The following is a 115343-nucleotide window of genomic DNA, read 5'->3' as shown; positions in this document are numbered from 1 at the left end:
AGCGCAGGGTATGGATCACAGCCGAAGCGTGCTCGATTTCACCGTCGGCGCCGACGACCGCAGCCTTGCCATAGGCTTCGATTTTTTCCGCACCGCCGATGATGCCCACCAGGCGCTCGACCATCAGCGCACCGAGGTCGGAGCAATGGGCGCGGATTTCCGGTTTCAGGTCTTCGACGAAACCACGGCCCAGCCAAGGGTTCTTCATGACCACCGCCAGCCCGACCATGGTCACCGGCTTGTCGGTGGCCTTGCCGCCTTCGATGAAGGTTTCTTCGACATAGCTGACGATCTTGCGAATTTCGAAACTCATGAGCTGCTCCGTGGGAGGTGAGAAGTGTCTGTGCGTATGATGGTATACCATAATACTGTTCGTGCAAGCGTCCGCTTTGAATTTGTTCGAAGGGAGGCGACGGAAGGCTGGGGTTCGAGGAGATAGGGCTCTTGTGGCGAGGGGATAAATCCCCTCGCCACAAGAAATTCGCAGCTACAGTGAATGGGTATTAATTTCCCCTTTTCGGGGCGTTCGGCCTCGACTTCCCGTTTGTCTGCACCGATTCGACCCGTTTGCAGTGTCGACGCCTGAAATCGGGATAAGCGTTTCAGCCTGGAAATTCTTTTCCGTCGCAAAATCGAAAATAAATTTCGCTTTTTCGCCGTTTCGCGCCGGTTTTTCCAGCATCGCCTCGATCGGCCGCACTTAGGCACAGCCCTTGCTACGGCTCCACGACAACCCAACGAACAGGAGATTCGATACGTAGATAAAAGGGGGCGCACGTCATTCGGACGCAAAGGCCTGAATCAGAGACCCATGCCTGACGAGGTACTCGAAGAACCAGGGCTCACAAACTAGGCAAGGCTGCATTGGTGGAATGACGACGTAATAAGAAATGCCGTGTACGACACGGCTTGGAGTTGGCTATGCCCCACGCTTTTTTCAATGAAATGTATGACGCCAAGGGTGACTGCCGCCCGCATTACCAAGCTTTCTCGCGCTGGCTGGCGGACACGCCGCTGGAGTTGCTGGAGCAACGCCGCCGCGAAGCCGACCTGCTGTTCCATCGGGCCGGCATCACCTTCACTCTATATGGGGACGAGCAGGGCACCGAGCGCTTGATTCCGTTCGACATCATCCCCCGCAGCATCAAGGCCAGCGAATGGCAAATCGTCGAACGTGGCTGCATCCAGCGGGTCCAGGCCCTGAACATGTTCCTGGCTGACATCTACCACGGCCAGCGCATTCTCAAGGAAGGCATCATTCCGGCTGAGCAAGTGCTCGCCAACGAGGGTTATCAAATTGCAATGCAGGGCCTGGACCTGCACCGAGGCATCTACGCTCACATCGCTGGCGTTGATCTGGTTCGTGACGGCGATGGCAGCTACTACGTGCTGGAAGACAACCTGCGCACGCCCAGTGGCGTGAGCTACATGCTCGAAGACCGCAAGATGATGATGCGCCTGTTCCCCGAGCTCTTCGCTGCCCAGCGCGTGGCGCCCATCGATCATTATCCGAACCTGCTGCTCGATACCCTCAAGAGCTCCAGCCCGCTGGACAACCCGACTGCCGTGGTCCTGACGCCGGGGCGTTTCAACAGCGCCTATTTCGAGCATGCATTCCTGGCTCGGGAAATGGGCGTGGAACTGGTGGAGGGCGCGGATCTGTTCGTGCGCGACGACCACGTCTATATGCGCACCACCGCCGGGCCCAAGCAGGTGGACGTGATCTACCGTCGCCTGGACGATGCCTACCTCGATCCGTTGTCCTTCAACCCCGACTCCATGCTCGGCGTGCCCGGGCTGATCGCGGTCTACCGTGCAGGCAATGTGGTGCTGGCAAACGCCGTCGGCACGGGCGTGGCGGATGACAAGTCGATCTACCCCTACGTCGACGAGATGATTCGGTTCTACCTGACCGAAGAACCGATCCTGAAGAACGTGCCGACCTGGCAGTGTCGCAAACCCCAGGACCTGTCCCACGTGTTGGCGAACCTGCCGGACCTGGTGGTCAAGGAAACCCAAGGCTCCGGCGGCTACGGCATGCTGGTCGGGCCGGCTGCCACCAAGGCGGAGATCGAAGATTTCCGCGCGCGCCTCAAGGCTCGCCCCGAGGCCTACATCGCCCAGCCGACCTTGAGCCTGTCCACGTGCCCGACCTTTGTTGAAAGCGGCATCGCCCCTCGTCACATCGACTTGCGTCCCTTCGTGCTGTCCGGCAAGGAGACTCGCCTGGTGCCCGGCGGCCTGACCCGCGTGGCGCTGCGCGAAGGCTCGCTGGTGGTGAATTCGTCCCAGGGCGGCGGCACCAAAGACACTTGGGTAGTGGAGGACTAAGACATGCTTTCAAGAACCGCTTCGGACCTCTATTGGATGTCCCGCTACCTGGAGCGCGCCGAGAACCTGGCGCGCATGCTCGAAGTCAGTTATTCGCTGTCGCTGATGCCCCAGGCCGGGCGCGGCGACGGCCAGGCCGAGTTGGCGATGTCGCTGCTGGCGGCCGGTACGCTGGATGACTACAACGCCCGCTATGACGCGCTCAACACCGAACGCATGCTGCACTTTTTCGCCCTGGATGAAACCAACCCCGGCAGCATCTATAGCTGTCTGCGGGCGGCGCGGACCAACGCCCATGCCGTGCGCGGGCGCATCACCGCCGACATGTGGGAGAACATCAACGCCACTTGGCTGGAAATGCGCAACATTGCCAGCAACGGCCTCGGCCGCTATGGCATCAGTCATTTCTGCGAGTGGGTGAAGGAGCGCTCGCACCTGTTCCGTGGCGCGACGTCGGGCACGATCATGCGCAACGATGCCTACTGTTTCATTCGCCTGGGCACCTTCATCGAGCGCGCCGACAACACCTTGCGCCTGCTGGACGCGCGCTACGAAATGTTCGGCGAGGAATCGGAGGAGGTCAGCGACAATTCGGCGCGCGGCTACTACCAATGGAGTGCCTTGCTGCGGGCATTGTCGTCGTTCGAGGCGTTCAACGAGATCTACCGTAATGCGCCGAATGCCGAGCAGGTGTCGGAGATGTTGCTGCTGCGGGCCGACGTGCCGCGCTCGCTGCACGCCTGCATCGAGGAGCTTGACCATATCCTCGCCAGCCTGCCGGGCAACAACGGCAGACCCGCTCAACGCCTGGCCGCCGAGCTGAATGCACGGCTGCGGTATTCCGGGATCGACGAGATCCTTGCGTCGGGCCTGCACCAATGGTTGACCGAACTCATCGGCCAGATCCGTCATTTGGGCCAGACCGTCCATGAGTCCTACCTGGAGGTGGTATGAAACTGTCCATACGCCACGACACCACCTACAGCTATGCCGATGAAGTCTGCACCAGCATCCAGTTCCTGCGCCTGACGCCCCGGGACACCCCACGCCAGCGCATCCTGCAATGGCACCTGGAACTGCCGCGCCTGGTGCGCAGCCAGCTCGATCCGTACGGCAATATCCTCCACGTCATGACCATGGACGAGCCCCACGGCGCGCTGATATTGACGGCCTATGGCGAGGTGCAGATCAACCAGACGGTGGAGATGGAGCCCGATGACCAGTCACCGCTGCCGTTCCTGCGCACCAGCCGACTTTCCCTGGCGGATGACAATCTCAGCGCCTTCGCCATGGAACAATGTGGAGACCGGCGAGATCGATCGGCGCTGGGCAACTTGATGAACGGCCTCGCCGACCGCATGCCCTACAGTCCCGGCGCGACGGCCGTCAGCAGCACGGCCGCCGAGGCGTTTGCCGGTGGCGCCGGGGTCTGCCAGGACCATGCCCATGCGTTCGTGGCCTGCGCCCGTAGTTTGGGCGTGCCGGCGCGGTATGTGTCCGGCTACCTGTGCACCGAGGACGAGAATCATTTGGCTAGTCATGCCTGGGCCGAGGCTTGGCTGGATGACGGTTGGTACAGCTTCGACGTGACCAATCGCTTGGTTCGTCCTGACCGCCATTTGAAGTTGGCGATTGGCCTTGATTATCTCGACGCCTGTCCGGTACGTGGAATGCGCCGAGGTGGCGGGGCAGAGCAGATGCAGGCGCGGGTGCAGGTGAGCTCGATGGTGCAGGTGCAGCATCAGTGATCTGACTATTGAAGCCCAAGGCCTTTTCGCGAGCAGGCTCGCTCCCACAATGGATGAGTTGTACCCAAACCCCTGTGGGAGCGGGCTTGCCCGCGAAGGCGGTCTTATAGCCGACCTGACTCTTCCCGTTGTGCGCCGATCCAATTGTGGGAGCGAGCCTGCTCGCGAAGGCGGCCGATGGAATACCGCTATCACAAGCTCGCCTGTGCAACGACCACCGGTTTATAGTGGCCGGCCATGTCGCGTCTCCAGGAAGGAGCCCAATGTCCGAATCCTCGATCACCCTTGCACGTTTTACTGAAGCCCATATCCCCGGCGTCACCGCGCTCTACAACGACCCTGCCGTTACCCGCCAGGTATTGCAGATGCCTTTTCAGTCCGCGGAGGTCTGGCGTCAACGTCTGTCAACAAATGACGAGCGCCAGTTGAAACTGGTGGCCCTTTACCAGGGCGAGGTCATCGGCAATCTTGGCCTGGAGCAGTTTTCTCGCGTTCGTCGCGCTCACTGCGCCAACCTCGGCATGGGTGTCGCGGTGGCTTGGCAGGGCAAGGGCGTGGGGTCGATGCTGCTGGCCGCGGCGCTGGACGTGGCGGACAACTGGATGAACCTGCGGCGGGTCGAGTTGACGGTGTATGCCGACAACGAAGCGGCCATCGGCTTGTACCGCAAGTTCGGTTTCGAAACCGAAGGCCTGCTGCGCGACTATGCCGTGCGTGACGGGCGCTGGGTCGATACGCTGGCGATGGCGCGGCTGCGCTGAACAGGCAAAACTCCGCACATTGGCTATACCTGTAGTTCCGCCCCCGTCAGGTGTGGCCTACAGGAGTAGCACCATGAATCTTGCGTCCATGATCGGCACCGTTTGCATCGCTTCACTCGCATTGATGGGCTGCGCCAGCAAAGTCACCCAGCCGAACGAGTATTCCGGCTTCCTGGGAGACTACAGCCGCCTAAAGGAAGAGAAATCACCGTCGGGAGCCGAGGTGATGCGTTGGGTCGATCCGAAGATCGATCTGGCCAAGTACTCCAGGGTGTATATCGAGCCGACACAGCTCTACCCCAAGCCACAACCGACCGTGAAGATTCCCGCCGCCACGTTGGCCGGTATTACCAGCTACTACGACCAAGCTCTCAAGCGAGAGGCGGGCAAATCCTTGCCCCTGGCGACCAGTCCCGGACCTGGCGTATTGGTGGTGCGGGCGGCTATCACTGCAGTAAGCAGCAAGACCGAAGGGCTGAAGCCTTATGAAGTGATTCCGATTGCCTTGGTGGCCGCCGCGGTCAGTACGGCCAGCGGCATTCGCGACCAGGAAACCACCCTGGGCACCGAAGCGGTTTTTCTCGACGGTGGTAATAATGCAGTGATCGCCCAGGTGGTGCGCAAGGGCACGGGTAAGCCGCTGTCGAACGACTCCCAGGTGATGAAGCCCGACGACTTCAAAAGCGTCATCGATGGCTGGGCGTCGGACTTGCATCAGTCCTACCTGCGTCTCAAGGCGAAATAGCGCCGTTGTAGGAATCGTCACTTTTTTCGTGCAGCCATAGGTCGGAGCACCATTTCATGGTTAACTCCGGCCTCACCATTTTTCAAACCTGTCAGAAGGAATCCGTTCATGGCTCAAGTCACCCTCAAAGGCAACCCGGTCCAAGTCAACGGCCAACTGCCACAAGCCGGTTCCAAGGCGCCAGCCTTTTCCCTGGTTGCCGGCAATCTGTCGGACGTTTCCCTGAAGGACTTCGCTGAGCAAGCGCAAGGTGCTGAACATTTTCCCAAGCGTCGACACGCCGACCTGCGCCACTTCAGTGCGCAAGTTCAACGCCCAGGCCAACGACCTGGATAACACCGTGGTGCTGTGCATTTCCGCCGACCTGCCATTTGCCCAGGCCCGTTTCTGTGGCGCCGAAGGCCTGGAAAACGTACAGAACCTGTCCACCCTGCGCGGTGCCGAGTTCATCGAGAACTACGGCGTTGCCATTGCCGACGGCCCGCTCAAAGGCCTGACCGCTCGCGCCGTGGTGGTGCTGGACGAAAACGACACCGTGCTGCACAGCGAGCTGGTCAAGGAAATCGCTGAAGAGCCGAACTACGAGGCGGCACTCGCAGCGCTGAAATAACCAGTCTGAAATAAAGTATTTATTACAATTGTTAACGGCCTGGCCTGTCCAGGCCGTTTTCATTTGTGTTTCAAAGCCTTAGCCGAGTACGCGAAAGGTAAGCCCAAGGTAAATTGCCGGTAAAGGCGCTTTGCTAAAACCTCGACAGTGCTTATCGTTCAGCCTCCCGTAAAAGAAGCCCACGCGCCCAATGGTTGACCATTCAATGCAATCCTCTGTTTCCCGCAAATCCCGTCGCTGGTTGTTCGGCCTGTTCGTGGTATTGGTCGTCGCGTTGCTCGCCTGGAAATTCTGGCCCGCCAGCACCGACTCGAAAAATGCGGCAGGACAGAAGGGCGCGGCCGGACACATGGGGCGCTCGGGCGGCATGCGGCCGGGCTTCGGCGGTGCGACGGGGCCGATTCCGGTTCGGGTGGCACCAGCGGTCGCCGGGGATTTCCCGCTGTATTACAAGGCGCTGGGCACGGTCACGGCGCTCAACACCATCAACGTGCGCAGCCGCGTGGGCGGTGAGTTGGTGAAAATCGCGTTCGAAGAAGGGCAGATGGTCAAGGCCGGGGACCTGCTGGCCGAGATCGATCCTCGCCCGTACCAGAACGCCTTGCTCCAGGCCGAAGGCACCTTGCTGCAAAACCAGGCCCAGTTGAAGAACGCCCAGGTCGACCTGGAGCGCTATCGTGGTTTGTACGCCGAAGACAGCATTGCCAAGCAGACCCTCGACACCGCCGCTGCACTGGTGGGCCAGTACCAGGGCACGGTCAAGACCAACCAGGCGGCGGTCAACGACGCCAAGCTCAACCTGGAATTCACCAAGATCCGTGCGCCGATTTCCGGGCGTGTGGGCCTGCGGCAACTCGACCTTGGCAACCTGGTGGCAGCCAACGACACCACGGCCCTGGCCGTCATCACCCAGACCCAGCCCATCAGCGTGGTCTTCACATTGCCGGAGAACAACCTCGAAACCGTGCTCACCCGCTACCGCAGCGGGGCGAAGCTGCCGGTCGAGGCTTGGGACCGTGGCGATGTGAAGCTCCAGGCCAGCGGCGTGCTGCAAAGCCTGGACAACCAGATCGACGTCACCACCGGCACCTTGAAATTCAAGGCCCGCTACGAGAACCGCGACCAGTCGCTGTTCCCCAATCAGTTCGTCAACGTGCGCCTGCTGGCCGATACCCTGAAAGGCGTGGTGCTCGCGCCGACGGCCGCCATTCAATTCGGTACCAACGGCACGTTTGTCTATGCCTTGGACGGCGACAAGAAGGTCACGATCAAACAGCTCAAGATCGGCGCCAGCGATGGCGAGCATACGGTGGTCACCGAAGGGTTGGCCGCGCGGCGACCGGGTGGTGCTCGAAGGCACCGACCGCCTGAAGGAAGGCAGCGAAGTGGAAGTGGTCAACGACAGCCAGGAAGTGCCGACTACGCCGACCGAGCACCTGCAAGGCAAGAGCGCCGCGGCCCCGACTGAGCCGGCAGTAGCCGACAAGGCGAAAAAGGGCGGCGCATGAATCTCTCGCGGCTGTTCATCCTTCGCCCGGTCGCCACCACCCTGAGCATGCTGGCCATTGTCCTGGCCGGCCTGATCGCCTATCGGTTGCTGCCGGTGTCGGCATTGCCCCAGGTCGATTATCCGACCATCCGCGTCATGACCCTGTACCCGGGCGCCAGCCCCGACGTGATGACCAGCGCCGTGACCGCGCCGCTGGAGCGCCAGTTCGGGCAGATGCCGGGCTTGACGCAGATGGCCTCCACCAGTTCCGGTGGCGCATCGGTGATTACCCTGCGGTTCAACCTGGACATCAACATGGATGTCGCCGAGCAGCAGGTGCAAGCCGCGATCAACGCGGCGACCAACCTGTTGCCCGACGATTTGCCGGCGCCGCCGGTGTACAACAAGGTCAACCCTGCCGACACCCCGGTGCTGACCCTGGCAATTACCTCCAAGACCATGCTGCTGCCCAAGCTCAATGATTTGGTGGACACGCGCATGGCGCAGAAAATCGCCCAGATCAGCGGCGTCGGCATGGTGACGATTGCCGGTGGCCAGCGCCAGGCGGTGCGGATCAAGGTCAACCCGGAAGCCCTGGCATCCGCCGGCTTGAACCTGGCGGACGTGCGCAGCTTGATCAGCGCGTCCAACGTCAACCAGCCCAAGGGCAACTTCGACGGCCCGACGCGGGTCTCGATGCTCGATGCCAACGACCAGTTGACGTCGCCCAAGGACTACGCCGAGTTGATCCTGGCCTATGCCAACGGCGCGCCGCTGCGACTCAAGGACGTGGCAGAGATCGTCGATGGCGCCGAAAACGAGCGCCTCGCCGCCTGGGCCAACGAGAACCAGGCCGTCCTGCTGAACATCCAGCGCCAGCCCGGCGCCAACGTCATCGAGGTGGTTGACCGGATCAAGGCCCTGTTGCCCAGCATCACCGACAACCTGCCGGCCGGCCTCGACGTGACCGTGCTGACCGACCGCACCCAGACCATCCGTGCTTCTGTCACCGACGTCCAGCATGAGCTGCTGATCGCCATCGCCTTGGTGGTCATGGTGACGTTCCTGTTCCTGCGCCGGGTCAGCGCCACGATCATTCCCTCCGTGGCCGTGCCGTTGTCGCTGATCGGTACGTTCGGCGTGATGTACCTGGCCGGTTTCTCGATCAACAACCTGACCCTGATGGCCCTGACCATCGCCACCGGCTTCGTGGTGGACGACGCCATCGTCATGCTGGAAAACATCGCCCGTTTCATCGAGGAGGGCGACAGCCCGATGCAGGCGGCGCTCAAGGGCGCGAAGCAGATCGGCTTCACCTTGATTTCCCTGACGCTTTCGCTGATCGCCGTGCTGATCCCGCTGCTGTTCATGGCCGATGTGGTCGGGCGCCTGTTCCGCGAATTCGCCATCACCTTGGCGGTGGCGATCCTGATCTCGCTGGTGGTGTCCCTGACGCTGACGCCGATGATGTGCGCGCGCTTGCTCAAGCGCGAGCCGAAGGAAGAGGAGCAGGGCCGTTTCTACCGGGCCAGCGGTGCCTGGATCGACTGGTTGATCGCCGGTTACGGGCGCAAGTTGCAGTGGGTGCTCAAGCACCAACCACTGACCCTGCTGGTAGCAGTAGGCAGCCTGGTGCTGACGGTGGTGTTGTACCTGGCCGTGCCCAAGGGCTTTTTTCCGGTGCAGGACACCGGCGTGATCCAGGGGATTTCCGAGGCGCCGCAGGCGATTTCGTTTGCGGCGATGGGCGAGCGCCAGCAGCAGTTGGCCAAGGTGATCCTCGCCGACCCGGCGGTGGAGAGCCTGTCCTCCTACATCGGTGTAGACGGCGACAACGCGACGCTCAACAGCGGCCGCTTGCTGATCAACCTCAAGCCCCACCGCGAGCGGGACGACAGCGCCAGCGAAATCATCGCCCGCTTGCAACCGCAGTTGGACCGGCTGGTGGGGATCCGCCTGTTCATGCAGCCGGTACAGGACCTGACCATCGAAGACCGGGTCAGCCGTACCCAGTACCAATTCAGCCTGTCGTCGCCGGACGCCGAGTTGCTCAGCCTCTGGAGCGGCCGCCTGGTCGAAGCCCTGGCCCAGCAGCCGGAGCTCACCGACGTCGCCAGCGACTTGCAGGACAAGGGCTTGCAGGTTTACCTGGTGATTGACCGTGACGCCGCCTCGCGGCTGGGCGTGTCGGTGTCGAACATCACCGATGCGCTCTACGACGCCTTCGGCCAGCGACAGATTTCCACCATCTACACCCAGGCCAGCCAGTACCGCGTGGTGCTTCAAGCCCAGGCGGGGGAGAAAATCGGCCCGCAGGCACTGGACCAGATCCACGTCAAGACCACCGACGGCGGGCAAGTCCGCCTGTCGAGCCTGGCACGGGTGGAGGAGCGCCAGGCGCAACTGGCGATTGCCCACATCGGCCAGTTCCCGGCGGTGATGATGTCGTTCAACCTGGCGCCAGGCGTGGCCCTCGGGCACGCCGTCGATCTCATTGAAAAGGTGCAGAAGGACATCGGCATGCCCGTCGGCGTGCAGACCGAGTTCCAGGGCGCGGCGCAGGCATTCCAGGCGTCGCTGTCGAGCACCTTGCTGCTGATCCTGGCGGCGGTGGTGACCATGTACATCGTGCTGGGCGTGTTGTACGAGAGCTACATCCATCCGATCACGATTCTTTCCACCTTGCCCTCGGCGGCCATCGGCGCCTTGCTCGCGCTGATCCTCAGCGGCAATGATTTGGGCATGATTGCGATCATCGGCATCATCCTGCTGATCGGCATCGTGAAGAAGAACGCGATCATGATGATCGACTTCGCCCTCGACGCCGAGCGTAACCAGGGCATGGACCCGCAGACCGCCATCTATCAGGCCGCGCTGTTGCGCTTCCGACCTATCCTGATGACGACCCTCGCGGCCCTGTTCGGCGCCGTGCCGCTGATGCTCGCCACCGGCTCCGGCGCCGAATTGCGCCAACCGCTGGGCCTGGTGATGGTGGGCGGCTTGCTGGTGAGCCAGGTGCTGACGCTGTTCACCACGCCAGTGATCTACCTGTACTTCGACCGCCTGGGGCGCCGGTTTGCCAGGCCTGATGCGGATGAGGTGCGGGTATGACGCATTCCCTGAACCACAAGGAGCTTTTGTGGCGAGGGGATTTATCCCCGCTGGGCTGCGCAGCGGCCCTTTTTGTGAGCGCTGCGCACTCAAGCGGGGATAAATCCCCTCGCCACGAAGAACCAGCCATTTCTCGCGGACAGTCGCCTGGCGTCTGGAGCCGCTGCGAATGAACCTCTCCGGCCCCTTCATCCGCCGTCCCGTGGCGACCATGCTGCTGAGCTTCGCCATCATGTTGCTCGGCGGCGTGTGCTTTGGCTTGCTGCCGGTTTCGCCGCTGCCGCAGATGGATTTCCCGGTGATCGTGGTCCAGGCCAACTTGCCGGGAGCCAGCCCCGAGGTGATGGCTTCCACGGTGGCGACGCCACTGGAGCGCTCGTTCGGCGCCATCGCCGGGGTCAACACCATGAGCAGCCGTTCGAGCCAGGGCTCGACTCGCGTCATCCTGCAATTCGACCTGGACCGCGACATCAACGGCGCCGCCCGGGAGGTGCAGGCGGCCATCAACGCCTCGCGCAACTTGCTGCCCAGCGGCATGCGCAGCATGCCGACCTACAAGAAGGTCAACCCGTCCCAGGCACCCGTCATGGTGCTTTCGCTGACCTCCGATGTGCTGGAAAAGGGCCAACTCTATGACCTGGCCTCGACGATCCTGTCCCAGAGCCTCTCCCAGGTGGCGGGTGTCGGTGAGGTGCAGATTGGCGGCAGCTCCCTGCCGGCGGTGCGCATCGAGCTGGAGCCGCAATTGCTCAACCAGTACGGCGTGGCGCTGGATGACGTCCGCACGGCGATAGCCAATAGCAATGTGCGCCGGCCCAAGGGTTCGGTCGAAGACGACAAGCGCATGTGGCAAGTCCAGGCCAACGATCAACTCGAAAAGGCCAAGGACTACGAGACGCTGGTCATCCGTTACCAGGATGGCTCGGTGTTGCGGCTCAAGGACGTGGCAAAGGTCAGCGACGGCGTCGAGGACCGCTACAACAGCGGCTTCTTCAACAATGACGCCGCTGTGCTGCTGGTCATCAACCGCCAGGCCGGCGCGAACATCATCGAGACCGTCAACGAGATCAAGAGTCAACTGCCGGCCCTGCAAGCGGTGCTGCCCGCCAGCGTCAAGCTGAACCTGGCCATGGACCGCTCGCCGGTGATCAAGGCCACCCTGCACGAAGCGGAAATGACCCTGTTGATCGCCGTCGCCCTGGTGGTGCTGGTGGTGTTCCTGTTCCTGGGCAATTTCCGTGCGTCGCTGATCCCGACCCTGGCAGTGCCGGTGTCGTTGGTGGGCACGTTCGCGGTGATGTACCTGTACGGTTTTTCCCTGAACAACCTGTCACTGATGGCGTTGATCCTCGCCACCGGGCTGGTGGTGGACGACGCCATCGTGGTGCTGGAAAACATTTCCCGGCACATCGACGAAGGCGTGCCGCCGATGAAAGCCGCCTACCTCGGCGCCGAGGAGGTGGGCTTCACCCTGTTGTCGATGAACGCCTCGCTGGTGGCGGTGTTCCTGTCGATCCTGTTCATGGGCGGGATCATCGAAAGCCTGTTCCGCGAGTTTTCCATCACCCTGGCGGCTGCCATCGTCGTCTCGCTGGTGGTGTCCCTGACGCTCACGCCGATGCTCTGCGCGCGGTGGCTCAAGCCTCATGTGCCGGGCCAGGAAAACCGTTTGCAGCGCTGGAGCCATCACGTCAATGAACGCATGGTCAGGGGTTACGCCCGGAGCCTCGACTGGGTGCTGCGTCATCGGCGCCTGACCTTGCTCAGCCTGTTGGTGACCGTCGGTGTGAACATTGCCTTGTACGTGGTCGTGCCGAAGACGTTCATGCCGCAGCAGGACACCGGCCAATTGATCGGCTTCGTTCGCGGTGACGACGGGCTGTCGTTCAACGTGATGCAGCCGAAAATGGAAATCTTCCGGCGCGCAGTGCTCAAGGATGAAGCGGTGCAGAGCGTGGCGGGTTTCATCGGCGGCAACAACGGCACCAATAATGCCTTCATGCTGGTGCGCCTCAAGCCGATCAAGGAGCGGGCGATGTCCGCGCAGAAGGTCATCGAGCGCCTGCGCAAGGAAATGCCCAAGGTGCCCGGTGCCCAATTGATGCTGATGGCCGACCAGGACCTGCAGTTCGGCGGCGGCCGCGAGCAGACCACCTCGCAGTATTCCTACATCCTGCAGAGCGCCGACTTGGCGTCCCTGCGCGAGTGGTACCCCAAGCTCGTGGCTGCCTTCAGGGCCTTGCCGGAGCTGACCGCCATCGACGCCCGTGACGGTGGCGGGGCGCAGCAAGTGACGCTGATCGTCGACCGGGACCAGGCCAAGCGCCTAGGCATCGACATGGACATGGTCACGGCGGTGTTGAACAACGCCTACAGCCAGCGGCAGATCTCGACGATCTACGACAGCCTCAACCAATACCAGGTGGTGATGGAGGTCAATCCGAAGTACGCCCAGGACCCCAACACACTTGAACAGGTCCAGGTCATCACCGCAGACGGCGCGCGGGTCCCGCTGTCGGCGATTGCCCACTATGAAAACAGCCTCGAAGACGACCGGGTCAGCCATGAGGGGCAGTTCGCGTCCGAGAGCATCGCCTTCGACATGGCCGAAGGCGTCACGGTGGAGCAGGGCTCGGCCGCCATCGAGCGCGCGATCGCCAAGCTTGGCATGCCCGAGGATGTCATCGCGAAAATGGCCGGTACAGCCGATGCGTTCGCCGCCACCCAGAAAAGCCAGCCGTTCATGATCCTCGGGGCGTTGCTGGCGGTGTACCTGGTGCTGGGTGTGCTGTACGAAAGCTACATCCACCCACTGACCATCCTGTCGACCTTGCCCTCGGCCGGGGTGGGCGCGTTGCTGTCGATCTACGTGCTGGGCAGCGAGTTCAGCCTGATCTCGTTGCTGGGGCTGTTCCTGTTGATCGGCGTGGTGAAGAAAAACGCCATCCTGATGATCGACCTCGCCCTGCAATTGGAACGCGCTGGCCAGACGCCGCTCGAGTCAATCCGCAGCGCGTGCCTGTTGCGGCTGCGGCCGATCCTGATGACCACGCTGGCGGCGATCCTCGGCGCCTTGCCGCTGTTGCTCGGCGGCGCCGAAGGCTCGGAAATGCGCCAGCCACTGGGCCTGACCATCATCGGCGGGCTGGTGTTCAGCCAGGTCCTGACGCTTTACACCACCCCCGTGGTCTACCTCTACCTCGACAACCTGCGCCATCGATTCAACCGCTGGCGTGGGGTGCGCACTGATGCTGCCCTGGAAACTCCGCTATGACCGATCGTTCGTTTTTCAACCTTGTCGCACCGCTGGCAACCGCCCGTGGCTCGCGAGTATTGAGCCTGGCGCTGTGCGTGGCGCTGCTCAGTGCCTGCGCGATCGGTCCGGATTACCAACGTCCCGCGGCCGCTGCGCCGGTGCAATACAAGGAGGCCCAGGGCTGGCGTCAGGCCAACCCCAGCGACGCCCTGGCCCGTGGCGCCTGGTGGGAGCTATACGCTGACACTCGCCTCAACGAACTGGTGGAAAAACTCAACGGTTCCAACCAGACCGTGGCCCAGGCCGAAGCCCAGTACCGTCAGGCCCAGGCCTTGGCGCGCAGTGCTCGCGGGGCATTCTTTCCAACGGTCGATCTTACGGTCGGCAAGACCCGTTCCAGCCAGGGCACCGGCAGCAGCAGTTCGAGCCTGAGCAGTTCCTCCAGCGGCATTCGCGACACTTACAACGCCCAAGCTGGCGTGAGCTGGGAAGCCGACGTCTGGGGCAAGTTGCGCCGCACCCTGGAAGCCGACGAAGCCAGCGCGCAGGCCAGCTTTGCCGACCTGGCCGCGATGCGTTTGAGCCAGCAATCGGAGCTGGTGCAGAACTACCTGCAGTTGCGGGTGATCGATCAGCAGAAGCGTTTGTTGCAGACCACCGTCGACAACTATCAGCGCTCGCTGAAAATGACTGAAAACCAGTACCGCGCCGGGGTGTCCGGCAAGGACGCGGTGGCCCAGGCGCAGAATCAGCTCAAGACCACCCAGGGCGACCTGATCGACCTGATCTGGCAGCGGGCGCAGTTCGAGAACGCTATCGCCGTGCTGATCGGCCTGCCGCCCGCCGAGTTCAGCCTGGCCGAAACCCAGGACATCCCGGCACTGCCGCAAGTGCCAGTGGCACTGCCGTCGCAATTACTCGAACGGCGCCCGGACATCGCTTCGGCGGAGCGCTCGGTCATGGCGGCCAACGCCAACATCGGCGTGGCGAAGGCCGCTTACTACCCGGACCTGACCCTGAGCCTGAGCGGCGGCTACAGCAGCAGTACCTACGATAACTGGGTAAGTGTGCCGAACCGCTTCTGGTCGGTCGGCCCGCAACTGGCGATGACGTTGTTCGACGGCGGCCAGCGCTCGGCGGAGGTGGACCGCAGCGTCGCGGCCTACGACCAGACCGTCGCCACCTATCGCCAGACCGTGCTCGACGGCTTTCGTGAAGTCGAGAACTACATGATCCAGCTCAAGGTGCTCGAAGACGAAGCCCGCGTGCGCCAGGAAGCCCTCGACGCCGCCCGCGAGTCCCTGCGCCTGACGCAGAACCAGTACAGGGCAGGGCTGATCGGCTACCTCGACGTGGTGACCGTCCAGGCCACCGCCCTGAGCAACGAGCGCAGCGTGCTGAGCCTGCAACAGAGTCGGTTGATTGCGAGTGTGCAGTTGATTGCGGCGCTGGGCGGGGGTTGGGATGGGCAGTTGGAGGCGGAGGGTAGGTAACAATTGCGCCAAGCTTTTGTGGCGAGGGGATTTATCCCCGCTGGGCTGCGCAGCAGCCCTCAGAATTGCTGACTCGGTGTGTCAATCAAATTGCATCCGGTTTTTGGGCTGCTTCGCAGCCCAGCGGGGATAAATCCCCTCGCCACAGAGATCTCCTGAACATCCCGCGCAAAGTCCCGCTTTTGGCCGATGCACTGCCTACGTCCAATCGTAATCGCTTGGTATAGTTCAGGCCTCTTTCCAGCCGGTAAAAGGATACTGCCATGTCGCAATACCAAGCGTTCAACGTCGAACTTGCAGACAACATCGCCCATGTGCAGATCAATCGACCGGACAAGATCAACGCCATGAACGCGGCGTTCTGGAGCGAGATCGTCGATATCTTCCAATGGATCGACGATACCGACGAAGTGCGGGTGGTGGTCTTGAGCGGCGCCGGCAAGCATTTCTCTTCAGGCATCGACCTGATGATGCTGGCCGGCGTGGCCAATGAACTGGGCAAGGATGTGGGCCGTAACGCCCGCGTGCTGCGGCGCAAGATCCTGCAGCTGCAAGCCTCGTTCAATGCCGTGGACAACTGCCGCAAGCCGGTACTCGCGGCGGTCCAAGGCTATTGCCTGGGCGGCGCCATCGACCTGATTTCCGCCTGTGACATGCGCTACGCCGCCGAGGACGCGCAGTTCTCCATCAAGGAAATCGACATCGGCATGGCGGCCGATGTTGGCACATTGCAACGCTTGCCCCGGATCATCGGGGACGGCATGCTGCGTGAACTCGCTTATACGGGGCGCACCTTCGGTGCCGACGAAGCGCGCAGCATTGGCCTGGTCAATCGTGTCTATGGTGACACAGCCAGCCTGCTCGACGGCGTCATGGGCATTGCCCGGGAAATCGCCGCCAAGTCGCCGATCGCCGTCACCGGCACCAAGGAAATGATCAGCTACATGCGCGACCACCGCATCGACGACGGGCTGGAATACGTCGCCACGTGGAACGCCGCCATGTTGCAATCCAATGACCTGCGCGTGGCCATGGCCGCCCATATGAGCAAACAGAAACCCGAATTTCTGGACTGACCGATCATGATTTCACGCTGGACCACCGCAGTACTCGATACAGATAAACCCGGCGGCTGGGCCGTGGCCCGCAGCCCGGAAGGTTTCCTGTACGACGACAACGGCGCGCTGTTTCCTCGCGACTGGCTCAAGCGCCAGGACTTGTCGATCCTTGCCGAGCACGGCATCGGCCATCTCGATGGCGAGCCGGTCCACTTGCTGGAACTGCACAGCGCCTTGGACATTCCCGGCTGCAACTGGAAAGGCCTGCGGGCCTTCATGCTCGAAGATGACCACACGCTGTTCAAGGTGTTGGGTTATGCCGCGCAGATCGGCACCTGGGCCCGGGAGCATCGCTTTTGCGGCAGCTGCGGCCAGCGCATGAGCCAGGTGCCGCGAGAGCGGGCGATGTATTGCCAGGCATGCGACTTGCGGCATTACCCACGGATCTCGCCGAGCATGATCGTGCTGATCACTCGTGGCGACGAAGTCTTGTTGGCCCGTTCCCCCCGGTTTGTCACAGGTGTCTACAGCACCTTGGCGGGCTTTGCCGAGCCGGGTGAGTCGGCGGAGGATTGCCTTGTTCGCGAGGTCCGCGAGGAAGTCAGCATCGACGTGAAAAACATCCAGTACGTGGGCAGCCAGTGCTGGCCGTTTCCCCATTCGATGATGCTGGGCTTCCACGCCGAATACGCCAGCGGCGAGATCGTGCCCCAGGAGGACGAAATCGAGGACGCGCAATGGTTCAACATCCATGACCTGCCGCCATTGCCGGCATCGCGCTCGATTGCCCGCTACCTGATCGATCTCTATGTGGCCCGCCGCCTAGGCCATGCTGAACCAGTGTTGCCAGGCTAGGCGCACGGTCAGGGCCAGTACCACGGTGATGAACACCGGCCGGATGAACTTCGCGCCGCCGCTGATGGCGGTGCGCGCGCCGAAGAATGCGCCGACCATCACCGACAGGCCCATGCTCAGCCCGATGATCCAATCCACCTGACCCGAGAAGATGAACACCGACAGCGCCGCGATGTTGCTGACGAAGTTCATGCTGCGGGCCACGCCGCTGGCCTTGACCAGGTCGATGGGATAGAGCAGCAGGCTGCTGACGGTCCAGAACGCGCCCGTGCCCGGGCCGGCCACGCCGTCATAGAAACCGAGGGTGAAGCCTTGCGGCGACTGCCAGGTCTTCTTGATCGGTGCGTTGCTGTCCAGCGGCGCCTTGGGCGTGCCGCCGAACAGCAAGTACAGGCCGCAGGCAAAGACAATCACCGGCAGCATCTTGTTCAGCCACTCGGCGGGCAGGTAATGGGCGACGACGGCGCCGGCCAAGGCACCGACCAGCGTGCCGACGAGGGCGTGGGTCCACTGCCGCGGATGAAATAGCTTGCGCCTGTAGAACGTGAAGCTGGCCGTGGCCGAACCAAAAGTCGAGCTGAGCTTGTTGGTGCCCAGCACCAGGTGCGGCGGCAAGCCAGCGGTCAGCAGGGCAGGCGTGGTAAGCAGGCCACCCCCTCCAGCGATAGCGTCGATGAAGCCGGCGATGAACGCGACTACGGCCAGGATAGCGAGAGTGGAGAGGTCAACGCTGAGTTCAAAAGGCATGGAATGGGCTTATTCGGCAGGGCGCAGAAGGGCTGCGGGAAAGGCCGGTATGTTACCGATAATGGCGCTGGGCCGCGACTCTCCGGTGAGATGCCGCTAACTCCGTGGCGAGGGAGCTTGCTCCCGCTGGGCTCTGTGTAGGAGCTGCCGAGCGAAGCGAGGCTGCGATCTTTTGATCTTTCACACGGGGTACCGCCATCCGCAAAAGATCGCAGCCCTGCGGGAACAAGCTCTCTCCATGGGGCCGATCCTCACTCCGGCCGAAAAACTGCTCGCAAACAATCCTGGCGTTTTTCCTTGAACATTGCGTAACCCTCCACCGATTGTTCCAGGCCCATGGGGTGAGTCAGGAGATAGGAGGGGTCCAGTTCGCCCTTCTGGATGTGCTCGAACAGCCGCTTCACATAACGCTGCCCCGGTTGCTGGCCGGAGCGCAGGGTCAGTGCCTTGTTGACGATCGCCCCCATCGGGAATTTGTCCAGCAAGCCGCCATACACCCCGACCACCGACACTGTCCCACCCTTGCGGCAGGCGCGGATTGACTGGCGCAGCACCGTTCCGCGCTCGGTGTGCAGGCGCAGCATCTGTTTGGTCTTGTCGTAGAAGTAATCGACTTCGGTGCCGTGGGCTTCCATGCCGACGCAATCGATGCAGCGATCCGGACCTCGGCCGCCGGTCAGTTCCAGCAGGGCGGCGTGTATGTCCGTGGTCTCGTAGTTCAGGGCGATGGCGCCGGCCTTTTCCTCGGCCAGGCGCAAGCGATCGGGGAAGCGGTCGATGGCGATTACCCGTTCGGCGCCCAACAGATAGGCGCTGGACATCGCCATCAACCCAACCCCGCCACACCCCCAGACCGCGACCGTATCGCCGGGCTGGATGTCCGCGTTATCGGCTGCGAAAAAGCCCGTGGGCACCGCGTCGGAGACGAACACGGCCTGTTCGTCGCTGACGCCCTCTGGAATGGTGAACAGGTTGACGTCGGCGAAAGGTACCCGGATATAAGTGGCGTGGCTGCCGGCATAACCGCCGAATGCATGGCTGTAGCCGATGATGCCGCAAGCCGGCTGGCCGTAGGCAATGTCCGTTGCGGTGGGGTTTGGATTGGAGTTGTCGCAGCAGGAGAAGTCCGAGCGTTGACAGTGCTCGCATTCGCCACAGCCGACAATCGACACCGTGACGACCCGGTCGCCTTTCTTGATTTGCGTGACAGCCGAGCCGGTTTCCACCACTTCGCCCATGAATTCGTGCCCGATGATGTCGCCGGCCTGCATGGTCGGCACGTAGCCGCCCAACAGATGCAAATCCGAGCCGCACACCGAGGACAGGATCACCCGCACGATGGCATCGCGGGGGTTGAGAATGGACGGATCGTCGACGGTCTCGACTTGTAGCTTGTTGGGGCCTTGCCAAGTCAGTGCGCGCATCAGACGGTACCTCCATTGAGTTCGGATTTGTCAGTGGGTGAGTCATTGGCCGGTGCTCGCGTCGCGCTGGAGGCCGGATGTACGAAGAGGAAATCCTTCGTCTGCGGATCGCGCATCTTGTTGGTGCTGATTTCGCCCGTTTCCAACTGCTGTTTTATGCTGCGCAACACGTTCAACAGGGCTTTATCGGAGAACCGCGAGATGGCGGCGGCGAGTGCATAGCCGGCCGCGCCGAGGGGCGTCTCGCATGCCACGATGACTTTGACCTGCGTACCACGACCGGCCGGCGCATCGCTGAAATGCATCTGGATGTCGTGCTTGAAGCGTCTGTCCGGGCCGGCGATCCAATGCAGCTTGCGGCCTTCCTTGGGCTCGCACTGTTCGAGGTCACAATGCAGCGTCTTGTCCATCGGGCCATGGGCGACCCAGCGATAGGTCCGTTCGCCGGTCTGCTCGATGGTGTCGATCCACGGCATCAGCGCGCCAAGATTGGCCGGATCGCTGCAGAACGCATACACCGCCTCCCTGGGCTTGCCAATCGTGATACTGCGGGAAATCACCTTGCTGCCGTCCCAATCGCGATCCTGCTCGAACGTCTGCTCGAAGGGGCTGTGGGTCATGGCCCGCTTGATCCTGCAGGTGCCGGAATAGGCGCGCCAGGTGGCGCACGCACCCAGCAGCAATTGCGGCAAGCCCTTGAGTCCTCCCTGGCGAAGACCGTTGGCAATCAGCAATGAGCCGGCCGCCAGCGACACCAGTCGCTCCGGCGTGCCGAGATTAGGGTGGGAAGGCGTGGGTACCGGAGCTCGGCTCGCCACCAGTTTTGGGCGTTCAGTCATGATGGTTCTCCTTACTGATCCAGGGACGACATAAGGGATGAACCAAGGTAAAAGGCGGTTGTTCCGTTGGGGTCGGTGGTTTGCCGATGAGCTGGACAGGGGACTGGTTTTGGCTTGTTGCGTTGCCAGGAAAAACAGCCATCAGGTTGATTGCCAGGCAAATTTTTTTGAAATCAAGGGGTTGTCAGCCTAGGCAAATGAGTACATAATTGCGCCCATCGAATGCATCGAGGCGTAAAAAACTTCAATGTTTTCAAGGAGATAGCTCGCTATTGGCGGCTGTATCCGGATAAGTTCCTATCCGTCTGATGTGGTTTCATCGCATTGGGCGTATTGAGGCCGAATAGCAAAATGGTTATGCAGTGGATTGCAAATCCACCTACGCCGGTTCGATTCCGACTTCGGCCTCCACTTTTAAAAAGCTCTGTAGATCCATGATCTACAGAGCTTTTTTATTTGCGGAGCAATGAAAGGTTTTGTCTTGAAAAGGGCAATGGCGACCTTGCTTCACCGGGGATGGATGTATATATTTCCCCCTCTGTTGTACCCGCCGCGAGCCTGTCAGATACTATTTGCCAGTTTCATGCGGCTTTACCGCGCTACCGCCCGAATGGCGAAACTGGTAGACGCATGGGACTTAAAATCCCCCGCTCGTAAGGGCGTGCCGGTTCGATTCCGGCTTCGGGCACCATCCAAAATCAAGGGTTTGCGGGCGAAAGCTGATGCAAACCCTTGTTTGTTTTAGGTCCGCAATTTTGGCGATGGTCCGCAATGACTGAAGGTGCTTTGCGACGTCTATAGCCTGCGCCGAAACGCCTCAAGTATTTCCCGCATTCCTTTTTTCATCTGCAGCTGGGCGATGGCCTCCAGCGGATGCCACACGCAGTCGCTGATTTCGTTCTGTGGCCTGGCCGCTGTCGAGTCGTTGACCGAAGCTTCGAACACATGATGCTCGGTGCTGCCTTCACTGAACTGCATCAGGTAAAGCAGGTTTTCGGCGCTCAGCCCGGTTTCTTCCGCCAGCTCCCTGAGCGCGGCGTCGGCATGGGTCTCGCCGCGCTCGACCGTGCCACCGGGCAGGGCCCAGCGACGCTTGGGTTTACGCACCAGCAGGATGTGGCGATCTTCTTCACAGATGACGGTCGCTCGAATTTTCATGCCTCGCCCAACCTCGACTGTCATTAAATTGCAATATTACTGCAATATTTGAGCCTTGCCCGATTCAAGTGTTCAACAAAGATTTTGTTACCCCATGACCGTAGGAACGCGGCCCATGGGAAAAGGCTGCGTTTATTTCGCGAACGGTTCGGGGGGACGGGGAGGAAAGGCTGCGCCAATGACCGATCATCGCCAAAAATGAATCAGCGCCGAAAAAACGCATCAATGTTGGGTGGACTGGCCGGCCCCGTCGTGGGGGAGCGAGGAGAGATGACCACCGTTGAAGATTTCAAAGTCAAATCCCATGAGCTCTTGGTCGAGCTCGATGCAGCGACGTCAGAAATGATGGCGCTGATCTGTATCCATCAAATGTCCGGGACCGCCTGGGATGAGGCGGTTCGGCGTCAACACGAGGCCTATGAGCAATGGGTCGACTACCTGAACGAGCGCTTGTAGCTGCACGATCGTCACCGCAATCAGCAGGGCAGATTCTTTGAACGGACCTACGGCGGCCATGCCTAATCCATAGACTGACAAGAGGATTAAGGCCATGTCTGAACTAGCCAGTTATTTCTGGATTGCCGTCGCGGTGTTGCTGTTGCTTGTGGATCTTTGGGCACTCGTCAGCGTCTTTCGGAGCGACAAGGCGGCAGGCACCAAGGCAGGCTGGGCACTGCTTCTGATCATCTTGCCTGTAGTGGGCTTGATCATCTGGGGAGTGGCCGGGCCGCGAGGTGTCAAGAATCCGCCTTCATCGCCGGAGCACAGCAAGGGCTGACGCAGGCGAAGCGAGCCACCCGGTCAGCGGTTTTTCCATTGGCCGCCGGTGGTCTCGCAATCCTTCCGGGCTTGCTGGAGCTTTTGCGCGTCGTAGTAATACCAGGTGACCTGCGCGTTGTCCGGGATATTCGCCGAACCGGCGCTTGGGTCCTTGCTGGTGGAGTGTGGGTTGGCCAGGGCTTCTTGGGTCAACCTGGCTTGGCAGGTGGCCACATAGCCCTCGGCGCAACGCTCGACGGGTTTCTTTTCGGTGCTCAACGTACCCTTGCTTTCGTTGCTGCACGACCAGCCAATGGCTTGCGAAGGCACGCCCTTGTACTCGTAACAACTACGGGTTTCGATTTCCGGGACTGCCTGGCTTTGGGATCGGCTAACGACCTCACACCCTTGCGCCATGACGGTGGCGGGGCAGGCGCAGGCGATGAGCAGCAGGACTCTGGCATTCATGGTGGTTCTCCCTTTTGACGGCTGTTGCATCGATACCTATCAATATCGAGGGGCAAAGGAATGCCGTTGTTCCATCGGGTTTCAACCGGTGGAGTTCAGGGGGAACCGGTGTGGCGCATCAGCGAAACTTGGGCAGTGGGCGTTCCGCAGGCCTGAGGGAAGACAAGGCGCTCTGGATCGAAGGGGCATCTTTTTCGATGTCATTGAGTCGGTCGCGGATGCGCACTGCGGCGGGGTGTCCGCCCTGGTGGTCGACCCAGTCGGCGATTTCCTTGCAGGCTGCTGTCAGTCGCGCCTGGCGCGATTCCAGTAAGGTGAGCAGGGTGGTGATGGACTCTTTTTCGGACATGTCACACCTCCATTCAAGTTTGAAAAAAGGGCAGCACGACGCCCGTCGGTAATGACGGCTCATGCTGAAGTTAAGCGTAGTTGAGTTATTTGCGGTCTGTCGAAGAATCCGGCGCACGACTGGACAGTCGGTGCGCCGGGAACCTTATTTGATTCAGCCAGACTCCTTGATCCAGGATGGCGCGACGGAGGCTCGCCAGCGCACATCGGTAATGCCATATTTCTCTGCCATGGGTTTGGAAACCCGCTTGACCTTCTCCCTGCCGAATTTGGGTATGCGCCCAACACCCGCGTCGCAACTGGCCCAATGCCAAGCTTCGGAGTTATTCATCACTTCCGCGCGAATGATGAAAGACTTGGGCTCGCCATGGAGCATGTAGTCGATGATGTAAAGCGATGGACCGCCCATAAATCCTCCCTAATTGATCCTATACGGATGGATACGGAGGCGTTCGGAAAATTCCATCGGATTTCCAGACGGTCAAGGCCGGGGGTGACAGAAAGGCGTCGCGCGTTGCAGAACAACCGTGCTCACGGTGTGGAACCAAACCCGGGTAACCTTCTCCAAGGTGAGCTTGAAAGCACCGGTGCCAGGGATCTAAGGCGACGCAATGTGGCACTGAATAAAGGCAAGACATGAAAAACATCGCCTGGGCGCTGATCGTGGCGCTTCTCGCCAGTGGCCTGTCGGGTTGCATCGGCCCGCCCATCGAACTGACCGCGCAGACCGAACAACGCTTGCGTGCGCAACCTCCCATCCGTTTCCTGCTGACATTCGATGACGGCCCCAGCGCATCATCCTTATGGAACCCGAGCGACGAGGTCCTGGATGCCTTGGCGCAGAACCCGGTCCAGCCTGGGATCAAGGCGGTATTTTTTGTCCAGACGCGAGGGCCGCGAGCCGGCGGCAGTGAAATTGGCCGCTCGATCATGAGCCGTGAGCACTTTGAAGGGCATGTCCTTGGCTTTCATACGGCCACCCATTGGCACACCAACCATCGGTTCCTCGATCCTGACGAGTTGGAGCAGTCCCTCGATAACGGCGAAGGCGATATCGCTGCGGTCACGGGCGCGCCGCCCAGCCTGGTGCGGCCGCCGTTCTGGAGTTACGACAAACGCACCTTCGCCGCCTACCAACGTCATGGAATGCACGTACTGCTGACAGACCTGAGCGCCAACGACGGCAAGGTCTGGGGCATCACCCTGAGTCCGCGACGACGGATGAACCTGACGCGCCAGCTCTCGGAAGTACGCGAGCGTATCGCTGACGGACAGTTGCCTGTGGTCGATGGGGTGATTCCAGTCGTCGTGACCTTCCATGATCTCAACCGGTACACCGCTCGTCACACTCGGGAATACCTGGAGATTCTGCTCGACAGCGCCAGGCTCACCGGCTTGAAAACCGATGCCAAACCCTTTTACGACGACCAGCGGATGCTGGAACGGGCGGCCATGGCCCGCACGGTCAGGGACACGTCCCAACCGGTGCATTTGCCTGGTTTATGGGACTGGCTGTGGGATTCGGATTCCCATTGAGGCGTTTGAGCGCTTCCTGCTTGAGCGTGAATTGCGACGCTCGGTAGGCCGACCTGTGTCAACCGGTAGTAAGGTAGGCAACGCAACCCCGTTTTCCCAAGGAGGTTAGGTCTATGAGTACTGCAATGTTGACGAAAATGCACATCAATGGCTATGACGTGCTCAGCGTAAACAGCGGCCCCTGGAAGGTGTGCACCCAGGCTGACCGGCTGGGTTCCTTTGCTACGCGCGAAGAGGCGCTGGCCTATGCCGCCGCGTTGCCGACCAGGAGGCCACGTCGCGTGCGCCCTGGGAACATCCAGTAGCCAGGTGCAACGGCTGCACGGCGAGCATCAATGCCCGCCGCGCAGCCTAGCTGTTCAAGCGTCCGCCAATTCCAGCGGAATTTCGAGCGTAAACAGGGCGCCTTGCCCTGGCCCATCACTGTGGACGTAGAGGCGGCCATCCATTTCCACGGCGGCCAACGCACAGCTATGCAACCCGAACCCATGGCCGTCCTTGCGGGTGGTGAAGCCGTGATTGAAGATCCGGGCCTGGTTCTCCGGCGCGATGCCTTCGCCGCGATCCCTGACGCTGATGTGCAATGTCGTCGGGTCGACGATGCGGATACCCAGTGTCATTTCCCGTGGATGATCGACATGAGACATGGCGAACTTGGCGTTGCTGATCAGGTTGATCAGGATCAGCAGCAAGCGGTGTTTATCGCCCATGATCAGCGGGCTGTCCTGATAATCCTTGATCACCGTGACATGGTGTCGACTCAGCGCGCCCGAGTTCATGCGTAGCGCATCTTCGAACAAGTCGCTGACCTTCAGCGGTTCGATCAGCCGGGCAGCACCGGCATAGGTTTGTTGTGTCGTGACGATTTCCTTGATGTGGTCGATGCTCTTGGTCAGCTGCGCCAGCTCTTCAATAAGTTGCACTTGCTCGTTGGCAATGGAATCCACCAGCTCATTGAAATAGCGAGGCAACAACTTGCCTTTTTCGTCCTCGGTGATGAACTGGCCCAGGTCGGTGGCATGTTCATTCATCATCCTGACGGCTTTCCCCAAGCCCTGCGTCTTACTGTTCTTCAACTTGCGCGTCACCAGCTCCGCTGAAATATTCACGCTATTGAGGACGTTGCCGACGTTGTGCAACACGTTGGTGGCGATCTCGGCCATGCCTGCCATGCGCGCCGCGTCCACCAACTCCCGCTCGGCCTCCTTCAGCTCGCGGGTTCGCTCTTGCACGCGCTCTTCCAGCCGGTCGTTGGCGGTTTGAAGTTCATGGTTGATCTGATTGATGACTGAATAGCTGCGCACCAGCCGTACGGCCAGGTAGATCATCAGAAGCGCCATCAGGCTGGCGCACACGGCGAGGTACATATGGTATTGGCGGTCTGCCGCGGCCGTCCGGCGCTGGGTTTCGTTCAGCAGTTCATTGATGCTGTCCAGCTCCTGGGCCACCGGGATCACGCTGATGCGGTCCAGCAGGTCGTTGACCAGCGGCTGTTCCTGGATGACGGTGTTGGCGTGCTGTGTCAGGGAGACAAAAACGGGCCGGTAGGAGGCGGGCATTTGCTCAATCGCACGTTCGAGTTCGCTTAATTGAGCCTGCACCTCCCTCGCTTTATCCGACGTCACGTAAAGCGCGTATTCCGAGGTGGTCAGAGCCAGGTCGAGCACACTGGAGGCAATGGTCAGGCGAGTTGCGTCGCTGCCGGACTTCTTCTCCTGCAGCAAGGTTTGAATCTCATCCTCGACGGTTGGGAGTTCATCCAGGGATTTGCGCAGGTTGGCGTTGTGTTGTTCGAACTGCTCTACCAGCAGGTGCTTGTTCTGGACGGCTTCTACATAACCCTGCCGGCGTGATGCCCAAAGCGATGCCAAGGGGCCCGAATTGTTAAGCCGTTCCAATTGCTCCCAACGACTTTGTGCTTCAGGCGGTGGGGCCAGGGACAGGTTGTTGTTGACGCCGATCTTCTTCCTGAGAATTTTCACATTCCAGTTGGCGTCGGCCTGTTTGAGCTGGCGGATGAAATCGCGCGATTCGAAATAGGTCGATGAATCGTACGTATACGACTTGATCAAAAAGAATATCAATGCCGAGAAAACAACCAGCGCCGCGGCCAACAGGGCGGGCCATTTGTATTTCCTGATAAGAATGGTCACGTGTTTCTCCTGTCCAGGACAGCTGCCGAAGAAGGTGCCGGGTGGGGGAGTGAAAAGCGGTTATTGGTACGAAGAGCGGAGGGAGGAGTATTGCGCAAGCGTTGCGTTGGTTTTTTGCCTGGGTACACGTTGAGCTCCCTGCTAACGGTAAACGTCTGGTCGTCAGTGAGCAAAGTGTAGCGTCAACCAACGAGGGGGCGATGTTTGTTCGGCTGCGTTGCGCAGGCTGGGTAGGAGGCGCGGCCAGAATTGACCGCGCCGATGCAACTTATTTCAGATCGATAAAAGGCAGTGCGCTGTTTGGCAGCATGGTGGTCGGCAATTCGCCGTTCCAGCGCTCGGCCTTGGTCAGCTCCACCAGGTTCTGGTTGCTGGCCAGCGCCTGGGCACGAGCCTTGATCGCCTCGGCTTCAGCCTTGCCGCGAAGCTCGGTGGCCAGGGCGTCCGCCTTGGCCTGGGCCACTTGCGAATCGGCCTCCGCCTGGGCCTGGGTCACGCGAATCTGGGCCTGGACCTGTTCCGTTGCGAGTTGTTGCTCGCGAGTCTTCACCTGGACTTCCGCTGCCATGCGCGCTTCGATGGCTTTTTCATAGGCGTCGCTGAAATCGATGTTTTCAACCTGGACGCTGTCGATGATCACCGGCCCGGTAATCGTCGATTTGATCGCAGCGGAAATATCATTGACCAACTGTACCCGGTTCTGCACAGCGGCGACGGCGTTGAACTTGCCGAACACGTTCTCCACCTGTGTCGGCACCTGCCGGCTGATCATCCGGTCGCGAATACCTTCCAGGTCCTTGAACTGGGTGTAGACCTTCGCCACATCGGAAGGCGCAATGTGCCAAGACACGGACACCTTGAGCTCGGCTGACTGCTGATCCTTGCTGTAGGCCTGCAGATCGTCGTACGACGTGACCTGGCTCTGGGTACTGATCAGGCGGACCGATTCGATAAAGGGCGTCTTGAACGACAGCCCCGGCTCAACCACCCCGACCAGCGCGCCGTTACGCAGGAGCACGCCGCGCTCGGTTTCATCAACCGTGTACCAACTGCCAAAGAAGACACACAACAGGGCCACGCCGATAATGGCTGCGCCGATCGAACCGATGGTTTTACTGGTCACTTTACTTTCCTTGAGTGGTTTAGGAGATGGCATGCACTGTTTCCTTTGTGAAGACCGTCACTGTTTTTTCAAACGCCAGACACGAAAAAGCCCTGACAAGTCAGGGCTTTAACATTCAAATATGGCGGAGGCGATGGGATTCGAACTCATGGACCTGTTACAGTCGACGGTTTTCAAGACCGTTGCCTTAAACCACTCGGCCACACCTCCGTATTGCGTTGCGGGCGCCATAATACCCGAATGAAACACACTGTCAAACTCTCTACGTAGCTTGTTACAGAGCGTCTGTTATGATCCTTGCCACTGAATGTTTCAAAACCGGAGGAGTGTCGCCATGCGCGAACAGGATTACGCAGTGAACAACAGCGTGCAGGCTGAGCAGCTAGAAGTTAGCCGCGTCCTGCGCAACACTTATGGCCTGTTGGCACTCACGCTCGCTTTCAGCGGTGTGATGGCCTACGTCGCACAACAGATGCGTGTCGGTTACCCGAACATCTTCGTTGTGCTGATCGGTTTCTACGGCCTTTTCTTCCTCACCAACAAGCTTCGTGATTCGGCCTGGGGCCTGGTTTCGGCTTTCGCCCTGACCGGTTTCATGGGCTTCCTGCTCGGCCCGATCCTCAATCGCTACCTGCAAATGCAGGGCGGCGCCGAAGTGGTCAGCTCGGCGTTCGCCATGACCGCCCTGGTGTTTGGCGGCCTGTCGGCCTACGTGCTGATCTCCCGCAAGGACATGAGCTTCCTGAGCGGTTTCATCACTGCTGGTTTCTTCGTGTTGCTGGGTGCGGTAGTGGCCAGCTTCTTCTTCCAGATCAGCGGCCTGCAACTGGCGATCAGCGCCGGCTTCGTGCTGTTCTCGTCGGTCTGCATCCTTTACCAGACCAGCGCGATCATTCATGGCGGCGAGCGTAACTACATCATGGCGACCATCAGCCTGTATGTATCGATCTACAACCTGTTTGTCAGCTTGCTGCAGTTGTTCGGGTTGATGGGGCGTGAGGACTGATATTGCCAGAATGCCTGGTGAGCTGTTGATTTGAGAGACGGCGCTTTTCCGAAAGGAGGGCGCCGTTTTTTTTGGTGTGGTGGTTTGTGTGCATATCCGTTTCTTCGGTATCGGCTGCTGGCGGTTCCGCTCTTACAGCGGGTCACTTTTTTCAGACGCCAAAAAAGTAACCAAAAAGGCTTTGCCCCACCACTCGGCACCTCGCCTAGGCTCGGTGTTCCCTCACTCCGGCCTTGCTCCGTGGGCCTGCCGCGATGGGCCATCCATGGCCCTGCGCGGCTATCCCGGCATCCATGCCGGGATGCCCATTCCACAAGGCCTGCGTTCGGCCAGCGTGGTTTAACGGGGCGCAAAGATCAAGATCAAGATCAAAATCAAAGTCGAAAGCAGAGCAAGAACTGGGGCATCTCCACCTGTGGCTGCGCCACTGCTATCCGAGCAAGCTCCACACTGGATTTTCATTAGCCACAACACTGACATGGACCAAAGAACCCTGTGGGAGCGAGCTTGCTCGCGAAGAGGCCAGTACATCCAACATCATCATTGGCTGTTACATCGCCTTCGCGAGCAAGCTCGCTCCCACAGGGGAACCAGGTCGGCCACCACCAACGAAGCTCACTCCATCGGCGGCAATCGCCGCTTCACCGGCGTCTTCTTGACAATTGCCGTATTGGTCTCCGCAAGCACATTCAACTTGTCCAGCAACACATCCAACTGTTCCATCGATCGTACATGCAGCCGTGCGATGAAACAGTCCTCGCCCGTCACCTTGTCGCACTCGGTAAATTCACCGATGGCCTGGATCTGTCGCTCCACCTCCTGCAACTGCCCCGCCAGCGGACGAATCCGCACGATGGCCTGTAGCTGATAACCAAAACACTTCGGATCGACCTCAACCGTGTAGCCCCTGAGCACGCCACGTTCTTCGAGTCGTCGCAGGCGCTCGGCTACGCTGGGGGACGACAGGCCGCTCAGGTTCGCCAAGGCCTTGAGCGAACGCCGGGAGTCTTCCATCAAGGCGCTGATGAGGATTTGATCGATGTCGTCAGTCATTTCGGCTCCGTTAGGCAAATACGTGAAGCTGCCTTGATAAAAAAGGTGGAAAGCCAGTTTAGCCTTTTCCAAGCCATGGAGAAGCGGCCCGGTGGATGGGCATACTGTGCTCACTTGACGAAGGAGCCCGAAGATGGACAAGACCTTACGCCGCGGTTCGCTCGAAATGACCGCCGCCATGCTGATTTCCGGAACCATAGGCTGGTTCGTGCTGGTCTCGGGCCAGCCTGTGCTGGATGTGGTGTTCTGGCGTTGCGTGTTTGGCGCCGAGCACGCTGCTGTTGATTTGCGCGGGCCTTGGCTTCTTGCGCCGGGACATTCTGACACGCACGACTTTCCTGCTGGCGGTGCTCAGCGGCGTGGCAATCGTCGGTAACTGGGTGTTGTTGTTCGCTTCCTATTCCCGCGCTTCGATTGCTATCGGTACGGCGGTGTACAACGTCCAGCCATTCATGTTGGTGGGGCTGGCGGCATTGTTCCTGGGGGAGAAAATCACGGCGCAGAAGCTGTTCTGGCTGGCGGTTTCGTTTCTCGGGATGCTGGCGATCGTCAGCGCCCATGGCGAACAAGGGCAGGGGGGCGGGAATTATCTGGTGGGTATTGCCTTGGCGCTTGGGGCGGCACTGTTGTACGCCGTTGCGGCGCTGATCATCAAGCGCCTGACGGGCACGCCACCGCATTTGATCGCGCTGATCCAGGTGAGCACCGGGGTATTGCTGCTGGCGCCATGGGCGAATTTCTCGGCGCTACCACAGCAGCCAGAGGCCTGGGCCAGCCTGGTGGCTTTGGGCATGATTCACACGGGCGTGATGTACGTGCTGTTGTACAGCGCGATCCAACGGTTGCCGACTGCCGTGACGGGCGCGCTGTCCTTTATCTACCCGATCGCGGCGATCTTCGTCGACTGGTTCGCCTTCGGCCATCGTCTCGAACCGCTGCAATGGCTGGGCGTGGCGGCGATCCTGCTGGCGGCTGCCGGCATGCAGCAGGGCTGGGGCCTCAAGTGGCGCCGCGCAGCCCTGTCCTGAACAACGGAGGCGGGTCAGAAGATGTAATCGGTGGTCAGGAAGTTTGAATCCCGTTCCCGGATGATGTCGCTGATCAATGCCTTGTTGTTCTCTTGGAACTTGGTCGCCACCAATGTGCGGATCGAAAAGGTGCGCAGGGCATCGTGCACCGACAACGTGCCTTCGGCGGAGTTTTTCCGGCCATTGAACGGGAAGGTGTCGGGGCCGCGCTGGCACTGGGCGTTGATGTTGATGCGCCCGACCTGGTTGGCAAAGGTGTCCACCAGCTTGCCGACTTCGGCCGGGTTGGTGCCGAAGATGCTCAGTTGCTGGCCGAAGTCCGACTCCAGTACGTAGTCGACCACGGTGTTGAGGTCGCGGTACGGCACGATGGGCACCACCGGGCCGAACTGTTCTTCGTGATAGACCCGCATCGCCGTGTTCACCGGGTAGAGCACGGCCGGATAGAAGAACGAAGCCCTGGATTCTCCGCCGTGCTGGTTCATGACACCCGCGCCTTTGGCGATCGCATCGGCCACCAGCGAATGCAAATAATCGACCTTGCCGGCTTCCGGCAAGGGTGTCAGGGCCACGCCATCTTCCCAAGGCATCCCGGGTTTCAAAGCGGCAAGCTTGGCATTGAATTTCTCGATGAATGCCGGGGCGACGTCTTCGTGAACAAACAGAATCTTCAGTGCCGTGCAGCGTTGGCCGTTGAATGACAGTGAACCGGTCAGCGCCTCGCTGACGGCGTTATCCAGGTCGACATCACGCAGCACCAGGCCGGGATTTTTTGCATCCAGCCCAAGGGCGGCACGCAGGCGATGTGGGCGCGGATGAAGTTTCTTGAGGTCGCTGGCGGCTTTGTTGGTGCCGATGAACGCGAAGATGTCGATCTTGCCACTGGCCATCAGCGCGCTGACGGTTTCTCGCCCACTGCCGTAGATCACATTGATGACCCCGGCCGGAAAGCTGTCGCGGAAGGCTTCCAGCAACGGACGGATCAGCAGCACGCCAAGCTTGGCCGGCTTGAATACCACGGTGTTGCCCATGATCAGCGCGGGAATCAGCGTGGTAAAGGTTTCGTTCAGTGGATAGTTGTAAGGGCCCATGCACAGGGCAACGCCCAGGGGGACGCGTCGGATCTGTCCAAGGGTGTCCTGTTCCAGTTCGAAGCGGCTGGAGCGACGGTCCAGTTCCTTTAGGGCATTGATGGTGTCGACGATGTAGTCGCAGGTACGGTCGAATTCCTTCTGGGAGTCCTTGAGGTTCTTGCCGATCTCCCACATCAGTAGCTTGACCACGGCTTCACGTTGTTCGCGCATGCGCGCCAGGAAGGTTTCGACATGACGGATGCGTTCGGCGACGCGCATCGTCGGCCATGTGCCTTGGCCGCGATCATAGGCCCGGACGGCGGCGTCGAGCGCGGTGAGTGCTGTCTCGGCATCCAGCAGCGGTGTGCTGCCGAGGATGACCTGCTCATCGCCACCGGGGCTTGCCAGGTAAACCGGGCTGCGCACGGTGGCCAGGGGACCTTGCCAGGTTCTCAGTACGCCGTCGACCAGGTATTCCCGTTGTTCGACTGGGTCACCGAGACGGTAGGCCGGCGGAATATCGGTGGCGCTGGGGAATAGATCGGAAAGTAGGTTGGCTGTGGTCATATCGTTACTCCATCAATGAAATGAGCCATGGGCTGACAGTCTGCAGCGCTTTTAGCGTTATACGCCTTAATGGAGGTGTTTTCGAAGCGGCAAGGGGCGGGCGGCCGGGCTGCCTGCTCCCTCGCAGGGAATGCATCGAAGAGAAAGGCGGACGTTTACCAACGCATCCGCACGCCCAGGCTGGCGATGACGCCGTTGAGGTCGTTGTCATCGACGTCACTGCTGTAGTCGGCGCTGACATACAGGCTTACCACCGGCGTCACCCGGGCGACCAGGCCCAAGCCCACTTCAACGGTGGAAGATTTGCGGCTGCTGCTGATCTTGTCGACCTTGTCCAGGGTCAGGGTGTCGGCGCTCTGGACCGTGTGCCAGAGGTTCGTGCGCACGTAGGGCTCGACGCCCAGGCCGTTGACTTGATAGTTGCCTTTGAGCCGGGCGCCGACGCGACCGCTCCAGGTGCTCAATTCATTGCTGTCACTCTTTTCACTGGAGGGCGTATCCAGGCTGACGCGTTGATTGATCAACTGTGCCTGGGGCTCGACCACCCAGTTGTCACTGATGCCGATGGGAAATCCACCTTCAACCGACAGTGTGACGGCACTGCCCTCGGTGGCTTGGCGCAGGCCCTGTTCATTCAGGCTGAAGCCATTGACCCGTCCACCGCTTGCGCTCAGGTCGACGTGCCAGCCGGCGGGTCCGGTCAGGCTCCAATAAGCGCCAAGGTTTTCACCCTTCAGACTCAGGGAATCCTGGCCCGGCTCGGCCAGCGCAGGGGGCACGAGCATCCCGCTGCTATTGGCTGTGAGCTGGCTCTGGCCACTGATCAGACCCATGCGTTGGGTGTGGCCGCTGACGTTTCGCAAGGTGAACAGCGCGGGGCTTTTGCCAGGGACGGGGTCATTGCTCGCCTGGCTGCCGGTGGGCGTCCGGCCATACCAGGGGGCTGTGAGGGGATCTTCCAGTTCGGCCTGAACTTGCATCGACGAGCACAGCAACAAGGAAGTCGAGACGGTGCAGAAGGTGGTTTTGAATTCCTGTGGGCGGGGGGACGTTTTCATGGGGGTCTGCCTTGCAATTGCATGCATTTCTCGCTTAGGGCGTCTCTCCTACCCCGAATGAGGGGCGACCGAATGGGATGAGGCAAACCTCTGGCGGCCCGCGATGGCGGGTTCCAGAGGCCTGCCCCTGACTGTGTTCCGGGGGTAGTACGTTGTAGTCAAGAGGACCGTTGCGGTCACGTCAAGAAATTGGCCGACAAATGGCAGAGTGAAATCACCTAGCGCTAACCCAATGATTTTACGGTTATAAAATCGACCTATTCTGGGCGTCAAATCCTCGTCGTTTCGCCTCACCAACTAATCCGCACACCAACATTCCCAGCCACGCTGCGTTGTTGGTTGCTGTCCAGATTGTTGCTGTAGTCCACACCCGCATAGGCACTGACCGAGGTTGCCAGGCTAACGATAACGCCAACGCCCAGATCCGCCGTGGAGGCCCGCTGTTCGGTCTCGATGCGTTGGGCACCGTCGAAAGTTACCGTATCGGTGCCTGAAAAGGTGTGCCAGATGTTCGCCCGCAGATAAGGTTCGACGGGTATGTCGCTGACTCGATAAGAGCCTTTGAGTCGCGCGCCGAAGCGTGCGGTCCAGGTGCTGTCGGAATCGAACTTGACCTTGGAAATCCCGTCGTCCTGCGTGCCCAGGGTGATTTTCTGATGAATGATCTGGGCCTGGGGCTCAAGGACCCAGCCACGTGAAACCGCAAACGGATAGCCAGACTCCGCCGACAGGGTCAAGGCATGCCCGCGATTATCGATTTTTAGCCCGCGTTCGGAGCGGTTATCGCCATTCAAGCGAGTGCCCATCACCACCGCATCGAGATAGCCGCCGGATGGATCGATCAACGTCCAGTAGAGCCCGTAGCTGTCGCCGTCGAGTTCGACCTTGCCGGCGCGTCGACCTTTGAAGCCGAGGTTGAAGCCGTCGACGTTGCCGTTCAACTCCGTATGCCCGACAAAAAAGCCGATGCGCTGGGTCTGGCCGTCGGAGGTCGGCGCAGCGTATAGGTCATTACCCACCTGAAAGCCCTTGATGGAGCCATCGAAGCGCGGTGTCACCGTGCCGGCCCAGGTCTGGTCGAGGTCCTTTCCATAGGCTCGGCCCCAACCTGCGCCAAACGTGCCAGTTTCCGTCAGCAGGCGTTGATCGCCCTGGCGATCGTGGAACGTGCCCAGGGCCATCAGGGTCAGTTGCGCCGCCGCCGGAGGCAATACCGACCAGGTCGGTACTTCCGGGCGATACAGCGGAATCGGCGCGGCGCCTGGTACGGCGACTGGCAAGGGCGGCAGCCTTGGGCTGGGCGCGGCCACCGGGCCGGCCACTACCGTTGAGCGCAGGTACCAATTGTTGGCGTTGCCGGTCACGCCACCCTTGAACAGGCGGTAATCGAACGCCCCCGCCGAGACCGATTGCGCCAAGGAGAAGGCACCGCTGTCGCTGACGGCACCACCCTGGGCCTGGACGAGCTCGATGCCGTCCTGGGCGGTCAAGGCACCGGAGCCCCCCAGGTTCGTGACGGTAATGGCCGTGCTGCCGGTGAGCATGCCACCGTTGACGATCAGTTTGTCGCTCGGTGAGTCATCGGCCCCTAGCACTGTTTGCAGGCGCAACTGACCGCCGTTGCCTGCGTAATTGCCTTGCACGGTGAGGGTATCGTTGGTGCGGGTGTTACCGCTGGCAAGATCAATTGTCCCGGCGTTGTCGAGTGTGGTCATCTGCCCAGCAGAGAACGGCGCGATGATGCCTTGAGTCGCTGTCAGCACGCTGCTGCTGTCGATTTCAACCACCCCCGTGCCCGTCGTGCTGTCGCCCAGAACAAGCGTATCGCCCAGGTCCAGGCGCGAGCCCTGGGAAAGCTTGATGGTTTCAAAGTTGACATAGCGGGCGCCCATGCTTGAAGTGGTGCCCTCCAGCGCAAGGGCGTCCTGGCCCAACCCGCCGTCTACCCGTGGCGTAACCATCAACGCTGCCTCATCGAGGGTGCGCAACGAGGCTGTGTCATTACCGGCGCCCATCAAAACGGCCGAGTGGATCAGGCCGCCGCTCCACTCCAATCGGTCATTGCCAAGGCTGGTGCGAACTTCACCCACGATCTCACCACCGCTCACGCTGATGCTGTCGTTGCCATCGCTGACACTGATGTTGCCCCCGATGCGTCCTCCCGACACGATGATGGTGTCCTGACCAAAACCCGTCACCAAATTGCCAATGATATTCCCGCCCGACATGTCAAAGACGTTGTCATCCAGCTTCATGTTCACTCGCCCGATGGTGCCACCGGTCATCTTGGCAACGTCGCCGTCTTCGAAGGCATCGACGATAGTGCCGCCCGTCATCAGGAACCTGTCGATGCCATCGCCCTGTGACAGGGACAGAATTCGGCCGCCGTTCATTTCGAACGCGTCTTCTTCTGAACCTTGCTCGACGTCACCGTCGATCACGCCGTTGGCATTGATCAGAACGCGGTCGTTTCCGGCGTCGAAGGTAACGTCGCCCTGGATAAGGCCGCTGCCTGAGACGGTCAGGTCGTTGTTACCCGACAGGTCAGTCAGGGCTGCGGCGGCGGGTGCGCTGTCGCAAACATAGGTGTCGTCGCCTGCCGTGGGTACCAGCGTGCAAGCCGCCATGGTGGATGAGACGGGCAGCAGGAGCGGAGCTGCCACCCACAAGACATTCAACAAGCGATTGAAATGCCGATCGCGCCGACTCATGTGCTATCCCTCTGCATGGGCATCCATGGCATGCCTGTTTCAGCATGGGTTGCACGACAGATGGCACACAGGGCCCGGCAACGCTCGCTGTATGCAAAGCACGCTAACAACGAACGAAGAGGGTCGCTACTGTCAGATCTTACAGGTGGATGCGCTCAGGCCTGGCCGCTACAGATGGACTTCCACCGACAGTGGAAGATGATCGCTCAGGTGCGTCCAAGGTTTGTTGCCAAGTATTTGCGGGGCGTGGCTGGTGGCGTTGCGCAGGTATATCCGGTCCAGGCGCAGCAGGGGGAATCGGGCCGGGTAGGTCCGGGCGGGGCGACCGTGGTGCTGTTCGAAGGCCTCATGCAGGTATTGGCGACGGGCGAGGGTGACGTTGCCGCGCAATTGCCAGTCGTTGAAATCGCCAGCGATGATGACCGGAGCGTCTTCCGGCAGGGAGTCGAGGAGCCTGCAGAGCAACTTGAGTTGTAATTGGCGATGACTCTCCAGCAGGCTCAGGTGCACGCAGATGCCGTGGACTTCGGCGTGGCCCGGTACGTCCAGCACACAATGCAGAAGCCCACGCCGCTCGGGGCCTGTGATCGACACGTCGAGGTTGCGAAACTGGCGGATCGGGTACTTGGAAAGCAGTGCATTGCCATGGTGGCCGTCCGGGTATACCGCGTTCCGGCCGTAGGCAAAGTCGCTCCACATGCTGTCGGCCAGGAATTCGTATTGGGATGTCTGGGGCCAATTGTCATAACGCGTGGCATGACGATCATGTTCGCCCAGCACCTCCTGCAGGAACACCAGGTCAGCGCCCGTGCTGCGCACCGCTTCGCGCAGCTCGGGCAGGATGAAGCGGCGGTTCAGGGCAGTGAAGCCCTTGTGTGTATTCACCGTCAGAACACGCAGTCGATGAATCGCCGCGGGCGCTCCCAGCGGTACTGATTCTTCGGCCCGCCAGTCGGGATCGCGAGTCACGTTCACTCCTGAATCAGACGTCTCTGTTCATGCGACTGACGGCGGCTGCGGCAGTTCCGGAATTCTTGATGGGCAGGGTTTTGTGAACGATAAAAAACCAGGTGGGCGCGAGCTTGCTCGGGCCCACAGGTCCTGGGGATTAGATAAAGACGATTTCATAGGGCATGCCCATGCGGTCGAGGATGACCCGCGGCACGAGCGGTGCGATGCCGTTGGCGGGCTCGCCGTTCAGTTGGCTGGTGTAGGCATGCATGGCGTGACGTTTGCGTGCGGTGGTCCAGACGTCCAGGCGTAACTTGCGCGCTCGGTGCCAAGGAATCTTGTTCTGCTCGCGGACGGGCCAATGCCAGGCCCATACGGGCAGCTCATTGAAGGCCGCGCCGATATTGTCGGCGGCCTGGGCTCCGGCGCGGCCGACCGTCTCGTGGTCGCTGTCGCCATCCATGCGCCAGGTGCTGAATACCACGTCGCCGGGTCGCAGGTGATGACGGATGAATGCGCTCAGTTGCGCTTCATGTTCAGCCAGGCCTTTCTCCGGAAAACCGCCGCGCACCCACTGCAGCCCGTGGGACGGTACGCCCAGGCGGTGCAGGGCATCCACGCTTTCCTGGGGATGCGGGCGAAATGTGCGCAGTCGTTCATCGGACCATAATGGCGAGCCGGGAGGGCTTGGGAGGCCGTCGGTGACCGAGATCAACAGCATGGGTTGGCCCAGGTTGCTCAGCAATTGGAGCAGGCCGCCGCAGGCACCGACCTCATCGCCGGGGTGCGGAGCCAGGATGACCGCGCGGGCGCCTGATGGGATCAAGGTCTGGGTACTGATGATGGGAATGTCGGCCAGTTGCGGCGAGCTGTTCCATATCTGCGGGTGCTGCCGGCCTTGCGAGTGAGAGGCTGGTTTCATCGGAGTACGTCCTTGTCGTGTTCAATCGTGCAGTCACACAGTGGGCCGGCCGCCCATTGTTGCCCGTAAGGGCCTGACTGTGATTTGCGCTGATCCGAGTCCTGGATCTTCGCGCAGGGAAAGTATTGACCATGCTGACGGATTCGTCGCGTCGGAATGTGTATCTGAACTGCATTTTTTGCGTTCGAACTGCGCTGCATTGCGACAGAAATCGCGTCCTTGCGGTTTCCGCCGTCTTGTCGCCGTGTATCGCCTGCGCTTAGTCCTCTTCTTCGCGTTGCAATTCGAACAACAATAGCGAACGTCCGGTCACTGAATATTCGCAATCAAATTCAAAACGCTCCTGGCCGCGCACCAAGGGTTGGTTGGTGTCCACCATGCAGGTCCAGAAACTGCCTTCAGGTACCTCCGGCAGGCGGAAATTGACGATGTCATGGTGCGCATTGACCACCAGCAGCAACGTGGCGTCGCCCCCTTTGCGGCGGATGCCGGTTTCCTGGGCGCGTCCGTCCATCAGCATGCCCAGGCAGCGACCGTGGCTGTCCTGCCATTGCTCGATGGTCATCTCGCTGCCATCCGGGGCCAGCCAGGTGACGTCCTTGACGCCGATGTCCTCGTTGTAGTTGCCCACGAGAAAGCGTCCGCGCCGCAGGATCGGATAGGTCAGGCGCAGCTTGATCAAGCGCTTGACGAACTTGAGCAGCGCCTCGCCATCCTGGCTAAGGTCCCAGTTGACCCAGCCGATCTCGCTGTCCTGGCAGTAAGCGTTGTTGTTGCCATGCTGGGTGCGGGCGAATTCGTCCCCGGCGACAATCATCGGTGTGCCTTGGGCCAGCAGCAAGGTCGAGAAGAAATTGCGCATCTGCCGATGGCGCAGGGCGTTGATCTGCGGATCGTCCGTCGGACCCTCCACGCCGTGGTTCCAAGACAGGTTGTTGTTGCTGCCGTCCTGATTGTTCTCGTCGTTGGCTTCGTTGTGTTTATCGTTGTAGGACACCAGGTCATGCAACGTGAAGCCATCGTGGGCGGTCACGAAGTTCACCGAGGCGTATGGCCGGCGCCCACGCTGGTTGAACATCTCGCCCGAAGCAGTCATGCGGCTGGCGAAGTCGGCAAGTTGGCCGTCGTCGCCTTTCCAGAAGGCGCGCACGGTGTCGCGGAATTTGTCGTTCCACTCGACCCAGCCCGGCGGGAAACGTCCGACCTGATAGCCGCCAGGACCGCAATCCCAAGGCTCGGCGATCATTTTCACCTGGCGCAGCACGGGGTCCTGTCGACAGGCAACGAGGAAACTGTGGCGCTCGTCGAAGCCGTCATGGTAACGGCCGAGGATGGTTGCCAGGTCGAAGCGGAAACCGTCTACATGCATTTCCGTGGCCCAATAGCGCAGGGAGTCGGTGACCATCTGCAACACGCAGGGGTGGCTCAGGTCCAGCGTGTTGCCGGTGCCGGAGTCGTTGATGTAATAGCGTTTGTCGTCGGGCATCAGCCGGTAGTACGAGGCATTGTCGATGCCGCGCATGGACAGGGTCGGGCCCTGTTCATTGCCCTCGGCGGTGTGGTTGTAGACCACGTCGAGAATGACTTCGAGGTTGGCCTCGTGCATGTGCGCGACCAGCTCCTTGAACTCGGCGATCTTGCCGCTGGCCAGGTAACGCGGGTCCGGGGCAAAGAAGGCAATGCTGTTGTAGCCCCAATAGTTGGTCATGCCTTTGTGCAGCAGGTGCTGGTCGTTGACGAAGGCGTGGATGGGCAACAGCTCCACCGAGGAAACGCCCAGCTTGCGAATGTGTTCGAGCACATCGTCGACCATCAGGCCGGCGAACGTGCCTCGCAAGTTCTCCGGCACCGAAGGGTGGCGCATGGTGAAGCCGCGCACGTGGGTTTCATACAGGATGGTCTTGTCCCACGGCACGGTGACCCGGTGATCATGGCCCCAAGTATGGGCCGGGTCGATGACCTTGCACTTGGGCACGAACGGGGCGCTGTCGCGCTCATCGAAGCTGAGGTCGCCGTCCGGGTGGCCGATGGTGTAGCCGAACAGCGCTTCAGACCACTTCAGCTCGCCAACCAATTGTTTGGCATAGGGGTCGATCAGCAACTTGTTGGGATTGAAGCGATGGCCATTCTCTGGGTCATAAGGGCCATAGACCCGATAACCGTAGATAAGCCCGGGATGCGCGTCTGGCAGATACCCGTGGTAGATCTCATCGGTGTATTCCGGCAGTTCGATACGCTCGAGCTCGACTTCGCCGGCGTCGTCGAAAATACACAGTTCGACCTTTGTGGCGTTGGCTGAGAACAACGCGAAATTGACCCCCAGGCCATCCCAGGTCGCGCCGAGCGGAAACGGCAGCCCTTCACGAATCCGCGAGGCCTCGATAACGGGCGGCGGCGTGGTTTTCTTTGGACGGGTCATAGTTGCTCCTGCAAAAGACAGATTCGGTAATGCGGTGCACGTGGGGCAGGGTGGTGCCCGATGCTTGTGGCGAGGAGACGAATCCCCAGGCCACAGGCGAGCCCCTTCGTTGAAAGAAGGACAGGATTGAAAACGATGAGTTCGGAGGATCAGACCGCTGGTGGTTTGCGCGCCGCTCGTGGCTTTTTCGCTGGGGCCTTGTCAGCAGGCGGGACCACCGCAGCGGTTGCTGCGGAAGGTTTCGCAGCAGGTTTGGCCTTGGGCGTCGTGCTTTTCGTGGCGGCCTTGGCAGCGGGGCTCTTGGCCGCGGCGGGCTTGGCGCCATCCGTTTTGCTGGCGGCGGTCTTGCTCGCAGCCTTGGGCGGTTTGCTCGGTGCCAGGGCTTCGGCTTCCGCCAGTTTGCGCGCCATCTCCCAGTGACGCTTTTCCTGCCCGGCGGGCTTACCCTCGGACTCCCAGATCTGGTAGGCAAATTCACGAATGCGTTTATCGTCGGTACTCATCGCAGTGCTCCTGACTTGACTCAAGATTGGATAAAGACATTGACCGGGAAATCCCCCAGCGCGGCGCTGACCATCAGCTCCCTTTGGGGTGTGACTGTTGCGCTTGCAAAAAGTCCCTTCAGTTTTTCGTCCTCGGCGGCAAACGGTAACGACACGCGGGTATCGCCCCAGTCCGATGCAGTGACCTGGGGCAGGGCACTGTTTTCCAGCAGGCTGGCCGTGTGAATCGGTACCACCACGATTGCCCGTTGCTGCTTGTGCTCGCGCATGAAGGCCAGTACTCGCCCGTCGTGTTCGCCTAGCACCGACAGCGGCTGGTAGCTGCCCTGGCGGAACAGTTGCGAGTACTCGGACCGCAGGGCCAGCGTGCGCGCGATCAGCGCCTGCTTGATCCGACCGTCACGCCAGTCGCGCAGCAGCGCCACGGGTGAACTGTCGGCCTGCATCGCCTCGCGGCGGGCCGGGAAATCCACCGGGCGACGGTTGTCGGGATCCACCAGGCTGAAGTCCCAGAACTCGTTGCCCTGGTACAGGTCCGGCACGCCGGGCACGGTCATGCGCAGCAAAGTTTGCGCCAGACTGTTGAGGGCGCCTGCCGGAGCAATGGCCTGGACGGCTTCGGCGATGGCGCAACGCAACGGCAGGCCTTCATCGCACAGCAATAGCCGTTCAAGGAACATCTGGGTGGCTTGCTCGTAGGCGTCGTTGACCGCCGCCCAACTGCTTTGCAGCTTGGCCTCGCGTAGCGCCTTGCGTTGCCACTGCCACAGGCGTTCGGCGTAGTCGCCCAGGGCTTTCTGATCCTGCAGGTCGAGGTCCAGGGGCCAACTGCCGAGCAGCGCCTGGTAGAGGATCAGTTCATCGCCGGCCGACGGCGCCGCGGGGTCGCTGTGCAGCGACGGCGAGAGGATGCGCCATTGCTCCACGCACGTGGTGTACCAGTCCGGACGTTCGCTGATCACCGCCAGCCGGGCACGGGTGTCCTCGCCGCGCTTGTGGTCGTGGGTGGCGGTGGTGATCAGGTTGTCGGGGAAATGCTTGAGCCGTTCGATGCAGGCGTCGTGGAATTCCTGCGCCGGCGCGCTGAACCGTTCGGTGTTGTAGCCCACGTCGTTGCGTGACAGCAGCACCGCCGAGCGATAGAGCGCGGTGTCCTCGACCGCCTTGGCGGCGGCTGGCGAGGTCAGTTGCTGGAAGCGCACGCAGGCATGCCGCAGGCGTTTACGCTGGCTTCCCCTCGGGCGTTGGCGCCAAGGCATGCCGCCGAGCCAGTTGGCCAGGCAATCGAGTACGGGCCAGTCGGCTTCGCTGAGGGTTTGCCGGGCGCCTTCAAGAGCCTTCTGGAAAAATACCTCGTCCTCGGCGGAGCGACCCAAGGGGCTGATATAGGTGCGATACACCGGGAAGTGCACGATCAATTCCTGCAACGCCCGGCGAATCGCGCCGAGGGTCAGGTCGCGGGTCATCACGTCGTCCCGGGCGACTTGCAACAAGGCCTGGGCAACGCTCTCGAAATCCCCGGCCAGGGAACCGTTGAGAATCTGCTGGCGGGCCAGGCGGGCTTCATCGATGAAATGCGCGGGCCGTTCGCTGTTTCGGCTCCAGAATTCGGCGAGACGTTCGGCTCCGGCCGGGTCATGCTGCAGCAGCGAAATCTGGTTCATGAACTCATAACCGGTGCTGCCGTCGACCTTCCAGTCGCGGCGCAGCGTTTCGTCATCGCCGAGGATCTTCTCGACGAAAATCGGCAGGTGCCGCGAGGGCGAAAGCGAGTCGACGCGACGGCGCAGCTTGCGGCAGTAACCGCGAGGGTCGGCCAGGCCATCGATGTGATCAATCCGCAGGCCGTCCACAAGTCCCTCGGCGATCAGCTCGAAGATTTTCGTGTGGGTCGCCTCGAACACCGCCGGGCGTTCGACCCGCAGGCCACCCAGTTCATTGACATCGAAAAAGCGCCGCCAGTTGATGTCATCCGCCGCCGTGCGCCAACTGGCGAGGCGGTAGCTCTGGCGTTCCAGTAGCTGATGTAGGCGTTCGAAGCCGTCGGACTCCAGCGAATCATAACCGCGCAGGTTGTCTTCGATCGCGCCAAGCATGCCCGGCTGGGAAGCCAGGTCTCGCAGCTCCTGTTGCAGGGGCTGGGCCAGGGAATGGGCGTCGGTCTGGTAGTTCAGCGTGGTGAAACGCTCGGCCAGCGCCCTGAGCGAGTCGACCTGTTCCGGTGGCAGATTGTCCGAGGGTTTGAGCAGCTCGCCGTACTGCATCGGGCAAATGGGAAAGCGGTGTTCATAGTGCTCGACGAAGAAGCTGCCTTGACCGGCGTCGAAGCGCAGTTTCAGGGTGCCTTCCTGCAAGGCCACGCCGTAGTCGCTCCCAAGGAAAGGCAACAGCAACTGGCCTTCCATCAGCGGGTCGGGTGAATGCCACTGGATGTCGAAGAATTCGCCATAAGGGCTCAGGCGCCCCCATTCCAGCAGGTCGAGCCACCAAGGGTTGTCATTGCCGCCAACGGCCATGTGATTGGACACGATGTCGAGGATCAGGCCCATCCGATGCTCGCGTAAGGTGGCCACCAGGCGCCTGAGCGCAGCCTCGCCACCGAGTTCCGGGTTGACCTGGGTCGGATCGACCACGTCGTACCCGTGCATGGACCCGGCGCGGGCTTTGAGCAGCGGCGAAGCATAGAGATGGCTGATGCCCAGGGAAGCGAAGTACGGCACCTGGGCGATGGCATCGTCCAGGGTGAAGCCTTTATGAAATTGCAGGCGCAAGGTCGCCCGCAGCGGTTGAATCAATGTCTGGTTCATCGGTCACGCTCGTTCGCCTGAAGTCTCGCGCAGGCGAGTATTTCCAGACGCCGCGCGGCGTCCGGGTCGTCCAGCAGCGCCCGGCTGTCCAAAGCCAGGCGCCGCCGCCAGTTGGGGTGGGTGTCGGTGGTGCCGGGCAGGTTGGCCTGTTCTTCGACGCCCAGGGCATCTTCGAGCGGCAGCAACACCAGTGGCGCACGGGTATGCCCGAGGAAACGCACGCTGGCGTCCAGCACCTGGTCGGTTTCGCGATGTTCCTCGCGAAAATTCTGCGGATCCTGGTTCAGCGCGTTGCGCAGCCCGTCGCGTTCACGCTCGCGGTGCTCGGCGCCAATCCATCTCGGTGTGGGAATCGATCAAGTCCAGCCGGGCGTTCCAATCGATGTCATGGCCGTGCCACCAGCCATTGAGCGTGGGCAGATCATGGGTGCTGGTGGTCGCGAGGGCGTTGTCCGGCCAATCGAGGATGGGCTTGAAATGGGTATTGTCCTGTTCGAACAACAGCACGCGCATGCCCAGGATGGAGCGAGCGATGAGCTTGTCCCGCAGGCCGTCGGGCACGGTGCCAAGGTCCTCGCCCAGCACGATGGCCTGGTGACGATGGGACTCCAGGGCCAACAGGCGCAGTAGGTCATCGATGGGGTAATAGAGGTAGGCGCCGTCGGTGGGGGGCGCGTCGTTGGGGATCACCCACAACCGTTGCAGGCCCATGATGTGGTCGATGCGCAAGCCACCCGCGTGAGCAAAATTGGCCCGCAACATCTCGATGAACGCGCGGAAACCATTGCGTACCAGCCCTTCGGGGGAGAAGGCCGAAATGCCCCAGCCCTGGCCCGAGCGATTGAGGATGTCGGGCGGTGCGCCGACGGTGAGCGACGCGAGCAATTCATCTTGCCGGCTCCAGGCCTGGCTGCCGCCACCGTCGGCGCCCACCGCCAGGTCGGCGATCAGGCCGACACCCATGCCACTGGATTTGGCCGCGCTCTGGGCGCGTTCCAGGCAGCGGGCAATCAGCCATTGGCAGAAGGCGTAGAAGCCGATTTCATCGGCGTTTTCCTCGGCGAAACGGGCGATTGCGGCGCTGCGCGGATCGCGCCATTCTGCGGGCCATCGGCGCCAGTCGAGGCTTTCGCCCCGGGCGGCGCGCTCGGCCTGCAGGGCTTCGAAGCGGCAATGGTTTTCCAGGGCTTCGCCACTGCTGTGGCGAAAGCTGCTGAAATCCTCGTGCAGCGGATGCTCGCCCTGGCTGAAACCGTCGTATAGCGCACGAAGAATCCGTTGCTTGGCCTCGGCGGCCACCGGCCAATCGATCAGTGGCTGTTGCTCAAGATTCTGCAGTTGATTGGCCAGGCCCGTGGCGTCGATGGCGGTGCGCAGTGCACGCTCGCCCAGGATGGTGCCCGGCGCGGCGTACAGGCTGTTGAGGAACAGTCGGCTGGACGGTGAATAGGGGCTGTAGCGTCCGGTGTCGCTGCTGAACATCGCATGCATCGGGCTGATGGCCAGCGCGTCGGCACCCCGTTCGCCGGCCACTCGCGCCAACTCTTCCAAGGCCTGGGTGTCGCCGAAGCCGCCATCACCCGGGCGGCGCAGCGAATACAGCTGGGCACTCAGGCCCCAGGCCCGAGGTGTCGGGTCATCGACCGCATCCGCCACGCTGTAGCAGCGAGCCGGGGCCACGGCCAAGGTGAAGTGCTGGCCCTGGATGCTGACATGCTGGTAACCCACCGGCACGATCCCCGGCAAGGCAGCAGCGGCATCGAGTTTCGAATTCAGTGTCGCGCCGTCCTCAAGCTGGATTTCGCAAGGTGTGCCGGGCTCGAAATAGCGGCTCAAATCGACATTGACCCCGACATCCGCCGTGATCAGCGGGGGCAGGCGATGGTTCTGTTGATCTTCCTGCAACTGCAGCAGGCTGGCATCGATTTCCTGGGCGCTGCCAGCGGGATGACCCAGGCCGGTCAGGACCGAGCGCAACACGGCCGGTGATACTTTCTGGGCTCGGCCATTGGCATCGATCCAGTCCACCGCCAGGCCCGCTCGGCCGGCGAGGATTTCCAGTTGCGCATCGCTCATAGGCGCTCTCCAGTAATTGTGGGCAAGGTGGCCGCTTGCGTCAGACTGACCAGCGCGCTATGGGGTGTGAGAACCCCCTGTTGCAACAGACCCATGGCCTGCGGTGGATGTTCGAAAAGAATCTGTGCCTCGTGAGGTGCGCTGTGTTCGACGGCTTGGTCACTGAGGTTCAGGTCGATACGCAGCACACTGCCGTCGCCCAGTTGCCAGCGTGCGCTCACCGCGCCATGACCCAGCACCTCGGCACCCAAGGCATGGGCAGCGGGCAGGCGCGGGACGATTTGCTCACGGCGAATTTTCAGCAATTGGCGATAAAGCGCTTCGCAGGCCAGTTGCTCCGGCTGGTGTGCTTCAAGGGTTGGTCGAGAGGCCTCGAAGGTGCTGGCCGCATTCGGATCAGGGATTCGCGCACGCTTTTCGGGATCGGCAAAGGCGCTGAAAGCCTTGAACTCGTTGCGTCGGCCTTCGCGCACCAGCTCCGCCAGTTCACCGTGGTGGCTGGTGAAGAACAGGAAGGGTTGGTCGGCGATGACTTCATCGCCCATGAACATCAACGGAATCATCGGCGACAGCAGCAACAACGCCGTCGCCGCTTGCAGGGCCTGTGGCGCGGCCAGTTGATGCAAGCGCTCACCGAGGGCACGGTTGCCGATCTGGTCGTGGTTCTGCAGGAACAGCACGAACGCGCTCGGCGGCAGGTGGCCACTGGGTTCGCCACGGGATTCGCCATGGCGGTTGGTATGGCCCTGGAACACGAAGCCCTGGCTCAGGCAGCGCGCGAGTTTTTCCGTCGGTTGCTCGGCGTAGTCGGCGTAGTAGGCGTCGGTCTCGCCCGTGAGCAGGACGTGCAGGGCGTTATGCCCGTCATCGTTCCATTGGGCGTCATAGCCCTGTTCCAGCAGGCTGGCCTGGTTGTGTTCGTTCTCGACGGTCAACCAGACATGCCGCGTCGGGTCCACCTGCTGACGCACCTGGGCGGCCAGTTCCTGCAGGAAATCGGGGTCCTCGATGGCGTGCACGGCGTCCAGGCGCAGGCCGTCGAAACGGTATTCCAGCAGCCACATCAGGGCATTGTCGATGAAGAAGTCGCGGACCTCGCGGCGCCGGAAGTCGATCGCCGCGCCCCAGGGCGTGTGCTTGTCTTCGCGAAAGAACCCCTTGGCGTAGCGATGCAGATAATTGCCGTCGGGGCCAAAGTGGTTGTAGACCACGTCGAGGATGACGGCCAACCCATGGCCGTGGGCGCTGTCGATCAGGTGCTTGAGCTGGTCCGGCGTGCCGTAGGAGGCTTGCGGGGCGTAGGGCAGTACACCGTCGTAGCCCCAATTGCGATCGCCGGGAAACTGCGCCAGCGGCATCAGTTCGATGGCCGTCACGCCAAGCCCGGCCAGGCGAGCGAGTTGTTGCTCGACGCCTTCGAAACCGCCGAGGGCGCCGACGTGCAGTTCGTAGATGACGGCATCGTACCAGGGGCGACCGCACCAACTGGTGTGGCGCCATTGATAAGCATGGGGGTCGACCACCACGCTGTGGCGGTCGATATCACCGTCCTGGGACCGGGACGCGGGGTCAGGCACTTCCAGTTCCCCGTCGATGTTGTAGCGGTAGCGAGTCGCCGGCGGCGCAACGGGCCTGGATCATGAACCAGCCATTGGCCTGGGGCAGCATCGGTATGGATTCTCCAGTGTCGAGTTCGACACTGACGTAAAACGCATCAGGGGCCCACAGGGCGAAACGGGTGTGCTCTGGATCAAGCAAGACCGCGCCGTGGGTCCGGGTTTCAGGCATCCTTGACGGCATCGGTTACCTCATTGTCTAGCCGATTTTCCCAATGATTTAGCGACCAGTTGTTCATAGAGTTCGGCGTAGGGTTCTACGGCCTTGCTCCAGTTGAAGGGGGCCGACATCGCGCGGCAGCGCATGGCATTGAGCAGTTCGGGGAATTCGAAAACCTTGAACGCGCGGCTCAAGGCCTGCTTGTAGCTCTCCACGGTCGACTCATCGAACAGGAAACCAGTGATGCCGTCCTCGATGGTGTCCGCCAACCCGCCGGTGTTGCGTGCAACGGGCAGCGAGCCGAAGCGTTGGGCGTACATCTGGCTCAGGCCGCAGGGCTCGTAGCGCGAAGGCATCAGCAGGAAATCGCTGTCGGCGAACATCCGCCGCGCGTCGGTCTCGTTGAAGCCGATACGCACGCCGATGCGCCCGGGGAAGCGCAGCGCCAGTTCGCGCATGGCCTGTTCTTCTTCCGGCTCGCCACGACCGATGATCGCGATCTGCCCACCGGACTCGACGATGAACTCGGCCACGGCCTCGGTCAGGTCCAGGCCTTTCTGATAGACCAGGCGCGACACCACGGCAAACAGCGGGCCGGTGGAATCCTCCAGGCCGAACAGATCGCGCACATGAGCGGCGTTGGCGGCCTTGCCATCCCAATCGCCTATGGAAAACTGGCGCAGCAAGTGGGAGTCGGTGGCCGAATCCCAGCTTTCATCGATGCCGTTGGGGATGCCGCTGAGCAGGCCTTGTTGAGTCTTGGAAGCAAGGAACCCGTCGAGGCCGCAGCCGAACGCCGGGGTAGTGATTTCCTGGGCGTAGGTGGCGCTGACGGTGGTGATGTGGCTGGAATAGGCCATGCCGGCCTTGAGGAACGACAGCTTGCCGTAGAACTCCATGCCCTCCTGTTGCAGAGCATGTTCCGGGATACCCAATTCAGGGCAGGACGCGAGGCTGACCACGCCCTGGTACGCCAGGTTGTGGATGGTGAACAGGGTCGGGGTGCGTTGGCCGCGCCAGTGCATATAGGCCGGCGCGAGCCCTGCTGGCCAATCATGGGCGTGGACCAGGTCGGGGCACCAGTGGATCTGCGCCAGGTTGGCGGCGATGTCGGCGGCGGCCAGGCCCAGGCGGGCGAAGCGGATGTGGTTGTCAGGCCAGTCGCGACCGTTGTTGGCGCCGTAAGGAGAACCTTCGCGAGCGTAGAGTTCGGGACAGATCAGTACGTAGATCACCAAGCCGTCGGCCATGTCCATGCGACCGATCTTGCAAGGAGGAAGCGCTGCGTGGCCACCCAGTTCGCCGATGATATGAATAGGATTGCCGCTGTTCATGACTTGCGGGTAGCCGGGGATCAATATCCGCACGTCGTGCAGACCGGCCATGGCGCGGGGCAGCGCGGAGGAGACGTCACCCAGGCCGCCGGTCTTGACCAGGTCGGCGATTTCCGACGTCACGAACAGGATTTTCTTGCGATTGGGATTCTGTCGAACGACAGGTAGCAGTGCCTTGCCTCCGGTGGCCAACACCGGTGCCGTCGGCGATTCGGCCGCCGGCGGTAGTTGAGAACGGACTTGCTGTGGTTCCAAGGCAGCACTGATCATAAATAACTCCTATTTCTCGATCTGTTTCCGGCAAGCGCCAGAGCTGTTGTTTCATTGGCCGAATCCTGCGGCCAGGCGCACGAGCGCTACGCAAGGAGAGCAAAGCGCTGCCCAATGCGGCGAAGCGAATCAGGTGAGGGGGCCGTTGCAAGGAATGCTCCAGCCGTTGTTGCCCTTCCTCTAACCTGACCTGTCGCCGTTGCGAAAAGTTTCGACTTTTTTTCCTCCGGATGACCGGTCGGTTTTCCCCTCGGTTCGGCAGTCTAGGTCAGAAGCTAGAGCGGTGCGGTTCGCTTCGTCGAATTGTCGGACAATCACGCGAACTGTCGGCAATGTCTTACACGACGTAGGGGAATTCGAGCCGACGAAATGCAGCTTGTTTGAAACAGTCGGGGTGTATGGAAGGGCGATGGTTCAATCGCGTGCGCGGTTCAGCGGCGCTGCGCACCATTAAGGGGCGGGCGGCATGGAGGCGTTTTGATGGCTTTCAGGACGAGCGCTTGCATGCCCCCTTGTGGGAGCGAGCTTGCTCGCGATAGCGGTGTGTCAGGTCATGGTTGTGCGACTGGTCCACCGCTATCGCGAGCAAGCTCGCTCCCACAGGGTACTAGCGGATTTTCAGATTGTGGGGGTCAACACCCGAATCGGCTTGCCGGCTGCCCAGGCCTGCAAATCCTCGATCATCTGGCCATAGAACTGCTGGTAATTCTGTCGGCTGACATAACCCACGTGGGGTGTCGCCAGAACATTGTCCAGGGTCCGAAACGGGTGACCGGATGGCAGCGGTTCCTCGGCGAAGACGTCCAGGGCCGCACCGGCCAGACGCTTGTGCTCAAGTGCCTCGACCAGCGCAGCTTCATCGACGATCGGCCCGCGAGCGGTATTGACCAGCAGCGCCTCAGGCTTCATCCAGCCCAGCGCCTGGGCATCCACCAGACCTCGGGTGCGGTCGCTGAGCACCAAGTGGATCGAAAGAATATCGGCCTGCTCGAACAGCGCCTGTTTGTCGACATAGGTCACGCCGGCCGCGGCGGCTCGTTCGGCGGTCAGGTTCTCACTCCAGGCGATTACCCGCATGCCGAACACCTGGCCGAACTGCGCCACGCGCGTGCCGATGCTGCCGAGGCCAAGGATCGCCAGGGTCTTGCCATGCAGATCGCCGCCCAGGCCCTGCTGCCACAGCCCGGCACGCAACGCGTTGGCTTCCGGGACCAGGTTGCGCGTCAGGGCCATGACCAGCGCCCAGGTCAGTTCGGGCGCGGCGTGCTTGTAGCTGTCGGTCCCGCAGACCTGGATTCCCAACGCCGTGGCAGCCTTGAGATCGAGCGCAGCGTTGCGCATACCGCCGGTCAGCAACAGCTTGAGGTTGGGCAGGCGACGCAGCAGTGCTTCATCGAAACGGGTCCGTTCGCGCATCACACAAATGACATCGAAGCCTTGCAGGCGCGAGACGAGAGTGTCTTGATCGGCGGGGTAATCGTGGAGAAAAGTTACCTGGCCAATGCTGTCCAGTGGCGACCAGTCCACCATGTCTTGCGCCACGCCTTGCCAATCATCGATGACCGCTATTTGCACCGCCATGGAACACCTCGTCAGGGAATGGGTTTGTCCAGCCAGCCGAGCAGGGCCTTGTGGAACCGATCCGGCTCTTCCATCTGGGGCGCGTGCCCCAAGTTGGGGAACTCCACCAGCGTTGACCGAGGGATCAATTGCGCGACCTGCTTGCCGAGCACCTCGTAGTGGCCAAGCTTGGCTTTTACGGCCGGCGGGGCAATGTCACTGCCGATTGCCGTGGTGTCGGATGTGCCGATCAGCAGCAGCGTTGGCGCCTTGAGGTTCTTGAATTCGTAATAGACCGGCTGGGTGAAGATCATGTCGTAGATCAGCGCCGAGTTCCAGGCGACTTGCGTGTGCCCCGGTCCCTTGTTGAGCCCAGCGAGCATGTCTACCCAACGGTCGAACTCCGGCTTCCAGCGTCCGCCGTAGTAGGTGTTGCGTTCGTAGGTGCGAATGCCCTCGGCGTTGAGTTTCAACTCGCGTTCATACCATTGGTCCACGGTGCGGTAGGGCACGCCGAGGGCTTTCCAGTCTTCAAGGCCGATCGGGTTGACCATCGCCAGGCGCTCGACCTGGTCGGGGAACTGCAAGGCGTAGCGGGTGGCGAGCATGCCGCCGGTGGAGTGGCCGACAACGATCGTCTTCTGCACGCCAAGCGCCTTGAGCAGGGTGTTGGTGTTGGTCGCCAACTGCTGGAAACTGTACTGATAATGGTCCGGTTTGCTGGAGGTGCAGAAGCCGATCTGGTCCGGGGCGATGACCCGGTAACCGGCCTCGCTGAGGGCCTTGATCGAGTCGCCCCAGGTGGCGGCGCAGAAGTTCTTGCCATGCATCAGCACGACGCTGCGCCCGTTGGCCTTGCCTTGGGCAGGCACGTCCATATAGCCCATCTGCAACGGTTTGCCTTGGGACTGGAGGGAAAAATGCTTGAGCGTGTAGGGATACTCGAAACCTTCGAGCTGCGGCCCATAGGCGGGGCCTTCGGGTGGCGTCTCGGCCTGGGCGAACATCGGCAGGGCAGCGAGCAAGAACAGGCTGGGCAGCCAGCGGGTGGTCAAACGCGGCATGATCAATCTCCTTGAGGCACCCGGCCGATCCTGGAACGGCTCGATTATGGCGACATTAATCACAGGCAACCGAACCGCTGGAACGTTCAACCCATCCAGCCCAGGGTCGCGAGCACGAGCACGCCATAACGCAGGCCCTTGGCGAGGGTGACGATCAACAGGAAGCGTCGCCATGGCTCACCCATCACGCCCGCCACCAGTGTCAGGGGATCGCCAATGATCGGCAGCCAACTGAGCAACAGGGACCAGTACCCGTAGCGTTGATAATGCCGACGCGCCTTGTCCAGGTGGGAAGGGCTGACGGGAAACCAGCGGCGATCCTTGAACTGTTCGAGGCGGGTCCCCAGCCACCAGTTCATCAGCGAACCCAGGACATTGCCCAAGGTCGCGATCCCCATCAGCAGCCAGGCTGCTTGACGCTCGCTGAGCACCAGGCCGACCAACAGCGCTTCCGATTGCAGCGGCAGCAGGGTCGCTGCGCCAAACGCGGTCAGGAAAAGCCCGACATAAACGCCAGCCATCAGTGGGCTGGATAATCCGCCACGACGGTTTGCGTGCCGTCCTTCTTCTGCCCGATCACTTGATAGGCATCGCCCATGCCATCCATTTCCATGCCCGGCGAGCCCATCGGCATGCCCGGCGCGGCCACGCCCAGCAAGTCATCGCGCTTGCTCATCGCCAGCACCTGATCGGCCGGCACGTGGCCCTCGACGAATTTGCCGTTGATCTCGGCGGTGTGGCAGGAGCGCAGGTTCGGCGCCACGCCCAGGCGCTGCTTGACCGAACTCATGTCGGCCTCGACATGGTCGTTGACCTTGAAACCGTTGGCTTGCAGATGGGAGATCCATTTCTTGCAGCAGCCGCAATTGGCGTCGCGGTGCACGTCGATGGTGACGGGTTCGGCGGCCTGGGCCAGGGTGGAGATAAAAACGGCGCTCAGGGCGAGCAGGTGCAGGGGATTGGCCATGGGGAACGGTCTCTTGGCGACGAAGTTTGGAAGGATAACAGACTAGCGGCGAGCGCCTGACGGTAGGCTGAGGGACGGATTACAGAATTGTCAGGTTGGAGACGGAACAGAACCCTGCGGGAGCGAGCTTGCTCGCGATAGCCGTCGAACATCCAACATTGATGTAGGCTGATCCGATGCTTTCGCGAGCAAGCTCGCTCCCACAAAAAGGTTGGGGTGAACTCGGGATGCGTGTCCAACCCCAGGAGGGTGTGGGGACGCTCTAGCGAACCTTGAACCGCCCCATAATCGCATTCACCCGACCATTGGCCTCCAGCAACTGCCGGGTATTGCGCTCACTGGCCAAGCCGCTTTCCACCAGTTCTTCCACCATGTGTCGAATCTGCACCATGCTCCGGTTGATCTCCTCGGTCACCGCACTTTGTTGCTCGGCGGCGGTGGCGATCTGCGTGCTGAGGCTGTTGATCTGGCTGACCGAGCCGGCCATTTCGTCCAGGCCCGAGTTCACCCGGGACGTGGCGTCGGCGGCCGATTGGCAACTGGCCTGGGTATTTTCCATGGCCGACACGGAGGAGCTGACGCCCTGGGTCAGGCGGGTCAGCATTTCGTTGATTTCCGAGGTGCTGGCCTGGGTGCGGGCGGCGAGGGCGCGGACTTCGTCGGCGACCACCGCGAAGCCACGGCCCTGTTCGCCGGCCCGGGCGGCTTCGATGGCGGCGTTGAGGGCCAGCAGGTTGGTCTGCCCGGCAATCGCCCCGATCACGCCGAGGATCTCGGTGATGCGTTGTGCATCCTGCTGCATGTTCTCGACTTTGCGCGTGGCGCTGGCGACTTCATCGATCAGCGCCACGACGCTGTTGGACGCTTCGCCAACCACGACGCGAGAACGATCGGCATGCTCGTTGGCCCGCTGGGTGAACGCTGCCGTCTCCGCCGCGTTTTGCGCGACGCTTTCAGCCGTGGAGCTCATCTCGGTGATCGCTGTCACGGTCTGGTCGGTTTCCGAAGCATGACGCATGAGGATTTCGCTGGTGTGGGCCGAAGTCTGCTGCAGTTTGTCCAGGCTCGAGGCCATGGCGCCAGTAGCCTGGGTGACTTCGCCGATCATGTCTTGCAGATAGGCGATGAACTTGTTGACCGAGTGACCGATGGCGCCCAGTTCGTCTTCGGCGCGGATGGTGATGCGGCGGGTCAGGTCGGCGTCGCCGGTGGACAGCGCATCGATGTTGCCCTTGAGGATCTTCATGCGGTGGGTCAATTGGCGGATCGCATACAGTTGCATCAGCACCAGCAGGATCACCATGGGAATCTGCAGCAGGCTCAGCGTGTTCAATACGTCATCACGCTGGGCGGTGATCAGGCGGGTCGGCAACGCGGTAGCGAGAAACCAGGGCGAGCCTTCGATGGGCCGCATGAAGAACGTGCTGGCTTCGCCCTTGTTGTCGAATTCGACGCGCTGCAGTTGGTCACGGTTGGCCAGGCCAGCCTTGACCTGGGCCGCAAACGGTGAGGTCGCCGCCAGCTCGCTGATGTTCTTGAGCACGATCGGGCCGCTGATCCGCGAGCTGTTGCTGATGATCTTGCCGTCGCCTTCGACGATCAGCATTTCGGCGCTGAGTTCAGCTTCCTTGCGGGCAATCAGGTCGTTGAAGAAACCCAAGGTCACGTCAATGGTGGAGACGCCATAAGGCGCGCCGTTCTTCTGGATCGCCATTGCACAGTTGGTGCGTGGCTCGGCACTGGCGTCGTCCTTATAGGCGGCGGCCCAGGCGCATTTGCCAGGCGGTGTAGCCATGCCGCCCTTGTGCCAGGGTTGCTCGTAATAGTTTGGCGCGGCGTCGCTGTTCCAGAACGTGTTGACGATCAGCTTGCCGGAGGCGTCGCGATGCCAGAAGGTGCTGAACTTGCTGCGGCCTTCCGCACGCTGGTTGGGCAACGGCCAGATCCCGCCGCCAAACACTTTCAGTTCGCCGTATTGATCCACCAGGCCTGGCAACACCTTGTCGATGGCGTCGCTGTCGAGCAATGGAATGGTCTGGGTGATGCTGCGTTGTTGGGCTTGGACTTTGTTCAGTTCGCCCTGGATCTGCTCGGCGACCTCGGCAATGCGGTTCAACGCCACTTGCTCCTCGGTGTGGCGCAGCTTGGGTGCGACCAGGTAGCTGATGCCAACAACGGTGAGGATGGACAACACCAGGATGAACAGAACCAGGAACAGCGTGTAGCGGGCCTGAATGGTGCGCAATGAGGGCATGGGGTGTTCCTTGCACGAGGGCGTCTTTCGGAAACAGATGGGATGAGCGTTCCAATTTGTGTCGGCTTCCTTGCGAGGAGCTTGAGCGCAACGGACCCCTTTTCGTCAGGCGGCCGAGCTGGCCTGCGTGGCTTTCCAGGCTTGGGCGCTGGTCTGCCATTCATCGTGAAGTCGTTGCATCGAGCTTGATTGCAGATCGAGCCCGCGCGGTTGCACGACCCGGTGGAACAGGGCCTGCCAACCTTGCGCGGTGTCGATTGGCATGATCCCGGTGAAGAAGAACCCGGCGGCCATCAGCAGGCGATGGTCCGTGGCAAAATGCCGACCGAGGCCGAGCCGCACCGACAATGGCCAATGGACCGGCAGGCGTTGCAGATGCCCGACGAGGCAGGCGTCCACGCGTTCTGCCACGATGTCGACGCGGCCGGGCAGATGGCTGATCCGCAACGGTTGGATCCCGGCGGATCCCTCGTCGAGGCGAGTCCCGAACCGTGATGCCAGTGGGCCCATTAGCCATTGGCAGGGTGCGGGCCACTGGAGCTGCGGCAGCGGTCGAAGGCCGCTGCTGATCAGTTGGCAGCCGATCACAATGGTTTCGGCTTTATCCTTGGCGAACGGCGAGGGCACGAAATCGGGTAGCAGGCCGACGTCATCAAATCCCAGCCGCTGGGATAATCGTTGGCTGAAGGGATGGCTCGTGACCTGTTTGATCGATAGCCTGGCAAGCCCGTGCGCCCGGGCGCCGTCCAGCAGTTGCTGCCCCAGCCGTGAGGCAATTTGTCTGCCCAGCAGGTCGGGGTCCACCGCAACCAGCGCCAGTTCCGCGTCCAGACTGGCTTTGGCGTGGCGGCACAATGCGGCATGACCGACCACGCGGTCCCCCGTCACGGCGACCAGCGAATGCCAGCGCTCCTGCAAATTATGTTGGCAAATGATCTGTGGCATGTAGACGTCAGGGGAGACGTAGTGATCGCCGTATACCCGGCGGAACAGCTCGCAAGTGCTGACACTGTCCGCTGGCTGGAACGGTCGGATGAGCAGATTGTTCATACTGCGTCCCCCGTTGCCTTCGGACCGTACACCCGGCGATCGATGATCGACAGATGCTTGCCGGAACGGGGATGGCGGTCCAGCGCCTTCGTGTCGCAGATCTGCACGTCGACATGGAGTCGTTCGAGGCCTGGATATTGCTCGATCAGCGCGGCTTTCAGTGCATGCGATCGAGCCTGGCCTGCGTTCGCCTGTGCGTCGGCTACCCACTTGAATAACAAGCGGTCATTGCCCTGTGTGTGCTCGATGATCAGTTGCCATTGCGAACCACCGGCCACGCGCCGCGTGATGTCGCTGATCTCCTCGGGAAACAGCGACAGCACGCCAACACGGACGCGACGGCTTTCTGCGCTGCGTCCCTGGAGGGCGAACTTGCGCTGCGGGGCGCCGGCAGGTTCGCACCAGCTGGCGCGGTCTCCCACCGGATATTTGATGATGGGCATCAGGGTTCGGGTGAGGTTCGTCACCACCAGGTTCCCCGTTTGACCGCACCCCTCGATCACGTTGCCACTCAGGTCGTCGATAATTTCCACGCGTGTGTGTTGGTCGAACACCCGGTGCTCGCCCAAGCCGCAATCAGGCGTGCTGGCGCCCACCAGGCCGGCGTCAACGCTGGCGTAGCCGATGGACGCGAAGCGCGCGTTCGGGAGGACGCGCTTCAATGTCGGCATTTGGCTCTCGAAGAGATTCTCGCCACCAAACAGGACGGTGGTGATCTGCGGCAACACGCGGCCTTGCGCGATGAGGTGGCTGGCGAAGGCGAGCAAGTGCGCAGGAACGCCCACGAGCACGTTGATGCGGTGCGCGGCGATGGCATCGGCCAGCACGTCGAGTTCCACCGAGCCGGTGAAAGGAAATTCGGTGATCCCGACGTCGACGCTGCACAGGGCACCGTGGATAAACAAGAAGCTGGCGTAGAGGTCTCCCGAAAAAAACAGATTGGCGATGCGATCCCCCGCAGCCAGTTGGGCAGAACAGGCTCTGGCCAAAACAATCGAGCATCAATTGCCATTCTGCGTGGGTATACACCGACAGCTTGCCTTGGCTGGTCGTACCCCCGGTCTTGAAAACCAGTGCGTCCTTCACGTGATCGGTCAGCACTGGCCAGCTATCCAGATCGTCACTGCCTTTCCAATATTCGCCGAGATTGACGACCGGCAATTGGTTGAATCCACAACCCTGCGTGGGTAGGTGACGCAGTTGAGCGTTATAGAACGCCGAATGCGTGCGGATATGGTCGAGCCATTGCTCGTAGGGTAAAGACGCGCTCATCAGGATTTTCTCAAGGCTTTAAGGTCGGCTTATTGATTGGCGGGCGAGATCGACTGGTGGGGCATTCTGCTGTCGATCACCAGCGGGACTTTGCCGCTGTGTTTGTTGCGTTCGAAATGTTCGAGCGGGCAGTGCTGGACATCCAGGACGAGCAGCGTGGCATTGACTGACGTGCGTAGCGGTGCGATTGCCAACACGTTGCGTCGCACCGTGACGGGGTCGCCATCGGTACGAATCAGCAGTCGCTCGCAACCGCTGCTTTCATGGTCGAGCACGATCTGGACGGCTGCTTGCGCCCGTTCGGCCAGTTCGCCGGTATTGATGAACTCCGTGGCAATGCGTATCAGGCGGCCGTGGCGTTCATGCAGCTCGAATCTCGGCGACTCCAGGCCACACGAGCAGGGGCCGGGCACCCAGCGTCCAAGATCGCCAACCTCATATCGCTGCAGCGGACGCGCCTGGCGTATGCGGGAGCTGAACAGCAGGCGACCGGTTTCCCCCGGACCGACGGGCGCATCCTGTTCTACATGGACGATCTCCAGGGACTGGATGCAGTCCATGAGATGGAACACGCCGTCATTGCTGTCGATGCAGGCATGGCCGAGCGGGCCTGCGTCCACGGTGCCGTAGATCGCCGAACGAATGCAGGTGACGCCGCATTGCTGGAGCAACGTGCGGCTCTCTTGCCCCAGGTGCTCGCCACCCAACATAACTTTCCGAACGCCGCCGTAGCCTTGGAGTGCCGCACGCTGGGAAGAGAACAATCGCTGCAAGGTGCTTGGCATGCCGACCAGCGTGTTGATACGGTGAGCGACGATCAGCGCTGCGATTTCTTCGAAGTTATCGTCCGGTGGCGCACTCATGGGGTAATGCACGACGTTCATCTGTTCCAGGATCTTGCTGAAACTGAGGAATCCGCCGTACAGGCTGCCGCCGTAGAACAGGTTCATGACCCGATCCTGTGCCGGGTCAAGGCCCGCCGCGCGCAGCCCGTCGGCGGCGGCGCGCATATGGCGATCGAAATCGCGGTAGGTGTAGGGCGACAGCACAGGGGCGCCGCTGCTGCCGCCCGAGCGGAAGAACAGTTGCGCTTCAGGGGCCGGGGGCAGGGCGAGGAACGCGGCCTTGTCCATGATCGGCGTGCCGGCGCCTGGCGATAAAGCCGCCGCAGGCGCATCCAGCGTGACACGGTGACTCGCAGCATGGGCTTCAAGGCCGACCGATACCCGACGACTCAATCGCTGCAATCCATAGACCCCGTCGTGGGGCTCGCCGTCATAGCCCTGCTGGATCTCGGTCGTGGAGGTGATACGGGATACGCTCGGCGCTTATCAGGCGGCGCGCCAACGCAGGCGCTCGCCCTGGCTCACAGACGAGGGCGCAACTCTGCAGCACATTGCGCCATGGCAGCAGGGCTTCAGCGAGCATCGCTTCGGGCACTGGCCTTAGCAGCAATGTTCGAAACAGCGGAGAGGGTTGCAGGTCGCGATGGTGTTCCCAGAGGATGCGCCAGCCGTCACCGGCCCAGACCTGACCGGTTTCGTTCGCGAAGCTGTAATCCAGGCGGGCCAGTGCCGTTCGGGTGGTGATTTCGCACGCTTCTGCGGCGGTGGCTTCCAGAATGGGCCAGTGCCCGGTCCGGCGTGCGAAGGCATCTGCCAGGGCGCAGCCCAATGCCTGTAGCTGCGCAGGCTCATCGCTGTCTACCAACAGCCATTGCGGGCTGGAACAGGCTTGTTGATCGAGGCGGCAGACTTCATCAACCAGGGCATCCAGGGTCTGTGCGGTGGCAGCGAACGGCGTGATGTAGGCGAAGCTGATCCGGTGACCCCAGTCAATCCAGCGGCAGCCACTTGGCATCTGTTCGCGCAGCGCCTTCAGGGCTGTTTCACCGCCCCATGCGCTGACGCCCTGGGCCAGTGCGAAGATACGGCCGACCTCCCGGGAGGGGACGGGCAACACCGCCAGGTAGTCTCGCAATCGCCCGCTCGCATCGCACCCGACGAATGCTGCCAGCAGCCGCGCCGTAAGGTCGCCATCACGGGTGCTGGGGCGCAACCAGTTCACGTTGCCCGCCAACAGGCCTTCCAGCGCTGCGCAGAAGCCCAGCAACGGTGAGTTGCTCGGCGTCACGTGCACCACCAGGCCGAGGGGCTGCCAACTTTCGAAGGAGCCGTCGCTGTAGTCGATTCGCCGCAGCGAGCGGCTGTCGGCGCCCAGCTCTCGCTCCAGTTTGAGCTCCAGCGCGGGCCGCCCGCAGAAGGCAACCAGGGCCTGGCGCTGATCCTCGTCGAGCAGTGGCCCTGCGGCTGCCGTGGGCAGCCATTGAACGAACGCCGCTGCACAGCCCAGCACCTCTTCGCTGCGAGGCGGGGCTTCCAGCAGGGCGGGGAGTTGGGCTTGCAAGCGCTCGAGCGCGGCGTCGAATGTCAGCTCGGCAGTCAACCGACCGTTGATGAGGTACATATCAGTTTTCCTTGATCATTTCGGCAGCGGCCATCGCGCAGCTTCGGCTCGCACGGGTGCCGGCCCGGCCATGCAGTTCGAACCACTGGGTTTGCAGGCCACACTCGCAGTTGGCCGGGTGCAGGGTCGCCAGATCGCTCATCACCACGGCGTGGGCGGGACTTGACGAGATGTAGGGCGAGACGAACGACAGCAGCCCTGGCTCGCCAAACGGCTGGACGCTGAAATCCGAAGGGTGACGCACGAAGACTTTCGAATAGACCGGCACGTGGAATCGATGGCGGGCGCATTCGATATAGGGCACCGCGTGTTCGACTGCACCGTAACCGTCGCGGCAGCGTTGGGGCTCGATACCCAATTGGCGGGTAATGCGTGCATAGACCAGCTGACGAGGAATTTCCTCGGCTGCCTGTTTTTTCCAGCCGCCGCCCAGGAAGACCAGCGAGCCGGGCGCGAGCCTGAGGTCCTGCATGCCGGTTTCACGCATACGCTCAAGGACATGCCAGAGCAGCGCCGGGAAGCCGAAGATCCGCACCGGCAATCCTTCCTCGGCGAAGGATTGCAGGGCGCTGATAACGCCGAACACGTCGAATTCATGACCTTTTCCGGTGCGTCGTAACGCGTAGGCAACGCGGTTGGCCGGGGCGAATCGGCACAGGAACTGGTCGGTATACGCGGTGCCGAGCCGATTGGCCGCTTCGGGCTCATGACTGAACAGCAGGTAATTGCATGGCGCGTCCGGCGTGGACCAGTCGTAATGTTCGAAGATGTTGGCGACCATGCCTTGGGCCGCGGCCATGCTGCGCTCGTCATAGCGCATGCGACTTTTCTGGCCGCTGGTGCCCGAGGATGTCAGCTCCAGTGCGCCTTCGGCGGTGGGGCTGAGCAGCATCCTCTGTTTGAAGTAGCTGGCGTAGATCGGTGGCAGGCGCGACCAGTCGGCCAGGTGTTCGAGGTCATCGACCGAAAGCCCGTTGGCGTTGAGCCAGTGTTCATAGCCAGGTGTGTGATGGCTGTGGAAGAGGCTGATTTCCGCCATGGCTTTGTCGAACAGGCCCACGGGAACCGAATCGAGGGCATACGGGTGGGGCAATGCACACAGGGCATCTGCGTGTGGAAAATGAATCATCGGGTATTCCTCTGGAGCAGCGAATTCAGACTTGGGCGGTTGGCCGCGAGGCGAAGAGGCGCAAGGCAAGCAGGCAGCCAAGACCGGCGATGCCGACCATCAGCGCGAAGGATTCCAGGCTCGCTCCGGCGCCCAGCAGGGCCAGCAGCGAGCCCGTCGCGCTCATGACCGCGATGGAAATCATCCCGACCATGGCCGATACCAGGCCTTTGCTGTCGTCGCTGGCGAACAGGGCCAGCCGATACAGCGCGGCATTGCCCATGCCGAGCCCGATGGCGTACAGCGACAGGCCACCGACCAACACGGGCAGCGAAAGGGTGAATGGGCTGGCGACGATCATCGCGATCAGACCGGCACAGAAGGGCCACAGGCTGTAATGGAGCACCTGGCGCACACCGACCCGGTCCACCAGCGCATTGAGGATGAAATTACCGAGGATGACCGCCGAGAAAACCGGAACCTGCCAGATTCCGTACGCCAATGGAGACAAGCCCTGGCCCTGGATCAGCAGCAGGGGCGACAGACCGATCCAGGCAATCAGCGGCAAGCTCATCAGCCCCAGTGCGACGCTGGCCGACATGAACCCCACATGGCCGAGCAGGGCGCCGTATCGCCGGACCAGCGAACGCAAGTCGAACGCTTCGACACTGGAGGCTCGAGCATGGGCGGGCACCCCATGGATCGTCCGAGGCATGAACCACCACAGGGCCAGCCAGCTCACCAGCCCGAGCCCGGCCAGCAACATGAACAGTTCGCGCCAGGACAACCATTGCAACAGCAGCCCGCCTGCCAAGGGCCCAAGCAGGGGCGAGAGCAGGGCGAGATTGCCGAGCAACGCCATGACTTTCACGGCAGCGGATTCAGGGAATATTTCCTGGATGGCGGGATAGCTGACTGCAATCACGAAGCCCAGGCCCATTCCCTGGATCAGGCGAAGCCCATTGAAGCCGTGCATGCTGCTGACCTGGGTGATCGCAGCGCACGCCAGCACGAAGCCGGCGCAACCGACGAGCATGTAGGGGCGTCGTCCCTGGCGATCCGACTGGGGGCCGATCAACCACGGCAACAGGACGCCGCCCAGCAGATATAGATTGAAGGCGTAGGGAATCTGGTCCGGGGACGCATCGAGGTCCTGGGTGACCATGAGCATCGCCGGCATGACCAGGTCGCTGGCCATGTAAGTGAGGCATTCGAACAGGGCGATCGCCAGGCAGAAGCCTGCCACGCGAAGGGGTGAAAGAGTGCTTGGCTGAGTTTGCATGGGTTCCCAACGTTGGTTTCAAAAAAGAAGAAATCACTTCTTTTTCGAGAGTACGTTGGCGATATGCACGGTCGGAAGACGCCTTTGCCTTTGTTGGCAGGGGAAAGTGCGCTTGTGTTTGTAGGAGGCGTCCTTCAGAGGAAGATTACGCAGCGAGATGGTAAATATTCAGGTGGCCGATGAAGCCGTTGATGATTTCCCGCTACCGCAGTCGCGCGTGTTACTCGGGCGGCGGTACCATAGGGCGCTGCATCGCCCCGTGACACTGGCAAGACGGTGTCTTGAAAACGGGTGAAAGGCAGAACGAATTACTTCAGGAAGCTGGCAAATGACTCATTCGCAACGTTTGAAATACTCGATTCTGGTGGTTGTCGTCGTCCTGGCGATCATGCTCGGACTGTCCTGGATGCAAGGCAAGGGCATGATCAGCGAGCAGCTGTTTCAATACATCGCCATTGCCGTGGCAGTCATCGTCGTGGTGATCAACGGCGTGATGCGGCGCAAGGTCAAGTCCTGAGCGCCGCTCATTCCCTGGCGCTGAGCCGGGCCACGGCCTGGTGATGCAAGCTGTAGCTTTTATCGAGATTGAGCGTGACCACGCCCTCGCTGCACAGGCGCTTCAGGACTTCGCGCACGCTCAGGAAGGACAAGGGAATGTCCAACCCCAACAACTGGCTGTGAACACCTCGCACACCCAGTCGACGGTTTTCATCGGCGGCCTTGAGCAAGGCGTCGATGACCTTCAGGCGAATCAGGCTCGTCCTGAGTCCGTAGCTCTTGAGCAGGCGCTTGATCTGCTCGTTGCTGCCTCGCTCCGCTGACCCGAAGACGCCATTGGACGCGGTCGGCGTGACACGGGACGAACCTGGCTTACCCTCCCTGGGTACTTGCGCGTTATGCATGTAAAAGACTCCATACCAGCCTGTCAGAAAAGATCGGATGCTCTCCTGTAATAGGACGAACGAGAGCGGCCAATCATGAGGGGGATGATGTGAAAAAATTGCCTGGACACGCTCAATTCCCTGTAGAGGCGGGTCGCCGGGCCGTTAATTTTTTTTCATCCGGTTCGTTCTCAAGGAAGGTGCTTTTTGCGTTCAAGCACGTCGCCGTTGTATTTCAGGCCAGGCCACCGGTTTCTACGGCCCTGGTTCTTGAGCGCTTTTTATCAGGAGTGAATGTGGGAATGTCCGGGCAGTTATCGAGGTTTTGTCTCGCCGGTGCCTTGCTGGGGATGACCCTGGGCTTGAGTACCGTCGTCAGCGCACGAGGCGAGGCCGGGCAGGCCACTGCCGAAATTCGTCGCACCAGTTTTGGCGTGCCGCATATTCGCGCCCAGGATGAGCGGGGGTTGGGGTACGGCATCGGGTATGCGTATGCGCAGGACAACCTGTGCCTGCTGGCCAACGAGATCGTGACGGTCAATGGGCAGCGCTCGCGCTATTTCGGCCCGGAGCAGGTGACTGTCGAGCAGCGGGGAAACCGTGCCAGCGATCTGTTCTTCACCTGGCTCAATACGCCACAAGCGGTGTCCGGTTTCTGGCAGGCCCAGACGCCCCAGGTCCAGCAACTGGTCGAAGGTTACGCCGCCGGCTACAACCGTGCGCTGGCCGAACGCAAGGCGAAAGGCCTGCCGGAACAATGTGCAAGCGAGTGGGTTCGGCCGATCACCGCGCTGGATCTCGTCAAGCTGACCCGGCGCCTGCTGGTGGAGGGCGGCGTCGGCCAGTTCGCCGAGGCCTTGGCCGGCGCGCAGCCGCCCAAGGCCACCGCGCAGGCGGCCGTTTCGACGTCCGGCTTCGCGGTTGCGGCGGCACACCAACAACGCTTTGCCCTGGAGCGCGGCAGTAACGCCCTGGCGATCGGCAGCGAACGGTCATTCAACGGGCGTGGCATGTTGTTGGCGAACCCGCACTTCCCTTGGGTGGGAGGCATGCGGTTCTATCAGATGCACCTGACGATACCGGGCAAGCTGGACGTCATGGGGGCAGCGTTGCCGGGCCTGCCGATGATCAACATCGGGTTCAGCCAGCACCTGGCCTGGACCCATACCGTCGACACGTCCAAGCATTTCACGCTGTACCGCCTGCAACTGGATCCCAAGGATCCGACCCACTATCTGCTGGACGGCAAGTCCGTGCCGATGAGCCAACAGACGGTCACGGTGGACGCCAGGCAAGCCGATGGGCAGGTCAAGCCGGTTTCCCGGGTGGTCTACGGTTCGCAGTTCGGGCCGATCGTGCAATGGCCCGGGAAGTTGGATTGGGACAACCGGTTCGCCTACAGCCTGCGCGATGCCAACCTGGAAAACGACCGGGTGCTGGCGCAGTGGTACGCGATGAACCGCGCCGTCACGCTCAAGGACCTGCAGGATTCGGTCCAGCGGATCCAGGGCATCCCCTGGGTCAACACCCTGGCGGTGGACGATCAGGGACAAAGTCTGTACATGAATGTGTCCGTGGTGCCGAACGTCGACGCCAATAAACTCGCCCGCTGCAGCGATCCCAGGGCTGGACAGAAACTGATTGTACTGGATGGCTCGCGCAGCGAATGTGCCTGGGACGTGGACAGCAGGCACTGCCCAGAAGGGCATCTTCGCAGCGGATAAACTTCCGCAATTGCTGCGTCGCGACTATGTGCAAAATTCCAACGATTCGGCGTGGCTGGTCAACCCCGCGCAGCCCTTGTCCGGCTATTCGCCAGTCGTCAGCCAGCAAGACCTGCCGCTGGGGCTGCGGGCGCGTTTTGCCCTGGACAGCCTGGCGCAATTGGCCAAGGCGGGACCGGTCACAGCGAGTGACCTGCAGCGTCTGGTCATGGACGATCAGGTATACCTGGCCGATCAGGTCATGCCAGACCTGCTGGCTTTTTGCGCCGCCGACCTGGGGCCCGACGCGCTGCCTTTGACCGAGGTGTGCACTCGCCTGAAACGCTGGGATCGCACCGCGAGCCTGGACACCGGCGTGGGTTTCGTTCATTTCCAACAGATCATGCAGGCGTTGCAGCCGGTGCCTGGCCTTTGGCGCGTGGCGTTCGACCCGAAGGATCCACAACATACCCCGCGTGGCCTGGCAGTCGAGCGGCCCTCCGTTGCCGAGGCGTTGCGTCAGGCCATGCGCGCATCGCTGGAATCGGTGAAAAAAGCCGGACTTCCGGCTGACAGCCGATGGCAGGATGTTCAGGTCGCCAGCCGTGCTGACCGTCGCATCCCCATTCATGGCGGACCGGGCGAGTTGGGCATCTACAATGCGATCCAGAGCGTGCCGGGTGCGAACGGTAAGCGGGAGGTGGTCAGCGGCACCAGTTATCTGCAAGTGGTGACGTTTGATGGCAACGGTCCCAAGGCCCAGGGATTGCTGGCATTCTCGCTTTCCAGCGATCCTTCATCGCCTTATTCGGTGGATCAGACCCAGGCATTTTCAAAGCGACAGTTGAGTGCGTTGCCGTTCACCGAGCAGCAGATCAAGGCCGATCCGCATTATCAGGCAGTGACCATTCGAGAGGATGAGCCAGTGAGCAGGGTCGTGACGCACTAATTGCGGGCCATGAACAAAAGCCGCGACCCGAAGGGGCCGCGGCTTTTCAGTTTTTGCTCGGTCGGGGGCCGATAGCGTTCAGCACCAGGTTGCCGTCCTTGTTCTGGGTCAGATAGACCGGCAACACCTTGGGCAGCGATGGCACGAGGTTCTTCACCTCGTTGAGGTTGTAGATCCCGCCGATGCGCAGGGTGCCGGTGGTGTTGTCGGCCAGCATGACCGGATGATCGAGGTAGCGGTTGATCAGCGGCAACGCGTCGGACAAGGCCAGGTTGTCGAGGACCAGTTTGCCATTGCGCCACGCCAGCGAGTTATCGTCGGCGGAAACCTCACGGACCTGCGGCTGGTAGTCGCCAGCCTTGTAGCTCGCCTGCATGCCGGGCGACAGTTGCGCCCCGTTGGCATTGGAGGCCTTGTTGCTGGTCACCCACACCGAACCTTCCAGCAGCGTGACCTTGACCTGATCCTGATACAACCAAACGTTGAAACGAGTACCGGTCACGCGCACCTGGCCCTGGCCTGCCCGAACGATAAACGGATGCTGCTTGTCGTGGCTCACGTCAAAAAAAGCTTCGCCCTTTTTCAGCGTCACGCGACGTTCATGCTTGTAATTGGCAAACACCAGTTCACTGCCCAGGTTGAGTTCCACCTGGCTGCCATCGTCCAGCGTGACCTGCCGTCCGGTCGCGCCCGCCTCGAATCGTTGATAGGTGTTCGGCACCCAGCCCAGGTTCCAACCGGTGAAAGCGGCCAAGGGCACGCCCAGCGCGAGCACCGTGGCGGCGACGGCCAGTTGGCTCCAACGCGTGCGAGGGCGACGGTTCGAAGCAGCAGGCGCAGGCTCGACGCGCGGCAGGTGTTCAGCCGTGCCCCAGATGTCCAGCATGGCTTCGTATTCGAAAGCGTGCAGGGGATCAGCGTCGTGCCAATGCTTGAACGCCAGCCGTTCGGCATCCGTGCAGTCGTCAGCATGCAAACGCATGCACCAATGCGCGGCCGCATCGGTGATGGCGTCGTATTCGGCTTCCGAGAGTGTACGTTCGGTCATTGACGATTCCTGGTTTGCCGCATTCTAACCCTCGGGAGCCATTGTCGAGAACAGCGATGATGGCGTTTGCGCAGTAACTGCCCGTTTTTTCTCATGTTTGAAAGGTATGCGCATTCGCTCCTGCATCGGACAGTCGCATAAGCGTCGTGAAAAAAAGATCAATGTGGAGGGCTCGGATCGAGTTGGCGTCCCAACTCGCAGATCAGCAGCGTAATGGAATCGGCGTTGCGCAGGATGACGTCGATACGTTTGTCTGCAGAAGTCGGGTCGAGGAAGGCATCCCGTGCCGCGTCCATGTTCCGGGTACCGGTCGTTTTCAGGACCTCCCTGGCGACCTCCTTGTGTCCAGGCAACTGATCAATGCTTTTGTAGGTGTTGGTTGTCTCATCCCAGTCGGTGAACAACTTGGATTTTGGCGTAGCCAGCGAAAGACCTTCCTCCTGCAACTCTTTTTGCTCGTCGTATTTCTTCTGTCCGAGGTGGCTTACCGTCGAGATCAAATCCAGAAAGGGATTCATGGTGTCCAGGTAGATGATATCGATCGTGTGCGTAAGCAGATGGGACATCTCGTGAATAATGACCGCTCCTTGACCATGGGCGTCAACATCGAAGGGCTGTGGTACGGCGGATCTATACCAACCCAGTTCCATGTGGAAAAAGAATTGGGTGAGATAAATCCTTTTGGCGCCCGAGCCGTCGAACACAAAGGCTGTGGCCCTATCCTCCAGATATTTTAAATGGCCGACTACAAAGCGCTCCCCATTCTGTTTTCCCCAAGTGGGGTTGGCCAATGCCCGGCATATCGGTGAAATTGCTTTTTCTATTTTGCCGAGAAGCTTGGCGTCGACGCTGTTTACCCCGAACATGGTGGTCAGATAGGTATCCATCCGCGAGCCTGGAAGAACCAGTCGCTTCAGACGCTCAAGGTTATGGAGGGCATTGGATGTATAGAACCTTGCTGTTTCCAATGCTTGCATAATCATCTTGGCGCGGCTTGGGTACTTCCTCTGTATTTCAGCCATTCCCCTGGCTTCGATATTCAGTTCTCCCTTGGCTCTCAAGTCGCTGTAGACGACGGACAGTTTCGACGCAGCCTTGCCAAAGTGGATGGTCTGGCGCTCGGTATCGATTACCCAGGTCTTACCGTCAGAGGAGCGCTTGAGCAATGGTCCCTGGGACTCACCGCGAACGATGCGCCAGGTTTGGTTGTATTTGGCGACCTGATAGACTTTGCCGGCGAGGGGGACATAAAGTCTGCTGGTTGCCAGTGACCTGAAGGTGCCATCCACAGCGTTTTTCTTCAGGTTCGCGAGGCTTATGTTGGTGGCTTCGAACACCTGCAGATCGGTGCGATTCGCTGAGGTGCTCGCGATATCTTTCCAGGCCGACGATGCCGGGTTACTGGTGCTGGGCTCGATGGGGTCCAGAAGGCCAAACGTATCGTCGCGATTCAAGAAACCCAATGACACCATCTCTGCCGCGCCGGCAATAAAGTCGTACAGGCCCGCTTTATAGTCATGTTCTTGCAAGGCTTCGGATGAGGCCTTGAAATCTTCGTAACTCTCCCGAAGCGTTTCCAGGAAGTTGAGTTTGGCAGGCAAGTCTTTTCTTATCAGCTTTGCGCCAGAACTGAGCAGGTGCACGACCGTCGACCAGTCGAACGAGCCATTGTCCTGGTTTTGTGAGGTGAACAAGTTCGAGATCAGCTTCGCGTTATCGCTGTAGATTTCGTCAAGCGTATTAGTGTTGATCGGATTCGAAGCCAGGGTGATTTCCGATGTTTGCCCCAGGGTAGCGGCAAAAAGATTCTTGAAGGTGGCTTGCTGCGCCTCGGGCAGGCGGCGAATCAGCAGGTTCTGCAGCAAACCGGGCTGATTGAAGGCCGCGACGACACTCGCCTCATCCTTGAACTCGGTGAGCTGATGACCTTCGTAGTAGGGGGAGTAAAGGATATGGGAGCCGGTTGGCGCGGTGCTTGAACTGATCAAATAAAGCCCCAATGCCTTCACCGCCGTGGCTCCCTGGGTCGTGATCAATTCCAGGGGCCGAATAAGCGCTTGGGTGCCTTTTACCGCCCGGCGCGCGATCGCGTCCGGCATGTCAAGTACTTGGCGGACAAGGTCGAAGGCTGCCGGGGACAGGTATTGTTGTAGATACCTCGCATGGGCATATTGAAGCAGTTGCCAAGGTAACTGCTGGGCAAAGCGTCGACTGTTGGGCTGGACGTTCCCCGCGTCGCCAGTGAGTACCCGGCTAACGCTTGTTTTATAGGTGGTAGAAATATCCAGCGATGACAGAAGAGCCCTGACGGCTGCCTCGTTAAAACCGTCCGGCAGTTTCTCGGTCGATGTTGACGAAACCGTGAAGTCTTTTTCGGTCACCTCTTTGTGTTGCAGCGCAAAATCCGTCAAGGAGCAGGCTGGCCCGACAATCGCAAGCCTTGGCGTGATTTGAATGGTCTCCGGGTTCAGTTTTTTTCCCGGGAAGCGCGCGTCCATTAACGTCTTTAGTCTTTTCTGCACATAACTGCGCAGAGACTCAATGCCGTCCAGGTAGTCCTTGCCTTCAGCGGTGCTGTTCCTGTATTGCTCGAGTATTTCGATATGCAGGCGTTGCTCTTCAAGGGGGGCCGTGCCCAGCCAGGCGGGAAGCTTCTGCTGCCGCTCGTATGCCCTGGCAATGGACAGGGCGCGTTTCAGATTGGTGGGTGCCCCATTCTTCAAGAGCGCTTTAAGACCGTCGTTTAACTCCGACGGTGTCAGTTCGCTGTTCCCGATCTTCAATGTGCTGAGATAACCATATTCAGCCACCAAGTGGCTAATGAACGAGTTCATTCGATTCAGAAGTACATTACCGGTGACCAGTTCAAAGTCTTCAAGCTGGTAATGTCGATGGGGCTTGCGTTCGGCTGGCTTCAAATTGACAAGCAAGCCAAAACGCCTCTGGGAGTCGAGCAGTTGCCGATTCAATTGTTGTGTAGCGACCTCGACCGAGCTGAAAGCCTGCAGTCCGTCAGCGGGTGTCCAGAGAATCGCCATGCCCGAATGAGGTGTGTCCAGTCCTCCTCGTTCGGTCAATAGGAAGCAATTGGCGAGCGACTGGAAAACAGTCACATCGTTTGATTTGCAGGACAGTCTCAACGAATAGACGTCGGGTCGAAATCCCCGGACTCCTTTGCGGTCCTCGCGCTGCGGATAATCATTGTCGAACTCAAAAACCGTTTCGATCAGTTCATTTACAATCGATGGCAGGGTTGCATTGGACGCTCTAAGTTCGGCTTCTGCACGGATGCCAAATGAAAAGGCACTGGTGAGTTTCGTACGCAGTTTGTCGAGCTCAACACTCAGATCAGTCACCTTGGTGATGGGCATCCGAGTGAGAAGCTCGTCGACGCCGCTTTCGATCTCCTCATACGTCGTCGCCTTTCGTTGCATTTGGTCGGCCATGTACGTTGAAGGCCGCAGTTTTCCGTAGAACGTAGGTTGGGTGCCCCAATGTCCGGTGACTGTCTGCTTCAGCAGGTCTTTATGGATAAAGGCGCGTATGTCGAGCGCTTTATCAACGAGCGCATGGATATCCACTTCGGCCTGGCGGGACATTTCCAGCGCATATCGCAGGTTCACACGCTGCTTATCAATGATTGTGTTGGCCAGGGACTCGGCGACCGGCAAGTTTATGGGCTTGCCTGAAATCTGCGGCTGGTCAAATTGCAGGAACCGGTTGCGCTCATCCAGGCTCAGGAGTTCATAGATCGCATTTTTTTGCTCGTCGGTATCAAACAGCGTCTCTTTAAAGTCGAGATAACTGTTTACTTTCAATAGGCCTTGGTGAGGCGTAACCAGATAGTTTTCCTTGCCGCTGATCTTCAAGCTGCCGGCCAGTTCCACGTAGTTCGGTTCATATTCCCAAAGACGTACTGTTTCGATGGACAGCAGAGGTTCATCCCGGCGAGACGGCCTCAGCAGCCGAAGCAATTCCCCGCTTTGCGCGTCGGTCAGGCCCTCTTTGTCCCGTTCGACGAAAATAGTAGCCAACAGGCGGTCATGAATGACCTGGGAAAGAAACTTACGGCGAGTGATGTAGAGCGGGCCGAGGGCATCCCAGAACTCAGTGATGCAGTCGGTCAGTTTCGGAATGAGTTTCGTAGCCGTTTCCCGGATTTTGGTTTCCCACGCTTGCGCGGTGTAGCTGGAGGCAGGGGAGCCGGGATGAGTCAGATCAATATCGTGCCCGGCAGGCCATCCTCGGTTGTGAAAATAGACCAGTACAGCATCGCTCAGCGCAATGCTCTCGGTGACCTTGACCGGTTTCACCGCTTGCGGTTGATCGGTCTTCGTAAGCGCAATACGAATCTGCCTGGGGTCAAGGTTCGGCAGGACTTCCTTGAGCGCCTGGTCCACCATCGAGACAAGCGAGGGCAGTGCGATCAGCTCTTTCACCATGGACGAGGCATTAAGGTCCTGGGCATCTTCGATGGATTCGATTTGGGTTTTGAAGATATCGCCATCAATGGTTCTTCGGCTCTGCTGGATAGCGATCGCGCCATTCAATTCGCTGCGTTGGACCATCGACAGGAGACTGAACAGCTTGTCGCGCTCCAAGGGCTTTCTCAGTACTTGGGCAATGTTGTCCTCGAGTGATTTGGGGGCGTCGAACCTTTTGATTCCATCCCAAGGCGTATACAGAAAAGCGGGGTCGCCTTGCGAACCGTCGTCTTGTGCAGGCCTGCGCAGGGCGAAGCAGCCGGCCAGCGGAATGGGCGGTTTTGAGTCGCCTGCCAATAGAATCGTTTCGGCGATCATCTGCGGCGTTTGGGCTTGGCGCAGCGTGTGGCTGGACAGGGATGCATTTTGCAGCCAGTCGAGCTCTGCCTGCGTCAATCCATGGCCTGCCTTCAAGTCTTGCAGGTATCTGGCGGCCAGTACCTCGGGGAACAGGAGTGGCGTGGTTTCTGTACTCATCGTCGCTTCTCGGTCGTGGCGTCGCAGGGCGGCGCCCAGGTCTATGAAGCGGCCAGACTAGGGAGCGATGAATGAGCAGAGGCGGTACATAGTTACCGCACGTAGGGTTGGGAGGCCTGTCAGCCTCGTGGGGTTTCGAAGGACTTCTACAACGGTTGACAGCGCGCTCGTGCAGCGGTGTTTAATCACCTGGTCTTTCTCTTGCGCTGTTGCTACCTCCAATAAATCCATCAGGAGCTTCAGATGTCCGCGCTACCCGATCATGCCGGTTCTTGCACTTTATCCTTCGACGCTTTGGCGGGTCTGCTGGAGCTGGTTTTCAAACGCCATGGCACCTCGGCCGATGTCGCCCGCACCCTGGCCCTGAACTGTGCCGCCGCCGAGCGTGACGGTGCCCACAGCCATGGCGTGTTCCGCATACCCGGCTATGTCTCGACGCTGAACAGCGGTTGGGTCGATGGCCAGGCGGTGCCGGTGGTCGAAGACGTCGCCTCCGGGTTCGTCCGGGTGGACGCCTGCAACGGTTTTGCCCAGCCCGCCCTGGAAGCTGCCCGGCCGCTGCTGGTGGAAAAAGCCCGCAGCGCCGGGATTGCAGTGCTGGCGATACGCAACTCCCATCACTTCGCGGCGCTGTGGCCGGATGTCGAGCCGTTTGCCTATGAGGGACTGGTGGCGCTGAGCGTGGTCAACAGCATGACCTGCGTGGTGCCCCATGGCGCGGACCGCCCGCTGTTCGGCACCAACCCCATCGCCTTCGCCGCGCCACGCGCCGGAGGCGAGCCGATCGTCTTCGACCTGGCCACCAGCGCCATCGCCCACGGTGATGTACAGATCGCCGCGCGCAAAGGCGAGCGTTTGCCACCCGGCATGGGTGTCGACAGCCTTGGCCAGCCGACCTGTGACCCGAAGGCAATCCTGGAGGGTGGCGCGCTCCTGCCGTTTGGCGGGCACAAGGGCTCGGCGCTGTCGATGATGGTCGAGTTGCTGGCAGCGGCGTTGACCGGCGGGAATTTCTCTTTCGAGTTCGATTGGCACAATCACCCGGGCGCCAAGACGCCATGGACTGGGCAACTGCTGATCGTGATCGACCCAAGCAAGGCCGCCGGGCAAGGTTTCGCCGAGCGTAGCCAGGAACTGGTCAGGCAGATGCACGGTGTGGGATTGCGCCGCTTGCCAGGTGATCGTCGGCACCGTGAGCGCAGCAAATCCAATGAGCAGGGGATCACGCTGGACGAGCAGACGCTGGCGCAGTTGCGCGAATTGGCCGGACTGTAAACCGCAAACGATTGTTTTTGTGGCGAGAGAGTACGCTCCCTCGCCATGGACCGGCGCTCAGCGACGCCCGAGCAACAACCCCACCACCAGCCCGAAGCCTGCGGAAATCGCGACGGTCTGCCACGGATGGCCGCCTATGTAGACTTCCGTCGCATCCACCATCGGTCGCGTGCGCTCCCGAGCGCTGGCGACTGCGTCCAGGGCCTGTTGCAGCTTCTGGGCGATCTGGCCGCGCAGGTCCTCGGCATCTTCACCCACCAGGGCGGCACTGCTCTTGAGTAACTTCTCCGACTCCTCGATCAACGCTTTCAGTTCGCTGAAGGCTTGATCCTTGATTTGCTCTCCGTTCGGTTGCGCGACGCTTCTACGAGCCATTGAGGTACTCCTTGAGGATGATGGCAGTGAACAGTGGAGTGTTGCGCTTGCTTGAAAGTTGCAGCATTGGGCGTGCGTCATGCTGGCGCAGTTAAAATCGTGGTTAAGACGTTTCCGCTCAAGGTGTAAGATGGCGCCTATTTACGCAACAGGTAATCCCCCATGAGTTTCAATCTGGCTGACAAGTCCCTGGCCGAGCGTGCGGCGCTGGAGGACGAAAAATCCCGGCTCTTCGAGTTGTGGCAAAACAACCTGGGCAAGGCCAAGGGCGACGCTGCCCGGTTGTTTGGCGAGCGTTCCAAGCGCAAGGGCAAATGGGCCGAATGGGTGCGTGCGGAATTGGACGGCATGTCGCCTCCGGAGTACGCCAACATGGTGCGCAGCGAGGTCAACCGGCTGATGGCCGCCAATAAATAAACATTCAAGCGAAGGTGGCGACGATCGCTTCGCGCACTTTGCTGGCGGCCGGGTCCATCGGCGTGTGGGTTCGCCATCCCAGTTCGATGGGGTAGCGGGGCAAGGCGAGCGGGCAGGGCAGCAATGCCAGGCCGCTGAGGGCCGCAATGGCCTTGGCGGCATGGCCCGGGATCGTCGCCACGGCCTGGCTGCCCTTGAGCAGGAACGGCAGCGCCGCGAAGTGCGTGGTCGAGGCACAGACACGCCGACGCAGGCCGAGCCCGGCCAGCCCCTCGTCGGTGATGCCGATGAAACCTCCAGACGACACCAACAGGTGCTCACGCGCTACGAAGGCGTCCAGGCTCAGGCCCTGCTCACCTTCCTCGAGGCTGGCCGGATCCACCAGGCAGGCGTAGTCGCCTTCTCCCAAGACCTGGCGACTGAGCAGCCGTTCGGTAAACCCCCCCGCCGTGATTGCCAGGTCGAGGCTGCGCTCCATCAAGGCGCGCCCGACGATCTGGCTGTGGGTCTGGCGAAAAATCAAGCGCAGGCCCGGCGCTCGCCGCGCCACTTCCTCGATCAGGCGCCGCCCATGGGCGATCTCGAAATCATCGGATAACCCGACAATGACCGAGCGGCCCTCATAGTGGCTGGCGCCCGGATCGACCATCGCCAGGCTTTGCCGGCATTTGTCCAGCGCATCGCTGATCACCGGCTTCAACTGATTGGCCCGCAGCGTCGGGGCCAGGCCGCGGCCCGTGCGCACGAACAGTTGATCGTCGTACAGCCCTCGAAGCCTGCGCAGCGCGGCGCTGATAGCCGACTGAGTCACGCCCAGGCGCAGGGCCGCGCGGCTGGCGCTGGATTCGTCGTGCAACGCTTCGAAGGTTTTCAGCAGGTTCAGGTCTACGTCGGCGATATTCATTTGGTTCATATCTTTTAGCAGCATGCTGGGCTTTATTCATGATCCGTCGACACTGGAGAATCGGCAACACCTGAAATCACGGAGTTCAAGACCATGCCTAAATCCATCGTCGCTGCCTTGCAGATCGGCTCGTTGCCGGGGGGCAAAGCCGAAACATTGGCGCAGATTCTTTCCTACGAAGAGGCCATTTCTGAAGCTGGCGCTCGTTTGGTGGTGATGCCCGAGGCGCTGTTGGGCGGCTATCCCAAGGGCGAGGGTTTCGGAACCCAGTTGGGTTATCGGTTGCCGGAAGGGCGCGAGGCGTTTGGGCGCTACTTCGCCAACGCCATCGACGTGCCGGGCGTCGAGACGGAGGCGTTGGCCGGCTTGTCGGCGCGCACCGGGGCCAGTCTGGTGCTGGGTGTCATTGAGCGTGCTGGCAATACCTTGTACTGCACCGCGCTGTATTTCGAACCGGACGCAGGCCTGGTGGCCAAGCACCGCAAGTTGATGCCCACCGGCACTGAGCGACTGATCTGGGGCAAGGGCGACGGCTCGACGTTGCCGGTGATCGACAGCCAGGTCGGGCGCGTAGGTGCGGCGGTGTGCTGGGAGAACATGATGCCGCTGCTGCGCACGGCCATGTACGCCAAAGGCGTGGACGTCTGGTGTGCGCCGACGGTGGATGAACGGGAGATGTGGCAGGTGAGCATGCGTCATATCGCCCACGAAGGACGGTGTTTCGTGGTCAGTGCCTGCCAGGTCCAGGCGTCGCCACAGGCGTTGGGCATCGACGTGGCGAACTGGCCGGCGGAGCGGCCCCTGATCGCGGGCGGCAGCGTGATTGTCGGGCCGATGGGGGATGTGCTGGCCGGACCGTTGAAGGGCACTGCGGGGTTGTTGACCGCTGAAGTCGATACCGACGAGCTGGTGCGGGCGCGCTATGACTATGACGTGGTTGGCCATTACGCCCGACCGGATGTATTCGAGTTGGTGGTGGATGAGCGCGCCAAGCCAGGCGTGCGTTTTACCGGTTGATCACCAGGTGGCCGTGGATCCGGGCAAGTCGAGGGTTCCGCGGTCGACGAAGCGCATCGTGCCAAACAGTCCGCCAGCGAGTTTGCCCTTGAGTACATAAGGCAGGTTGTCGAGGCTTTGGGTCTGGCTCAGGCCCAGTGTCTGGCGCAATACCGAGAAAGCCGAAATGCTCACCGGTACGCTCAGGATGCCTTCGGAAAAACGCGGGATCGAGCCGGTCTGGTCGCTGACGCCTGTCGCCAATGTATGACCGTTGACCTCCAGGTCCAGCGCTACGCCGTTGTAGTCGATGGTGGTCTCGTTGGGGTTCTGCAGGCGCAGCTTCACCGCAAAGCGCAGCTCCAGGCCCTGGCTGGGCAATGGTTCGATGCCGACCACGTTGATATTCAATGGGTCCCGATGCTGGAAGAGGGCGCAGGCGTTCAGGCCGAGTACCGCCAGGATGAGAGACAAACCGAGGATTTTGCGCATGGAGACTTTCTCATCGGGACTGTGGGGCACAACAATAACACTGGGTGGAACCATCATCCGTGGCGGAGTACCGTCCTCCTGACAGTTTCTGACACCAGCCTCTGCTAATCTGCTGCGAATTTCCTTCGGATCTTTTTCTATCGTGTCGCGAACCACTCGGCTGCTCACGTTGCTGCAAGTCCTGCGGGGCAAGCGATGCCCGGTCACCGCCGCGACATTGGCGACCGAGTTGAAGGTGTCCGAGCGCACGCTGTATCGCGATATCGCCGAACTCACGGCGATGGGCGCGCCGATCCAGGGCGAGGCGGGCATCGGCTATGTGTTGCGCAGCGGGCTGTTCCTGCCACCCTTGATGTTCACCGCCGATGAAATCGAAGCCATCGTGCTGGGCTTGCGCTACGTCGACCAGCGCGGCGATGAGGTGCTGGGCAAGGCCGCCGCCGACGCCTTGGCGAAGGTCGATGCCGTGCTGGCGCCCGGTTTGCGGGACGCCTTGCATAACCCGACGGTACTGCCGGGCCCCCCGGGTTATGGCTACCCCCAGAACATCGTCGACCTGAACGTCTACCGCCAAGCCATTCGCACTCAGGCCAAGCTGCATATCGATTACGCCGACGTGAACAAGAACCCGAGCCAACGCTTGATCTGGCCCCTGGCCCTGGGATTTTTCAACGAGGCCCGGGTGGTGGTGGCCTGGTGTGAGTTGCGCGGTGCCTATCGGACCTTTCGCACCGACCGGATTGCTGCCGCGACGGCCCAGGGTGAGCGTTATCCGGGCCGGCGCAGTGACTTGTTGCGAGCCTGGTTTGCACTGATGAACCTGGATGAAGCGGGGCGTTTCACTCCTGACAAAAACTGACATGACACTGTTTTAGCATGGCTGCGGATCGATACAACAAGGAGCCCTGACATGTCCAACCCCGTCTCTTCCCTTGCTCCGGCCATTGCCGGTTATATCGCCGCGGCCAACGCCCGCGACAGCTCGGCGGCGACGCGTTTCTTTGCCGAGAATGCCAACGTTTTCGATGAGGGCCACCACCGGGTCGGTACCCAGGCCATCGCCCAATGGATGGAGGACACCGCGCGACGTTACCAGCCGCGGGTCGAAGTCCTCGACGTTCAGCAGCGCACCGGGAGGGTGCTGGTCCACAACCTGATCTCGGGAACCTTCCCCGGCAGTCCGCTGGAGTTACGCTACACGTTCCGGCTCGATGAGCAGGGCAAGATCAGCCGGTTGGATATTTCTGTATGAGAAGTAGGAGCGAAGCTGTGGCGAGGGAGCTTGCTCCCGCTGGGCTGCGCAGCAGTCCCAAAAAATCTTGCGGTCGCTGCGCAACCGAGCGGGAGCAAGCTCCCTCGCCACAAGGTTTGGGGTGAACCATAGGCAGTGAAACGCTCACCGGGTTGCGCTGCATGGCATACTCCGCACCTTCGCCTTCCGGACCTGGGTCGCATGATTTCCAAATCCCCCTTGAGCGCTTGGCAACATGCCATCGAACATCACGGTTTCGTCCAGGATGAAGCCCAGGAGCTGGCCATCATGGCCTTGGAGCAGTGTCACAAGGCATTGCACGAAGGCCGCAAGTCGATCAAGGGTGTGTATCTCTGGGGCCCGGTAGGGCGCGGCAAGACCTGGCTCATGGATCGCTTCTACGAAAGCCTCGAGGTTCCAGCCCGTCGCCAACACTTCCACCATTTCATGGCCTGGGTCCACCAGCGCTCATTCCAGCTCACCGGCACGCCTGACCCGTTGCAGGCCTTGGCCCGCGAGTTGAGTCGCGAGGTGCGAGTGCTGTGTTTCGACGAACTGTTCGTCACCGACATCGGCGACGCCATCATCCTGGGTCGTCTCTTCCAGGTGATGTTCGAGTTGGGCATGGTCGTGGTCAGCACGTCCAACCTGCCGCCCGACGAGCTCTACGCCAATGGCCACAATCGTGAGCGGTTCCTGCCGACCATTGCCGCGATCAAGCAGTACATGCAGGTCGTTCCCGTGAATGGCTGGCAGGACCATCGCCAGCATCCGGGTGTCTTGCAACAGCGCTATTGGCTGCGCGATCCCGGCCTGGTCGATCCATTGGCGGATGTGTTTGCTAGGTTGAGCGCGGGGCAGGCGTCGAGCAGCGCGCCGGTCGAGGTGGGCCATCGCCTGGTCGTGCCGGTGCAGGCCAGCGACACGGTGCTGTGGAGTCGTTACCCGGACCTGTGCGAACAGCCGTTTTCGGCGGTGGATTTCATGGCGCTGTGCGACCGTTTCAAGGCGATCCTGCTCAGTGACGTGCCCAACCTGAGCGCCGAGCAGCGCGAAGGGCGCATTGCCCGTGGCACCGAAGACGGGATCGAGCGGGTCGAGGCCGGTGATCGCGAACTGCCGCAGTTGTCGGTTCACGACGACGGCGTGCGGCGGTTCATCGCCCTGGTCGACGAATGTTATGACCGCAAGGTGCCGTTGTACCTGTCGGCCGAGGTGCCGATGGACCAGTTGTACACCGAGGGCTATCTGCAATTCCCGTTTCGCCGTACCCTCAGTCGCCTCCAGGAAATGCAATTGCAACGTTTCGGTCAGTTCGCCTGACCTGAACCCTGTCGGCGACCACGCCGCCGGCCTTATCGAAACGAGATGGAACAATCATGGAAGAAGCCAAGGACATCCTTGTACTCCAAGCCAGCTACACCAATCCGGTCCACGCGGAAGCGATCTGTCATGTGCTCAACGGCTATGCCGAGGACCCGATGGGGGGAGGTCATTCGCTGCCGGCCGAGGTGCTTGCGCACTTGCCTGAAGAACTGGCCAAGCGCGCCCATGCCTTTAGCGTACTGGCGTTCGTCAATGGCGAACCGGCGGGGTTGATCAACTGCTTCGAGGGTTTTTCCACCTTTGCCTGCCGGCCTTTGGTGAATGTCCATGACGTTGCCGTGATGCCGGCGTTTCGCGGGCTGGGCCTGAGTCAGAAGATGCTGCGCAAAGTCGAAGACATCGCTCGCCAGCGCGGATGCTGCAAGATCACCCTGGAGGTGCTGGAAGGCAATGCCGTGGCCCAGGCCAGTTACGCCAAGTTCGGATTTGCCCCCGGCATGTTCGAGCCGGCCCACGGCCTCATGCAGTTCTGGATCAAACCCCTGTAACAGCGGGCTTCAACCAGCTCCGATTATTTCTGTACGACCTGTCCCGCTGGCCCCGTGGGTTTCATGAGGCTGAAGTCGATCAAGGCCTTGTGCTGGTTCTGGTACGGATTGCCGATCAACAGTGGCCTGGCCTTGAACGCATCGCTGACCAGGCTTTTGCTGCGGTCCAGTTCGTCGAAGCTCAAGCCGGCCATGTCCGCCCAGGTATGGATCAGGTGCGAGCTGCTGTAGGGGCGTCCCAAGTCGTCGGCGAGGTTCCAGTCATGGGCTTCGCGCCATTTCGGCGAGGCCCAGGCCATGAATGGAATGGTATACATCGGCGCCGTTGGCTTGCCCTCGTTGCGCCCCAGGGTCTTATGCCCCGGCGAATCAAATACGTCTTCGCCGTGATCCGACAGGTACAGCAGGAAACCGTTGGGGTCGGTCTTGGCATAGTCCTTGATGAGGCTGGACACCACGAAGTCGTTGTACAGCACCGCGTTATCGTAGCTGTTGTAGGTCGGGACCTGGTCGTCACGCACGCCTGCCGGTACGCCTTGGCGATCGGTGAACTTGTCGAAGGTCGGCGGATAACGGTACTGATAGCTCATGTGCGTGCCGAGCAGGTGCACCACGATCAGCTTGCGCGGCGCGGTATCGGCCAATGCCTTGTTGAACGGTTCGATCACGTCGCCATCGTACTGGGCGGCATTCTGGTTGCGGTTGTTGTTCAAGTACACCTGCTCGTCGGCCTGTTGGGAGAAGGTCGTCAGCATGGTGTTGCGCTTGGTCATGGTCTGCTGGTTGGTGATCCAGAAGGTCTTGTAGCCGGCCTGTTTCATCATGCTCACCAGCGACGGCGTGCTCAGGTAGAGGTCCGGGTTTTCTTCGTCGGCGAAGGTCAACACCTGCTGCAGCGCTTCGATGGTGTACGGGCGCGGGGTGATGACATTGTCGAACACCGCGAGCTGGTCCTTGAGCTTGTCCAGTTCCGGCGTGGTTTCCCTCGGGTAGCCGTAGAGGCTCATGCGCTGGCGGTTGGTGGATTCACCGATGACCAGCACCAGCGTTGCGGGCTGGTTGGCCATGGTGTCCTTGAGGTTGCTCAGGGGCGCGATGGTGCTGGCGCTGTGAAGCATGCCTTGCATGTTCTCCAGCTGTTCAGTGTAGCGACGGTACGCCACGAGCATCTGCCACGGCACTGCCGGCTCGATGCGATCCTCGAATTTCTCCAGGCCGCGGGCGAGAGTGCCGGTGCGCAGGGTCTGCTTGATCAATGGATAACCCACCACGGCGACCATGATCACGGCGGCGGCGACCATGGCCTGGCCTCGCGGCAGATAAACCGGGCGCAAACGGGTCCAGAGGAAATAGCCCACCAATGTGTGGGCGAGGAATGCCGGCACCATCCACCAGGCAAAATACTGGGTCATGTATTCGCCCGCTTCGGCCACGTTCGATTCGAACATGATGAAGATGACGCTTTGGGAAAATTCCTGCTGATAAATGAAGAAATAGCCCAGGCTGGCCATGGAGCACGCCCACAGCACTACGCCGATCAGTGCGGCGAGCAGGCGAGTGCGGGTAGGGAAGAGCAGCATCGGCGCCAGCCACAGGGCACTCATCACGAAGGCCTGGCGAAAGCCGGTGAAGCCGGAGGTGTCGCTCAGCAGGATGAGTAATTGGGTGATGCCGGAAAAATACCAGAAGAATAGAAACAGCCAGCCGAGCCCGGCCCAGTCGAAACCTTTCGCAGTCGTTTTGCTGCGTTTGAACACACTCATCAAGCGCTCCAGCCCTCATCGACGAAGCTTCTGGCACCGGATTGGTGCTCATGGCATTCGACGAAATAATTCAGTGCGCGGGAGTATTAAGGGGAGGATGTGAAAACTTTGTGAGTTTTTTGGTTACGAATTGCTTGTGGCGAGGAGCTTTTTGAAGTGACACCGGCTTGCCCGGTGTCACTTCAACTGCCTTGCCTCCGTGACAGGTGGGTTCAGCGAGCCAAAGCCTGGCCCTGGTAGGGAAGCTGTGCGTGTTGCAACTGCAAGCGCAACTGCGTCACTTCATCAAGCAGCAGATCACGCTCTTCTTTCAGCAGGCGTAATTCGTCGCGACGAATGGTCACGTAAAGGGTTTGGGGAGGACGTGCGGTAACGACTGGGCCCATTGCTCACCTCGCAAATGGCGTACATCAACTAGAGAGATGTCGCCAGTTTTTTTGGTCGACACCTCTTTATCGGCGCCGATTCTGAATACTTTTGCTCGTGAATGGAACTTTTTTATTTTTCATGGTCGCCGTGTCTTCGGCCGGTTTTTGAACGTTATCCTTTGTGATCGGGCGATTTACCCGGAAACTATGCCGCAATGCTCTGGACTAACCTCCACAAGTCGTTTGAGCTAAACCTTTGACACACCTTTATTTGTAGTAGGGAGCATCAGCACATGCAACTCGGGATCATTGGACTGGGCCGCATGGGCGGCAATATTGCGCGGCGCCTGATGCTCAATGGGCACATCACCGTCGTGTATGACCGCAATGCCGCTTTCGTCGAAAACCTGAGCCAGGAAGGCGCAACGGGCGTCGCGGACCTGCCAGCGTTGGTCGCCGGCCTGGAGACGCCACGGGCCGTCTGGGTCATGTTGCCAGCCGGCGCGCCTACGGAAGACACCATCAACGCGTTGAGCGCGCTGCTCGAGCCGGGCGACGTGATCATTGACGGCGGGAACACGTATTACAAGGACGACATCCGACGGGCCCAGGCCCTGTCGGAAAAAGGCCTGAGCTACATCGACGTCGGTACGTCCGGGGGCGTCTGGGGGCTTGAGCGCGGCTACTGCATGATGATCGGCGGGGATGCCGATGTTGTCCGGCGCCTGGATCCGTTGTTTGCCAGCCTGGCGCCGGGCATGGGCGATATCCCACGCACCCGCGACCGCAAGTCCGACGACGATCGCGCCGAGCGCGGCTACATCCATGCCGGTCCGGCCGGTGCCGGGCATTTTGTGAAGATGATCCACAACGGCATCGAATACGGCATGATGCAGGCCTTCGCCGAAGGCTTCGATATCCTCAAGACCAAGTCCAGCGAAAGCCTGCCGCCCGAGCAGCGTTTCGACCTGAACGTCGCCGATATCGCTGAAGTCTGGCGACGCGGCAGCGTGGTTTCGTCCTGGCTGCTGGACCTGACCGCGGATGCGCTTGCCAGCGATCCGAAGCTGGATGGTTTCTCCGGCGAAGTTGCCGACAGCGGCGAAGGGCGCTGGACCATCGAGGCGGCCATCGAACAAGCGGTGCCGGTGCCAGTGCTGTCCAGTTCGCTGTTCGCGCGGTTCCGCTCCCGTCAGCAGGCTACGTATGGCGACAAGATGTTGTCGGCCATGCGCTTCGGCTTCGGTGGCCACGTGGAGACGCCGAAAAAATGACGTCGATCGGCAGGAAATCCAAGGCAGAACCCGCGCCACCGACCACGCTGTTCCTGTTCGGTGCCCATGGAGATCTGGTCAAGCGCTTGCTCATGCCGGCCCTTTACCACCTCAGTCGCGACGGACTGCTGGGAGATGGCCTGCAGATCATCGGTGTCGATCACAACGCTATCAGCGATGTGGATTTTGCAAAAAAACTCGAGGATTTCATCCGTAACGAGGCGCAGGTCAAGGGCGGCGATCCTGATCGGGCGCTCGATCCCGCGCTGTGGGCCAAATTGGCCCAGGGCATCGGTTACGTTCAGGGTGATTTTCTCGACGACAGTACCTATGAAACGCTGGCGGCGAAAATCGCCGCCAGCGGCACCGGCAACGCGGTCTTCTACCTGGCGACCGCGCCACGCTTTTTCAGTGAAGTGGTTCGCCGCCTTGGCGCGGCCGGGCTGCTTCAGGAGCAGGATGACGCCTTCCGCCGCGTGGTGATCGAGAAGCCGTTCGGCTCCGACCTGCAAACCGCCGAGGCGCTCAACGCCTGCCTGCTCAAGGTGATGAGCGAGAAACAGATCTATCGGATCGACCATTACCTGGGCAAGGAGACGGTGCAGAACATTCTGGTCAGCCGTTTCTCCAACAGCCTGTTCGAGGCGTTCTGGAACAATCACTACATCGACCACGTGCAGATTACCGCCGCCGAAACCGTTGGCGTGGAAACCCGCGGCAGCTTTTATGAGCACACCGGCGCCCTGCGGGACATGGTGCCCAACCACTTGTTCCAGCTGCTGGCGATGGTGGCGATGGAACCACCGGCGGCGTTTGGCGCTGACGCGGTGCGTGGCGAGAAGGCCAAGGTGGTCGGGGCGATCCGCCCCTGGTCGGTGGAGCAGGCCCGCGCCAATTCGGTTCGTGGCCAGTACACGGCGGGGGAAGTCGGCGGCAACGCGGTCAAAGGCTACCGCGAAGAGACCAACGTCGCAGCCGACAGCAGCACCGAGACCTACGTCGCCCTCAAGGTCATGATCGACAACTGGCGGTGGGTCGGCGTGCCGTTCTACCTGCGCACCGGCAAGCGCATGAGCGTGCGCGACACGGAAATCGTCATCTGCTTCAAGCCGGCGCCTTACGCGCAGTTTCGCGACACCGAAGTCGACGAATTGCAACCTACGTACCTGAGAATCCAGATCCAGCCCAACGAAGGCATGTGGTTCGACCTGCTGGCCAAGCGGCCCGGGCCGGCCCTCGACATGGCCAACATTGAATTGGGCTTTGCCTATAAGGATTTCTTCGAAATGCAGCCGTCAACGGGTTACGAAACCCTGATCTACGATTGCCTGACGGGCGACCAGACATTGTTCCAGCGTGCCGACAACATCGAAAACGGCTGGCGCGCGGTGCAGCCGTTCCTCGATGCCTGGCGGGAAGACGCAACGGTCCAGCCGTACCAGGCCGGTGAGGATGGCCCGGCGGCCGCCGACGAATTGCTGACTCGCGATGGTCGCGTCTGGCATGGCCTCGGATGAGTGACCAGGTGAAACGCCCCATCCGCTTTTTGCTCAGTGACATGGACGGTACGTTGCTGCTGCCCGATCACAGTCTCAACCAGCGCACCATCCAAGCCGTTCGTTCGTTGCGCGAGGCTGGCGTGCTGTTCAGCCTTGCCACCGGGCGTCCCCCACGAGCCATGTTGCAGCAGATCGAAGCCCTGGGTGTCGACCTGCCCACGGCGGCGTTCAACGGCGGCACGCTGGTGCACCCGGACGGGACCTTCCTGGCTGTTCACTACTTACCGCCCGAGGCGGCACTGACCACGTTGGCGCTGTACGCCGATCAGCCCGGCATCGAAGTGTGGGTGTTTGCCGACGGCGACTGGCTGGTGCGCGACGCCAACGGTCCGATGGTGCCGGTTGAAACCCGCGGCCTGGGGTATCCGCCGGTGGAAGTGGAGAGTTTCGAGCCTTACCTTGAGCGCATCGACAAGATCGTTGCGACCAGCGCCAACACGGATCTGCTGGTGGAACTTGAGGCGCGCCTGCATCCGCTGCTCAAGGGCCAGGCCCAGGTGTCGCGTTCGCAACCGATCTACCTGGATGTAACGGCGATGAAGGCGAACAAGGGCGAGGCACTGTCGACCCTGGCGGAGTTCCTGGGCGTGCCGCTGGAGCAGACCGCCGCCATGGGGGACGGTGGCAACGATCCGGCGATGTTCCATCGCGCGGGACTGTCGATTGCAATGGGACAGGCGGAAGAGGCGATCAAGCGCCAGGCGGATGTCGTTACCGCAGCCAACACCGAGGACGGTGCGGCATTGGCGATCGAGCGGTACATCTTGCCCCGCTAGATAATCCTACATACTTGCTCCCGCTCGGTTGCGAAGCGACCGCAAAAAAGGGGGCCGCTGCGCCCGAGGCGTCGGACCGGCCCAGCGGGAGCAAGCTTCCTCGCCACAAAGTCATGTCCATTCGGTCATGGCGTTACAGCCAGTAAGTCACCGCATACCAACCCAGGCCACCCATCACCACGGTATAAGGCATCGCCATCCAGACCATGCGGCCATAGGACAGGCGAACCAGCGGGGCAATGGCCGACGTCAGCAGGAACAGGAAAGCCGCCTGGCCGTTGGGCGTGGCGACGCTGGGCAGGTTGGTGCCGGTGTTGATGGCGACCGCCAGGGTCTCGAAGTGTTCCTGGGTCATGTTGCCGGCGACAAAGGCTTGCTTCACTTCGGTGATATAGATCGTCGCGACGAAGACGTTATCGCTGATGGCCGACAACAGGCCGTTGGCGATGAACAGCATGCCAGGTTGCTGGTCGGCCGGCAGGGCCAATACCCATTGGATCAATGGCGAGAACAGGTGTTGGTCGTGAATGACCGCGACCACCGCGAAGAACACCACCAGCAACGCTGTAAAGGGCATGGCGTCCTTGAACGCGCTACCGAGCCGGTGCTCGTCGGTGATACCGGTGAATGCGGTGATCAGCACGATCACTGTCAGGCCGATCAGCCCGACTTCGGCCAGGTGCAGGGCCAGGGCCACGATCAGGATCAGCGCGGCGATACCCTGGACGATGAGGGCAGCACGCTGGCGTGCGGTGCGCTCACGGTTGTCTTCCTCGGCATAATCGGCCAATACCGCCCGGACATTATCTGGCAGCAGCGTGCCGTAGCCGAACCAGCGCAGTTTCTCCAGCGCCACGCAGGTCACCAGCCCGGCGACGAGCACGGGTAGCGACACTGGCGCGACCTTGATGAAGAAGTCGACGAAGTGCCAGCCCATTTCATGGCCGATCAGCAGGTTCTGCGGCTCGCCCACCAAGGTGCATACGCCGCCCAACGCGGTGCCCACGGCGCCATGCATCAGCAGGCTGCGCAGGAAGGCCCGGAACTGTTCCAGGTCCTGATGGTGCAATGATGGCAGGTCATGGTCTTCATCGACGCTGCTGTCCTGGCGCGGGTCATTGCCCGAGGCCACGCGGTGGTACACCGCATAGAAACCCACCGCGGCGCTGATAATCACCGCCGTCACGGTCAGCGCATCGAGGAATGCCGACAGGAACGCCGAGAGGAAGCAGAACATCAAGGCCAATACCGCCTTGGACCGCACACCCAACAGCAGGCGCGAGAACAGGAACAGCAGCAGGTCCTTCATGAAGTAGATACCGGCCACCATGAACATCAACAACAGGATGACCGGGAAGTTGTGGACCAGTTCGTCGTATAGCGCTTTTGGCGTGGTCATGCCCAGCGCCACGGCTTGCAGGACCAACAGCCCGCCAGGCATCAGCGGGTAGCATTTCAAGGCCATGGCCAGCGTGAAAATGAACTCCAGGACCAGCATCCAACCGGCGACGACCGGGCCCAGCGTAAAGAACGCCAGCGCATTGAGAATCAGGAAAACGATGACGCACGCTTTGTACCAGCGTGGAGAATGCCCCAGGAAGTTGTGCGCAAAAGCTTGAGCCATTTGACCGGACATTGGCTGCTCCTTTTAATTAGAAGCGCGCAACTTGCCGTAAGCCATGAGGAATATCAAGCGTAGGACTTGTTACCGCTAGCCGAAAGGATCGGAAATCAGGCGCTGTACCGCGTCAACACGGCCCTGGAGGTGCCTTGTAACGAATGTCCACCCACCAGTATTTTTCCGTCGGCCTGCACGGCCACGGCCGTCGCGGTATCGAGGCTGTAGCCCAGTCGAGTGCGCAGCCAACCCTGGCCCTGGCCGAACGCCGGATCAAGATTACCGTCCGGCAGGTGTCGAGCCAGAATGAAATCGGCCTCGATGCCGCCGATGGTTGCGCCGGCCGTCACGATTTTTCCATCTGCCTGCATCTGCGCGGCCGTCCACTGGCTGGCATGGTTGCCGATTGCCAGGAGGCGGCATTGGCCGTCGTGGTTGTCCGGCGTCGGCTGGCCGTCCTTGGGAATGCACGCTGACAGACAATGCATGGGGTCGCGACTGCCGCCAAAAGCATGCAGATCGCCGACGGCGTTTTGCACGACCTGGCTGACCATCACGCTGCGCCCCTGGGCCGTGAAGGACAGGAAACCGCCGTCGCCGAAGCGCTCGTCGAGTTGGCCGCAGGCGTCGTAGCGAGCCATCAGGCCGCGCTGGGGCCAATCGATGGCTCCGCCTACGACGATGTGGCCGTCGGCCTGCAGGGCCAGGCAGCTCAGCCAGCTGTTTTTCAGCAGTCGCCGAACCATCACGAAACCACGATGGTTGAACGAGTCATCCAGTGAGCCGTCCGGCAATAATCGAATCAACACGCCAACGTGATCGGACGTCTGGAAGTGATGGTTGGCCAGGATGAATATCCTGCCATCGGCTTGCACGCGCATGTCACAGGCTTCGACCCCAGGTACGCCAGGCGGTAGCCAAGGATCGCGCATGCCCTGGGACAGGTTGCCGCAAAGTCGCACGACTTGTCGCCCGGCATCGCCAAAACCATGGACGGCGTGACCGTGGGGATCGAACAGCGCCAGGGCAGGGAGGGTATTGTCGGCGCTTTCGTAATGCAGGCCGGATAGCAGGATATTGCCGTCGGGCAGCTCGGTGACCTTGCCTGCGGTGGCTTCGCAACGCGGTGCAAACGCGTCGACCACGTAGCCGTTGATGCCAAAGTCCCTGTCGATCATGCCGTTCGGGGTAAGCCGGGCAAGACCGAAGCGACTGCCCTGGGCGGTCATGACCCGCGCCGCCAATAGAATGCGGCCGGCATGGTCAACGGCCAATCCGGTGGTGAGCGTCGAGGTATTCCCTGGAAAACGAACCCAGGCTTTACCGCCGTCGGCAAAGCCTGTGTCGAGGTGCCCGGCCTGAGCCCGGCGTATCGGGAGTGCAAATGCGGATTGAACGGGCATGCGTGGCTCTCCTTGCGCATCGACCGGCCTGGATAATGAGGCGGCGTTTGCATGAGAGCAATATTCAATCCTTGAAACAGACAGTGCACAACTGTCAGGTTCTACAGGCACGAAGACTATTCGTGCCTAAACAATGGCTTTGCAATCCAATGCCAAGCCGGCAAATAAACAACCGGCTTGTCAGGGCATTATTCAGGCATGGACCAGGATTGCAGTTTGTAGCCTTCCTGGCTCAATTCGGCACGGGCCTGTTTCAACAGGTCGGCCAGTTGAGCAGGATCGGTATAAGCGCTGCTGGGAATCTGAGTCCGGCCAATATGCGTATTGGTGCGGTCGATGACGGTCAGGCTAAGTTCGCCGTTACCGTCTTGTGGGGCCCAGGCCACGCATTGGAAAGGACGGAATGCGCGGTCGGCAATCAAAAGAGCTTCGTTGATACGGAGCGGGGCGTTCATGGCGTTATCTCTCAAGGGTGCCCAATCAAATGATGTGCCGTCGGTTGGGCGGACCGTGCGGCGGGTTACTTGTACTGATGTCCCGAACCCGGGAGCAGGTCACACAATTGATGAATAAATTTCGATTTTCTTTCAGACCCGGCTTTTGGCCTTTTGTTTGAAAGGGTGGTGAAAGATTCCAGGTTCCAAGAACTAACGAAACGCTGCCTTATAACCGCTTCACGATCTTCTTGATAACTAATCGATACAAGCAAGTGTCAACTTCTTGCTACTGTTACATGCAGGTTCGCCAAACGCCTGTTTCTAATCATATTTCCTTATTTTTGGCGCCAAGGATCAGTCATGATCGAAGCCAGTGCGTTGCGTCGTTTGCTCGTGGTCGATCCTTGCGATGATTGTCATCGCCTGATGCCGGGGCTGCGTGCCATCGGCTGGAATGTCGACAGTTGTTCCCTGGAGCACGCCAGCGACCGAAGCTGCGACGTTGGCCTCTTGCGGTTGCAGCCTTTTCATCTGGAGCGCCCCGAAGCGGTCAAGGAATTGATCAGCCGCAGCGGCGCGGAATGGATCGCCGTGCTGAACCAGGAAGTGCTGCGCCTGAAAAACGTCGGCGATTTCGTCTGTGAATGGTTTTTTGACTTCCACACGTTGCCCTTCGATGTTTCCCGGGTCCAAGTGACGTTGGGCCGAGCCTTTGGCATGGCGCGGCTGAGGGGGCAGGGCTCGGTTCACATCGACCAGCCGGAACATGAATTGCTGGGTGACAGCAAACCGATCCGCGAGCTGCGCAAACTGTTGAGCAAACTGGCGCCCGCCGAGTCACCGGTGCTGATCCGTGGCGAGAGCGGTACCGGCAAGGAATTGGTGGCGCGCACCCTGCATTGCCAATCGCAACGGCGCAACAAGCCATTTATCGCGATCAATTGCGGCGCGATCCCCGAGCATCTGATCCAGTCCGAGCTGTTCGGCCATGAGAAGGGGGCCTTTACCGGCGCCCACCAACGCAAGATCGGACGGATCGAAGCGGCCCACGGCGGCACGTTGTTCCTCGACGAAATCGGCGACCTGCCGCTGGAGCTGCAGGCCAACCTGCTGCGGTTCCTCCAGGAAAAACACATCGAGCGCGTGGGTGGCAGCCAGCCGATTGCGGTTGATGTGCGAGTGCTCGCCGCAACCCATGTGGACCTGGAAGCGGCGATCGAACACAAGCGTTTTCGCGAAGACCTTTATTACCGCTTGAACGTCTTGCAGGTGGTGATGGCTCCGTTGCGAGAGCGTCACGGGGATTTGTCGATGCTGGCCAGTCACTTCGCGCATTTCTATAGCCATGAAACGGGCCGGCGGCCGCGCAGCTTCAGTGAAGACGCCTTGGTGGCGATGGGGATGCATGACTGGCCCGGTAATGTCCGCGAACTGGCCAACCGCGTTCGTCGCGGCTTGGTGCTGGCGGAGGGGCGGCAGATCGAAGCCCGGGATCTTGGCCTGGCGAGCCACCAGGGCGTCGCCGCACCGATGGGCACCCTGGAAGACTACAAGACCCGCGCCGAGCGCCAGGCCCTGAGCGATGTACTCAACCGCCACAGCGACAACCTGAGTGTCGCCGCCCGGGTGCTGGGCGTGTCGCGGCCGACCTTCTATCGGTTGTTGCACAAGCATCAGATTCGCTGATTCAACGCGGCGCAAAACCTGTGGGAGCGAGCTTGCTCGCGATGGCGGCCTGCCAGTCAACATCAAAGTTAGCTGAGAGGACCTCATCGCGAGCAAGCTCGCTCCCACAAGGGAGGGGCATCAGAAGTAATACGGGAATTTCAGGCTAAACGTGAAATCCGGCGCATCGTCCGTCAGCCCGATGGACAGGTTGGGCACGATGGTCAGGTTGTCGCTGGCAGCCAGCGTCATGCCGATGTTGAAGTAGCCGGCATTGGCATCGCTGGAGACCACCGATTCCCAGTCCCCGCCGTCCTGCTTGAGCTTGCTTTTCTTCTGGACCAGATCGGACACCGAGAACGACATGCTCATCTTTTCGTTCAAGGCAAAGGCGATACCCGCGCCGATCTGGAAGCTGTCGCCGATCCGCACCTTACCCGGTACCTTCTGGTTGACCGTGGAACTGATGTCGTCAAACGACTCCTCGAAGTTGTGGGTGTAGGACAGGCTGCCGAACAGCACCGCCGGATCGTAGGTCTTGACCAGCGAAATCCCCGGCGTGATCGACCAGACGCCGTTGCCAGTAGGCAGGTCCTCCGGCACGAACAAGTTGGTGTTGGCCTGGGATTGGCGCAGCTTGATGCCGAACGGGTCCTTGCCGGTGGGCGCCTTGACGCGCAGGGTCACGACAGCGTCCGGGCTGCTGACCGATTCGTCCATGAACTTGTAGGCGATGCCGAAATTGACGTCGCCGATGGTCGGGTCGCGGGTCACGGTTTCTTCGCTGGTGACCCCGGCCGCGCCTTGGTTGGCGCCGCCGGATTGATAGGTGGACTCGCGATAGACCACCGGCACGTTGAGGTCGAACTGCCAGCGATTGTCAAAGTTGTAGCGACCGGTGAGGTCCAAGGTCCAGGTGTCGGCCTTGATCCGATCCAGGTTGATGTTGCCGAGGAAAATCGAATCCAGGGCCAGGAAACCGTTGAGGATCAGTTGCCGCGTGTCGTAGCGCGAATAGGTCACGCCGGTTTCGAAGCTGAATTTGCCGCCGCCGAAAAAGCCGCTGGCCTCGTCATACAGGTTGGAAACGCTTTGCGCCGGTTGCGAATCGTCGGCCAGGGATTGCCCGTAGCCGCTGCCTCCCGCCGTTGCCCCGCCATTGCCGGCGACACCCTGGTTGCCTTTCAGGTCGGCCGGCGATTTGGCCAGGCGCTTGGGTTGTGGGGCGGCGGGTTGATCTTCTACCTGGCGGACGCGCTGTTCGAGTACCGCCAGGGCTTTTTGCTGGACCTCGTAACGTTGCTTGAGCTCGAGAAGTTCCTGCTTCAGGGCCTCGATGTCGGCATCCGGTGCTGCTTGCAGCAAGGTCGCCGGGAACAACGTGCTTAAACACATCACAGCGCGCAACGATACGGATCGATACATGAAATATGCCGTCCCTATATGCCCAATGATCGGAGATCAGCGTAGATCAATATCCGAGATTTCGAAGACCGCGCAGTTGCGTCAGGTTGCAGTCCAAGGCCCCGGCGCTGGGGCCGTTGTTGTTCAGCACCACGTTGAGCTGGGTCATGTTGTTGACCAGGTTGCTGTTGCCCAGCAGGCGGGTGTTCTGCAACAAGCCACCCTGGGCCACCTGTTGCAAGGTGCTGCCCTGGTTGTGGCTGGCCTGGATCGCCATTTGCACGCCGCTGCCGGTGGCGGTGACCGCGACGCTGCCGGCGGCGTTGCTGCCGCTGATGGTCTGGCCCTTGGTCAGCAATTGGCCTTGGGATGGCGCCAGGGCAGGTGCCTGGCTGCTTTCCTTCACATTGATGCTGACGTTGTTGTAGGCGCTGTTGCCATCGCCCGCGGCTCGCACGCTCTGGGTCACGCCTTGGCCTGAGCCAAGGCCGGCACCGCCGGTAATCGTGCCGCTGCCCTGTTCCGGGGTGCTGCCGTTACCGGTTTGCTTGATGGTCGAGACGTAGAACTGCGGTTTGACCGTTGTGGACTGGATCTGCATGGAACTGGACGCGCCGATCACGTCGCCACTGGCATTGCGCCAGGTGCTGCTCATGACGATGCCAAAGCTGATGACCCTTCCGGGCATGACGTAGCGACCGCGCAGCTCGGCGAGCTCCTGGTCCTTGACTTCGATGGGTTTGAAACCGGCGTGGGCGAGACCCGACGTCGTTGCGGCCAGGCAGGCCAGCGTGAGCCAGTATGAGCGTTTCATGTGTTGCTCCCGGAGCATCCTGCTCCTTTTGTATTTTATTGGCAGTTGTACGGCGCTTAGAAAAAGTCGCTCTGGATGAAGCCGAAATCCATCAATTCCGCGTCCTTGACCGGGTTGAACCCGTCCAGTTTGTTTCGTGCCGTCAGCGGTTGCGGCGGGCTGCGCAAGGCGTTGGTCTTGTCGTAACCGGGGCCGACGATGGCAAAGACGATGCCGTTCCAGCCTTTGGCGAACTCATCATGGGCGTAGCGCTTGTGCCCGAGCACCGGGTCGGCGACGTAGACCCATTGCCTGTCGGCCCGCTGCAAGACCACAAAGTGCTTGTAGCCGCGGATTTCCATCAGGACCACAACCGGGATCGTCACCGCTTCGAGTTTTTCCGACGGTATCCGATACCCACGGGCGCGCATGCCGATGGTTTCCACGTAGCGCTTCATGTCCAGCATGGAAAAGCCCTGGGTGCGGACCAGGTCCTGGTCGGCGTTGACCAGCATGCCCTTGATGACGTGCTCTTCATCGACGTCAAGCCAATAGGCCTGGCGCAACACAGTGGCCAGCGCGGCGGCGCCGCAACTGAAATCGGTTTTCTGTTCGACGATGTCGCTGAACTTGCGCTCGCGCACGCTTTGCACGGGTTTGTAGATGAGCATGCCGCCAGGCAGGGCGGCAACGGGCATCTGCGCGGCTTCGGTCGCGCAGGCAAAGCAAATGAACAGGCAAAGGGCAGTCGCACGCATGATCGATACGCCTGATGGACATCCGGGAAAAAAGCCCCTTTTTCCAGCAGCACCCTTCATCTAAAGCATTGAAATGAGTCCGTGGCGAGGGAGCTTGCTCCCGCTGGGCTGCGGAGCGGCTCCAAGATTTTGCGGTTGCTGCGCAACCGAGCGGGAGCAAGCTCCCTCGCCACAAGATTCATCCAAACCCTAGGGGAACAGCATTACTGTTGCCGGGGCTTCGTTTCATGCGCGTCTACATGCAAGCCTTGCAGCCGGCCGCAATCGACAGCGAGTTGCTTTGCTGGTTGCCCACGCCCGCCGACACGTTGGCGCCGCCGTTACCGGAGAAGCCGTTCATGGAGTTGGTCATGGTGGCGTTGTTGTAGACAGGGTTTTTCCAACCGTCGCGAGTCAACACTTGCTGGGTATTGCTACCGGCCAGTTCGAACGTGCCTGCGACGGAGATCTTGTCGCCATCATGGCCGCCGCCGTAGCCACCTTTGTCACCCCAGCCACCTTCTTCTTTGATGGTGCCTTTGGCCTTGAAGGAGCCCGAAGCTTCGTAGGTGTTGGTAAGGGTGTCGGTCTTGTAGTTCTTCACGCCTTTATTGTCCACGACGAGACCAGTGGAGGACTGGTCAGCCGAAGCCGAGGCCTGGGCGACACGGCCACCCGACACGGCAATGGCCAGGTTGTTTTTCTGCTGGTTGAAGTTGCCGGCGGTCACGTTGATACCGATGTTGCCGGAGCCGTTGTTGCCCGCGCTGGTCAGCGAGGCGTTGTTTTGCGTGGAGTTGTTGTTCACATGGTTGTTGTTATTGACTTGCGTGGCGCTGGAAGCGGCGACAGCCGAACCGAAGATGAAGCTCTCGTCGGCGGTGGCCAGTGCGGCGGCGTTGTCTTGCTGGTTCCCGTCGCCAGCGGCGATGTTGGCGCCCATGTTGCCGTTGCTGCCGTTGAGCGAGTCAGTGGCTTCGGCGGTATTGCGGGTCGCCTGGTTGGTCACTACGTTGCCGTCGCTGTTCTGCTCATCCAGCACCGTGGCCCCAGCGCCAGGCACTGATGGAGAGCAATTGTTCCAGCGTCGGCCCTTTGGGACCATGGTTGCCATGGCCATTGCCATGACCGTTGTTGTCGTTTCCTCCAGCCTGTGCAGCCATTGCCATGACAGCGGCGAGAGCGAAAACCAATGGTTTGAGCGCCATTGTAGGTTTCATGGTGTTTCTCCTTGCGTGTCGTTGGTTAAGTGTTGGTACTTTCTTATGTACTGCGCTTATGTGCTGCGCCGGGTCAGTCAGCGACCCGGATGCTCAGGGTGTTAGCCATGCGGTTCCCCACCCCGGCACTCTGGTTCACCTGGATCACCCCTCGGCTGCCGGTGAAGGCCTGGTCGCTGGTAGCGACCTGGCGACTGCCGGTTGGGGTGTCAGTTGTTCCGGAGTTCGGTACCAGCGCCACGTTCTGCTGGGAAAGGGCGCTGTCATCCATGCTCTGCGGGCGGGCACTGATGCCCACGCGCATGACATTGGCCATCTGGTTATTGGCGCCGGCGGACTGGTTGACGCCCAGCACACCGTTACCGTTGGTGAATGAGCTGCCGCCGATGCGCGCGCTGGCGTTCAGCGCCGGGCTGGCCGGTGTGTCGAGGCGTTGGCGCACGACGGTGGTCGCCTGGGCGTTGGTGCCGATGGCGATCGCGCGGGTGTTGGTCTGCTGGGTCTGGTCGCCAGCCGCCTGGTTGAGGTTGAAGTTGCCGGTGTAGCGGCTGCCGGAATTCTGCAGGTCGGCGTGGCTGCTCACTGCCACGCCTGGATCGGCGAGTGCGGCGGATGAGCCGAGCAGGGCGATCATGAGCCAGGTCGGGTTCATCTCACTGGCCTCCCGCCAGCCGACCCAATGGGGCCAGGCCGGAACTCAGCGAGCGGTTGATCGTGCCGGAAATCGCGCCGCCGCTACCGCCGCCGTGGCCGGCACCCATGCCGGGCATGCCGTTGGGGTTGGTCACGACGTTGAGGCCTTGGACGCCGGTGTTCGGGTTGACCGTGTTACGGATCGTCGAGCCGCTGGCCACGCTGGCGAATTCGCCGTCGCTCAGCTCGGTGCTGGCGGTCGCCTGGTTGATCCGATCGGACGGATTGGCATTGACGGTGGTCGGGTAGGGGTCTTTGCCGCCATTTCGACCGATATGAACGGGTTGCACGTCACGGTTGAGTACGATGACGCCGTTGCCCTCGGCCTGCGCCGACACACTGAGCGTCGCGCTGGCGGCGCAGCCGATCAACAACAGACAGATCAACCTTCCGTTGAATGTCCCCATGACATCGATTCCTTCTTCACTGGACGCTGGCCCTAGTCAGCGTTGCGAAGAGGAAGAGCAGGTGTTGTGCCGTGTTTTGAAAAGTCTTTGGATTCAACCGTTTGCAAGTAATGGCAAATGTCTGGCGCGCAACCTGTTTCATTCCTGAGACTGGGTTTGCGGCCCACGACACGCCGCCCGCCGTCGTATGGCTCTGGATCCAGGCTTGGGAAGAGGGTGTTTCAGTGACTTGACAGTCAGGCCGGCGATGACGTGAAGCGGCGTTGGATCCGGCTTTGGCGGGTGCTTGCTGTTTCAGCGATGTAACAACTCAAGCCTGGAGTAGCCGGGAAACGGCCGCAAACACCTGCTCGCGACGTTGGGCCCAATCACCTTCGATCTTGACGAAAGGTTGCCGCTGGCGAACCAACCAGCCTTCGATGGCTTCGAAAAAAGCCACGCGTTCGGCTAGTGCTGGCTGACAACGCAAGCCGTCACCGACCCATTCGACCTGCTCGGGACTGAGCAACAGGTGCAAGTCGTAATGACGCGCCAGCAAGGCCGGTTCGAGCCAGCTCGGGCAGTCGCCGAACAAGGTCTGGCTCCAGAGGATATTGCTCAGCAGGTGAGTGTCGAGAATCAGCAGCGCCGGCTGCCGGGCGCGGGCCGCGTCTTCCCGGGCCAGTTGCCCTGTGGCGATGTCGGTGATGTCGGCCAGGCAGGTGTCGCGCTGGGTCTGTTCCATGAAATCGCGCACGTATTCATCCACTCGCAGGCCGCCAAAGTGGGCCTGCAATTGCGCCGCCAGCCAGCTCTTGCCACTGGACTCCGGGCCGGTCAGCACCACCACCTTCATACGCGCAACGCCGGGTCGGCGCGCCATTCCCGCCAGCCTTGCACTGCCAGCAGGGTAAACAGTGCATAGAGCGCGGCGGTCAGGTACAGGCCTTTGTAGATGAACAAACCCACGAAAATCACATCCAGGACGATCCACAACGGCCAGCATTGCACGCGTTTCTGTGCCATCCACCACTGGGCAACCAGACTGAACCCGGTGAGCGCGGCGTCGAGCCAGGGTTGCGCGGCGTCGGTCCAATGGGCCATTGCCGCGCCCAGCGCCAGGCTGCCAGCCGCACCGATGGCCAGGCCGAGCACCACCGACGGGCCTTCCAGGCGCGTCACCTGTCGCCCGTCGTGGTTGCGCCCGGCGCGGGTCCACTGCCACCAGCCATATAGCTGCAGGACGGCGTAGACGACCTGCAGCAACATGTCGGAATACAACTTCACGTCGAAGAAAATCCAGGTGTAAAGCAGCACCATGACCAGGCCGATCGGCCAGCACCAGGGGTTCTGCTTGACGGTCAGCCAGACAGCGATCACGCCGAGGGCTGCGGCAAACAGTTCAAGCCCGGACATGGCGGTTCCTTGGAGGAGTTGAGGAGGGCGGGGATTGTAAACGCTACGGGGCGCGGAGCTCCAATCTCTGTGCTGGATGAGGACCTCAAGTGGAAACCAAGCTGAAAGACCAACGCTAAACCTGTGGGAGCGAGCAAGCCCGCTCCCACAAAAGCCTTCTAGACCCGGAATTGCTTGAGCAAGCCGTTCAGCTGTTCGCTGAGGTCCTTCAGGCGCGCGCTGGCCAGACTCGATTGCTCGGCAGCCACGGCGGTGCTGTGGGAGAGCCCGGCGGCCTGGGTGACGTTCTGGTTGATGTCTTCCACCACGTGGGCCTGCTGCAGGGTGGCGCTGGCGATGGAGGCGTTCAGGCTGTTGAGGTTGCGCAGCGCCTGGCCGATGGCATTGAGGCTGGCGCCTGCAAGTCCGGCCTGCTCGATGGTCAGTTGCGAAGCGCGGCTGCTGTCGCTGATGACCTTCACCGCCGCTTCGGAGTGGTTTTGCAGGCGTTCGATCATGGCCTGGATTTCGGCGGTGGATTTTTGCGTGCGCTGGGCCAGCAGGCGCACTTCATCGGCCACCACGGCAAAGCCGCGACCCTGTTCGCCAGCACGGGCGGCTTCGATCGCCGCGTTGAGCGCCAGCAGGTTGGTCTGCTCGGCGATAGAGCGGATCACTTCGAGCACGCTGCCAATCTGGGTGCTTTCACTGGCCAGGGTGCGGATCACCTCCACGGCCTGGTCGATGGTCTGGGACAGCCGGTCGATCTGTTGCAGGCTGCCGTCGATATTGACCTGGCCTTGCTGGGCCTGGGACTCGGCGTCGCGCATCTCGCTGGCCGCGTGTTCGGCGTTTTTCGCCACGTCCTGCACGCCGTAGGTCACTTCGTTGATGGCGGTTGCCACCAGCTCCATTTGCTGCGATTGCTGCTGGCTGCGCTGCTGGGCCTGGGCGGCGTCGTTGCCCAATTCGCTGGACGATTGCCCCAATGCGCTGGCCGAGACCTGCAACTGGCCGACGACTTGCCGCAGTTTCGCGGTGAACGCGTTGAAGTGCCGCGCCAATTGGGTGACTTCATCCTGGCCATGGGTATCGAGGGTTCGAGTCAGGTCGCTTTCGCCACTGGCGATGTTGGCCATGGCGTTTACGGTCTCCTGCAGAGGGCGGACGATGCTGCGTACGATCAGGGTCAACAACAGGCCCATCAGCAAAGTGATCACCAGGCCGACGAGCGAGGCCTTGATCAGTTGGGCCTGGAACTCGGCCTGGACGTCATCTATGTAGACGCCGGAACCGATGATCCAGCCCCAGGGTTCGAACAGCTGGACATAGGAGGTCTTGCCCACCGGCGCCTCGGCGCCCGGTTTCGGCCAGAGGTAGTTGATCATGCCGGCGCCCTTGGCCTTGGCGATGGCGACCATTTCATTGAACAGCGCATACCCGTTGGGGTCGCGGATGGCCGAGAGGTTCTGGCCTTCGAGCTTCGGGTTGGCCGGGTGCATGACCATGACCGGCGTCAGGTCGTTGATCCAGAAATAATCCGTCTGGTTGTAGCGCAGGCCGCGAACGGCGCTGAGGGCCTGCTTTTGCGCGGCCTCGCGGGTCAGGGTGCCGGCGGTTTCCAGGCCATGGTAGTAGGTGAGCACGCCGCTGGCGGTCTGCACCACGTGCTGGGTTTTCTGGACCTTGGCCTGATACAGATCGCTGTGGATCTGTTTGAGCATCAACGCGCCGAGCGTGAACAACATCACGACCGCCACGATCAGGATGAGCCACAAGCGTCGGCTGATCGATACACTGCGCAAGCTATTCATTCGCTGTCACTCCGGTTCTTATTCTTGTCATTAACGACGGCCGGCACTTTAACGTTCGGCGGCCCTGCTGAATTGACCTGGGTCATGACGCGGCAGCGTTATCAGGGCTTGTCTGATAGGATTTCGGCCCCGCAGCGCAAAACCTGAGTCGGTTCTGCTTTTTCATTGGTTTTTTTTGCAAGGTCGCGGTTATCGTGCAGCCGCTACGTGCACCTGCATGACGTTTAAATAGTGATGAGGCCTGAACAGACAGGCGTTTTTGGGGGAAGAATGGATTTGTGGACGGCCTTTTCGGCATTGATTCTTGGCGTGGTTGAGGGGCTGACGGAGTTCCTGCCGATTTCCAGCACGGGGCACCAGATCGTCGTTGCCGACCTGCTCGAGTTCGGGGGCGAGCGTTCGATGGCTTTCAACATCATCATCCAGCTCGGCGCGATCCTCGCGGTGGTCTGGGAGTTTCGGCGCAAGATCTTCGATGTGGTGCTGGGCCTGCCGACGCAACCCGGTGCCCGTCGGTTTACCGCCAACCTGCTGATTGCCTTCTTTCCGGCGGTGATCTTGGGCGTGCTGCTCGCCGACTGGATCCACCATTACTTGTTCAACCCGATTACCGTCGCGACCGCGCTGGTGCTGGGTGGGTTCGTGATGCTCTGGGCCGAACGGCGCCAGCATCAGGTCCACGCCGAAACCGTGGATGACATGACGTGGAAGGATGCCCTGAAAGTCGGCCTGGCCCAGTGCATCGCGATGATTCCCGGCACCTCCCGCTCCGGGGCAACCATCATCGGCGGCCTGTTGTTCGGCTTGTCGCGCAAGACCGCCACCGAGTTCTCGTTCTTCCTGGCGATGCCGACCATGGTCGGTGCGGCAGTCTACTCGGGCTACAAATACCGCGAACTGTTCGTTCCGGCGGATTTCCCGGTGTTTGCCATTGGCTTCATCACCGCGTTCATCTTCGCCATGATCGCCGTCAAAGGCTTGTTGCGGTTTATCGCCAGCCACAGCTATGCGGTATTTGCCTGGTATCGGATCGCGTTTGGCCTGTTGATCCTGGCGACCTGGCAGTTTGGCTGGGTGGACTGGTCAGCGGCCAAGCCATGACCGAATCGGCCAGGCGCGCCGCGCATAAAACCGGCGGAGCCGTGCAGAACCTGCGGTTCAAATTGGCAGTTTTCGCGCTGCTGTGCGCGTTGCCGTTGACGGGGTCGCTTTTGCTCGGGCTGCAAGGCGAGTCCTGGGTGCCGATGGTCGCCTATGGCAGCGTCAGCCTGGTGGCATTCCTGCTCTACTGGAGCGACAAGCGCAAGGCGCGGGCGGACGCCTGGCGCACGCCGGAAAACGTATTGCACGCCGTCGAACTGGCCGGCGGCTGGCCCGGCGCGTTGCTGGCGCAACAGGTGTTTCGCCACAAGACCCGCAAGGTGTCGTTCCAGGTGGTGTTCTGGTTCATCGTGCTGTTGCACCAGGGATTCTGGGTCGACCAGTTGTTCCTGGGCGGGCATCTGTTGGCGTTGTTCTAGCCGCCACGCATCCCTTGTGGGAGCGAGCTTGCTCGCGATTGCGGTCTTCAATCCAATATTGATACTGGTTGGGCTGACCTCATCGCGAGCAAGCTCGCTCCCACAGTAGGTCGGTTGTACCCGCCAGCCACCGCTACAGCAACAACCCAACCTGCGTCCGCTTCGGCAATTTGCTCACCACCAGTTGATGGGAGCGCTGCAGCAACCCGCGCAACTCATCATCGCCCAGCGGGTAGGGCACGTTCATGATGATCCACTGCGCCCGGGCCAGATAAGGCGCCGGATGGATGCCTGGCCGGTCGCAATGACCGAGGAACAGGTCCTTGTCGACCTTGAACGCCAACGAATCGCTGCGCAGCCCCTGCAGGGCGAACATCTTGTTTCCGGCGATGGAAAACACCCGCACGCCACCCCATTTGTAATCCTCCCTGGCCCCTGGCAAGCCCAGGCAAAACTGTGCGACATCCTCTTCGCTCAAACTCATATCGTTTTGTCTCCACATTGTTCGAACGCCGCCACCAGGTGATCGATCCAGGCGCGCACCGCCGGCAGCATACCGCGCCGGTGAGGATAAACCGCCTGCAACCAGCCATCGGGCGATGACCAGCCGGGCAGCAGCTCCACCAACCTGCCATCCTGCAGTTCTTCTTCGCAATACATGCTGGGCAGCAACGTGAAGCCCAGGCCGGCGAGGGCGCAGGCGCGGCGCACGATGAAATCGTCGATGCCCAGGCGCGCTTCCAGGGCTAGATCGACATTTTGCCCCGTGCTGTCGAGCAGGCGCAGATGGACCAGCCGATCGGCCTCCAGCGCGCCCAACACCGGCAGTTGCCTCAGGTCGTCCGGGGTTTCGATCCGCCGTCCCTGGGTGAAGGCCGGGCTGGCGACCATCATCAGCCTGGCCTGGCGCAAGCGTCGCGTCATCAGCAACGGGTCTTCGTCGCCAAGATCGCGCACGCGCAAGGCCACGTCGATGCCTTCGCCGATCAAATCCACCCGCCGGTTCAGCAGGGTCATCTCCAATTGCACCTGGGGATACTTCGCCAGGAAGGTTTCGATGATCGACGGCAAGAACTGATGCGCCAGCCCCACGGGGCTCGACACCCGCAACCGCCCGCGGGGTTCGCTGGACATGCTCGCCACTGCCTCGTCGGCCATTTCCGCTTCGAGCAACATCGCCTGGCAATGGCGCAGGTAGCGTTCGCCGACGGCGGTGAGCTTCAACTGGCGTGTCGTGCGTTGCAGCAGGCGGGCACCGAGGCGTTCCTCCAACTCTGCGATGCGCCGCGACAGCCGGGACTTCGGGATACCCAGCAAGCGCCCGGCAGCCGCGAAGCCATCGGCTTCGACCACCTTGGCAAAGTAATACAGATCGTTGAGGTCTTGCATGTTCGGGCTCGATTGTCCTGTCAGTGGAACGAACTATCGCATTATTGCTGACTTATCGACCATTGGTTTCATCGATAGGATTGTTCTCAATTGATCGCCCAGCCGCGATCCTCACTTGGAGAGCACTCACATGAAACTGTTGCACATCGATTCGAGCATCCTCGGCGACAATTCCGCTTCGCGCCAATTGAGCCGTGAGCTGGTTCAAGCGTGGATAGCCGCCGAGCCGGACATTTCCGTCACCTACCGTGACCTGGCCGCCGACGCCATCAGCCACTTCTCCTCCCAGACTCTGGTTGCCGCTGGCACCAGCGCCGAGCTGCGTGACGCCGCCCTCAAGCACGAAGCCGAGCTCAGTGAGTCGACCATGGCCGAGTTCCTCGCGGCAGACGCCGTGGTGATCGCAGCGCCGATGTACAACTTCAGCATCCCAACGCAGCTCAAGGCCTGGATCGACCGCATCGCTGTCGCGGGCAAGACGTTCCGCTACACCGAAGCCGGTCCTGAAGGCCTGTGTGGTGGCAAGAAGCTGCTGATTGTTTCCACCTCCGGCGGCTTGCACGCCGGCCAGCCGAGTGGCATCGGCCATGAGGAATACCTCAAGCTGGTCTTCGGTTTCCTCGGCATCACCGACATCGAATTCGTCCGCGCCGAGGGCCTGGCCTACGGTGATGACATGCGCGCCAAAGCGATGCATGAGGCCCAGTTGCAGATTGGCCAGCAGTTCGCCGCTGCGTAAGGCTTGTGTAAAAGCCCCAAGCATTACGGGCAACCTTCGCAAAACCCTGTATTCTCGTCGTCATTGGATGGCCGGGATGCAGGGTTTTCCTGCATTTGGCGTCGGTTTCTGGCGCAGGTTATGCACGGCCAATGTGCGAGCAGCGGGGCCTTCCCGCGCGCTGGTGAAGGTGGAAGATTCAAATGAAACGTCTTGGTGCAGCGTTGCTGCTTTGTCTGGCTACCAGTCTCGGTTCGGTGCACGCCGCGCCGGCGCCGCATCCGCATTGGAGCGCCGGTTTTCATGAGCTGAGCTTCCTCGATCCGCTGGATCAACAGCCGATGCACGCCATCGCGTTTTACCCCTCGACTGCCCGGGAGCAATCCAGCTCGCTGGGGGGCTATCAGATCGACGCGGCGCCGGAGGCCCAGATCGCCATCGGGCGGTTTCCGCTGTTGATGCTGTCCCACGGCAACACGGGCACGCCGCTGGCCCTGCATGACCTGGCCACGTCACTGGCTCGCAAGGGGTTCGTCGTGGTGGCGGTGATTCATCCCGGTGACAACGCCCAGGATCACAGCCGGCTCGGTACCTTGAGCAACTTGTACGGTCGGCCGATCCAGATTTCCGAGGCGATCACCGCGACATTGAATGACCCGATGCTTTCTCCCTTCGTGAATGCCGGCCAAGTCGGCGTCATCGGCTATTCGGCGGGTGGCGAAACCGCCTTGATCCTGTCCGGCGCCACGCCAGACCTCAATCGCCTGCGCCGCTACTGCCAGGAACGACCGGACGACCGCGACGCGTGCAATACCCAAGGTGAACTGGTTGCCGATCGGGATGACCTGTCCCCGGTGGCGGATCCCCGGGTTCGTGCATTGCTGCTGATGGCGCCGCTGAGCTTGAAGTTCGGGCGTCACACCCTGGCGGATGTGCATGTGCCTGTGCTGTTGTATAGCGGTGACGGCGACAAGCTGGTGGCGTTTGACAAGAATGCCGCCGCGCTGGCTCGCAAGCTCCCCACGGCGCCGGATTTCAAGACCTTGGCCGGGGCAGGGCACTTCGTATTCCTGGCGCCCTGCACCGACGAGCAGATCGCGGCCATGCCGGCGCTGTGCACCGATGCCGATGGCGTCGACCGCAAGGACATCCATCGCACCATGATCACCGAAGCCACTCGCTTTTTCAGCGACGCCCTCGGCAAGCCGACGCGTGCCGGCTTGAGGACGGCAGATCAATAATCGGCTTTTTCGGCCCGACGCCTCAGCAACAAGGCCAGTCCCAGGCCGACGACCGAAAGCAGTGCCGCAAAAAAGAAAATCGCGGGGTACCCCAGGTTCGACGCCACCGCGCCCATCAGTGGTCCGGCAATCGCCAATGCCAAGTCGAAAAACACCGCGTAGGCGCTCAATCCGGCGCCCCGGCTGCTGTTGGGCACCTGCTTGATGGCCTCCACCCCCAGCGCCGGATAGACCAGCGACAGCCCGAAACCCGCCAGTCCCGCGCCGATCAAGGCGAACGCGGTGGACGGCGCCAGCCACAGCAACACCAAGCCCAGGGTTTCGATACTCATGCAGACAATCGCCGAGCTGAAACCACCGAAGCGGGCGATGCTGGAAATGAACAACAGCCGCGACAGGATGAAGCAAATGCCGAAGACCGTCAGGCACCACGCCGCGCCGGTCCAGCCGCGGCTGACATAGAACAGCGTAATGAAGGTGGTGAGCGTGCCGTAGCCGATCGAGGCCAGGCACAGGCTCGTGCCGAACGGTGAGATGCGCCCGAACACCGCCCAGAACGGCAGGCGCTCGCCGCGCACGACCGGCACCGAGGGTTTGTTGCGAATCAGCAGCAGCGCCATGCCGGCCAACAATGACAAGGCGATGCCCAGGCTGGCGAAGCCGAGGCTGCCGACCATCACCACCCCCAGCGGCGCACCGATGGCGATGGCCCCGTAGGAAGCGATGCCGTTCCAGGAAATCGACCGGGCCGTGTGCTCCACGCCGACCTGGCCCATGCACCAACTGATCGTCCCGACGCCGATCAGGCCCTGGGCTACCCCGAGCAACAGACGACCGGCGATCAGGATCAACAGGCTTGGCAGTGCGAAATCCTGCAGCAGTGTCGAGATCAATGTCAGCACGCCGCTGAGCAGAATCCCCAGCAAGCCATAGACGATGGCCCGCTTGGTGCCGACGCTGTCCGACAACCGCCCGGCCATGGGCCGGCTGAGCAGGGTGGCGAGGTACTGGGAACCGATGGTCAGCCCGGCGATGACCGCACTGAAGCCCAATTGCTCGTGGACATACCCGGGCAACACCGCAATCGGCAGGCCGATGCAGAGGAAGGCAATGAAGGTGTAGAAAACGATGGAGACGATCTGCAAGGTGATCGACAAGGAACTGGGAGCGGGCTGGGCTGTTGGCATGGGACTCGTTCGCGGGCAGCGGCAGGAGTGTTTCATCATGGCGTGTGACGGGAAGAAAAGGAAGCTGGCTAACGGTTTGCTTGTGTCATGGCCCTCGCCACAGGGGTATCCATGGATTCTGTGCTGTAGGAATGAAAAAGCCCCGTCACATGGACGGGGCTTTCACTTGCAGCTCGAAGCTTACAACTCGCGGCTGCTCTTAGAACATCACACCCTGGCTGCGCAGGTAGTCGTCATAGGTGCCGCTGAAGTCGACCACGCCGTCGGCGCTCAGCTCGATGATGCGGGTTGCCAGGGACGACACGAACTCGCGGTCGTGGCTGACGAAGATCAGCGTGCCCGGGTAGTTCTCCAGCGCCAGGTTCAGCGCTTCGATGGATTCCATGTCCAAGTGGTTGGTCGGTTCGTCCATTACCAGCACGTTCGGCTTTTGCAGGATCAGCTTGCCGAACAGCATGCGGCCCTGTTCACCACCGGAGATGACCTTGACCGACTTGAGGATCTCGTCGTTGGAAAACAGCATGCGGCCCAAGGTGCCCCGGATGATCTGTTCGCCCTGCGTCCACTGGCCCATCCAGTCGAACAGGCTGACGTCGTCTTCGAAGTCGTGGGCGTGGTCCTGGGCGTAGTAACCCAGCTCCGCGCTTTCGGTCCACTTGACCGAGCCAGCGTCCGGCGTCAGTTCGCCCATCAAGGTGCGCAGCAGGGTGGTCTTGCCGATGCCGTTCGGGCCGATGATTGCCACGCGCTCGCCGGCTTCGACGGTGAAGCTGAAGTTCTTGAACAGGGTCTTGCCGTCGAAGCCCTTGGACATGCGCTCGATGGTCACGGCCTGGCGGTGCAGCTTCTTAGTCTGTTCGAAGCGGATGAACGGGCTGACGCGGCTCGATGGCTTGACCTCGGCCAGCTGGATCTTGTCGATCTGCTTGGCGCGGGAGGTGGCCTGCTTGGCTTTCGAGGCGTTGGCCGAGAAGCGGCTGACGAACGTCTGCAGTTCGGCAATCTGGGCTTTCTTCTTGGCGTTGTCCGACAGCAGTTGCTCGCGGGACTGGGTGGCCGCGATCATGTACTCGTCGTAGTTGCCCGGGAACAGGCGCAGCTCACCGTAGTCCAGGTCGGCCATGTGGGTGCAGACGCTGTTCAGGAAGTGCCGGTCGTGGGAAATGATGATCATGGTGCTGTTACGCGCCGTGAGGATGTTTTCCAGCCAACGGATGGTGTTGATGTCCAGGTGGTTGGTCGGTTCGTCGAGCAACAGCACTTCCGGATTGGAGAACAAGGCCTGGGCGAGCAACACACGCAGCTTCCAGCCTGGCGCGACTTCGGTCATCGGACCGAAATGCTGTTCCAGGGGAATGCCCAGGCCCAGCAGCAGCTCACCGGCGCGGGATTCGGCGGTATAGCCGTCCATCTCGGCGAACTCGGTTTCCAGCTCGGCCACGGCCATGCCGTCTTCTTCGGTCATTTCCGGCAGCGAATAGATGCGGTCGCGCTCGGCCTTGACCTTCCACAGCTCTTCATGGCCCATGATCACGGTGTCGATCACGGTGAATTGCTCGTAGGCGAACTGGTCCTGGCGCAATTTACCCAGCCGTACGTTCGGCTCCAGCATCACCTGGCCGCCGGACGGTTCGAGGTCACCGCCGAGGATTTTCATGAAGGTCGACTTGCCGCAACCGTTGGCGCCGATCAGGCCGTAGCGGTTACCCGCGCCAAACTTGACAGAGACGTTTTCGAACAGTGGCTTGGCGCCAAACTGCATCGTGATGTTAGCTGTAGAGATCAAAGGTTTATCCTGCGGAACATTCAGAGTAGCTAAGGGTGCGGCAGTACCTGTTCAGTACCTGTTTGCGCCGATCCGCACCGCGCTAGAGGCTTCGCGGTCGCAAGCGCAAGGGTCCATCCGGCATAAGAGGACAGCAGCATACGGAGCGCCTGGCCCGAGTGCATATGCGCCGAAGTCGGGACTCCCGGCATCGGCCAAAGGGGGCGCGTGATATTTGGCGGCGATTGTACTGATCTGGGCGCGTTAACGATAGGGTGTTGCCCTGGCTAGACAGTTTTTCACAACTGAGGGATAACTTCAGGTTACAAACTGTGGCTAAAATGCCATCTCACTCGACGCCTCTCCCTTGCCGCTTGGCTGGCCTGGAGAAGTAGCCTCTTCACTTCTGGACCCAACCGATTCCGTGAAGCTCATCATCGTTGCGATCTATCTCCTCTCCATTGGCTATGTGCATCTGCGCGGACGCGTGCGGCACAAGCTCGGCCGTCAACTGAGCGACCACTCGTCCTTCCTCGCGCCGATCAATTGCCTGCTGTACTTGTGTTCCAAATGGCCGAACAAGCCGTTTTTGAATCCCGAGCAATTCCCGGACTTGAGCCCGCTGCAGGCGCATTGGGAAGAAATCCGCGCCGAAGGCCAGAGCCTGCTGCAGGCGGGGGCGATCAAGCGTTCCGACCAATATGACGATGTGGGTTTCAACTCGTTCTTCAAGACCGGCTGGAAGCGCTTCTACCTCAAGTGGTACGGCGACAGCCATCCGTCGGCCATGAAGCTGTGCCCGCGCACGACCGAACTGGTACAAGGCATCGGATCGATCAAGGCGGCGATGTTCGCCGAATTGCCGTCCGGCTCGAAACTGGTGCGCCATCGCGATCCGTATGCCGGGTCCTATCGCTACCACCTCGGCCTGCAGACGCCCAACGATGCCGGGTGCTACATCAATGTCGACGGCGAGACCTATCACTGGCGTGATGGCGAAGCGGTGGTGTTCGACGAGACGTTCATTCACTACGCCGAAAACACCACGCCGCAGAACCGCATCATCTTGTTCTGCGACGTGGAGCGGCCGATGAAATACCGTTGGGCCACGGCGTTCAACCGCTGGTTTAGCCGCACCGTCATGGCCGCCGCCGGCGCGCCGAATGATGCCGGCGACAAGACTGGCGGCCTGAACCGGGCATTTTCCCGGCTGTACAAGATTCGCCTGCAAGGCAAGGCGCTGAAGAAACGCAATCGCAAGCTGTATTACTTGCAGAAATGGGCGTTCTTTGGCGCGCTGCTGGCGATTTTCGTCTGGATCTGACGGATTCAGGGTTTTTCAGCCTCCAGCTGGTCCCACATCCTGGCGGTGATCCGCTGGCGATGGCTATAGCCTTCCCACGGATCGGCGCCCAGGCCCTTGGCCCGTTCCAGTGCAGTCTGGATATCCCATTGCTGGGCATTGCGCAGGTCTGCGAGCTCATCCCGGGCGATCGGCACCGACACCGGTAGCCCGGGCCTTGCGCGCACCGAATACGCGGCCACTGTACTGGCGCCGCGGGCGTTGCGCAGGTAGTCGACGAACACCTTGCCCACGCGGTTTTTCGGCCCCATGGTCGCGGTGATTCGTTGTGGCATCTGCCGGGTCAGGAATTGCGATATGGCCTTGGCGAAGGCCTTGGTGGTGTCCCATCCCTCGCTGCGGGCCAGCGGCACGATGATGTGCATGCCTTTGCCACCGCTGGTCTTGAGAAATCCTTGCAAACCCAGCTCGTCGAGGACCGACAAGGTCATGCGCGTCGCCTCCAGCATGGCGCTCCAGGGCAGTGACGGATCCGGGTCCAGGTCCAGGACAAACAGATCGGGCGCTTCGATCCGGTCATGGGTCGCCGTCCAGGTGTGCAACTCCACCGCGCCCATCTGCGCCGCGCCGACCAGGGCGTGGATACTGTCGATTTCCATCAGCGGCGCATGGCCCGGGTCCAGGCGCGGATCCAGCTGTTTGATATGGGGGATTTCCAGGCGATCGGCATGTTTCTGGAAGAACAGCTCCTCGCCAATTCCTTCTGGTGCTCGCACCAGCGCAACCGGTCGCAACTTGAGGTGCGGCAGGATCCACGGAGCGATCTCCAGGTAATATTGCGCCAGCTCGGCTTTCTGCACGCCACTGACGCTATCGACCACGCGGTCGGGGTGGGTGATGACCACACCGTCGACTTTGGCGGTGTCGCCCTTGGTACGTCGCTTGGATTTGGGCGCCGCAGCTTTTATCGGCATGGGTTGCTCGCGGACCACGCGATTGGCCTGGCTGTCACCCGGCAGATCGAGGAACACCGCCTGGCGTATCAGGCCGTCGCCGGCCCACTCGGCGAATTCGACCTCGCACACCTGCGTCGGCTCGACCCAGTGCACACCGCGCCCCTGTGCGCCTTTGAGCGGCTGGTCCAGTGGTGAGGTCTGGCGTTCCTGGGCGCACAGTTGTTCATGCAGTTGCTTGAGCTGGGCCTGGCTGAAACCCGTGCCAACCCGGCCGGCATACGCCAGCCCCGACGGCCCGTTGACCGCCAGCAACAGCGCACCGAAACCGTTGCGCTTGCCCTGCGGGCGTGTGAACCCGACGATGACGAAGCATTGGCGCAGTCGACACTTGAGCTTGACCCAATCGGAGTTGCGTCCCGAGACATACGGGCTGCCCAGGCGTTTGCCGACCACGCTGTCGAGCGAGAGGGCTGAAGCGCTTTCGAAGATGTCATGTTGGCTGGCGGAAAACGCTTCGGAAAACCGCAGGCGCTTGCTGGCGTTGTTCTTCAACGCATTTTTCAGCGCGGCGCGGCGTTCTTCCAAAGGTTTTTCACGCAGATCGACACCGTTGAGAAATGGCGCGTCGAAGAGGAAGTACACCATGTCGACGCTACGACCGATCTCGAAGGCCTGGCGCAGGGCGGGGAAGTCGGAATGACCGGTGTCGTCGAGCAGGACCAGTTCGCCATCGAGCCAGCTGTCGCCCAGGTCCAGCTGCGTCAGGGCCTCGGCATGCAGCTTGAGGCGGTCGGTCCAGTCCGTGTGGTGGCGGTTGAACAGCCGGACCTCACCTTTTTCGATGCGCGCCAGAAGCCGATAACCGTGAAATTGCACTTCATAGCGCCATTCCCCGGCGGGTGGTTGTTCCACCGGCGTGGCCAGCTGCGGTGACAGGCGCTCCGGGAGCTGGCTCGTGGCTGCCTGCTTACCCCGTCGGGCGCGGCTGCGAGTCGTTGTGGCGTCCGCTTCCACGGCGGACAGACGGGCAGATTCACTCTCGGCCTTGGCCATGACAGATTCCCTTGTGTGACAGGCGCCCGGGGTTCAGCCCCGGGAGGCCTTGGTGGCTTTTTTAGCTGGAGCGGATTTGCGTGTTTTCGTCGATTTTGCCGCGGGTTTTTCGGCGGACTTGTCGGGCGCCTTGCCTTTGCCTCCCAGGCTGCGCTTGAGCAGCTCGGTAAGGTCGATGACGTCGGCGGTCTTGCGTTGTTCTTCGCCGGGGTCGGTTTCCACTGCTTCGAGCCGGCCTTCGGTGGCCTTTTTCTCCACCAGTTCCATGATCTTTTCCTGGAAGCTGTCGCGATATTCCTGCGGCTCCCAGTCGCCACTCATGTCTTCCACCAGGCGCTTGGCCATGTCCAGCTCGCCCTTGGCCAGCGTCGGGCTGGTGACTTCGTCGCCCAGTTCCAGGACGTCGAGCTCGCGCACCTCGGCGGGCCAGCGCAGCATCACCAGCACCAGGGCCGATTCCAGCGGCATGAGCGCCGCCAGGTGCTGGCGGGTATGCAACACTACATTTGCCAGGGCGACCTTGTTGGTCTTGAGCAGCGTCTCGCGCAGCAGCGCATAGACCTTGCCGCCACGCTTGTCAGGCGCCAGGAAGTAAGGTTTGTCGATGTTCTGCAGGGGAATTTTTTCGCTGTCGACGAAAGAGAAAATGTCGATGGTCTGGGTGGACTTGGGGTGGGCGGCGCGAATTTCCTCCTCGCTGATCAACACATACTGGCCTTTCTGGTATTCGACGCCCTTGACGATGTCGTCCTTGGTCACTTCCTTGCCCGTGGTCTTGTTGACGCGCTTATAGCCCACCGGGTCCATGGTGCGTTTGTCCAACCAGTCGAAATCCACCCCTTGGGAGGCCGTGGCCGACACCAGCGCCACGGGGATGTGGACCAGTCCGAAACTGATTGCGCCTTTCCAGATTGCCCGTGCCATGGTGCAGATTTCCTTACCGGTGAATGGTCTCTCTGGTGACACTGGGAGATTTGGAAAAGTTTCCATCCGGCGCCGGTTGGCTGCGGTTGGCGCCTGGGTTTGTCCAAAATCCGAGACGCTTGGTTACATCTTCGTCCGGACATTTCGCCTGACAACAGCGAACCTGCGGCGTAGCGTGCTTTCGATATATCGGTGCCGTATCCGTGAATCCGGGAGGTGTCCCATGAACAGGCTGATGTTCGCCATCGCAGGGTTATTGATAAGTACCGCCGTCCAGGCAACTACGCCTGGTCACGGTCCCGTGCTCCTGGCGCAGAACTTGCCGGGCAACAACAATCCCTACAACAGCCCGATTCGCCGGGCCAATCCCAACAGCATGCAGGGCACCCAGCCCAACGTGCCGACGCTACGTGACAACCCGACCGTGCCCGTTCCTCGGCCACCCACCTTGGAAAATGGCGGCATCGGCAATGGCTATCCGCGCTCCGGCCCGCCACCGGGCTCGCCGCGCCCCACCCTCGAATCACCGACGCCGCCCAGGAACCCGAACAATGGCAATCGCTGAGGCGCCGTCTGATCTACCCATCACCACAGAAGGAAGCGTGCATGTTGCGTAAAACCCTGATGACCACCCTTTGTGCAAGCGCTGTACTGGCCTTCGCCACAGCGGCTTCGGCCGCGCCGGTCCAGACATTCAAGAGTGAGGAAGGCACCGTCGAGGTCACCACCGTTGTCAGGGGGCTGGAACATCCCTGGTCGGTTGCGTTCCTGCCGGAGCAACAGGGCATGCTGGTAACGGAGCGCCCCGGCAACCTGCGTTGGGTTAGCGCCGAAGGGAAGTTGTCCGCGCCGTTGAGCGGCGTTCCCGAGGTCTGGGCCAAGGGGCAGGGCGGTTTGCTGGACGTGGTGCTGTCGCCGGACTTCAAGCAGGACCGCACGGTGTATTTGTCCTATGCCGAGGCCGGTGAGGACGGCAAGGCCGGCACTGCCGTTGGCCGGGGGCAGTTATCCAAGGACCTGAAGCGCCTGGACAACTTCGACGTGATCTTCCGCCAGCAACCCAAGCTTTCGACGGGCAACCACTTCGGTTCCCGCCTGGTATTCGACCGCGACGGCTACCTCTTCATCACCCTGGGGGAAAACAACGACCGGCCGACCGCCCAGGACCTGGACAAGCTGCAGGGCAAGATCGCGCGGATCTACCCCGACGGCAAGGTGCCGGACGACAACCCCTTCGTCGGCCAGAAAAATGTCCGCCCGGAGATCTGGTCGTACGGCTTGCGCAACCCTCAGGGCGCTGCGCTCAACCCGTGGAACGGAACGCTCTGGGAAAACGAGCATGGGCCCAAGGGCGGCGACGAGCTGAACATCATCGAACGCGGCAAGAACTATGGCTGGCCGCTGGCGACCCACGGCGACAACTATTCCGGCGCGCCGATTCCCGAGGCCCAGGGCAAGACCGTCGAAGGCACCGTCGGGCCGCACCATGTCTGGCAGGTGTCGCCGGGGCTCAGCGGCATGGCGTTCTACGACAGTGATCGATTCAAGCCTTGGCAACGCAATGCGTTCATCGGTGCGTTGGTGTCGCAGGACCTGATTCGGCTGGAGTTCGATGGCGACAAGGTCGTCCACCAAGAGCGCCTGCTGGGCGGGCTCAAGGAACGTATCCGCGATGTCCGCCAGGGACCGGATGGCTTCCTCTATGTGTTGACCGATGAGGACGATGGCGCCCTTTACAAAGTCGGCTTGAAATGATCGCGATGCGATGAAGCCTCCTTTGTGGCGAGGGGATTCATCCCCGCTGGGCTGCGTAGCAGCCCTAAGCACTGAATTCAAACTCAACTCGCACTCCGAGTTGCCTGGTTTGGGTCTGCTGCGCAGCCCAACGGGGATGAATCCCCTCGCCACAGATTGCAGCGACTTAATTTCCGTTGACTTACCGTTCCCTCGCGGCTAGTTTCCAGCCATGACTTCCACCGTACTGCGCAGCCAGCCAAGCATTATTACCGCCATTCCTTATTTGGCGGGCTAGCTCACGAGTGCACCCAACCCGCCCTAGAGGCGGGTTTTTTCTTTCTGTCTCCTGGGCCTGATCCGAACCAGGAGACCACTATGACCCCCACCAGCGCCGAGCAAACCCTGCTGGAGCACTACGTCAAGAAGATACTCGCCGCTCCGGTCTACGAACTGGCGATCCCCACGCCATTGCAGGCAGCCCCGGCGTTGTCCCAAGCCTTGGGCAACCGGATCCTGCTCAAGCGGGAAGACCTGCAGCCAACGTTCTCCTTCAAGATTCGCGGGGCCTACAACAAGCTGGTGCAACTGACGCCAGAACAGCGTGCCCGAGGCGTTATCACCGCGTCGGCGGGCAATCATGCCCAGGGCGTGGCGTTGGCCGCACGGGAATTGGGCATCTCGGCCAGCATCGTCATGCCCCGGACCACACCGCAACTGAAGGTATCGGGCGTGCGCAGTCGAGGCGCCGAAGCGTTGCTGCACGGAGAGAGCTTCCCGTTCGCCCTGGCGTTTGCGTTGGACTTGGCTCGACAGACCGGGCGTGAGTTCGTCTCGCCGTTTGACGATCCGGACGTCATCGCCGGCCAGGGAACCGTCGCGATGGAGATCCTGCGCCAGCATCCAGGCCAGTTGGACGCCGTTTTCGTACCGGTGGGCGGCGGCGGGCTGATCGCGGGAGTGGCGGCGTATATCAAATATCTGCATCCGGAAATCCGCATCATCGGCGTCGAATCCGAACATTCCGCCTGCCTCCAGGCGGCGATGGCAGCCGGTATGCGGGTGACGCTGCCGAGCGTGGGCACCTTCGCCGATGGCGTGGCGGTGGCGCAGATCGGCGAACATGGCTTCGATATCTGTCGTTTCTGTGTCGATGAGGTCATGACGGTCAGCGATGACGAGCTTTGCGCGGCGATCAGGGACATCTATGACGACACCCGCTCGATCACCGAGCCATCAGGCGCGTTGGCGGTGGCGGGGATCAAGCAATACGTGGCGCAAAGCGCAGCGTCAGGCGAGACGCTGGTGGGTATCAACTCGGGCGCCAACATCAATTTCGACACGCTGCGCCACGTGGTGGAGCGTGCTGGCGTGGCGGTTTCTTGAGAATGTGCCGGGGCATCGTGATTTTTTTGAAGCAGGCGACGAACGCACAGGTGTGCAATCGAAATAGTGGCTAGTCTGAGCAATCAGGCAGGCCGGGCCAGTTGCACTTTGCATGGATAAAACGCCGCTTGCGTGCAAATTGCATGACCGTCTCGCTTGATGTTTTTGCTAAGTAATTGATTTGCAACAGTGTCGATGTATCGAGGTAAGGGCATATTTTTTGCGAGTTGATTCGAGAGTTCGAATAACGAGCTTTAACAACACAACAACGCCAAGATGAACGAACGGCACGGCATTCGTAGTCCTGTCCGCAGGGAAGAATCGGACGAAAATTCCGCCGTCGTGAACATAAGTTGGCTGCCTCAACAGGAGAGAGTTGCCATGTTTTTATCTGCCCTCGAAATGCGAAACATCATTGAAAGCAGCTTGCTGCCCAAGCGCTCGCAATGCACGTTGTCCCCGGATCTTTCCATGACGATCAAGATTTACGACGATCACGAAACCGACCGCGTAGCGCTGATCAAAAGTGATATCGATGCCACCAAGCTGACAGGCTGCCGGGCCATCAACGATCTGATTGCCGAGCTGCGTACAGAGCTGGACCATGGCAATAGTGGCGGCAACTACTTCCAGCAACAGCACCGGATGAGCGGTCGTTAATTACGTTCTTTCCTGAACCTGACGCCGGGATCGATGAGTTCGAGCCCAGCGTCCGGTTTCGATCCGCTTAGTTCAATTGTTCACGATAGGGCAGGTCAGGCCCATTCCTCCCACACGTCAACGCCGCGGCGCCCATGGCGAACGCCAGCATGCTGTCGATGTGTTCCCGTTCCAGCGAATTCACTGCTTCCACTGAATCCAGATTGTGCTCCGTGAGCCAGGCGATCAACGCCGCCTGGAAGGTATCTCCCGCGCCCACCGTATCGGCGATGGTCACTGGGCAGGCGGGCAGGGACCATACGCCATGCTGACGGCTGAACGCTGTCGCGCCCTGGCCGCCACGGGTCAGGAACACCAACTGGCAACGATGCTCCAGCCATCCATCGATCACCTCCAGCGGGTCCCGGTCGGGATACAGCAGGTTCAGGTCTTCGTCACTGACTTTGATCAGGTCGACGTAGCGCACCAACGTCGCGATCCGCGAGC

General features: G+C 61.1%; 90 protein-coding genes, 3 tRNA genes and 9 pseudogenes (2 of these 102 cut by a window edge). 42 read left to right on the top strand and 60 right to left on the bottom strand.

The genetic code is table 11. The features are described 5' to 3' along the window. On the bottom strand, positions 1–313 hold the 5' portion of the coding sequence (locus tag AB4N42_RS19685; protein WP_217861794.1) for an amino acid synthesis family protein. The gene continues 278 nt to the left of window position 1, outside the view; 313 of the gene's 591 nt are visible here — the first part of the coding sequence; the start codon lies at positions 311–313; its stop codon lies off the left edge, out of view. 608 nt (positions 314–921) lie between these two features. On the opposite strand from AB4N42_RS19685, the gene AB4N42_RS19680 reads away from it, so the two are divergent. The 12 genes and pseudogenes from AB4N42_RS19680 to nudC all read left to right on the top strand — a co-directional run bounded on the left by AB4N42_RS19680 (position 922) and on the right by nudC (position 17457). Beyond that, the gene (locus AB4N42_RS19680; RefSeq protein WP_030142557.1) at positions 922–2331 is read left to right on the top strand and encodes a circularly permuted type 2 ATP-grasp protein; all 1410 of its coding nucleotides are present in this window, start codon (positions 922–924) and stop codon (positions 2329–2331) included. 3 nt (positions 2332–2334) lie between these two features. Next, positions 2335–3285 (top strand): alpha-E domain-containing protein, encoded by a 951-nt coding sequence (locus AB4N42_RS19675; RefSeq protein ID WP_030142556.1) that lies wholly within the window; start codon positions 2335–2337, stop codon positions 3283–3285. Then, positions 3282–4079: a transglutaminase family protein gene (locus AB4N42_RS19670; protein ID WP_030142555.1), complete on the top strand. Its 798-nt coding sequence runs from the start codon at positions 3282–3284 to the stop codon at positions 4077–4079. The genes AB4N42_RS19675 and AB4N42_RS19670 overlap by 4 nt, the downstream gene beginning before the upstream one ends. A gap of 263 nt (positions 4080–4342) precedes the next feature. Further along, positions 4343–4840: a GNAT family N-acetyltransferase gene (locus AB4N42_RS19665; protein ID WP_030142554.1), complete on the top strand. Its 498-nt coding sequence runs from the start codon at positions 4343–4345 to the stop codon at positions 4838–4840. A gap of 73 nt (positions 4841–4913) precedes the next feature. Continuing rightward, the gene (locus AB4N42_RS19660; RefSeq protein ID WP_030142553.1) at positions 4914–5585 is read left to right on the top strand and encodes a DUF3313 domain-containing protein; all 672 of its coding nucleotides are present in this window, start codon (positions 4914–4916) and stop codon (positions 5583–5585) included. A 108-nt stretch (positions 5586–5693) separates the two neighbouring features. Continuing rightward, positions 5694–6195 (top strand): annotated as a pseudogene (gene tpx, locus AB4N42_RS19655) (thiol peroxidase). A 190-nt stretch (positions 6196–6385) separates the two neighbouring features. Continuing rightward, positions 6386–7703, top strand: a pseudogene (locus AB4N42_RS19650) (MdtA/MuxA family multidrug efflux RND transporter periplasmic adaptor subunit). Next, positions 7700–10795 carry an MdtB/MuxB family multidrug efflux RND transporter permease subunit gene (locus tag AB4N42_RS19645; RefSeq protein ID WP_030142550.1) on the top strand — a complete coding sequence of 1032 codons (3096 nt, stop codon included), beginning with the start codon at positions 7700–7702 and terminating at the stop codon, positions 10793–10795. The pseudogene AB4N42_RS19650 and the gene AB4N42_RS19645 overlap by 4 nt, the downstream one beginning before the upstream one ends. 169 nt (positions 10796–10964) lie before the next feature. After that, entirely contained in the window at positions 10965–14069 is a 3105-nt protein-coding gene (locus AB4N42_RS19640; RefSeq protein WP_460115194.1) for an efflux RND transporter permease subunit, read from the top strand. Next, a complete protein-coding gene (locus tag AB4N42_RS19635) occupies positions 14066–15544 on the top strand; it encodes an efflux transporter outer membrane subunit (RefSeq protein ID WP_460115193.1) in 1479 nt (492 codons plus the stop codon). The genes AB4N42_RS19640 and AB4N42_RS19635 overlap by 4 nt, the downstream gene beginning before the upstream one ends. A 263-nt stretch (positions 15545–15807) precedes the next feature. Beyond that, positions 15808–16620 carry a crotonase/enoyl-CoA hydratase family protein gene (locus AB4N42_RS19630; protein ID WP_030142547.1) on the top strand — a complete coding sequence of 271 codons (813 nt, stop codon included), beginning with the start codon at positions 15808–15810 and terminating at the stop codon, positions 16618–16620. Between the two features lie 6 nt (positions 16621–16626). Beyond that, positions 16627–17457, top strand: coding sequence for an NAD(+) diphosphatase (gene nudC, locus AB4N42_RS19625; protein ID WP_198796994.1), 831 nt, complete (start codon positions 16627–16629; stop codon positions 17455–17457). Here nudC and AB4N42_RS19620 read toward each other — a convergent pair. From AB4N42_RS19620 to AB4N42_RS19610, 3 genes are all read right to left on the bottom strand, one after another. Next, positions 17425–18204, bottom strand: a complete 780-nt coding sequence (locus tag AB4N42_RS19620) for a TSUP family transporter (protein ID WP_030142545.1) — start codon at positions 18202–18204, stop codon at positions 17425–17427. The genes nudC and AB4N42_RS19620 overlap by 33 nt on opposite strands. A gap of 251 nt (positions 18205–18455) precedes the next feature. Continuing rightward, positions 18456–19628, bottom strand: coding sequence for a zinc-dependent alcohol dehydrogenase (locus AB4N42_RS19615; RefSeq protein ID WP_030142544.1), 1173 nt, complete (start codon positions 19626–19628; stop codon positions 18456–18458). Next, positions 19628–20467: an SRPBCC family protein gene (locus AB4N42_RS19610; protein WP_080628632.1), complete on the bottom strand. Its 840-nt coding sequence runs from the start codon at positions 20465–20467 to the stop codon at positions 19628–19630. The genes AB4N42_RS19615 and AB4N42_RS19610 overlap by 1 nt, the downstream gene beginning before the upstream one ends. Before the next feature lie 337 nt (positions 20468–20804). Here AB4N42_RS19610 and AB4N42_RS19605 point away from each other — a divergent pair. After that, positions 20805–20878, top strand: a tRNA-Cys gene (locus tag AB4N42_RS19605). Between the two features lie 193 nt (positions 20879–21071). Next, positions 21072–21158: transfer RNA gene (locus AB4N42_RS19600), tRNA-Leu, on the top strand. Between the two features lie 104 nt (positions 21159–21262). Here the strand turns inward: AB4N42_RS19600 and AB4N42_RS19595 are convergent. After that, the gene (locus tag AB4N42_RS19595) at positions 21263–21625 is read right to left on the bottom strand and encodes an NUDIX hydrolase (protein ID WP_198796986.1); all 363 of its coding nucleotides are present in this window, start codon (positions 21623–21625) and stop codon (positions 21263–21265) included. 270 nt (positions 21626–21895) lie between these two features. On the opposite strand from AB4N42_RS19595, the gene AB4N42_RS19590 reads away from it, so the two are divergent. Together AB4N42_RS19590 and AB4N42_RS19585 are read left to right on the top strand one after the other, a co-directional pair. Then, positions 21896–22081, top strand: coding sequence for a hypothetical protein (locus AB4N42_RS19590; protein ID WP_030142541.1), 186 nt, complete (start codon positions 21896–21898; stop codon positions 22079–22081). 94 nt (positions 22082–22175) lie between these two features. Further along, positions 22176–22403, top strand: coding sequence for a PLD nuclease N-terminal domain-containing protein (locus tag AB4N42_RS19585; protein ID WP_460115192.1), 228 nt, complete (start codon positions 22176–22178; stop codon positions 22401–22403). Positions 22404–22426: 23 nt separating this feature from the next. Here AB4N42_RS19585 and AB4N42_RS19580 read toward each other — a convergent pair whose 3' ends face one another. From AB4N42_RS19580 to AB4N42_RS19570, 3 genes are all read right to left on the bottom strand, one after another. Further along, a complete protein-coding gene (locus AB4N42_RS19580) occupies positions 22427–22852 on the bottom strand; it encodes a hypothetical protein (protein ID WP_258650786.1) in 426 nt (141 codons plus the stop codon). A gap of 118 nt (positions 22853–22970) precedes the next feature. Then, complete coding sequence (locus AB4N42_RS19575; protein ID WP_030142538.1) at positions 22971–23201, bottom strand: hypothetical protein; 231 nt, start codon at positions 23199–23201, stop codon at positions 22971–22973. 153 nt (positions 23202–23354) lie between these two features. Next, positions 23355–23609, bottom strand: coding sequence for a DUF6555 family protein (locus tag AB4N42_RS19570; protein WP_003181556.1), 255 nt, complete (start codon positions 23607–23609; stop codon positions 23355–23357). A gap of 227 nt (positions 23610–23836) precedes the next feature. On the opposite strand from AB4N42_RS19570, the gene AB4N42_RS19565 reads away from it, so the two are divergent. Further along, positions 23837–24736 carry a polysaccharide deacetylase family protein gene (locus AB4N42_RS19565; RefSeq protein ID WP_460115191.1) on the top strand — a complete coding sequence of 300 codons (900 nt, stop codon included), beginning with the start codon at positions 23837–23839 and terminating at the stop codon, positions 24734–24736. A 113-nt stretch (positions 24737–24849) separates the two neighbouring features. Beyond that, positions 24850–25041: a DUF2188 domain-containing protein gene (locus tag AB4N42_RS19560; protein WP_249875065.1), complete on the top strand. Its 192-nt coding sequence runs from the start codon at positions 24850–24852 to the stop codon at positions 25039–25041. A gap of 54 nt (positions 25042–25095) precedes the next feature. On the opposite strand, the gene AB4N42_RS19555 is transcribed toward AB4N42_RS19560, so the two are convergent. The 3 genes from AB4N42_RS19555 to AB4N42_RS19545 form a co-directional block, all read right to left on the bottom strand. Then, positions 25096–26889, bottom strand: a complete 1794-nt coding sequence (locus AB4N42_RS19555; protein WP_460115190.1) for a DAHL domain-containing protein — start codon at positions 26887–26889, stop codon at positions 25096–25098. 268 nt (positions 26890–27157) lie between these two features. After that, on the bottom strand, positions 27158–28012 hold the full coding sequence (locus AB4N42_RS19550; RefSeq protein WP_181290198.1) for a prohibitin family protein: 855 nt from the start codon (positions 28010–28012) through the stop codon (positions 27158–27160). A gap of 122 nt (positions 28013–28134) precedes the next feature. Further along, positions 28135–28222: transfer RNA gene (locus tag AB4N42_RS19545), tRNA-Ser, on the bottom strand. Between the two features lie 124 nt (positions 28223–28346). Between AB4N42_RS19545 and AB4N42_RS19540 the strand changes: the two genes are divergently transcribed. Then, the gene (locus AB4N42_RS19540) at positions 28347–29018 is read left to right on the top strand and encodes a Bax inhibitor-1/YccA family protein (protein WP_460115189.1); all 672 of its coding nucleotides are present in this window, start codon (positions 28347–28349) and stop codon (positions 29016–29018) included. A 615-nt stretch (positions 29019–29633) separates the two neighbouring features. Here the strand turns inward: AB4N42_RS19540 and AB4N42_RS19535 are convergent. Beyond that, positions 29634–30071 carry an Lrp/AsnC family transcriptional regulator gene (locus AB4N42_RS19535; RefSeq protein ID WP_030142755.1) on the bottom strand — a complete coding sequence of 146 codons (438 nt, stop codon included), beginning with the start codon at positions 30069–30071 and terminating at the stop codon, positions 29634–29636. Positions 30072–30204: 133 nt separating this feature from the next. Here AB4N42_RS19535 and AB4N42_RS19530 point away from each other — a divergent pair. Next, a pseudogene (locus AB4N42_RS19530) lies at positions 30205–31099 on the top strand (DMT family transporter). 14 nt (positions 31100–31113) lie between these two features. Here AB4N42_RS19530 and AB4N42_RS19525 read toward each other — a convergent pair. From AB4N42_RS19525 to AB4N42_RS19425, 21 genes and pseudogenes are all read right to left on the bottom strand, one after another. Further along, positions 31114–32739 carry an NADP-dependent glyceraldehyde-3-phosphate dehydrogenase gene (locus tag AB4N42_RS19525; RefSeq protein ID WP_198796980.1) on the bottom strand — a complete coding sequence of 542 codons (1626 nt, stop codon included), beginning with the start codon at positions 32737–32739 and terminating at the stop codon, positions 31114–31116. A gap of 155 nt (positions 32740–32894) precedes the next feature. Then, on the bottom strand, positions 32895–33797 hold the full coding sequence (locus AB4N42_RS19520; protein ID WP_198796979.1) for an autotransporter domain-containing protein: 903 nt from the start codon (positions 33795–33797) through the stop codon (positions 32895–32897). 290 nt (positions 33798–34087) lie between these two features. Continuing rightward, positions 34088–36508, bottom strand: coding sequence for an autotransporter family protein (locus AB4N42_RS19515; protein WP_460115188.1), 2421 nt, complete (start codon positions 36506–36508; stop codon positions 34088–34090). Positions 36509–36676: 168 nt separating this feature from the next. Then, a complete protein-coding gene (locus tag AB4N42_RS19510) occupies positions 36677–37477 on the bottom strand; it encodes an endonuclease/exonuclease/phosphatase family protein (RefSeq protein ID WP_460115187.1) in 801 nt (266 codons plus the stop codon). A 139-nt stretch (positions 37478–37616) separates the two neighbouring features. Further along, positions 37617–38381: a PIG-L deacetylase family protein gene (locus AB4N42_RS19505; RefSeq protein ID WP_030142749.1), complete on the bottom strand. Its 765-nt coding sequence runs from the start codon at positions 38379–38381 to the stop codon at positions 37617–37619. 259 nt (positions 38382–38640) lie between these two features. Beyond that, entirely contained in the window at positions 38641–40800 is a 2160-nt protein-coding gene (gene glgX / locus AB4N42_RS19500) for a glycogen debranching protein GlgX (protein WP_030142748.1), read from the bottom strand. A gap of 149 nt (positions 40801–40949) precedes the next feature. Then, the gene (locus AB4N42_RS19495; protein WP_030142747.1) at positions 40950–41303 is read right to left on the bottom strand and encodes a DUF2934 domain-containing protein; all 354 of its coding nucleotides are present in this window, start codon (positions 41301–41303) and stop codon (positions 40950–40952) included. 20 nt (positions 41304–41323) lie between these two features. Continuing rightward, entirely contained in the window at positions 41324–44110 is a 2787-nt protein-coding gene (locus AB4N42_RS19490) for a malto-oligosyltrehalose synthase (RefSeq protein ID WP_460115186.1), read from the bottom strand. After that, positions 44107–46186 (bottom strand): annotated as a pseudogene (gene malQ / locus AB4N42_RS19485) (4-alpha-glucanotransferase). The gene AB4N42_RS19490 and the pseudogene malQ overlap by 4 nt, the downstream one beginning before the upstream one ends. Then, a pseudogene (gene treZ, locus AB4N42_RS19480) lies at positions 46183–47986 on the bottom strand (malto-oligosyltrehalose trehalohydrolase). Before treZ ends, malQ begins: the two co-directional pseudogenes overlap by 4 nt. 8 nt (positions 47987–47994) lie before the next feature. Beyond that, positions 47995–49566: a glycogen synthase GlgA gene (gene glgA, locus AB4N42_RS19475; protein WP_460115185.1), complete on the bottom strand. Its 1572-nt coding sequence runs from the start codon at positions 49564–49566 to the stop codon at positions 47995–47997. Between the two features lie 618 nt (positions 49567–50184). Further along, the gene (locus AB4N42_RS19470) at positions 50185–51147 is read right to left on the bottom strand and encodes a D-2-hydroxyacid dehydrogenase family protein (RefSeq protein ID WP_030142742.1); all 963 of its coding nucleotides are present in this window, start codon (positions 51145–51147) and stop codon (positions 50185–50187) included. Positions 51148–51158: 11 nt separating this feature from the next. Continuing rightward, on the bottom strand, positions 51159–52190 hold the full coding sequence (locus AB4N42_RS19465) for an alpha/beta fold hydrolase (protein ID WP_460115184.1): 1032 nt from the start codon (positions 52188–52190) through the stop codon (positions 51159–51161). Positions 52191–52276: 86 nt separating this feature from the next. Further along, a complete protein-coding gene (locus AB4N42_RS19460; protein WP_258650802.1) occupies positions 52277–52711 on the bottom strand; it encodes a YqaA family protein in 435 nt (144 codons plus the stop codon). Then, on the bottom strand, positions 52711–53157 hold the full coding sequence (locus AB4N42_RS19455) for a DUF411 domain-containing protein (protein WP_198796972.1): 447 nt from the start codon (positions 53155–53157) through the stop codon (positions 52711–52713). The genes AB4N42_RS19460 and AB4N42_RS19455 overlap by 1 nt, the downstream gene beginning before the upstream one ends. Positions 53158–53419: 262 nt before the next feature. Beyond that, positions 53420–55411 (bottom strand): methyl-accepting chemotaxis protein, encoded by a 1992-nt coding sequence (locus AB4N42_RS19450; RefSeq protein WP_323154628.1) that lies wholly within the window; start codon positions 55409–55411, stop codon positions 53420–53422. A gap of 105 nt (positions 55412–55516) precedes the next feature. Further along, positions 55517–56461 carry a GNAT family N-acetyltransferase gene (locus AB4N42_RS19445; RefSeq protein WP_431145594.1) on the bottom strand — a complete coding sequence of 315 codons (945 nt, stop codon included), beginning with the start codon at positions 56459–56461 and terminating at the stop codon, positions 55517–55519. Continuing rightward, positions 56458–57733: pseudogene (locus tag AB4N42_RS19440) on the bottom strand (phenylacetate--CoA ligase family protein). Before AB4N42_RS19440 ends, AB4N42_RS19445 begins: the two are co-directional and overlap by 4 nt. Positions 57734–57762: 29 nt before the next feature. After that, positions 57763–60199: pseudogene (locus AB4N42_RS19435) on the bottom strand (acyl-CoA reductase). Position 60200: 1 nt separating this feature from the next. Beyond that, positions 60201–61328 carry a LuxE/PaaK family acyltransferase gene (locus AB4N42_RS19430; protein ID WP_030142734.1) on the bottom strand — a complete coding sequence of 376 codons (1128 nt, stop codon included), beginning with the start codon at positions 61326–61328 and terminating at the stop codon, positions 60201–60203. A gap of 25 nt (positions 61329–61353) precedes the next feature. Further along, positions 61354–62589, bottom strand: a complete 1236-nt coding sequence (locus AB4N42_RS19425) for an MFS transporter (protein WP_460115183.1) — start codon at positions 62587–62589, stop codon at positions 61354–61356. Positions 62590–62917: 328 nt separating this feature from the next. On the opposite strand from AB4N42_RS19425, the gene AB4N42_RS19420 reads away from it, so the two are divergent. After that, complete coding sequence (locus tag AB4N42_RS19420; protein WP_030142732.1) at positions 62918–63106, top strand: hypothetical protein; 189 nt, start codon at positions 62918–62920, stop codon at positions 63104–63106. A 7-nt stretch (positions 63107–63113) separates the two neighbouring features. On the opposite strand, the gene AB4N42_RS19415 is transcribed toward AB4N42_RS19420, so the two are convergent. Continuing rightward, on the bottom strand, positions 63114–63491 hold the full coding sequence (locus AB4N42_RS19415; RefSeq protein ID WP_030142731.1) for a fe2+ zn2+ uptake regulation protein: 378 nt from the start codon (positions 63489–63491) through the stop codon (positions 63114–63116). A 281-nt stretch (positions 63492–63772) separates the two neighbouring features. Here AB4N42_RS19415 and pvdQ point away from each other — a divergent pair. Further along, a pseudogene (pvdQ, locus tag AB4N42_RS19410) lies at positions 63773–66122 on the top strand (bifunctional acylase PvdQ). A 46-nt stretch (positions 66123–66168) separates the two neighbouring features. Here the strand turns inward: pvdQ and AB4N42_RS19405 are convergent. Then, positions 66169–67170 carry a FecR family protein gene (locus tag AB4N42_RS19405; RefSeq protein ID WP_460115182.1) on the bottom strand — a complete coding sequence of 334 codons (1002 nt, stop codon included), beginning with the start codon at positions 67168–67170 and terminating at the stop codon, positions 66169–66171. 158 nt (positions 67171–67328) lie between these two features. Continuing rightward, positions 67329–72131, bottom strand: a complete 4803-nt coding sequence (locus AB4N42_RS19400) for a dermonecrotic toxin domain-containing protein (protein ID WP_460115181.1) — start codon at positions 72129–72131, stop codon at positions 67329–67331. 243 nt (positions 72132–72374) lie between these two features. On the opposite strand from AB4N42_RS19400, the gene AB4N42_RS19395 reads away from it, so the two are divergent. Next, on the top strand, positions 72375–73406 hold the full coding sequence (locus AB4N42_RS19395) for an Ldh family oxidoreductase (RefSeq protein WP_030142727.1): 1032 nt from the start codon (positions 72375–72377) through the stop codon (positions 73404–73406). Between the two features lie 57 nt (positions 73407–73463). On the opposite strand, the gene AB4N42_RS19390 is transcribed toward AB4N42_RS19395, so the two are convergent. Further along, positions 73464–73781: an ElaB/YgaM/YqjD family protein gene (locus tag AB4N42_RS19390; RefSeq protein ID WP_030142726.1), complete on the bottom strand. Its 318-nt coding sequence runs from the start codon at positions 73779–73781 to the stop codon at positions 73464–73466. A 162-nt stretch (positions 73782–73943) separates the two neighbouring features. Here AB4N42_RS19390 and AB4N42_RS19385 point away from each other — a divergent pair, with 162 nt between their 5' ends. Next, positions 73944–74198, top strand: coding sequence for a hypothetical protein (locus AB4N42_RS19385; protein ID WP_030142725.1), 255 nt, complete (start codon positions 73944–73946; stop codon positions 74196–74198). 4 nt (positions 74199–74202) lie between these two features. On the opposite strand, the gene AB4N42_RS19380 is transcribed toward AB4N42_RS19385, so the two are convergent. Further along, on the bottom strand, positions 74203–75111 hold the full coding sequence (locus AB4N42_RS19380; protein WP_198797000.1) for a LysR substrate-binding domain-containing protein: 909 nt from the start codon (positions 75109–75111) through the stop codon (positions 74203–74205). An 84-nt stretch (positions 75112–75195) separates the two neighbouring features. Here AB4N42_RS19380 and AB4N42_RS19375 point away from each other — a divergent pair, with 84 nt between their 5' ends. Then, a complete protein-coding gene (locus AB4N42_RS19375) occupies positions 75196–76119 on the top strand; it encodes a carbon-nitrogen hydrolase family protein (protein ID WP_431145590.1) in 924 nt (307 codons plus the stop codon). Here the strand turns inward: AB4N42_RS19375 and AB4N42_RS19370 are convergent, their stop codons facing one another. Next, positions 76120–76590, bottom strand: coding sequence for an LEA/WHy family protein (locus tag AB4N42_RS19370; RefSeq protein ID WP_030142722.1), 471 nt, complete (start codon positions 76588–76590; stop codon positions 76120–76122). It lies immediately after the preceding gene. A 142-nt stretch (positions 76591–76732) separates the two neighbouring features. On the opposite strand from AB4N42_RS19370, the gene AB4N42_RS19365 reads away from it, so the two are divergent. The 4 genes from AB4N42_RS19365 to AB4N42_RS19350 all read left to right on the top strand — a co-directional run bounded on the left by AB4N42_RS19365 (position 76733) and on the right by AB4N42_RS19350 (position 79716). Continuing rightward, positions 76733–77449 carry a helix-turn-helix transcriptional regulator gene (locus AB4N42_RS19365; protein WP_030142721.1) on the top strand — a complete coding sequence of 239 codons (717 nt, stop codon included), beginning with the start codon at positions 76733–76735 and terminating at the stop codon, positions 77447–77449. Positions 77450–77500: 51 nt separating this feature from the next. Then, on the top strand, positions 77501–77842 hold the full coding sequence (locus tag AB4N42_RS19360; RefSeq protein WP_030142720.1) for a nuclear transport factor 2 family protein: 342 nt from the start codon (positions 77501–77503) through the stop codon (positions 77840–77842). A gap of 201 nt (positions 77843–78043) precedes the next feature. After that, positions 78044–79165 carry a cell division protein ZapE gene (gene zapE, locus AB4N42_RS19355; protein ID WP_030142719.1) on the top strand — a complete coding sequence of 374 codons (1122 nt, stop codon included), beginning with the start codon at positions 78044–78046 and terminating at the stop codon, positions 79163–79165. Positions 79166–79221: 56 nt separating this feature from the next. After that, a complete protein-coding gene (locus AB4N42_RS19350; protein WP_030142718.1) occupies positions 79222–79716 on the top strand; it encodes a GNAT family N-acetyltransferase in 495 nt (164 codons plus the stop codon). Between the two features lie 23 nt (positions 79717–79739). Here the strand turns inward: AB4N42_RS19350 and AB4N42_RS19345 are convergent, their stop codons facing one another. Next, positions 79740–81479: a phosphoethanolamine transferase CptA gene (locus tag AB4N42_RS19345; RefSeq protein WP_460115180.1), complete on the bottom strand. Its 1740-nt coding sequence runs from the start codon at positions 81477–81479 to the stop codon at positions 79740–79742. Between the two features lie 212 nt (positions 81480–81691). Next, positions 81692–81865, bottom strand: a complete 174-nt coding sequence (locus AB4N42_RS19340; protein WP_187293371.1) for a DUF6026 family protein — start codon at positions 81863–81865, stop codon at positions 81692–81694. A gap of 251 nt (positions 81866–82116) precedes the next feature. Between AB4N42_RS19340 and gnd the strand changes: the two genes are divergently transcribed. Genes gnd through AB4N42_RS19325 form a run of 3 tightly spaced genes read left to right on the top strand, consistent with a single transcriptional unit; the run spans position 82117 to position 85456 of the window. Further along, on the top strand, positions 82117–83121 hold the full coding sequence (gene gnd, locus AB4N42_RS19335; RefSeq protein WP_225936119.1) for a phosphogluconate dehydrogenase (NAD(+)-dependent, decarboxylating): 1005 nt from the start codon (positions 82117–82119) through the stop codon (positions 83119–83121). After that, complete coding sequence (gene zwf, locus AB4N42_RS19330) at positions 83118–84638, top strand: glucose-6-phosphate dehydrogenase (protein ID WP_030142715.1); 1521 nt, start codon at positions 83118–83120, stop codon at positions 84636–84638. Before gnd ends, zwf begins: the two co-directional genes overlap by 4 nt. After that, positions 84635–85456: an HAD family hydrolase gene (locus AB4N42_RS19325; RefSeq protein WP_198796962.1), complete on the top strand. Its 822-nt coding sequence runs from the start codon at positions 84635–84637 to the stop codon at positions 85454–85456. The genes zwf and AB4N42_RS19325 overlap by 4 nt, the downstream gene beginning before the upstream one ends. 133 nt (positions 85457–85589) lie before the next feature. On the opposite strand, the gene nhaB is transcribed toward AB4N42_RS19325, so the two are convergent. The 3 genes from nhaB to AB4N42_RS19310 all read right to left on the bottom strand — a co-directional run bounded on the left by nhaB (position 85590) and on the right by AB4N42_RS19310 (position 88932). Further along, complete coding sequence (nhaB, locus tag AB4N42_RS19320; protein WP_030142713.1) at positions 85590–87092, bottom strand: sodium/proton antiporter NhaB; 1503 nt, start codon at positions 87090–87092, stop codon at positions 85590–85592. Between the two features lie 95 nt (positions 87093–87187). Beyond that, complete coding sequence (locus AB4N42_RS19315; protein ID WP_030142712.1) at positions 87188–88477, bottom strand: hypothetical protein; 1290 nt, start codon at positions 88475–88477, stop codon at positions 87188–87190. Positions 88478–88665: 188 nt separating this feature from the next. Further along, positions 88666–88932 (bottom strand): hypothetical protein, encoded by a 267-nt coding sequence (locus tag AB4N42_RS19310; protein WP_030142711.1) that lies wholly within the window; start codon positions 88930–88932, stop codon positions 88666–88668. 342 nt (positions 88933–89274) lie between these two features. Here AB4N42_RS19310 and AB4N42_RS19305 point away from each other — a divergent pair, with 342 nt between their 5' ends. Further along, the gene (locus tag AB4N42_RS19305; RefSeq protein WP_030142710.1) at positions 89275–90600 is read left to right on the top strand and encodes a sigma-54 dependent transcriptional regulator; all 1326 of its coding nucleotides are present in this window, start codon (positions 89275–89277) and stop codon (positions 90598–90600) included. A gap of 120 nt (positions 90601–90720) precedes the next feature. Here AB4N42_RS19305 and AB4N42_RS19300 read toward each other — a convergent pair whose 3' ends face one another. The 9 genes and pseudogenes from AB4N42_RS19300 to AB4N42_RS19260 all read right to left on the bottom strand — a co-directional run bounded on the left by AB4N42_RS19300 (position 90721) and on the right by AB4N42_RS19260 (position 99021). After that, positions 90721–92004, bottom strand: a complete 1284-nt coding sequence (locus AB4N42_RS19300; protein ID WP_217861874.1) for a hypothetical protein — start codon at positions 92002–92004, stop codon at positions 90721–90723. Between the two features lie 46 nt (positions 92005–92050). Beyond that, positions 92051–92797 carry a hypothetical protein gene (locus AB4N42_RS19295; RefSeq protein ID WP_198796959.1) on the bottom strand — a complete coding sequence of 249 codons (747 nt, stop codon included), beginning with the start codon at positions 92795–92797 and terminating at the stop codon, positions 92051–92053. 56 nt (positions 92798–92853) lie between these two features. Beyond that, the gene (locus tag AB4N42_RS19290; RefSeq protein ID WP_030142707.1) at positions 92854–93534 is read right to left on the bottom strand and encodes a C39 family peptidase; all 681 of its coding nucleotides are present in this window, start codon (positions 93532–93534) and stop codon (positions 92854–92856) included. 235 nt (positions 93535–93769) lie between these two features. Beyond that, a pseudogene (locus AB4N42_RS19285) lies at positions 93770–94733 on the bottom strand (heme utilization protein). Positions 94734–94806: 73 nt separating this feature from the next. Next, positions 94807–95385 (bottom strand): hypothetical protein, encoded by a 579-nt coding sequence (locus AB4N42_RS19280; RefSeq protein WP_030142705.1) that lies wholly within the window; start codon positions 95383–95385, stop codon positions 94807–94809. 1 nt (position 95386) lies between these two features. Next, positions 95387–95833 (bottom strand): hypothetical protein, encoded by a 447-nt coding sequence (locus AB4N42_RS19275; RefSeq protein WP_460115179.1) that lies wholly within the window; start codon positions 95831–95833, stop codon positions 95387–95389. Positions 95834–96143: 310 nt separating this feature from the next. Continuing rightward, the gene (locus AB4N42_RS19270) at positions 96144–96668 is read right to left on the bottom strand and encodes an AAA family ATPase (protein ID WP_030142703.1); all 525 of its coding nucleotides are present in this window, start codon (positions 96666–96668) and stop codon (positions 96144–96146) included. Next, a complete protein-coding gene (gene pnuC / locus AB4N42_RS19265) occupies positions 96665–97228 on the bottom strand; it encodes a nicotinamide riboside transporter PnuC (RefSeq protein ID WP_198796955.1) in 564 nt (187 codons plus the stop codon). Before pnuC ends, AB4N42_RS19270 begins: the two co-directional genes overlap by 4 nt. A gap of 158 nt (positions 97229–97386) precedes the next feature. Continuing rightward, positions 97387–99021, bottom strand: a complete 1635-nt coding sequence (locus AB4N42_RS19260) for a methyl-accepting chemotaxis protein (RefSeq protein WP_030142701.1) — start codon at positions 99019–99021, stop codon at positions 97387–97389. A gap of 270 nt (positions 99022–99291) precedes the next feature. Here AB4N42_RS19260 and AB4N42_RS19255 point away from each other — a divergent pair, with 270 nt between their 5' ends. Continuing rightward, the gene (locus AB4N42_RS19255) at positions 99292–100122 is read left to right on the top strand and encodes an undecaprenyl-diphosphate phosphatase (protein ID WP_030142700.1); all 831 of its coding nucleotides are present in this window, start codon (positions 99292–99294) and stop codon (positions 100120–100122) included. Beyond that, positions 100119–100541, top strand: a complete 423-nt coding sequence (locus tag AB4N42_RS19250; protein WP_030142699.1) for a DUF1294 domain-containing protein — start codon at positions 100119–100121, stop codon at positions 100539–100541. The genes AB4N42_RS19255 and AB4N42_RS19250 overlap by 4 nt, the downstream gene beginning before the upstream one ends. A 133-nt stretch (positions 100542–100674) precedes the next feature. On the opposite strand, the gene AB4N42_RS19245 is transcribed toward AB4N42_RS19250, so the two are convergent. Then, positions 100675–101025, bottom strand: coding sequence for an MmcQ/YjbR family DNA-binding protein (locus AB4N42_RS19245; RefSeq protein WP_030142698.1), 351 nt, complete (start codon positions 101023–101025; stop codon positions 100675–100677). Beyond that, positions 101022–101930: a LysR substrate-binding domain-containing protein gene (locus tag AB4N42_RS19240; RefSeq protein WP_030142697.1), complete on the bottom strand. Its 909-nt coding sequence runs from the start codon at positions 101928–101930 to the stop codon at positions 101022–101024. Before AB4N42_RS19240 ends, AB4N42_RS19245 begins: the two co-directional genes overlap by 4 nt. 130 nt (positions 101931–102060) lie before the next feature. Here AB4N42_RS19240 and AB4N42_RS19235 point away from each other — a divergent pair, with 130 nt between their 5' ends. Beyond that, complete coding sequence (locus tag AB4N42_RS19235) at positions 102061–102669, top strand: FMN-dependent NADH-azoreductase (RefSeq protein WP_030142696.1); 609 nt, start codon at positions 102061–102063, stop codon at positions 102667–102669. 182 nt (positions 102670–102851) lie between these two features. Beyond that, complete coding sequence (locus AB4N42_RS19230) at positions 102852–103889, top strand: alpha/beta hydrolase family protein (protein ID WP_030142695.1); 1038 nt, start codon at positions 102852–102854, stop codon at positions 103887–103889. On the opposite strand, the gene AB4N42_RS19225 is transcribed toward AB4N42_RS19230, so the two are convergent. Both AB4N42_RS19225 and AB4N42_RS19220 read right to left on the bottom strand, forming a co-directional pair. Beyond that, positions 103883–105076: an MFS transporter gene (locus AB4N42_RS19225; protein ID WP_030142694.1), complete on the bottom strand. Its 1194-nt coding sequence runs from the start codon at positions 105074–105076 to the stop codon at positions 103883–103885. The two genes, AB4N42_RS19230 and AB4N42_RS19225, sit on opposite strands and share 7 nt — an antisense overlap. Before the next feature lie 199 nt (positions 105077–105275). Further along, positions 105276–106862, bottom strand: a complete 1587-nt coding sequence (locus tag AB4N42_RS19220) for an ABC-F family ATPase (RefSeq protein ID WP_030142693.1) — start codon at positions 106860–106862, stop codon at positions 105276–105278. Positions 106863–107265: 403 nt separating this feature from the next. On the opposite strand from AB4N42_RS19220, the gene lpxO reads away from it, so the two are divergent. Continuing rightward, complete coding sequence (gene lpxO, locus AB4N42_RS19215; RefSeq protein ID WP_198796952.1) at positions 107266–108165, top strand: lipid A hydroxylase LpxO; 900 nt, start codon at positions 107266–107268, stop codon at positions 108163–108165. Between the two features lie 5 nt (positions 108166–108170). On the opposite strand, the gene ligD is transcribed toward lpxO, so the two are convergent. After that, positions 108171–110153 (bottom strand): DNA ligase D, encoded by a 1983-nt coding sequence (gene ligD / locus AB4N42_RS19210; protein WP_460115178.1) that lies wholly within the window; start codon positions 110151–110153, stop codon positions 108171–108173. Positions 110154–110186: 33 nt separating this feature from the next. Further along, on the bottom strand, positions 110187–111077 hold the full coding sequence (ku, locus tag AB4N42_RS19205; protein WP_198796951.1) for a non-homologous end joining protein Ku: 891 nt from the start codon (positions 111075–111077) through the stop codon (positions 110187–110189). A 223-nt stretch (positions 111078–111300) separates the two neighbouring features. Here ku and AB4N42_RS19200 point away from each other — a divergent pair, with 223 nt between their 5' ends. The 4 genes from AB4N42_RS19200 (at position 111301) to AB4N42_RS19185 (ending at position 114857) form a co-directional block, all read left to right on the top strand. Beyond that, positions 111301–111642, top strand: a complete 342-nt coding sequence (locus AB4N42_RS19200) for a hypothetical protein (RefSeq protein ID WP_431145585.1) — start codon at positions 111301–111303, stop codon at positions 111640–111642. 41 nt (positions 111643–111683) lie between these two features. Further along, positions 111684–112832, top strand: a complete 1149-nt coding sequence (locus AB4N42_RS19195; RefSeq protein WP_334597525.1) for a PQQ-dependent sugar dehydrogenase — start codon at positions 111684–111686, stop codon at positions 112830–112832. Positions 112833–113189: 357 nt separating this feature from the next. After that, entirely contained in the window at positions 113190–114197 is a 1008-nt protein-coding gene (gene ilvA, locus AB4N42_RS19190) for a threonine ammonia-lyase, biosynthetic (RefSeq protein ID WP_460115177.1), read from the top strand. Positions 114198–114578: 381 nt separating this feature from the next. After that, positions 114579–114857, top strand: coding sequence for a DUF1652 domain-containing protein (locus AB4N42_RS19185; protein WP_030142686.1), 279 nt, complete (start codon positions 114579–114581; stop codon positions 114855–114857). A 67-nt stretch (positions 114858–114924) separates the two neighbouring features. Here the strand turns inward: AB4N42_RS19185 and AB4N42_RS19180 are convergent, their stop codons facing one another. After that, on the bottom strand, positions 114925–115343 hold the 3' end of the coding sequence (locus tag AB4N42_RS19180) for a carbohydrate kinase family protein (RefSeq protein ID WP_460115176.1). It continues 520 nt past the right edge of the window; only the last 419 of its 939 coding nucleotides appear in the window; its start codon lies beyond the right edge, outside the window; the stop codon is at positions 114925–114927.

The organism is Pseudomonas sp. H2_D02 (assembly GCF_054677635.1).
This window is presented reverse-complemented; position numbering and strand designations above follow the sequence as displayed.

Bases quoted from the DNA above. Each gene is read 5' to 3' on its own strand.
- AB4N42_RS19610 (WP_080628632.1), bottom strand. From the start codon at position 20,467: ATGACTGAACGCCCAAAACTGGTGGCGAGCCGAGCTCCGGTACCCACG.
- AB4N42_RS19360 (WP_030142720.1), top strand. From the start codon at position 77,501: ATGTCCAACCCCGTCTCTTCCCTTGCTCCGGCCATTGCCGGTTATATC.
- AB4N42_RS19295 (WP_198796959.1), bottom strand. From the start codon at position 92,797: ATGAAACGCTCATACTGGCTCACGCTGGCCTGCCTGGCCGCAACGACG.
- AB4N42_RS19200 (WP_431145585.1), top strand. From the start codon at position 111,301: ATGAACAGGCTGATGTTCGCCATCGCAGGGTTATTGATAAGTACCGCC.
- AB4N42_RS19580 (WP_258650786.1), bottom strand. From the start codon at position 22,852: ATGAATGCCAGAGTCCTGCTGCTCATCGCCTGCGCCTGCCCCGCCACC.
- ku (WP_198796951.1), bottom strand. From the start codon at position 111,077: ATGGCACGGGCAATCTGGAAAGGCGCAATCAGTTTCGGACTGGTCCAC.
- AB4N42_RS19520 (WP_198796979.1), bottom strand. From the start codon at position 33,797: ATGAAAACGTCCCCCCGCCCACAGGAATTCAAAACCACCTTCTGCACC.
- AB4N42_RS19535 (WP_030142755.1), bottom strand. From the start codon at position 30,071: ATGACTGACGACATCGATCAAATCCTCATCAGCGCCTTGATGGAAGAC.
- AB4N42_RS19680 (WP_030142557.1), top strand. From the start codon at position 922: ATGCCCCACGCTTTTTTCAATGAAATGTATGACGCCAAGGGTGACTGC.
- AB4N42_RS19300 (WP_217861874.1), bottom strand. From the start codon at position 92,004: ATGTATCGATCCGTATCGTTGCGCGCTGTGATGTGTTTAAGCACGTTG.
- AB4N42_RS19340 (WP_187293371.1), bottom strand. From the start codon at position 81,865: ATGGGCCCAGTCGTTACCGCACGTCCTCCCCAAACCCTTTACGTGACC.
- AB4N42_RS19420 (WP_030142732.1), top strand. From the start codon at position 62,918: ATGACTCATTCGCAACGTTTGAAATACTCGATTCTGGTGGTTGTCGTC.
- AB4N42_RS19255 (WP_030142700.1), top strand. From the start codon at position 99,292: ATGGATTTGTGGACGGCCTTTTCGGCATTGATTCTTGGCGTGGTTGAG.
- AB4N42_RS19395 (WP_030142727.1), top strand. From the start codon at position 72,375: ATGTCCGCGCTACCCGATCATGCCGGTTCTTGCACTTTATCCTTCGAC.
- AB4N42_RS19230 (WP_030142695.1), top strand. From the start codon at position 102,852: ATGAAACGTCTTGGTGCAGCGTTGCTGCTTTGTCTGGCTACCAGTCTC.
- AB4N42_RS19425 (WP_460115183.1), bottom strand. From the start codon at position 62,589: ATGCAAACTCAGCCAAGCACTCTTTCACCCCTTCGCGTGGCAGGCTTC.
- AB4N42_RS19640 (WP_460115194.1), top strand. From the start codon at position 10,965: ATGAACCTCTCCGGCCCCTTCATCCGCCGTCCCGTGGCGACCATGCTG.
- AB4N42_RS19370 (WP_030142722.1), bottom strand. From the start codon at position 76,590: ATGCGCAAAATCCTCGGTTTGTCTCTCATCCTGGCGGTACTCGGCCTG.
- AB4N42_RS19505 (WP_030142749.1), bottom strand. From the start codon at position 38,381: ATGAAACCAGCCTCTCACTCGCAAGGCCGGCAGCACCCGCAGATATGG.
- AB4N42_RS19225 (WP_030142694.1), bottom strand. From the start codon at position 105,076: ATGCCAACAGCCCAGCCCGCTCCCAGTTCCTTGTCGATCACCTTGCAG.
- AB4N42_RS19670 (WP_030142555.1), top strand. From the start codon at position 3,282: ATGAAACTGTCCATACGCCACGACACCACCTACAGCTATGCCGATGAA.
- AB4N42_RS19240 (WP_030142697.1), bottom strand. From the start codon at position 101,930: ATGCAAGACCTCAACGATCTGTATTACTTTGCCAAGGTGGTCGAAGCC.
- AB4N42_RS19565 (WP_460115191.1), top strand. From the start codon at position 23,837: ATGAAAAACATCGCCTGGGCGCTGATCGTGGCGCTTCTCGCCAGTGGC.
- AB4N42_RS19305 (WP_030142710.1), top strand. From the start codon at position 89,275: ATGATCGAAGCCAGTGCGTTGCGTCGTTTGCTCGTGGTCGATCCTTGC.
- AB4N42_RS19380 (WP_198797000.1), bottom strand. From the start codon at position 75,111: ATGAACCAAATGAATATCGCCGACGTAGACCTGAACCTGCTGAAAACC.
- AB4N42_RS19400 (WP_460115181.1), bottom strand. From the start codon at position 72,131: ATGAGTACAGAAACCACGCCACTCCTGTTCCCCGAGGTACTGGCCGCC.
- AB4N42_RS19585 (WP_460115192.1), top strand. From the start codon at position 22,176: ATGTCTGAACTAGCCAGTTATTTCTGGATTGCCGTCGCGGTGTTGCTG.
- AB4N42_RS19270 (WP_030142703.1), bottom strand. From the start codon at position 96,668: ATGAAGGTGGTGGTGCTGACCGGCCCGGAGTCCAGTGGCAAGAGCTGG.
- AB4N42_RS19235 (WP_030142696.1), top strand. From the start codon at position 102,061: ATGAAACTGTTGCACATCGATTCGAGCATCCTCGGCGACAATTCCGCT.
- AB4N42_RS19560 (WP_249875065.1), top strand. From the start codon at position 24,850: ATGAGTACTGCAATGTTGACGAAAATGCACATCAATGGCTATGACGTG.
- AB4N42_RS19460 (WP_258650802.1), bottom strand. From the start codon at position 52,711: ATGGCTGGCGTTTATGTCGGGCTTTTCCTGACCGCGTTTGGCGCAGCG.
- AB4N42_RS19595 (WP_198796986.1), bottom strand. From the start codon at position 21,625: ATGAAAATTCGAGCGACCGTCATCTGTGAAGAAGATCGCCACATCCTG.
- AB4N42_RS19430 (WP_030142734.1), bottom strand. From the start codon at position 61,328: ATGATTCATTTTCCACACGCAGATGCCCTGTGTGCATTGCCCCACCCG.
- AB4N42_RS19675 (WP_030142556.1), top strand. From the start codon at position 2,335: ATGCTTTCAAGAACCGCTTCGGACCTCTATTGGATGTCCCGCTACCTG.
- AB4N42_RS19620 (WP_030142545.1), bottom strand. From the start codon at position 18,204: ATGCCTTTTGAACTCAGCGTTGACCTCTCCACTCTCGCTATCCTGGCC.
- AB4N42_RS19540 (WP_460115189.1), top strand. From the start codon at position 28,347: ATGCGCGAACAGGATTACGCAGTGAACAACAGCGTGCAGGCTGAGCAG.
- AB4N42_RS19515 (WP_460115188.1), bottom strand. From the start codon at position 36,508: ATGAGTCGGCGCGATCGGCATTTCAATCGCTTGTTGAATGTCTTGTGG.
- AB4N42_RS19310 (WP_030142711.1), bottom strand. From the start codon at position 88,932: ATGAACGCCCCGCTCCGTATCAACGAAGCTCTTTTGATTGCCGACCGC.
- AB4N42_RS19570 (WP_003181556.1), bottom strand. From the start codon at position 23,609: ATGGGCGGTCCATCGCTTTACATCATCGACTACATGCTCCATGGCGAG.
- AB4N42_RS19660 (WP_030142553.1), top strand. From the start codon at position 4,914: ATGAATCTTGCGTCCATGATCGGCACCGTTTGCATCGCTTCACTCGCA.
- AB4N42_RS19450 (WP_323154628.1), bottom strand. From the start codon at position 55,411: ATGCCCTCATTGCGCACCATTCAGGCCCGCTACACGCTGTTCCTGGTT.
- AB4N42_RS19350 (WP_030142718.1), top strand. From the start codon at position 79,222: ATGGAAGAAGCCAAGGACATCCTTGTACTCCAAGCCAGCTACACCAAT.
- nhaB (WP_030142713.1), bottom strand. From the start codon at position 87,092: ATGTCCGGTCAAATGGCTCAAGCTTTTGCGCACAACTTCCTGGGGCAT.
- AB4N42_RS19415 (WP_030142731.1), bottom strand. From the start codon at position 63,491: ATGCATAACGCGCAAGTACCCAGGGAGGGTAAGCCAGGTTCGTCCCGT.
- AB4N42_RS19645 (WP_030142550.1), top strand. From the start codon at position 7,700: ATGAATCTCTCGCGGCTGTTCATCCTTCGCCCGGTCGCCACCACCCTG.
- AB4N42_RS19375 (WP_431145590.1), top strand. From the start codon at position 75,196: ATGCCTAAATCCATCGTCGCTGCCTTGCAGATCGGCTCGTTGCCGGGG.
- AB4N42_RS19455 (WP_198796972.1), bottom strand. From the start codon at position 53,157: ATGGCCAATCCCCTGCACCTGCTCGCCCTGAGCGCCGTTTTTATCTCC.
- AB4N42_RS19525 (WP_198796980.1), bottom strand. From the start codon at position 32,739: ATGACCACAGCCAACCTACTTTCCGATCTATTCCCCAGCGCCACCGAT.
- AB4N42_RS19575 (WP_030142538.1), bottom strand. From the start codon at position 23,201: ATGTCCGAAAAAGAGTCCATCACCACCCTGCTCACCTTACTGGAATCG.
- AB4N42_RS19495 (WP_030142747.1), bottom strand. From the start codon at position 41,303: ATGAGTACCGACGATAAACGCATTCGTGAATTTGCCTACCAGATCTGG.
- AB4N42_RS19665 (WP_030142554.1), top strand. From the start codon at position 4,343: ATGTCCGAATCCTCGATCACCCTTGCACGTTTTACTGAAGCCCATATC.
- AB4N42_RS19280 (WP_030142705.1), bottom strand. From the start codon at position 95,385: ATGAACCCGACCTGGCTCATGATCGCCCTGCTCGGCTCATCCGCCGCA.
- AB4N42_RS19345 (WP_460115180.1), bottom strand. From the start codon at position 81,479: ATGAGTGTGTTCAAACGCAGCAAAACGACTGCGAAAGGTTTCGACTGG.
- zwf (WP_030142715.1), top strand. From the start codon at position 83,118: ATGACGTCGATCGGCAGGAAATCCAAGGCAGAACCCGCGCCACCGACC.
- AB4N42_RS19290 (WP_030142707.1), bottom strand. From the start codon at position 93,534: ATGCGTGCGACTGCCCTTTGCCTGTTCATTTGCTTTGCCTGCGCGACC.
- AB4N42_RS19390 (WP_030142726.1), bottom strand. From the start codon at position 73,781: ATGGCTCGTAGAAGCGTCGCGCAACCGAACGGAGAGCAAATCAAGGAT.
- AB4N42_RS19615 (WP_030142544.1), bottom strand. From the start codon at position 19,628: ATGCGCGCACTGACTTGGCAAGGCCCCAACAAGCTACAAGTCGAGACC.
- zapE (WP_030142719.1), top strand. From the start codon at position 78,044: ATGATTTCCAAATCCCCCTTGAGCGCTTGGCAACATGCCATCGAACAT.
- AB4N42_RS19405 (WP_460115182.1), bottom strand. From the start codon at position 67,170: ATGACCGAACGTACACTCTCGGAAGCCGAATACGACGCCATCACCGAT.
- AB4N42_RS19385 (WP_030142725.1), top strand. From the start codon at position 73,944: ATGAGTTTCAATCTGGCTGACAAGTCCCTGGCCGAGCGTGCGGCGCTG.
- AB4N42_RS19195 (WP_334597525.1), top strand. From the start codon at position 111,684: ATGTTGCGTAAAACCCTGATGACCACCCTTTGTGCAAGCGCTGTACTG.
- AB4N42_RS19325 (WP_198796962.1), top strand. From the start codon at position 84,635: ATGAGTGACCAGGTGAAACGCCCCATCCGCTTTTTGCTCAGTGACATG.
- AB4N42_RS19630 (WP_030142547.1), top strand. From the start codon at position 15,808: ATGTCGCAATACCAAGCGTTCAACGTCGAACTTGCAGACAACATCGCC.
- AB4N42_RS19590 (WP_030142541.1), top strand. From the start codon at position 21,896: ATGACCACCGTTGAAGATTTCAAAGTCAAATCCCATGAGCTCTTGGTC.
- glgA (WP_460115185.1), bottom strand. From the start codon at position 49,566: ATGATCAGTGCTGCCTTGGAACCACAGCAAGTCCGTTCTCAACTACCG.
- AB4N42_RS19635 (WP_460115193.1), top strand. From the start codon at position 14,066: ATGACCGATCGTTCGTTTTTCAACCTTGTCGCACCGCTGGCAACCGCC.
- AB4N42_RS19245 (WP_030142698.1), bottom strand. From the start codon at position 101,025: ATGAGTTTGAGCGAAGAGGATGTCGCACAGTTTTGCCTGGGCTTGCCA.
- AB4N42_RS19445 (WP_431145594.1), bottom strand. From the start codon at position 56,461: ATGAACAATCTGCTCATCCGACCGTTCCAGCCAGCGGACAGTGTCAGC.
- AB4N42_RS19490 (WP_460115186.1), bottom strand. From the start codon at position 44,110: ATGAACCAGACATTGATTCAACCGCTGCGGGCGACCTTGCGCCTGCAA.
- AB4N42_RS19315 (WP_030142712.1), bottom strand. From the start codon at position 88,477: ATGCCCGTTCAATCCGCATTTGCACTCCCGATACGCCGGGCTCAGGCC.
- nudC (WP_198796994.1), top strand. From the start codon at position 16,627: ATGATTTCACGCTGGACCACCGCAGTACTCGATACAGATAAACCCGGC.
- AB4N42_RS19260 (WP_030142701.1), bottom strand. From the start codon at position 99,021: ATGAATAGCTTGCGCAGTGTATCGATCAGCCGACGCTTGTGGCTCATC.
- AB4N42_RS19250 (WP_030142699.1), top strand. From the start codon at position 100,119: ATGACCGAATCGGCCAGGCGCGCCGCGCATAAAACCGGCGGAGCCGTG.
- pnuC (WP_198796955.1), bottom strand. From the start codon at position 97,228: ATGTCCGGGCTTGAACTGTTTGCCGCAGCCCTCGGCGTGATCGCTGTC.
- ligD (WP_460115178.1), bottom strand. From the start codon at position 110,153: ATGGCCAAGGCCGAGAGTGAATCTGCCCGTCTGTCCGCCGTGGAAGCG.
- AB4N42_RS19185 (WP_030142686.1), top strand. From the start codon at position 114,579: ATGTTTTTATCTGCCCTCGAAATGCGAAACATCATTGAAAGCAGCTTG.
- glgX (WP_030142748.1), bottom strand. From the start codon at position 40,800: ATGACCCGTCCAAAGAAAACCACGCCGCCGCCCGTTATCGAGGCCTCG.
- AB4N42_RS19275 (WP_460115179.1), bottom strand. From the start codon at position 95,833: ATGGGGACATTCAACGGAAGGTTGATCTGTCTGTTGTTGATCGGCTGC.
- AB4N42_RS19470 (WP_030142742.1), bottom strand. From the start codon at position 51,147: ATGGCGGTGCAAATAGCGGTCATCGATGATTGGCAAGGCGTGGCGCAA.
- ilvA (WP_460115177.1), top strand. From the start codon at position 113,190: ATGACCCCCACCAGCGCCGAGCAAACCCTGCTGGAGCACTACGTCAAG.
- AB4N42_RS19465 (WP_460115184.1), bottom strand. From the start codon at position 52,190: ATGCCGCGTTTGACCACCCGCTGGCTGCCCAGCCTGTTCTTGCTCGCT.